85 protein-coding genes and 2 pseudogenes (1 of these 87 only partly in view) are annotated in these 115,343 nt (G+C 46.4%); 43 read left to right on the top strand and 44 right to left on the bottom strand.

The window, feature by feature from the left end; all coding sequences use genetic code 11:
• Nucleotides 1-65 precede the first annotated feature (65 nt).
• From C942_RS05345 to C942_RS05335, 3 genes are all read right to left on the bottom strand, one after another.
• Nucleotides 66-1,388, bottom strand: coding sequence for an ATP-binding protein (locus C942_RS05345; protein WP_007463337.1), 1,323 nt, complete (start codon nucleotides 1,386-1,388; stop codon nucleotides 66-68).
• A gap of 9 nt (nucleotides 1,389-1,397) precedes the next feature.
• Nucleotides 1,398-2,129, bottom strand: coding sequence for a response regulator (locus tag C942_RS05340; protein ID WP_007463335.1), 732 nt, complete (start codon nucleotides 2,127-2,129; stop codon nucleotides 1,398-1,400).
• Nucleotides 2,130-2,298: 169 nt separating this feature from the next.
• On the bottom strand, nucleotides 2,299-2,784 hold the full coding sequence (locus tag C942_RS05335; RefSeq protein ID WP_036798850.1) for a WbuC family cupin fold metalloprotein: 486 nt from the start codon (nucleotides 2,782-2,784) through the stop codon (nucleotides 2,299-2,301).
• 129 nt (nucleotides 2,785-2,913) lie between these two features.
• Here C942_RS05335 and C942_RS05330 point away from each other — a divergent pair, with 129 nt between their 5' ends.
• The gene (locus C942_RS05330) at nucleotides 2,914-3,543 is read left to right on the top strand and encodes a hypothetical protein (RefSeq protein WP_007463332.1); all 630 of its coding nucleotides are present in this window, start codon (nucleotides 2,914-2,916) and stop codon (nucleotides 3,541-3,543) included.
• Nucleotides 3,544-3,607: 64 nt separating this feature from the next.
• Here C942_RS05330 and C942_RS05325 read toward each other — a convergent pair whose 3' ends face one another.
• From C942_RS05325 to C942_RS05305, 5 genes are all read right to left on the bottom strand, one after another.
• Complete coding sequence (locus C942_RS05325) at nucleotides 3,608-4,300, bottom strand: DUF4336 domain-containing protein (protein ID WP_007463330.1); 693 nt, start codon at nucleotides 4,298-4,300, stop codon at nucleotides 3,608-3,610.
• Between the two features lie 139 nt (nucleotides 4,301-4,439).
• Nucleotides 4,440-4,856: a VOC family protein gene (locus C942_RS05320; RefSeq protein WP_007463328.1), complete on the bottom strand. Its 417-nt coding sequence runs from the start codon at nucleotides 4,854-4,856 to the stop codon at nucleotides 4,440-4,442.
• A 76-nt stretch (nucleotides 4,857-4,932) separates the two neighbouring features.
• Nucleotides 4,933-5,271: a hypothetical protein gene (locus C942_RS05315; protein WP_007463326.1), complete on the bottom strand. Its 339-nt coding sequence runs from the start codon at nucleotides 5,269-5,271 to the stop codon at nucleotides 4,933-4,935.
• An 81-nt stretch (nucleotides 5,272-5,352) separates the two neighbouring features.
• Complete coding sequence (lhgO, locus tag C942_RS05310) at nucleotides 5,353-6,612, bottom strand: L-2-hydroxyglutarate oxidase (RefSeq protein ID WP_007463322.1); 1,260 nt, start codon at nucleotides 6,610-6,612, stop codon at nucleotides 5,353-5,355.
• A 42-nt stretch (nucleotides 6,613-6,654) separates the two neighbouring features.
• Entirely contained in the window at nucleotides 6,655-7,296 is a 642-nt protein-coding gene (locus tag C942_RS05305; RefSeq protein ID WP_007463320.1) for an HAD family hydrolase, read from the bottom strand.
• A gap of 332 nt (nucleotides 7,297-7,628) precedes the next feature.
• Here C942_RS05305 and rihA point away from each other — a divergent pair, with 332 nt between their 5' ends.
• Both rihA and C942_RS05295 read left to right on the top strand, forming a co-directional pair.
• A complete protein-coding gene (gene rihA, locus C942_RS05300; protein WP_007463319.1) occupies nucleotides 7,629-8,564 on the top strand; it encodes a pyrimidine-specific ribonucleoside hydrolase RihA in 936 nt (311 codons plus the stop codon).
• 503 nt (nucleotides 8,565-9,067) lie between these two features.
• Nucleotides 9,068-9,709: a CatB-related O-acetyltransferase gene (locus C942_RS05295; protein WP_007463313.1), complete on the top strand. Its 642-nt coding sequence runs from the start codon at nucleotides 9,068-9,070 to the stop codon at nucleotides 9,707-9,709.
• A 76-nt stretch (nucleotides 9,710-9,785) separates the two neighbouring features.
• Here C942_RS05295 and C942_RS05290 read toward each other — a convergent pair whose 3' ends face one another.
• Entirely contained in the window at nucleotides 9,786-10,799 is a 1,014-nt protein-coding gene (locus tag C942_RS05290; protein WP_007463311.1) for a manganese-dependent inorganic pyrophosphatase, read from the bottom strand.
• Between the two features lie 245 nt (nucleotides 10,800-11,044).
• On the opposite strand from C942_RS05290, the gene C942_RS05285 reads away from it, so the two are divergent.
• The gene (locus C942_RS05285) at nucleotides 11,045-11,581 is read left to right on the top strand and encodes a dihydrofolate reductase family protein (protein ID WP_007463310.1); all 537 of its coding nucleotides are present in this window, start codon (nucleotides 11,045-11,047) and stop codon (nucleotides 11,579-11,581) included.
• 63 nt (nucleotides 11,582-11,644) lie between these two features.
• On the opposite strand, the gene C942_RS05280 is transcribed toward C942_RS05285, so the two are convergent.
• On the bottom strand, nucleotides 11,645-12,556 hold the full coding sequence (locus tag C942_RS05280) for a permease (protein ID WP_007463307.1): 912 nt from the start codon (nucleotides 12,554-12,556) through the stop codon (nucleotides 11,645-11,647).
• Nucleotides 12,557-12,665: 109 nt separating this feature from the next.
• On the opposite strand from C942_RS05280, the gene C942_RS05275 reads away from it, so the two are divergent.
• The 3 genes from C942_RS05275 to C942_RS05265 all read left to right on the top strand — a co-directional run bounded on the left by C942_RS05275 (nucleotide 12,666) and on the right by C942_RS05265 (nucleotide 14,141).
• Nucleotides 12,666-12,971 (top strand): ArsR/SmtB family transcription factor, encoded by a 306-nt coding sequence (locus C942_RS05275; protein ID WP_007463305.1) that lies wholly within the window; start codon nucleotides 12,666-12,668, stop codon nucleotides 12,969-12,971.
• 133 nt (nucleotides 12,972-13,104) lie between these two features.
• Nucleotides 13,105-13,440, top strand: coding sequence for a hypothetical protein (locus C942_RS05270; RefSeq protein ID WP_007463303.1), 336 nt, complete (start codon nucleotides 13,105-13,107; stop codon nucleotides 13,438-13,440).
• A gap of 302 nt (nucleotides 13,441-13,742) precedes the next feature.
• Nucleotides 13,743-14,141, top strand: a complete 399-nt coding sequence (locus C942_RS05265) for a hypothetical protein (RefSeq protein WP_007463301.1) — start codon at nucleotides 13,743-13,745, stop codon at nucleotides 14,139-14,141.
• A 79-nt stretch (nucleotides 14,142-14,220) separates the two neighbouring features.
• Here C942_RS05265 and C942_RS05260 read toward each other — a convergent pair whose 3' ends face one another.
• Together C942_RS05260 and C942_RS05255 are read right to left on the bottom strand one after the other, a co-directional pair.
• The gene (locus C942_RS05260) at nucleotides 14,221-15,357 is read right to left on the bottom strand and encodes an ABC transporter substrate-binding protein (RefSeq protein ID WP_007463299.1); all 1,137 of its coding nucleotides are present in this window, start codon (nucleotides 15,355-15,357) and stop codon (nucleotides 14,221-14,223) included.
• A gap of 13 nt (nucleotides 15,358-15,370) precedes the next feature.
• Nucleotides 15,371-17,155, bottom strand: a complete 1,785-nt coding sequence (locus C942_RS05255; protein WP_007463297.1) for an adenylate/guanylate cyclase domain-containing protein — start codon at nucleotides 17,153-17,155, stop codon at nucleotides 15,371-15,373.
• A 234-nt stretch (nucleotides 17,156-17,389) separates the two neighbouring features.
• Between C942_RS05255 and C942_RS05250 the strand changes: the two genes are divergently transcribed.
• From C942_RS05250 to C942_RS05235, 4 genes are all read left to right on the top strand, one after another.
• A complete protein-coding gene (locus tag C942_RS05250; protein WP_007463296.1) occupies nucleotides 17,390-18,757 on the top strand; it encodes an ABC transporter substrate-binding protein in 1,368 nt (455 codons plus the stop codon).
• A 38-nt stretch (nucleotides 18,758-18,795) separates the two neighbouring features.
• Complete coding sequence (locus C942_RS05245; RefSeq protein WP_007463293.1) at nucleotides 18,796-21,657, top strand: cation:proton antiporter; 2,862 nt, start codon at nucleotides 18,796-18,798, stop codon at nucleotides 21,655-21,657.
• A gap of 100 nt (nucleotides 21,658-21,757) precedes the next feature.
• A complete protein-coding gene (locus C942_RS05240) occupies nucleotides 21,758-22,291 on the top strand; it encodes an NADPH-dependent FMN reductase (protein WP_007463291.1) in 534 nt (177 codons plus the stop codon).
• Nucleotides 22,292-22,630: 339 nt separating this feature from the next.
• Entirely contained in the window at nucleotides 22,631-22,840 is a 210-nt protein-coding gene (locus C942_RS05235; protein ID WP_007463289.1) for a hypothetical protein, read from the top strand.
• 457 nt (nucleotides 22,841-23,297) lie between these two features.
• Here the strand turns inward: C942_RS05235 and C942_RS05230 are convergent, their stop codons facing one another.
• From C942_RS05230 to C942_RS05215, 4 genes are all read right to left on the bottom strand, one after another.
• A complete protein-coding gene (locus tag C942_RS05230; RefSeq protein WP_007463287.1) occupies nucleotides 23,298-26,396 on the bottom strand; it encodes an efflux RND transporter permease subunit in 3,099 nt (1,032 codons plus the stop codon).
• The gene (locus C942_RS05225; RefSeq protein WP_036798847.1) at nucleotides 26,396-27,469 is read right to left on the bottom strand and encodes an efflux RND transporter periplasmic adaptor subunit; all 1,074 of its coding nucleotides are present in this window, start codon (nucleotides 27,467-27,469) and stop codon (nucleotides 26,396-26,398) included. The genes C942_RS05230 and C942_RS05225 overlap by 1 nt, the downstream gene beginning before the upstream one ends.
• A 460-nt stretch (nucleotides 27,470-27,929) precedes the next feature.
• Nucleotides 27,930-30,221 (bottom strand): patatin-like phospholipase family protein, encoded by a 2,292-nt coding sequence (locus tag C942_RS05220; RefSeq protein WP_007463283.1) that lies wholly within the window; start codon nucleotides 30,219-30,221, stop codon nucleotides 27,930-27,932.
• A 255-nt stretch (nucleotides 30,222-30,476) separates the two neighbouring features.
• Nucleotides 30,477-32,477 (bottom strand): replication initiator protein RctB domain-containing protein, encoded by a 2,001-nt coding sequence (locus C942_RS05215; RefSeq protein ID WP_007463280.1) that lies wholly within the window; start codon nucleotides 32,475-32,477, stop codon nucleotides 30,477-30,479.
• 1,275 nt (nucleotides 32,478-33,752) lie between these two features.
• On the opposite strand from C942_RS05215, the gene C942_RS05205 reads away from it, so the two are divergent.
• The 6 genes from C942_RS05205 (at nucleotide 33,753) to C942_RS05180 (ending at nucleotide 41,862) form a co-directional block, all read left to right on the top strand.
• Nucleotides 33,753-34,967, top strand: a complete 1,215-nt coding sequence (locus C942_RS05205) for an AAA family ATPase (RefSeq protein WP_007463274.1) — start codon at nucleotides 33,753-33,755, stop codon at nucleotides 34,965-34,967.
• Between the two features lie 8 nt (nucleotides 34,968-34,975).
• Nucleotides 34,976-35,950, top strand: a complete 975-nt coding sequence (locus tag C942_RS05200; RefSeq protein ID WP_007463272.1) for a ParB/RepB/Spo0J family partition protein — start codon at nucleotides 34,976-34,978, stop codon at nucleotides 35,948-35,950.
• A gap of 139 nt (nucleotides 35,951-36,089) precedes the next feature.
• Nucleotides 36,090-38,186 (top strand): tRNA(Met) cytidine acetyltransferase TmcA, encoded by a 2,097-nt coding sequence (locus C942_RS05195; RefSeq protein WP_007463270.1) that lies wholly within the window; start codon nucleotides 36,090-36,092, stop codon nucleotides 38,184-38,186.
• A 58-nt stretch (nucleotides 38,187-38,244) separates the two neighbouring features.
• The gene (locus C942_RS05190) at nucleotides 38,245-38,985 is read left to right on the top strand and encodes a phosphatase (RefSeq protein WP_007463268.1); all 741 of its coding nucleotides are present in this window, start codon (nucleotides 38,245-38,247) and stop codon (nucleotides 38,983-38,985) included.
• 278 nt (nucleotides 38,986-39,263) lie between these two features.
• Complete coding sequence (locus C942_RS05185) at nucleotides 39,264-39,701, top strand: hypothetical protein (protein WP_036798843.1); 438 nt, start codon at nucleotides 39,264-39,266, stop codon at nucleotides 39,699-39,701.
• Between the two features lie 505 nt (nucleotides 39,702-40,206).
• On the top strand, nucleotides 40,207-41,862 hold the full coding sequence (locus tag C942_RS05180; RefSeq protein WP_007463264.1) for a DUF342 domain-containing protein: 1,656 nt from the start codon (nucleotides 40,207-40,209) through the stop codon (nucleotides 41,860-41,862).
• Between the two features lie 210 nt (nucleotides 41,863-42,072).
• On the opposite strand, the gene C942_RS05175 is transcribed toward C942_RS05180, so the two are convergent.
• The 3 genes from C942_RS05175 to C942_RS05165 all read right to left on the bottom strand — a co-directional run bounded on the left by C942_RS05175 (nucleotide 42,073) and on the right by C942_RS05165 (nucleotide 47,542).
• Nucleotides 42,073-43,974: a bifunctional diguanylate cyclase/phosphodiesterase gene (locus tag C942_RS05175; protein ID WP_007463262.1), complete on the bottom strand. Its 1,902-nt coding sequence runs from the start codon at nucleotides 43,972-43,974 to the stop codon at nucleotides 42,073-42,075.
• A 422-nt stretch (nucleotides 43,975-44,396) separates the two neighbouring features.
• Nucleotides 44,397-45,749, bottom strand: coding sequence for a sigma-54-dependent transcriptional regulator (locus C942_RS05170; RefSeq protein WP_007463258.1), 1,353 nt, complete (start codon nucleotides 45,747-45,749; stop codon nucleotides 44,397-44,399).
• Entirely contained in the window at nucleotides 45,746-47,542 is a 1,797-nt protein-coding gene (locus C942_RS05165) for a sensor histidine kinase (RefSeq protein WP_007463256.1), read from the bottom strand. Before C942_RS05165 ends, C942_RS05170 begins: the two co-directional genes overlap by 4 nt.
• Nucleotides 47,543-47,924: 382 nt before the next feature.
• Here C942_RS05165 and pdxH point away from each other — a divergent pair, with 382 nt between their 5' ends.
• Nucleotides 47,925-48,560, top strand: coding sequence for a pyridoxamine 5'-phosphate oxidase (pdxH, locus tag C942_RS05160; protein ID WP_007463254.1), 636 nt, complete (start codon nucleotides 47,925-47,927; stop codon nucleotides 48,558-48,560).
• Nucleotides 48,561-48,648: 88 nt separating this feature from the next.
• Here pdxH and C942_RS05155 read toward each other — a convergent pair whose 3' ends face one another.
• The 4 genes from C942_RS05155 to C942_RS05140 form a co-directional block, all read right to left on the bottom strand.
• Complete coding sequence (locus C942_RS05155) at nucleotides 48,649-48,813, bottom strand: hypothetical protein (protein ID WP_007463251.1); 165 nt, start codon at nucleotides 48,811-48,813, stop codon at nucleotides 48,649-48,651.
• A 164-nt stretch (nucleotides 48,814-48,977) separates the two neighbouring features.
• On the bottom strand, nucleotides 48,978-49,688 hold the full coding sequence (locus tag C942_RS05150; protein ID WP_007463249.1) for a helix-turn-helix transcriptional regulator: 711 nt from the start codon (nucleotides 49,686-49,688) through the stop codon (nucleotides 48,978-48,980).
• A 508-nt stretch (nucleotides 49,689-50,196) separates the two neighbouring features.
• Entirely contained in the window at nucleotides 50,197-51,381 is a 1,185-nt protein-coding gene (locus C942_RS05145; protein WP_007463247.1) for a putative manganese transporter, read from the bottom strand.
• A 102-nt stretch (nucleotides 51,382-51,483) separates the two neighbouring features.
• Nucleotides 51,484-52,443 (bottom strand): AEC family transporter, encoded by a 960-nt coding sequence (locus C942_RS05140; RefSeq protein ID WP_007463245.1) that lies wholly within the window; start codon nucleotides 52,441-52,443, stop codon nucleotides 51,484-51,486.
• A 715-nt stretch (nucleotides 52,444-53,158) separates the two neighbouring features.
• Here C942_RS05140 and C942_RS05135 point away from each other — a divergent pair.
• From C942_RS05135 to putP, 4 genes are all read left to right on the top strand, one after another.
• A complete protein-coding gene (locus tag C942_RS05135; RefSeq protein ID WP_051035728.1) occupies nucleotides 53,159-53,929 on the top strand; it encodes an AraC family transcriptional regulator in 771 nt (256 codons plus the stop codon).
• A gap of 404 nt (nucleotides 53,930-54,333) precedes the next feature.
• The gene (gene putA, locus C942_RS05130) at nucleotides 54,334-57,462 is read left to right on the top strand and encodes a bifunctional proline dehydrogenase/L-glutamate gamma-semialdehyde dehydrogenase PutA (protein ID WP_007463239.1); all 3,129 of its coding nucleotides are present in this window, start codon (nucleotides 54,334-54,336) and stop codon (nucleotides 57,460-57,462) included.
• Nucleotides 57,463-57,489: 27 nt separating this feature from the next.
• Nucleotides 57,490-58,212 (top strand): aldehyde dehydrogenase family protein, encoded by a 723-nt coding sequence (locus C942_RS05125; protein ID WP_007463237.1) that lies wholly within the window; start codon nucleotides 57,490-57,492, stop codon nucleotides 58,210-58,212.
• A gap of 146 nt (nucleotides 58,213-58,358) precedes the next feature.
• Nucleotides 58,359-59,855 (top strand): sodium/proline symporter PutP, encoded by a 1,497-nt coding sequence (gene putP / locus C942_RS05120; RefSeq protein WP_007463235.1) that lies wholly within the window; start codon nucleotides 58,359-58,361, stop codon nucleotides 59,853-59,855.
• A 143-nt stretch (nucleotides 59,856-59,998) separates the two neighbouring features.
• Here putP and C942_RS24570 read toward each other — a convergent pair.
• Both C942_RS24570 and C942_RS05105 read right to left on the bottom strand, forming a co-directional pair.
• Nucleotides 59,999-61,032, bottom strand: a pseudogene (locus C942_RS24570) (HlyD family secretion protein).
• Nucleotides 61,032-61,418 (bottom strand): DUF3302 domain-containing protein, encoded by a 387-nt coding sequence (locus C942_RS05105; protein ID WP_007463229.1) that lies wholly within the window; start codon nucleotides 61,416-61,418, stop codon nucleotides 61,032-61,034. The pseudogene C942_RS24570 and the gene C942_RS05105 overlap by 1 nt, the downstream one beginning before the upstream one ends.
• 281 nt (nucleotides 61,419-61,699) lie before the next feature.
• Here C942_RS05105 and C942_RS05100 point away from each other — a divergent pair, with 281 nt between their 5' ends.
• A complete protein-coding gene (locus C942_RS05100) occupies nucleotides 61,700-62,989 on the top strand; it encodes a tetratricopeptide repeat protein (RefSeq protein WP_007463227.1) in 1,290 nt (429 codons plus the stop codon).
• An 83-nt stretch (nucleotides 62,990-63,072) separates the two neighbouring features.
• Here C942_RS05100 and yieH read toward each other — a convergent pair whose 3' ends face one another.
• Nucleotides 63,073-63,756 carry a 6-phosphogluconate phosphatase gene (yieH, locus tag C942_RS05095; protein WP_007463225.1) on the bottom strand — a complete coding sequence of 228 codons (684 nt, stop codon included), beginning with the start codon at nucleotides 63,754-63,756 and terminating at the stop codon, nucleotides 63,073-63,075.
• Between the two features lie 176 nt (nucleotides 63,757-63,932).
• Nucleotides 63,933-64,397 (bottom strand): hypothetical protein, encoded by a 465-nt coding sequence (locus C942_RS05090; protein WP_007463223.1) that lies wholly within the window; start codon nucleotides 64,395-64,397, stop codon nucleotides 63,933-63,935.
• 97 nt (nucleotides 64,398-64,494) lie between these two features.
• Between C942_RS05090 and C942_RS05085 the strand changes: the two genes are divergently transcribed.
• Nucleotides 64,495-65,157, top strand: coding sequence for a CatB-related O-acetyltransferase (locus C942_RS05085; protein ID WP_036798838.1), 663 nt, complete (start codon nucleotides 64,495-64,497; stop codon nucleotides 65,155-65,157).
• A gap of 33 nt (nucleotides 65,158-65,190) precedes the next feature.
• On the opposite strand, the gene C942_RS05080 is transcribed toward C942_RS05085, so the two are convergent.
• The gene (locus tag C942_RS05080; RefSeq protein WP_007463217.1) at nucleotides 65,191-66,123 is read right to left on the bottom strand and encodes an NmrA family NAD(P)-binding protein; all 933 of its coding nucleotides are present in this window, start codon (nucleotides 66,121-66,123) and stop codon (nucleotides 65,191-65,193) included.
• Nucleotides 66,124-66,225: 102 nt separating this feature from the next.
• Here C942_RS05080 and C942_RS05075 point away from each other — a divergent pair, with 102 nt between their 5' ends.
• Complete coding sequence (locus C942_RS05075) at nucleotides 66,226-67,152, top strand: LysR family transcriptional regulator (protein WP_007463215.1); 927 nt, start codon at nucleotides 66,226-66,228, stop codon at nucleotides 67,150-67,152.
• An 85-nt stretch (nucleotides 67,153-67,237) separates the two neighbouring features.
• On the opposite strand, the gene fabV is transcribed toward C942_RS05075, so the two are convergent.
• Complete coding sequence (gene fabV, locus C942_RS05070; RefSeq protein ID WP_007463212.1) at nucleotides 67,238-68,440, bottom strand: enoyl-ACP reductase FabV; 1,203 nt, start codon at nucleotides 68,438-68,440, stop codon at nucleotides 67,238-67,240.
• Between the two features lie 355 nt (nucleotides 68,441-68,795).
• Between fabV and C942_RS05065 the strand changes: the two genes are divergently transcribed.
• Nucleotides 68,796-69,989, top strand: coding sequence for an acetate/propionate family kinase (locus C942_RS05065; protein ID WP_036798836.1), 1,194 nt, complete (start codon nucleotides 68,796-68,798; stop codon nucleotides 69,987-69,989).
• Nucleotides 69,990-70,966: 977 nt separating this feature from the next.
• Here C942_RS05065 and C942_RS05060 read toward each other — a convergent pair.
• From C942_RS05060 to C942_RS05045, 4 genes are all read right to left on the bottom strand, one after another.
• Entirely contained in the window at nucleotides 70,967-72,067 is a 1,101-nt protein-coding gene (locus tag C942_RS05060; RefSeq protein WP_007463207.1) for an extracellular catalytic domain type 2 short-chain-length polyhydroxyalkanoate depolymerase, read from the bottom strand.
• A 309-nt stretch (nucleotides 72,068-72,376) separates the two neighbouring features.
• Nucleotides 72,377-73,720, bottom strand: a complete 1,344-nt coding sequence (locus C942_RS05055; protein WP_007463204.1) for a nicotinate phosphoribosyltransferase — start codon at nucleotides 73,718-73,720, stop codon at nucleotides 72,377-72,379.
• A 163-nt stretch (nucleotides 73,721-73,883) separates the two neighbouring features.
• Nucleotides 73,884-74,846 (bottom strand): TDT family transporter, encoded by a 963-nt coding sequence (locus tag C942_RS05050; protein WP_007463202.1) that lies wholly within the window; start codon nucleotides 74,844-74,846, stop codon nucleotides 73,884-73,886.
• Between the two features lie 535 nt (nucleotides 74,847-75,381).
• The gene (locus tag C942_RS05045; RefSeq protein WP_007463200.1) at nucleotides 75,382-76,503 is read right to left on the bottom strand and encodes a bactofilin family protein; all 1,122 of its coding nucleotides are present in this window, start codon (nucleotides 76,501-76,503) and stop codon (nucleotides 75,382-75,384) included.
• A 258-nt stretch (nucleotides 76,504-76,761) separates the two neighbouring features.
• On the opposite strand from C942_RS05045, the gene C942_RS05040 reads away from it, so the two are divergent.
• From C942_RS05040 to ptsP, 5 genes and pseudogenes are all read left to right on the top strand, one after another.
• Complete coding sequence (locus tag C942_RS05040) at nucleotides 76,762-77,523, top strand: TIGR01458 family HAD-type hydrolase (RefSeq protein ID WP_007463198.1); 762 nt, start codon at nucleotides 76,762-76,764, stop codon at nucleotides 77,521-77,523.
• Between the two features lie 1,007 nt (nucleotides 77,524-78,530).
• A pseudogene (locus tag C942_RS05035) lies at nucleotides 78,531-80,474 on the top strand (methyl-accepting chemotaxis protein).
• A 492-nt stretch (nucleotides 80,475-80,966) separates the two neighbouring features.
• Nucleotides 80,967-82,034, top strand: a complete 1,068-nt coding sequence (gene dhaK / locus C942_RS05030; protein WP_007463192.1) for a dihydroxyacetone kinase subunit DhaK — start codon at nucleotides 80,967-80,969, stop codon at nucleotides 82,032-82,034.
• 17 nt (nucleotides 82,035-82,051) lie between these two features.
• Nucleotides 82,052-82,678 carry a dihydroxyacetone kinase subunit DhaL gene (gene dhaL, locus C942_RS05025; RefSeq protein ID WP_007463190.1) on the top strand — a complete coding sequence of 209 codons (627 nt, stop codon included), beginning with the start codon at nucleotides 82,052-82,054 and terminating at the stop codon, nucleotides 82,676-82,678.
• 55 nt (nucleotides 82,679-82,733) lie between these two features.
• Complete coding sequence (gene ptsP, locus C942_RS05020) at nucleotides 82,734-85,217, top strand: phosphoenolpyruvate--protein phosphotransferase (protein ID WP_007463188.1); 2,484 nt, start codon at nucleotides 82,734-82,736, stop codon at nucleotides 85,215-85,217.
• A gap of 92 nt (nucleotides 85,218-85,309) precedes the next feature.
• On the opposite strand, the gene dhaR is transcribed toward ptsP, so the two are convergent.
• Nucleotides 85,310-87,280, bottom strand: coding sequence for a dihydroxyacetone kinase operon transcriptional regulator DhaR (gene dhaR, locus C942_RS05015; protein WP_007463185.1), 1,971 nt, complete (start codon nucleotides 87,278-87,280; stop codon nucleotides 85,310-85,312).
• A 169-nt stretch (nucleotides 87,281-87,449) separates the two neighbouring features.
• On the opposite strand from dhaR, the gene C942_RS05010 reads away from it, so the two are divergent.
• Both C942_RS05010 and C942_RS05005 read left to right on the top strand, forming a co-directional pair.
• Nucleotides 87,450-87,863, top strand: coding sequence for a hypothetical protein (locus C942_RS05010; RefSeq protein ID WP_007463182.1), 414 nt, complete (start codon nucleotides 87,450-87,452; stop codon nucleotides 87,861-87,863).
• Between the two features lie 153 nt (nucleotides 87,864-88,016).
• Entirely contained in the window at nucleotides 88,017-88,199 is a 183-nt protein-coding gene (locus C942_RS05005) for a hypothetical protein (protein WP_036798833.1), read from the top strand.
• 61 nt (nucleotides 88,200-88,260) lie between these two features.
• Here C942_RS05005 and C942_RS05000 read toward each other — a convergent pair whose 3' ends face one another.
• From C942_RS05000 to C942_RS04990, 3 genes are all read right to left on the bottom strand, one after another.
• A complete protein-coding gene (locus C942_RS05000) occupies nucleotides 88,261-88,917 on the bottom strand; it encodes a helix-turn-helix domain-containing protein (RefSeq protein WP_007463178.1) in 657 nt (218 codons plus the stop codon).
• Nucleotides 88,918-89,061: 144 nt separating this feature from the next.
• Nucleotides 89,062-90,618 (bottom strand): MOSC domain-containing protein, encoded by a 1,557-nt coding sequence (locus C942_RS04995; protein WP_157372563.1) that lies wholly within the window; start codon nucleotides 90,616-90,618, stop codon nucleotides 89,062-89,064.
• A 148-nt stretch (nucleotides 90,619-90,766) separates the two neighbouring features.
• Complete coding sequence (locus C942_RS04990) at nucleotides 90,767-91,423, bottom strand: Qnr family pentapeptide repeat protein (RefSeq protein WP_007463174.1); 657 nt, start codon at nucleotides 91,421-91,423, stop codon at nucleotides 90,767-90,769.
• 423 nt (nucleotides 91,424-91,846) lie between these two features.
• Here C942_RS04990 and C942_RS04985 point away from each other — a divergent pair, with 423 nt between their 5' ends.
• The 4 genes from C942_RS04985 (at nucleotide 91,847) to C942_RS04970 (ending at nucleotide 97,260) form a co-directional block, all read left to right on the top strand.
• Complete coding sequence (locus C942_RS04985; protein ID WP_007463172.1) at nucleotides 91,847-93,457, top strand: methyl-accepting chemotaxis protein; 1,611 nt, start codon at nucleotides 91,847-91,849, stop codon at nucleotides 93,455-93,457.
• A gap of 437 nt (nucleotides 93,458-93,894) precedes the next feature.
• Complete coding sequence (locus C942_RS04980; RefSeq protein WP_007463170.1) at nucleotides 93,895-94,110, top strand: putative periplasmic lipoprotein; 216 nt, start codon at nucleotides 93,895-93,897, stop codon at nucleotides 94,108-94,110.
• An 8-nt stretch (nucleotides 94,111-94,118) separates the two neighbouring features.
• Nucleotides 94,119-95,546, top strand: coding sequence for a hypothetical protein (locus C942_RS04975; RefSeq protein WP_007463168.1), 1,428 nt, complete (start codon nucleotides 94,119-94,121; stop codon nucleotides 95,544-95,546).
• Nucleotides 95,547-95,961: 415 nt separating this feature from the next.
• A complete protein-coding gene (locus tag C942_RS04970; RefSeq protein ID WP_007463166.1) occupies nucleotides 95,962-97,260 on the top strand; it encodes a methyl-accepting chemotaxis protein in 1,299 nt (432 codons plus the stop codon).
• An 81-nt stretch (nucleotides 97,261-97,341) separates the two neighbouring features.
• Here the strand turns inward: C942_RS04970 and C942_RS04965 are convergent, their stop codons facing one another.
• The 3 genes from C942_RS04965 to C942_RS24990 all read right to left on the bottom strand — a co-directional run bounded on the left by C942_RS04965 (nucleotide 97,342) and on the right by C942_RS24990 (nucleotide 101,105).
• On the bottom strand, nucleotides 97,342-98,040 hold the full coding sequence (locus C942_RS04965; protein WP_157372562.1) for a hypothetical protein: 699 nt from the start codon (nucleotides 98,038-98,040) through the stop codon (nucleotides 97,342-97,344).
• A gap of 213 nt (nucleotides 98,041-98,253) precedes the next feature.
• Nucleotides 98,254-100,674, bottom strand: coding sequence for a hybrid sensor histidine kinase/response regulator (locus C942_RS04960; protein ID WP_007463162.1), 2,421 nt, complete (start codon nucleotides 100,672-100,674; stop codon nucleotides 98,254-98,256).
• Between the two features lie 269 nt (nucleotides 100,675-100,943).
• Nucleotides 100,944-101,105: a hypothetical protein gene (locus tag C942_RS24990; RefSeq protein ID WP_007463159.1), complete on the bottom strand. Its 162-nt coding sequence runs from the start codon at nucleotides 101,103-101,105 to the stop codon at nucleotides 100,944-100,946.
• A gap of 68 nt (nucleotides 101,106-101,173) precedes the next feature.
• Between C942_RS24990 and C942_RS04955 the strand changes: the two genes are divergently transcribed.
• Nucleotides 101,174-102,874 (top strand): SgrR family transcriptional regulator, encoded by a 1,701-nt coding sequence (locus tag C942_RS04955; protein WP_007463156.1) that lies wholly within the window; start codon nucleotides 101,174-101,176, stop codon nucleotides 102,872-102,874.
• A gap of 70 nt (nucleotides 102,875-102,944) precedes the next feature.
• Here C942_RS04955 and C942_RS04950 read toward each other — a convergent pair whose 3' ends face one another.
• Together C942_RS04950 and C942_RS04945 are read right to left on the bottom strand one after the other, a co-directional pair.
• Complete coding sequence (locus C942_RS04950; RefSeq protein ID WP_007463154.1) at nucleotides 102,945-104,135, bottom strand: carbohydrate porin; 1,191 nt, start codon at nucleotides 104,133-104,135, stop codon at nucleotides 102,945-102,947.
• Nucleotides 104,136-104,195: 60 nt separating this feature from the next.
• Nucleotides 104,196-105,536, bottom strand: a complete 1,341-nt coding sequence (locus C942_RS04945; protein ID WP_007463153.1) for a metal-dependent hydrolase family protein — start codon at nucleotides 105,534-105,536, stop codon at nucleotides 104,196-104,198.
• Nucleotides 105,537-106,348: 812 nt separating this feature from the next.
• Between C942_RS04945 and pflB the strand changes: the two genes are divergently transcribed.
• Together pflB and C942_RS04935 are read left to right on the top strand one after the other, a co-directional pair.
• Nucleotides 106,349-108,646, top strand: a complete 2,298-nt coding sequence (gene pflB / locus C942_RS04940) for a formate C-acetyltransferase (RefSeq protein ID WP_007463151.1) — start codon at nucleotides 106,349-106,351, stop codon at nucleotides 108,644-108,646.
• Nucleotides 108,647-108,836: 190 nt separating this feature from the next.
• The gene (locus C942_RS04935) at nucleotides 108,837-110,756 is read left to right on the top strand and encodes a BCCT family transporter (protein ID WP_007463150.1); all 1,920 of its coding nucleotides are present in this window, start codon (nucleotides 108,837-108,839) and stop codon (nucleotides 110,754-110,756) included.
• Nucleotides 110,757-110,864: 108 nt separating this feature from the next.
• On the opposite strand, the gene C942_RS04930 is transcribed toward C942_RS04935, so the two are convergent.
• Nucleotides 110,865-111,524 (bottom strand): GntR family transcriptional regulator, encoded by a 660-nt coding sequence (locus C942_RS04930; RefSeq protein WP_232428136.1) that lies wholly within the window; start codon nucleotides 111,522-111,524, stop codon nucleotides 110,865-110,867.
• Between the two features lie 326 nt (nucleotides 111,525-111,850).
• Between C942_RS04930 and C942_RS04925 the strand changes: the two genes are divergently transcribed.
• The 3 genes from C942_RS04925 to C942_RS04915 are packed head-to-tail and all read left to right on the top strand — an operon-like array spanning nucleotide 111,851 to nucleotide 114,329.
• Nucleotides 111,851-112,183, top strand: coding sequence for a UxaA family hydrolase (locus C942_RS04925; protein ID WP_007463146.1), 333 nt, complete (start codon nucleotides 111,851-111,853; stop codon nucleotides 112,181-112,183).
• A 2-nt stretch (nucleotides 112,184-112,185) separates the two neighbouring features.
• Entirely contained in the window at nucleotides 112,186-113,376 is a 1,191-nt protein-coding gene (locus tag C942_RS04920; RefSeq protein WP_007463144.1) for a UxaA family hydrolase, read from the top strand.
• A 29-nt stretch (nucleotides 113,377-113,405) separates the two neighbouring features.
• On the top strand, nucleotides 113,406-114,329 hold the full coding sequence (locus C942_RS04915) for a DMT family transporter (RefSeq protein WP_007463142.1): 924 nt from the start codon (nucleotides 113,406-113,408) through the stop codon (nucleotides 114,327-114,329).
• 124 nt (nucleotides 114,330-114,453) lie between these two features.
• On the opposite strand, the gene C942_RS04910 is transcribed toward C942_RS04915, so the two are convergent.
• Nucleotides 114,454-115,343: the 3' portion of an endonuclease gene (locus C942_RS04910; protein ID WP_007463140.1), read on the bottom strand. 745 nt of this gene lie beyond the right edge of the window; 890 of the gene's 1,635 nt are visible here — the last part of the coding sequence; its start codon lies beyond the right edge, outside the window; it ends in the stop codon at nucleotides 114,454-114,456.

The following is a 115,343-nucleotide window of genomic DNA, read 5'->3' as shown; positions in this document are numbered from 1 at the left end:
AAAACAAAAGGTGCTCCGGAGCAATCCGAAACACCTTATTTACCTCACTAGCGACTTTAAACGCTTTACAGTGCTGTAGTTTCTGCTGTCAGTAATTCATCTGATGGTTCAGTTGGAAGAGTCAGAGTAAAGCGTGCGCCGCCAGTATCACTTTCACCGATCTCAAGCCGTCCCTGATGGCGGGCTACAATCTGAGAGACAATCGCCAACCCCAGCCCATGGCCGCCGGAAGCCCGATCCCGCGCGGTGCCGACCCGATAAAACGGCTCAAGAATTCTGGCACGTTCTTGTTCCGGGATACCGATACCATCATCATCAATCTGGATAGTAAGCCGTTGCTCATCACAAGAAACCTGAACATCAATCCGTTGTTCAGCATAGCGAAATGCGTTACGGATAATATTCGAAACCGCTCGTTTGAGCTGATATTCATCCAGGCAGGCCACAACCCGAGTATCACACTCCAACTCAATATGCTTATCCGTATCCCGCTGGCAGTCTGACACCAGTTTACGCAGCCAATCCGATACAAGTCGGGTCGACAGATTTAACGGAATCGCAGAGCGCTCCAGTTTGGCGAAATACAGTAACTCTTCAATGAGCTGCTCCAGCTCAGCCATATCATCAGTGATCCCGGCGACATAGCGATGCTGCTCCTCAGTCAACCCTGAATCTTCCATCATTTCCAACTGGCATTGAACACGGAAAACCGGCGTTCTGAGTTCATGGGCAACCGCATTGGTCAGTTGCTTATGACTGGTGATCAAACCTGAGATTTTATCTGCCATCTGATTAAAGCTGCTATTCAGGCGGCCAAGGCGCATTCCAGCCTTTTCTGACGCCCGCACCGAAAAGTCACCATCTGCGAAGGCCAGTGTAACGCGCTCCAGAGCCCGAAAACGCCGAGCTAAGCACGCCATCATAAGAATGCAGTAGATGGCAAAGCCAGTACAGACAAAAGCCCACAGCAGATCCGACTCAAAATCTAATTTTTCCCAAATCGAAAAGCTGAGGTCAGGTGCCAACAAATAAATCTGCTTAAGGTTGCCGTACACAACGTAATAGCTGTATTCATCATCAAATGAAACCGCGCCATGATTTTTGATCTCATTAACGATTTCCGGGCTCAGCGTTGGACTATCCCAACTTATAGGAGTTACACTCAAAAGGTTATTGCTGGCATAGTCAGCGAACATTTCATCCGCTCGCTTCTGTCCCTGAACTTCGGCTATTTCATCCAACAGCCTCATCGCGCCATGAACATGACGGACTTCAACCTCCAGCTCATAATCGGGCGTATAAACCTCGGTGTAATAGACATAACTGACAATACAGAGGAAGAAAAAGGTCACGACACCGATAAAAAACTCCAAAAACAGTCTTTTCATCAGCAAGCTCTACCATCGGTCCGGAACGAACAGATACCCCTTACCACGAACCGTAATGATCTTGCGTGGTAAGGACGGGTTATCATTGAGCTTCTTTCGCAGCGATACCACCTTGTTGTCAATGGTACGATCCAGGCCATCGTACTCAATACCGCGGGTACTCTTAACCAGAAACTCCCGTGACAACACTTCATCCGGTCGTGAGGCCAGCAACCACAGCAGATCAAATTCACTATCAGTCAGACTCACAGCATTTTCATCCAGGGTACAAACCTTCCGCCGGCTATTAAGGAATAGTCCGCCATGGCGGCATTCAAATTCTGAATCTGGCTGTTCGCTATTATCAACCGACATATCATCCTGACCTTGCACTGGTGCAGCACCGCCACGACGCAAAAGCATCCGGATTCTGGCCAGCAATACTCTCGGTTTAATCGGCTTATTTACAAAGTCGTCGGCACCGATTTCCAGCCCGGCGACATGGTCGATATCATCATCACTGGCTGTGAGCATCAGGATCTTACCTGATACCTTTGGCCTAACATTACGACAAATCGTCAGCCCGTCCACCCCAGGCAACATTAAATCAAGCACCACCAAATCAGGTTGATGTTCAATGATGATATCTGTCGCCAGACTTCCGTCAGAAACCGTTATCACTTCAAACTGCTGTTGTCGCAAATAATGTGCGAGCAACTCGCATAGCTTTAAGTCATCCTCGACCAGAACGATCTTTGTCATACCTCTCCCTCCCCCAAAAATAAAACACCGTTCACAACCAGGCGCGCCTATTACACAGAGAAACCACAAGGATATCAAGCTCTAGACAGAAATAGCTATGAGGTATAGCAAACCACACTGTGTTTGCACCAAATTTAAACAAATGAGCGAAAACAATCTTTTCGTTCATTTAGTTATATTTATCATTCACTTGAGCCACTTCAGCCCACTTAATAAAGTTCACTATACCTTTATCATTTTCTTCAGGAGCCCATTGAGCAAACTCAACAACATCTGAAGGGTTGTAAGGACCTGGCTTGATCTCCAAAATGACAGAATTTTCGTCCAATGGCAGAACCATATGCCATGTTTTGGGTTTCATTTCCGCCCCAAAAGAAAAGTCCTTTTCAGATAAAATAATTCGCTCTTTAATTACACCATCTTGATCGAAAATGAGTAATAGTGATTTACCTCTGACACCAACTAACATTTCCCACTTGTTAGGCTGAGGATGCATATGGGGCCTAACATAAGTACCAGAAGCCAAACCAATCAACATTCTTTGAACAGGGTCTGTAAAATCAGAATGGATAGATAAATGACTTCTTTTTCGAGGGCTTTCTTGCGCTTTAAGAACTAACTCATTCAATAGCTCTTTATCTATAACTCTATACATCGTTATCGCTCATCAAACTAAGGCTATATAAACAATAAGCTAGCATTAAACAGCAAAAGCACCTTTAGGCCAAATACCCTTCAGCTCTAAAACAAACAGTGTCCTCTTTATGAATTAGTTCAAGAGACCTTGGAAAAACACTGGTCACTTGACCAGACTGGTGTCTGCACCTGTAATAAAACCTACATCCATGCAGCTAAAGCCAAACATCTGATGACAGATCTGATATCAAAACGCACCAAACCATTACTCATGATATTTCTGGCAACCCTGGTTCTCTTTACGCTATCGGACAGCGAAAAATCACAAAGCCAGGTCGAACAACTGTTGCTGCCTTTGATCGGCTGCTGGGAAGGAGAAGCGTTAAAAACACCCAGGGGAGCTCTGCCCTATCCGGTCTGTTTCAAACGCCTTGACGACGGGACGCTTTATGGTCTGGCAAAACTGAACGTCTCTGACCATCATTGGTACTTTTACCTGAACGATAAAAAAAGCAGGCTGCGTTTCATGTCGACTTTTGCCGATAACCTCCAGCCGGTAAACCTGCCAGCCACCAAGCTACAGGCTAGGCATATTGAGTTTTCTACCGCGCCTTTTTCCAATGGGCACGCCCCCCAACTTCACATTGCCATAGATAAAGTGCACAAAGGGTATTTGTTTACCATGACGCTACACGGTGTGGAGCATGTCATTATTCGGCTGGCAGAGAAGATACCGATGAAGGGGACCGCGACAAAAACACGTGAGGCACAAAATTGAAGAGCCGGTGAAACACCAGCTCTTGGCAAATTGACAACTTATTTGTACGTGGTTAACAGGTAGCTTACTTGAGGAAGCGTGCACAAATATCACTGAAGACTGATTTTGCATTATCTTCAATAATATCGCCGTGAGTCACAATGATCCTCTCAAAATCCCACTCCTGCACATGGCGAATAAAATTACAGAACTTGGGTTTGTCCTTGATCATGTATCCGATCTTAAGCGGCGGAGCAATGCAGGAACCCTTGAAGCCTATCGGCTGGAAAACATATTTAGTCATCAGCCCGGCAAAACCTGTTGGCACCTTATCAGGATAATTCTGAATCAGATCAGTAACGATCAAAGAACGTGTCTTTTTATGCAGGAAAACCGTTTCATTAAACATAGGAACCGAGGGCATCGTCTCCCACGCCATATCCGCTTCCCAAGGATTCTCCATCCCTCTTTGCAGGATGTGATAATTCGATAGCGGCACTTTCCTCGGAATTCCGGCACTGACATAAGCATCAGCTTCCGGATAAGCTTCACACCAGTCCTGCAACCATAGGTTATGCGCATTACTGGCAGCCACAATGCATTCAACTTTGCCTATTTCATCAATCTCGCGTTTCAGCTCGGGCGTTATCGCCGTCGGAGAGTGAACCCACACGCCACCGGATGATAGCTTAACTATCGTCATCCGAAGCCCGAGGCGGGTTCCCATCATATTCATTGAATCATCATGAACCCAAAGATCGTCACCGATTTTTCGCATGCTCATCCTCGTTAGCTACCTGAATCTATTCAGTTATATTGCCAGAGGCTTCCACTTTCGCATGTACCCGGGATCACAGAACACAGTGGAAGAACAATGAAAACAATGATCGTGCTCTCATCACCACAAAGAAGCTTAATTAACGCTCAGCCATAGGATGACTTGGACTTAGCTCCAGCAAATCCCACAAGTTACCGTAAAGGTCTTCAAATACAGCAACAGTTCCGTAGTCTTGCTCTTTTGGTTCACGGACAAACCGGATCCCTTCCGCTTTCATTCTGTTATAGTCACGCCAGAAATCATCTGTACGCAGGAACAAAAATACCCGTCCTCCGGCCTGGTTACCGATAAATGCTTCTTGCTCAGGCTTTGATGCCCTGGCCAACAAAATCCCGGCGCTATCTGAACCCGGCGGAGCCACCACTACCCAACGCTTATCCTGCTCCGGCTGATACGTATCTTCGATCAAGTCGAACTTCAGTTTATTGGTGTAAAAATCGATAGCCTCATCGTAGTCTTTCACCACAAGTGCGATTTGGAACAGAGATTGTTTCACGTTTTCTCCTGATAATTTTTATTGAGAACTGGCTTTCGATAAACAATTAACACTGTAAATCGAAATCATGCCTGGCTTAAAGCGCAACTTCTTTTTCGTCAATCCACAGAGTGACTGAATCGCCGGATTTACGCAGCTGCACTTCAACACTGTCATAATTTTCCGGCAAAGCTTTATCATTCCATTTCAGAACACCGTCACTCAATTCAACCTTGTCATCGCCGAGGCTGATTGAACCTTCCGAACCGGTAAACCTACAGATAGCCGAACTCTGACCATTTTCAGTCTTAGAAGATGAGGTTGTTGAACCATTAGAAGAGACAGCACAACTGTTACCGGAAGAGGACCAGCTCCAGCTAGCAGAGTGAGCGGCAAAACTGGCGGCTAAAAGTACCGCACAAACAAGCTTATTCATGTTGTTTCCTCTAAAACACATCCTACTGATAAGCTTGCCATTATTACTCAAGCTTGCTCAGCGCTCCAGTACGACAGCAACTCAGCTTAACAGCATCGCTATATCTGCTTTAGTTTGATCAATCCGCTGCTTTTCCTCAACCTTAGTGCAGATGTAATCACCAATAGGAATTGCCGATGTCGCCGCTGGTGACGGCGCATTACAGACATGAAGGCTGCGCGGACTTTCTGCAAACAAGAAGTCATGAACCAGGGTGCCATCTCTCAGCACAGCTTGCGCCCGAACGCCAGCCGGATAAGGAAGCAAGTCCCTGTGCGTAATTTGCGGGCAATATTTTTTGACCAACTTGAGATAGCCCGGCTTCCACAAGGAGTTCTTCCACTCCATAATGCCGGTTTTCAGGTGATTAAGATTCACTTTCCAGAAGCCACTGAAAGAAAACATCTCCCGAATATCGACCAGACTGATATTAACCCTGCCATACCCTTCCCTTTTCCAACCTTGTACCGCATTCGGCCCGACTGTCACTGAGCCATTTATCATTCGGGTAAGATGAACGCCAAGAAATGGTAAATCTGGATCCGGAATCGGATAAATAAGGTGATTCACTATGTGGTTGTATTTTTCCGGCAGGCGATAATATTCGCCGCGATATGGAATGATCTGAAAGTCGGTTTTTATGCCCTGCATCCTGGCTACCCTGTCGGCCATCAACCCAGAGCAAGAAACTAGAAAGCGGCATGAAAATATGAGCTTCCCGCCTCCCTCATCGTTACGGGCAGTAACAACAATTTGTTCCTCTGTTTCTTCCAAAGCTGTCACTTCAGCCCCCAGCATCACAGTTCCGCCCGCCGAGATAAACTCTTCGGCCATTTTTTCCGTCACCAGACGGAAATCGACGATACTGGTTGCCTTAACAAAAACGGCCCCCAAACCTTCAATATTGGGCTCTCTTTTGTTCAGTTCAGCCTGACTGAGCAACTCAGTATCAATACCATTCTCACCGCAACGCTGATAGAGTGCCTGCATCCGTTCCAGCTCAACCGTATTCGTCGCAACCAACAATTTGCCACAATTTTCTACCGCAATTCCATGCTGATGACAGAACCGATTCGTCGCTTCAGCGCCTGCCTTACAAAATTCGGCTTTCAGGCTTCCCGGTTTGTAATATACCCCGGCGTGAATCACACCACTGTTGTGGCCGGTTTGATGACGAGATAAACCCGCTTCCTTCTCCAGTAGCAGTACCTTTTTGTCCGGATGGCGTTGCTGCAACTGCCATGCCGTCGACACACCAACTATCCCGCCGCCGATAATGATGTAATCGTAGATGTCTTCCATAGTTACCACTCCTTTGATAACACACCTGATCCAGTTCAGGCATTAAAGGAACTGCTTCACCTCACTCAGACAGGCAATGACAGCCGTCGCCTTTTCAGCCACATCGGCATCAGGCCCCAGCAGATCCGGGATCATCACCGCATGGCAGCCAGCATCCAACCCTGCACGCATACCATTGTTAGAATCTTCCAACACAAGACAATGAACTGGGTCGATATCCAGCTGCTCACAAGCCATACGATAACAATCCGGGGCAGGTTTACCATTTTCTACTTTTTCAGCAGTAATAATGGTATTGAAATATTGCAGATAATCCGAACCGGCAAAGTGGTGTTCAACCTGAGGCAAAGCTGACGAAGTAACCAATGCACATTGCAGCGATCGTCCTTTAAGCTCGGAAAATATATCTTCAAATCCGGCTTTAAATTTCACACCTTTTTTCCGTTCGGCCTCCAGCATGGCATCCCGCACCAGCCTGAAGCGGGCCATATCCAACCGCTCACCAAACGCATCAACCAAGAGCTGCTCACATTGAACATCCTGAGTACCGATAAAACGCTGATAGTAATCATCGGTCAGCACTAACCCCTGTTCGCTAACCGCATTCTGCCAACTCGTTTTACATATGCCTTCAGTATCAAAAATCAGTCCGTCCATATCAAACAACACAGCTTTAATCTTCATAGGTCACTCACTTGTCTGTAATCCAATCAACGTTAACAACTTCAATGACCATCACCGAGTTACTCCCTGACTTCAATACCCATTCGCACCAATACCACCGCAAATGAATAAAACTGTCGGCGGTATCTCAATGCTTATTGCAAACTAAGCTGAAAAGGCTACCGCCAGCAACAAAAGCGAATGGCGTTATATCTTCATCTATTTACTATTTTTATATCTATTTGATATTTTTGTGAATTGGAAAGGGTAGGACTTTTCCCTTTTCGATTTCATTCACATTATTGCCTCATCGAAGCAGGTACATTTCCTTTCAAAAACAAAGGAGTACCCTCATGACCCGCCCTATTATCATCGATTGTGATCCTGGCCATGATGACGCCATTGCCCTGATCCTTGCTTGTGCCTCCCCGTCTCTTGATATCAAGGCGGTCACCACCAGTGCCGGTAACCAGACTCCGGAGAAAACCCTGAACAATGCTCTTCGGATCCTGACCCTGCTTGGCCGTAATGACATCCCGGTTGCCGGCGGAGCCTTAAAGCCTCTGGCACGGGAACTGATCATAGCTGACAACGTCCACGGCGAAAGCGGTTTGGACGGCCCGTCACTGCCGGATCCGGGATTTGATCCTGTCGGAGAAAATGCCGTAGAACTGATGGCTCGAGTCCTTCGTGAAAGCGACAGACCTGTTACTCTCGTTCCGACCGGGCCACTGACTAATATTGCCCTGTTACTTGCAACTCACCGCGAGCTGGCAGACAAAATAGAACGAATTGTGCTGATGGGTGGCGGTGCCGAAACCGGAAACTGGTCTCCGGCCGCTGAGTTTAATATTTATGTCGATCCGGAAGCTGCTGATATCGTCTTCCGCTCCGGCATTCCTGTTACCATGTGCGGGCTGGATGTTACCCACCGTGCCCAAATCATGGATGAAGATATTGAACGAATCCGCGCTATTGGTAATCCGGTTTCCGATGTGGTGGCCGGACTGCTTGATTTCTTCATGATCTATCACAGAGATCCGAAATGGGAACTGGCTGGCGCGCCGCTTCACGATCCTTGCACCATCGCCTGGCTGCTGAAACCTGAAATTTTCACAGAACAAGACTGCTGGGTCGGTATAGAAACCAAGGGCGAGTACACCCAAGGCATGACAGTTGTCGACCGTTACCAGCTCTCTGGTAAACCGGCCAATACAACAGTTCTGTTTGATGTCGATCGTCAGGGCTTCGTCGATTTGCTGGCTGAAAGCATGCACTTTTACGGCTGATTTCTAAACCTTTACAGCCCGTGATTATCACGGGCTGTTTCATTCTCTTCCTGTTTTACCCTCTGCCTACTTTTTCCAGCCCGTTTAATTCAGTTTATTGTCTAAGCAGGAATAAAGCTCTCCACGGAAAAGATAAAGTCATCATTGACATCTCATTGCGCCCAGATATTATGAGCCCACTTTCATTCAATTCTTCAACAGGAGTGTATATGCCGGTTCAAAATAACAGCGCGACAGAATGCACTGCTGTTGTCCAAATCGCCTATCTCAAGCAACCACAGATTGCTTAGCTAAGGCAGTGAATTTATACCAATCGGTAAAAACAAATTCACTGCCGCAAATCTGACAACCTGACTTTGCGGTATTTCATCTGTCTCTTGAAAGAGAACAATTCCGGCTGCGTAATTTTAATATCCGGCTCAGCATTCACATTTCAACCGCCGGCCTTACGCGGCTATCCATGCTCCGGAACTTTCTCCTTCAGGTTTAAAGGTAAGAGCAAAATGAAACACTGGTCCAAAATGGAAATGCTCCATGAAACCGTAAAAAACAAAAACATCTTCCTGAAAGGAACACACAGCTATTACAGCGATGCTTACGATGACGGGTTTGAAAAATCAGTTGTTCGCTATCTGCACGGCGATGAAGTCAGCAGCCAATGGGAGCCTCGCTGGGAGGTCGATAAACTTCATATCGGTGACTATGTCTGCATCGGCGCCGAAGCTGTAATTCTGATGGGAGGCAACCATACCCATCGCAGTGACTGGTTCTCACTGTACCCTTTCATGGACATGATTGAAGAAAGCTACCAGTCCAAAGGAGATACCTACCTTGAGGACGGTTGCTGGATTGGAATGCGTGCGATGGTCATGCCCGGAGTGCGTGTCGGAGAAGGTGCTATTATTGCGGCCAACAGCGTCGTCACCCGAGATGTGCCGCCATATACAGTTGTCGGCGGTACACCGGCCAAACCGATCAAGCAGCGCTTTTCACCGCAAACAACTAAGCGACTGCTGGCGCTGAGAATCTACGACTGGTCTGAAGCTAAATTCAATGCTTTGAAAAAACTCATTTGTGCTTCAGATATTGACGCTCTTGAACAGGCCCATCAGGCCTATGATCACAATCAGCAGGCCAACCTCTAATACGATAAATAAAAGGAGATGCGGTATTTCACCGCATCCCCTTATCACCCGTAACCTTTCAGGTATTCGCTTTCAATTAATTCAGGCTTTCTACCGCCTTTTGAATCGCCGGGCCAATCTGACGTTTACGGGACGTAACCCCTTCAAGTACCAGCCAGCCATTTGTCGGCTTAGCCTTAAAGGCAACCTCGGCCACCTTGCTGTCAGCACTGTCAATCCACAGCAAATTTGCACGCTTGTTCTTGGTATCAGTTACAGAGAAGAACAAATGGTCAAGGCCCTGACGCTGTTTATACGCCTTCATCGCAGCCACAAATTCATCACGGCGATCCAGGAGTTGGTGAGCAGTCAGGGTTTCAGCAACCCCGATTCCAACTTTCTTACCGGCAAACTTAAAGTTCTTATAATCCATGGTCAAAATATCTGCCGCGCTGACATGGCTGAGATCCGACTTGGCTTCCAGCATTTTCTGACCAAACGCTTCGATATCGTCAATACCAGCCTCACTGGCCAGCTCTTCGGCGTAGTGTCTGTCATATTCGGTGGTGATCGGCGACTGAAGAACCAAAGTATCAGACAAAATCCCACCCAGTGTTGTACAGGCAATATACTCTGGCAGCTCAATATCCATCTGTTCCGCACGATCAGCGAGAATAGTCGCCGCCGATCCCCACGGACGAATATCAATCGTCGCTACTTGCTTCATGTTCACTGGATTACCACCAATAGCATGGTGGTCAACAATCGCTACAATACTGCTTTCCTTAATGCTTTTTTGCAGCTGAGTCTTCTGGTTAAAGTCCACCAGCCCGACCATCTTCTGACTGAAATCAGCCATTTGTGCCGGTGTTGTTGCCTTACAGTATTCAAGAACAAACTGGCTTTCTGGATTAATAGCTTCCGGAACCACTGGCGTACCACCATAGATATAGGCAGCAATAATAGCCGATGTCACTGTGTCCGTATCCGGGCTCAAATGGCCGGTCCAGACCAAGTTACTGGTGTCATTATTCTCAGGCTCATTCAAATCAAATGCCGCGGCACCTGTACTTGCCAGTGCTAAGCAAAGAAAAAGTGGGTGTAATTTCATGATGCATTCCATTGTTTTCATTAAGGTAAAAAATCGGCCATAGATGTAACACCCAAGAAAAGGCAATAACAGGTGGTAAATCATATCCATCTGAATTTAATCAGTATTTCCTTCATAATTTCGAGTCATATCTGCTTGTGAAGCTGCAGGCATCATCACCATTGTTCCTTTCTTATCCGAATATTAAAATCAGTGGATACCAATAAACTGCAGGATTTTCTGCGCCGAAATTCGGGAGACCAAACATGTCAAACATCGTCTATATCGCGACCAGCCTTGATGGCTATATTGCCGACAAACAAGGAGGGCTGGACTGGCTCAACAGTGTGCCGAATCCTGACGGCCTGGATTTTGGTTTTGCCGATTTCATGCAACGTGTCGATGCCCTCGTCATGGGCCGGAACACCTTTGAAATCGTCTGCGGTTTTGATTGCGACTGGCCCTATAACAAACCTGTTTTTGTACTGAGCAATACTTTAAAAAGCATTCCAGCTCCTTATCAGGACAAAGCTTTTCTGATCAAAGGCCCGGTAAAGCAAGCCGTCACTCAATTAAATCAGCAGGGCTATCACAACCTCTATATCGACGGCGGCAAAACGATCCAAAGCTTTCTGACTGAAGACTTAATTGATGAGATGATCATAACCACATTCCCAATCCTGCTAGGCGGAGGCTCTCCACTTTTTGGAGAACTCACCGAACCGCAGTCATTTAAATTCATCGAATCAGAAGTGTTGCTGAACTCGCTGACTAAGAGCAGATACGTAAGAGAGCGAAGCTAGTTTTTTTATTTCAGATAGAACGAAAAAATGGAGGCGAAGCCTCCATTTCATGCTGACAATGAATTAAAACAAGTTCTGATACAGAAAACCTGCACCGATAGCCATCGACAAAATCACCACCAGAAAAGACACGATCATTTTGTTTTTGAAGATAGACTTCAGCAAAATCACCTCAGTCAGGCTGGCACCAGCGCTGCCGATAATCAAAGCCATTACCGCGCCAAGCCCCATACCTTTGGCAGCCAGTGCAGCACTCAGCGGGATCACCGCTTCAGCTCGGATATAAAGCGGAATACCGATAACAGCGGCAACAGGGATAGCAAAAGGGTTGCTGTCGTTGGCTACACTGGCAACAAATTCAGTCGGCATAAAACCATAAATCATTGAACCCAGAGCGATACCACCAAACAAGTAAGGTAAGACTTTCTTGAAATCTGCCCAGGTAGAAAGCCAGATTTTCTTCCATTTGTTAACCGGAGCTTTGTTGCCACCGCACGATGAACCACAACATTTTGCCTGAGGCGCAATATATGCCTCCTCTTTGACGTACTTTTCAAAGCCCAGTTTTTCCAGCACAAATCCGGCAACAATCGAAACCCCCATCGCAACCACAAAGTAGAACACGGTGACCTTAATTCCGAACGTCACGGCAAAGAGCCCGATGATCACCGGATTTAGCAACGGACTGGCAAAGAGGAATACCATCATAGTGCCAAATCCAGCCTGTGCTCTTAGCAATCCTTTCAGGAAAGGAATTGTTGAGCAGGAACAAAACGGAGTGATCGCACCAAGGAACCCGGCCACTATGTATCCCTTCCCTTTTTTACCGCTCAATATCTTCTGGATCCGCTCTGGCGGTATGTATTCCTGTAACACTCCAACCAGATAGCTAATCAGCAAAAACAAAATGGTGAGCTCAGTTGCCAGGAAGGCAAACATGTTCAAAGTATCCAATAGCATCGTTTTATCGAACATAATCAAAACCTCTATATTTCTAGAATGTTCGAAATATAGATCTATTTAGTTGCCGTGATCAACATATTTCTAGTAATATCGAAATATAATTTCCTCACAAGGTATGGTCATGGATATCGAAATCGTCGCTAAGGCATTGAAAGAATTGGGACATCCAACTCGTTTAGCCATCTTTAAAAGTGTGGTACGCGCTGGCTACCAAGGAATTGCAGTTGGCGGGTTGCAGGAAAAACTGGGCATCCCCGGCTCCACTTTGTCGCACCATATCTCCAGCCTGGCCTCTGCTGGGCTACTCTCTCAACGCCGTGAAGGTCGTACACTTTTCTGTGTTGCGGAATATGACAAGCTGCAAGCAGTCATCGGTTTCTTGCAAGATGAATGCTGTCTGGATGAGCAAGCATCGGACGACATGTAGCACATTTTCGCCACTACGATAGCTCAGACGGTGCGTTTCCGTTGATCCTGCTTCATAATGAGTTGTATATTATTTCACCATTAAATTATGCAACAGTGACTGGCGAGATAAGAGCCGAAATAAGAGCGAAGATATGCAGAATATTCAGACCCAAAGCGAACAGGAATATCAGAAGTGGCTGCGAGCTTTTTACAAAGGCAGCTTTTTTGTAAAAGGCTGGGACAGCATCAAACGTGAGCTTCACAGCAAAGTCGGCAGCCAGTGCGATGAAATCGGCCAACTATTGGATGAACTGGGTGATCTGATCGGTCGTGAATGGGCAAAGGATAATCATATCCGAAAAATAGATACAGATGACCTGAAACAATGGGGTGATCACCTGCGCCATGCCGGAAAAAAATCCGCCGATGACGTTACCGCAGCCATTCATACCATCAAAGAACAGGCCTTCCAACGCCTGGCCGCCTGAACAGTTACTGATAGGCCGGCAGTCATCGCACCTGCCGGCCCCGGTTCAGTTTCACCATACCGAATTTTCACTATTACAGGCTGACTCTCTAATTAACCCCGGACCATCATAGTCTAAGATCCTGTTAGGAAATCTTGCGCAAACAGCCCGATTCTCGCCATACAAATGAAAGACCTGTCCTAAACCAACAAATAAAACAACACTGAATTAACCAGAGTTAGCATCCCACTAAATAACTTAAGTTATCTATAAATATGGCCGCATAATCATAACGATTGCTTAAAAAGAACATAAATACAATTATGCATAAAAATCTAGCTCTTAAATCCCTTTTTGTTTCATCTCTTTTAGTTCTATCTGGTTGTTCAACTGTTTTTAACAGCGGTTCACAAGCCATTCTTGCCCACCCATCAACCAAAGCAAAAGATGTAGAAGTTATTGTTGAAAGCCCTTCCGGAAGCTACGCAACAACGCTACCTACTACCATTACTGCAGAATCATCATATGATGATGTAAAAGTTAGGATTATTGATAAATGTTACGATAACGTTGAAGTTAAAGTCGGTAAAAATATTACTCCTTCGTTTTACGCCAACGCCTTGGTATGGCCAGCTTTCTTCGTCGATCTTGCTACCGGTAAATACTGGAAATACGACAGCCATGTCACTGTCCCGCTAACAAAACAAAAAAACTGTCAATAATTTCCCGTTTTCCCACTTTCTTTAAGCAATCATAAGCCCATCAATGATGGGCTTTTTCTTACCTGGCTGAATTAATATATTAAGGCTCAACCCATTTACTAAAAACAAACTCCCCGTTTTTCACTTCAATCAGCACCGCACTTTTTACCGGATCTCCTGAACCCTGAAACTTAATCACCCCGGTAATACCTTCAAAATTGTCGATAGTATTAAGTGCATCACGTATCCCCTGCGGTTCAACGCCACCATGCCGTTGAGCCGCTTCAAACAAGAGTCCAAAGGCATCATAGGTCAGTGCGGCAACATCATTTGGCTCTCGGTTATAGGTCTGCCGGTAACGCGCCCTGAAATTAAGTGCGCCTCCATCAGCACGATCCAAAGCATAGTGGGTACTGAAAAAAGCCCCATCTACCGCACTTCGGTCATCTTCAAGGATCTGAGTCCAGGTATCACTCCCGAGTAACTGGGCAGTAATCCCCATTTTTCTGGCCTGACGAGCCTGCACCGGCACTTCGTTATAGTAATTAGGCAAGAACAAAACATCAGGCTGAGCAGCCTGAATTCGGCGCAACTGTTCTGTGAAGTCAGGGGCATCGCGGGTATAAAGCTCATACGCGACAATTCCACCGCCAAAATCTTTAAAAGCCACACTGAAAACTTCAGCCAGATTACGGTTATATTCGCTGGAAATATCGTAAAGTACAGCCGCCTTCCTCAGCCCCAGTTGCTCATAGGCAAATTTCGCCATCAGCTTGCCCTGAAAGGTATCCACAAAAGCAGCACGATAAACCCAGTTTTTATGGCGAGTGGTATCAGGGTTGGTTGACCAGGGCGTGATCATCGGGATTTGGGCATATTCAACATACCTCGCCGCAGGAATGGCATTCCGGCTTGCCTGAGGGCCAATGATCGCACTGACATTTTGCTGGTTGATCAGCTCAAGCGCGGCACTGATAGTCTGTTCCTGATTGTCACGATTATCTTCAATCAGCAGCACCACCTTGTACTGCTCATCATCAATAATCAGACCGCCACGACCATTGATCTCTTCCACAGCCAGTTTGGCAGCCTCAACCGTGGAACGCCCTACTTCCGGGATCTGGCCGGTTACCGGGGCGATTAAGCCGACTCTGAGCTCGCGTCCTTGTTCTGACGGATCAGAACAGGCAGCCAGAAATAAGGCAGCAATAATGATCAGGGCGGTCATTAACTTCATATCCGTATCCTTCTTATTTGATTGTTTCTTCCTTACGTCCTTCCAGAATGTAGGTATGCATCTTCCCCTTACCTTTGATGGCAACCATTCCGCGATCGGTAAAGTTATAGCCTTCTTTAAGGTGCCGATAAGTGGCTTGAGTGATCTGAATACCGCCTTTCAGCCCTTGAGATTCCATCCGGGAAGCAGTATTTACCGCATCTCCCCAGATGTCATAAATAAACTTTTTACGCCCGATGACACCGGCAACCACAGGCCCGCTGTTAATACCGATCCGCAGGCTAAGGTTCCTGTTATGCTTATGATTGAAACAAGCAATCACATCCATCATGTCGAGTGCCATTTCCGCAATCACTTCAGCGTGATCTTCTCGCGGGATCGGGATCCCGGCTCCAACCATATAGGCATCCCCGATGGTTTTGATCTTTTCCAGCCCGCGGCGCTCACTCAACTTATCAAACTCACAAAAGATCTCATTGAGCAACCCCACCACTTCCGATGCGGAAAGCTGGGCAGACATCGGGGTAAAATTAACCAAATCTGCAAAAAGGATTGTGACTTCGGAAAAGCTGTCAGCAATGGTTTCCTCACCCTGCTTCAGCCGCTCGGCAATCGGAGCCGGCAGCACATTCAGCAACAGGTGTTCTGATCTCTCCTGCTCTTCAGCCAAATCATCAAGAGTATTTTTCAACCTCAGGATCATATGGTTGAAGTTTTCTGCCAGCAGACCAGTTTCATCTTCAGCAAGCACTGGTGCCTTCTGACTCAGATCACCGGCTGTGATTTTTCTGGTAGTATCCGTTACTGCCAGAATCGGGCGAATAATGGTTAAAGTAATCAGGTAAATACCGGTACTCAGGATACCAACCGCCATAAAGCCTACTACCAACAACATCGCCCCCAGCTGGTGTGCCGGCGCAAGAGCAACAGATGCTTTTGCCTCAGAAATCAAAGCCAGTCCCAGTTCCGGCATCCAGCGGTAGCTGCCAATCACAGCAACCCCGTCATAGTTATCGTATAAACCGGCCCCTTTTTCGCCCCGAAGCGCCGCATCTATCCCCAGGCTGTGAACCCCGCGCGGATAACCGTTGTCCCCCAGCCTGTCTGCTGAAATAAAACGGTTGTGAGCATCAATAAGGTACGCCTCACCACTTTCACCAAGGCCGGTTTTGCGATTGACGATCTCAGCCAGCACAGATAACCGGATATGAGCGGCCAGTACCCCGATCAACTTGCCTTGAGGACTGAGCAAAGGGGTCGACACAGTCATGGTCGGAGCCGCTGTATCCGGGTCCGGATACACTTTTTGCAGAAATGTCTGCTTTAATCCCTGAATAAAGTATTGATCATTAAGACGGTATTCGCCTTCATCATCTGGCATGGTTGAGAAAAACACCCGCCCGCCAACTTTGGTCAGCATAAAAATAGCAGTCAGTTCTGTTGCCCGATCCAGCCCGTAATCAAGGTAAGTAGAAAGAAATAAGGTTTCGGCCAGCTTAAAATAAGCAGATTCATATTCAGGAGTACCAATCTGTTCTGACAGCAGGTTGCCCGCCGCATTTCGCAAATCATCAAGCTCAGCCATCTTCTCTATAATTGATGTCTGTTCGGCGACAAAGCGTTGAATTTCAAACTCTTTATGATCTGCAGTTACCTCAAACTGAGCGATCGCCATCTCTTTTTGAGTATCAGCGGCCAGAAAATATGTAATTGCCGCCAGCGCCACGACTACCAATACCGACACTAACAAAAAATAGGCAGTCATTCGGGCTTTTAGACTTTTTTGCAAAAGCCCCATGGAATCCCCCTGAAAAACAAAAAAATATTGTGCCCAGTGACAGTATAGACCGCCTGTTTCCCTTCCTTTCTGAATTACCGCCGGAAACACCATCCGCAAAGCTGCTGCTTTGAACTAACCTGAATATAAATAACAAACTTGGCATTAGCTGCTGTAATAAGCCATGACAGCATGCTGCAGATAATAGTCTGAAAAACTGCGGCACTGTTTCAAAGGAAGCGTCAGAGGAAGCGGATGACAGATAACGCCGACAAGCAATCCCAACAACAAACAGATTTAAGCCGCAGGAAAATTCTCCGCACCTCGGGTGTACTGGGCTTTACCGGAGCCCTGTCGGCGGTAGCCCCCGGCATAATCCGAGCACAGAGAATAGGTGAGCCGTTGAGAATTGGTTTCTGCGGCCCCTACACCGGGCCGGCCAGCCACACAGGGCATGCCATCAAACAGGGGATAGTGATGGCCCTTGAAGATGCGAGAAAAACCGGTGAAATTCCGGTCTCCATCGACGGAAACCTGCACGAAGTTGAAGTTGTATGGGTTGACAGTCAGTCCTCTCCTACCGCTGCAATCAAAGCATCAAGTACCGCTATCAACCGGCAGGGAGTAAAGCTGATGGTCGGAGGCTGGCATTCCTCTGTTGCTCTGTCGCTAATGGACACTGAAGCCGATCTCAATACTATTCACATTGGCCACCTCGGTGCATCACAATACATTGCCAATAAAATCAACCTCAACCCCAAACGTTACCGAGGCTGGTTTAAAGGCTGGCCATCCCCCCCGAAGCTGGCAGGTTTATACGGCAAACCATTACGTTACTTCATGAAGCAAAGACTATGGCAACCGACCAACAATACCGCCGGCATCCTGGTTGAAAACAGTGCCTACGGGCATAGCTGGGGCGAAGCACTGAGTAACAGCCTAAAGGAAGAAGGCTTCGATCCTCTGCCATACGAAGTGATCGATATGGAAGAAACGGATTTCACGCAACTGCTAAAACAATTCAAGCGACGGAAAGTTTCATTGGTCGCCATCACATCAGCAGGGGATGTTGCAGTAAGCAATTTTGTCCGGCAGTTCCGGGAACTCAATATTCAGGCTCTGTTGCTGGGGCATGGTATCCGCTGGCTGGATAACTGGTATCAGATGACAGGGGAGGCTTCCGATTATGTTGTGTCTATGGATTCAGCAATGCCCATCGCCTTGTGGCAACAATGGTGGGTCCGTCGTTATCAGGCCAAATATAACCAGGAGCCGAGTATCCAGGCTGCCGGGCTGCATTATGACTACACCCGAATGGCAATCCGTGCCCTCAATATGGCTGGCACCTTAGATTCCGACAGCCTGATCGCCACCCTCCACCAGATGTCGCATAAAGGCGTCTGGAACCTTTACCGCTTTTCAACCGGGCCGGGCCCGCACGCCTTATCAGCCAATGAAGTCATGACCGGGCGGTTTATGAAAGGCTTTTATCATCCCATGGTTCAACTGATTAACGGTGAAGCCAAAATTATCTGGCCGCTCAAGTATGCAGAGCAGCGTTTTATACAACCGCCATGGCTGTCAGACAAAAACAAGACACTGGGAAGCGGCATTATCGGATAGCTTTAATTACAGGAACAGCCAGTCACCGGAGGCAACGCATGCATGAGACATTCCTATTGGTACTCGGGCTGGTGGGCCTGTTGACCATAGCCAGCCTGCTGCTGCCGATCGCCAACCGCATTAACTTTCCCTATACCGTATTACTGGCTGTGGCCGGGTGCCTTCTCGGCGGTATTGTTCTGGCGGCCAGCGGAAGCCATCCTCCCGGTATCATCGGTGACTTTCTGTCGGCACTCGAAGCGCTGGATATCACATCCGAAGTGGTGTTTTTTGTTTTCCTGCCAGCCCTGATCTTCGAATCGGCCCTGAATATCAATGCCCGCCACCTGTTCACGGATATCGGTCCGATTTTGCTGCTGGCAATCATCGGCCTGCTGCTCTCCACCGTCGTTGTCGGTATCGTGGTATGGGGCGTCTCAGATATCACCCTAATCGCCTGCCTGTTGCTCGGTGCCATTGTCTCGGCAACCGACCCGGTGGCGATCATCGCTATCTTCAAAACCCTCGGCGCACCGAAAAGGCTGACCATTCTGGTTGAAGGGGAAAGCCTGTTTAACGATGCCACCGCCATCGTGCTGTTTACGATTCTGGTCGCGATCCTGGTCGGCGGCACTGAAGCGGGGGTTTTATCAGCTACAGGGAAATTCCTGGAAGTCTTCTTCGGCGGAATCATCGTTGGCCTGGTTTCAACCTGGTTGGTTATTTCATTGATTGGTCGCCTGCGTAACCTGCCACTGGTGGAAATCACACTGACCATCTGCCTGGCCTACCTCAGCTTCCTGCTGGCCGAACACTACCTCCACGTTTCCGGTGTCATGGCCGTTGTTACCGCCGGGCTGGTGGTCAACTCATTCGGCCGGACCAAAATCTCACCCCACACCTGGCATACCCTGACCGAAACCTGGGAAGAAATTGTGTTCTGGGCCAACTCGCTGATCTTCTTCTTAGTCGGCCTGCTGGTGCCAAAGGTACTGGTCGATTTCACAACGTCTCAGTTTCTGTCACTACTAGCACTGATTGTCGCCGCCTTTGCCGCCCGAAGCGTCGTACTCTATCTGGTACTACCGCTACTCAACAAAGCCGGACTGGGACAGCAGATCAGTATCGATTTTCGTACCGTAATGTTATGGGGGGGGTTACGGGGCGCCGTCTCGCTGGCTCTGGCACTAGTGATCCTGGAAACACCGGGAATTGATCCGAATATCCAGGCTTTTGTCGCTTCCCTGGTCACCGGCTTTGTGCTCTTTACCCTGTTTGTTAACGCACCGACCATGGGAGCCATGATGCGCTTTTTCGGCCTTGATCGCCTGCCGCCGACGGAACGAATGATCCGCAACCGCGTCATGGCGCTGTCTATCAAGCATATCCGGGAGGGACTCAAACATGCGGCGCAGGAAGATAAAATTAACCCGGACATCGCTACCGGCGTTGCTGATATCTATGAGCAGCGGCTGAGCCGGGTTGAGCACTCTATGAACAAGGGCCTTGAGAAACAACCGGATACCGTCACACTCAGTGTCGGCCTCAGCACCCTGACCAACCATGAGCGTCATCTGTATCTGAAACGCTTTTCTGACGGGCTGGATTCAGCCAAAATCACCCGCTCGCTTCTATTCCAGGCTGACGACCTGCTGGACGGCCTGAAAATCAGTAAAATCGAAGGATATAAAGAAGCCTACAATGGCGCATTAAAATTCAGCGTGCTATGCAGGATCTCTCTGTTACTACAGCAACGCTTCAGGCTGGAGCGACCGCTTGCCATCCAGCTGGCGAACCGCTTTGAAGTGCTGACCGTCAGTGAAACAGTTGTCGCGTCACTGATCGACTACACCAGAGAAAAGATTCCCCCTTTGTTTGGTGACAAACTTGCCAAAGAGCTCGAAACGCTGCTTACTCACCGACTACAGGCAACCCAGCAAACACTGGATGCGCTGCGTCTGCAATACCCAGAATACGCAGAAACCCTGCAAAAACGTCACTTGGTCCGGGTGGCACTGCGCCTTGAAGAAAGCAGCTATCATCAGATGCTGGATGAAAATATTATCAGCATGGAAGTGTTCAACGACCTAGGGCGGGAGCTGGATAAGCGCAACCGTATTATGGATCGTCAACCGAAACTGGATCTCGGCCTGGAACCGGACAAACTTGTCGCTAAAGTGCCGTTTCTGTCTGAACTGGGAGCTCATCGAATTACCGAGATTGTCTCCCTACTCACCTCCCGACTTGTAGTACCGGGCGAGCGCATTATCAGCCAAGGCGAACAAGGAGATGCCATGTACTTTATCTCCTGTGGTGCCGTCGAGGTGAACACGGAACATCAGGCAATCCGACTCGGCAGTGGTGACTTTTTCGGTGAGCTGGCACTGCTCACTCAAGAGCCGCGCAGCGCCGATATCACCGCCATCAGCTACTGTCAGCTGCTGGTACTGAGCGTCGATGATTTTCAGCAAATCACCACCAGCCATCGTTACTTACAACAACGCATTACTGACATCGCCAGCCAGCGGTTAGATCCGCAAGCTCTGGTGGCTAAAGTGCCACTGTTTCAACAGCTCAGCAGTGAACAGATTGAACAAATCACCGAACAACTCAAACCTCTGATTGTCGCACCAAACCAACAAATTATAACCAAAGGCGATATCGGGGATGCGATGTATTTCATTGCCGCCGGAGCTGCCGAAGTCATTACCGATGCCCCTGAACCAATAAAGCTCGGTTGCGGCGATTTCTTCGGTGAAATGGCCTTGCTTAACCGAGCACCGCGCAATGCTGATGTTAACGCAACTAGCTACTGCGAGTTACTGGTACTGGAAAGAGAAGCCTTCTATGCGTTGCTGGAGTCGCACCCTGAACTGAGAAAACAGCTCAGTACACACATTTCAAAGAAAAGTGAATGCTGAAATATTCTCAGTTATTTAGCGGCTACACTCCATGTAACTGACAAAGCATCAATCGCACTTATGTAACGTTTTTATCAAACAATGACTGGGAGATATCACTGTGAAAATTATTGCTTTTGCTGCCAGTACTCACAAACAGTCCATAAACAAACAGCTTGTCCGTTATGCCAGCAAACTACTGGACAAAGTGGAAGTAGAGATTCTGGATCTCAACGATTATGAGCTGCCACTTTACAGTCAGGACAAAGAAGGGGAAATCGGCCACCCTCAGCTAGCCAAAGACTTTCTGAGCAAAATCGGAGACAGTGACGGCGTACTTATTTCTTTTGCTGAGCACAACGGGTCTTACTCTGTCGGGTACAAAAACCTCTTTGACTGGTGCTCCCGAATTGAGCCTAAGGTCTTTCAAAACAAACCTATGGTGCTGCTATCCACCTCCCCTGGTTCACTCGGTGGTGCCAGTGTATTAGCCGCCGCCATCCAGTCGATGCCCTTCTTTGACGGAATAGTAAAAGCCAGCCTGTCCGTACCCAGCTTTTACGACAACTTTGATGCCGAAAAACAAATTCTCACTCACGAAGAACTTAACGAACAATTCAAAGACGCTGTCAGTCACCTGAACCACTTAAAGTAAGTTTTTATCACAGGCTGGCAGTCAGTGAGGCCAGCCTTCTCCGTCGGTATTCCCCACAGCCAAATGATGACTTTTACAATGTAAATCCCTTTCCGGCCGTGTTATTCAGCCTGATTTAAGCTTCCGTCGTTAATCTGAAAGTGTACTCATTGTTCGAACAGACAAAGTGCAACGTACTGATAAATTGATGGATTCATTCCATGAATAAAAAAAGATGCATATCAACATCACAGCAACATACTAACAAAGCACATACCTGCTACGATTATTATCAAACAGATAAAAATCTGGCTGGTTGATAACTTAACCAATAACTCCAAACACTGTCGGAGGTTCCAAATGAAAAAGGTTCTAGTTCTACTTTGCTTGGTTTTTTCAGGTTTTGCCTTGGCTAACAGTATGAGTGGCGGCAGCCAAGTAACTGTCCCTCATGTTGTCTGTATGCAAGATGGAAAAATGTTGGGCGTAACCTCAATGCCGGTAACTGAGTGTAATAAACTCAAGGCAGAGCACGCTAAGAAAGCCAGTAAAGAAGAATCCAAGTACTGATCCATCAGCACAGAAATGAAGATAAGCAGAAAGGCCGGGTAGTTGTATCCGGCCTTTTCTTTTCAGGCCGCTTTCATCGCCATTACAGGCAGCGAAAATTAAAAGCCACCGAACAGAGAAACCAATTTAAGCCATGCATCAGTTTCTGCCGCCCGGTGGCGAAGCGCCTATAGCGATTATCAGATAAGGATCTGACAACAGCCATTTCCCAGTCCGTAGACTTAGTGGCATTTCAGAGCTTATCTCAAGGCACTAACAACACAAACAGATAATAGATCAGAATGTTACCCAACTCGCATTAAACCTGTCAGTACGCTTAAGGATCCTAAGATTAACAATAACGAGAGATCGTCTTATCCAAGTTTGTATTCGATATTGCTACTGCTAACAGAAACACAATCAGACTTATTTCTAACTAAAATTAAATCAATCAACAGATCAGATTACTTCACCGTTTTCACTCACTGATTTTCAGTTGTTTTTCCAACGTCTTAGCCACAAATTCCGGACTGTGAGTGTTGCGAGCCAGTAAGCGATACACCACAGGCACCACCAGCAAAGTAAACATGGTCGCCACCAAGATGCCAGACATCACAACAATACCTATCACCAAGCGCGTTTCAGCCCCGGCTCCGGATGCCATAATCAACGGCACCGCCCCTGCAGCCGTCGTAATCGCTGTCATCAGAATGGGGCGTAAACGGGCAGCGGCCGCATCTAGGATAGCCTGCTCAAACGCTTCTCCCTGATCCCGAAGCTGATTAGCAAACTCAACGATCAATATCCCGTTCTTGGCCGCCAAGCCTATCAGCATGATAATCCCTATCTGAGAATAAATGTTCAGCGTTTGATCGGCAAAATACAGCCCCAACAATGCCCCAAACATTGCCAACGGCACTGTCAACATAATCACCAGCGGATGGATATAACTTTCAAACTGAGCTGCCAGTACCAGAAAAACCACCACCAATGACATGGAAAATACGAACAGTATTGAAGAGCCGGAATCCTGATAATCCTGCGATGCTCCTTTGTAATTGACCACCGCATCCGCAGGAAGATGTTGATAAACCAATCCGTTCAGGTAATTGAGTGCCTCCCCGAGGGTATAGTTTCCGGCAAGATTAGCCTCAATTGTTATCGCCCTTACCCGGTTATAACGATTAAGCTGAGGCGCACTGGCAAACTCTTCAACCGAAATCAGGCTCGATAACGGTATCAGCTCATCACTGCGATCAGAGCGCACATAAAGATTATTCAAATCCGCGGCTGTATTTTGCCTCTCCCTTTGGCCTTCAATCACCACATCATATTCTTCTCCCCGCCAGGTATAGGTCGTTACTAAACGGGAACCGAGCATAGATTCGAGGGTCTGGCCGATATCCCGTATCGACACCCCGAGATCTCCGGCCCTGTCACGATCAATCTTAATCCGCAACTGTGGTTTGGTTTCTTTGTAATCGTGATCCACCCCGGTCAGGTTCGGGTTGGCTGCCGCTTCATCGAGCAGAATATCGCGCCATTGAGCCAGCTCTTCGTAGCTGCCGCCTCCCAGCACAAACTGCACCGGTTTACCGACCCCGCGCCCAAACGGCTGTCGCATCACAGGAAAAGCCCTTACTCCGGCCAGATCAGACAACCGTCGTCGAATATCAGCGATAATTGAGAAAGCATCACGTCGCTGTGCCCAGTCCTCCAGCACCACAATGGCAAAACCGTTAGAAAAATCTTCAATCCGTCCCCAGCCCCTGGGGGCCCTGACCAGCAACCGCTTCACTTCCCCGGCTTCAACCAGCGGCATCAGACGGTGTTCAATCTCATCCATATACGGCTGCATAAACTCAAAGCTGGCTCCCTGAGGGCCATTAACGATAATAAACATTGCCCCGCGATCTTCCCTCGGAGCAAATTCCGACGGGATCCGGCTCGCCAGCCAGCCACTGCCAGCCAGCGCGATAACCATAATCACCATCACCAGGGAAGGTCGGTGCAATCCCTTAGCCAGCAAGCGACGGTAAAATGCAGTCATACGAGCAAGGATCCCGCTGACTTTTCTGACCAGCCAGGACTCATTCTCTACGCGGCGCATAATTTTTGAGCCCATCATCGGACTCAGGGTCAGGGCCACCAATGAGGACAGCACCACCGCCGAACTGATCGCTATGGAAAACTCGCGGAAAAGCTTGCCCAAATCCCCTTCCAGAAAACCAATCGGCAGGAAAACCGCGACTAACACGACCGTTGTGGCCACAATCGCAAAACTCACCTGCCTCGCCCCCAGAAACGCAGCCTTGAGCGGGGGCTCTCCCGCCTCAATGCGTCGATGAATGTTTTCCAGCATCACAATGGCATCATCAACCACAATCCCGATAGCCAGTATTAATGCCAGCAAGGTAAGCAGATTAATGGTAAAGCCCAGGGCGTAAAGGATGATAAAGCTGCCAATCAGGGAAACCGGCAAAGTCAGCGCCGGGATCAGCATCGCCCGGACACTGCCGAGAAACAGGTAAATCACCAAAACCACCAGCCCGAGCGCAATAAACAGGGTTTTATAGACTTCATCAACAGAGGCCTGAATAAAAACCGATGAATCATAGGAGCGTTTGATTTCCATACCTTCAGGCAGGGTCGGGTTGAGCTCATCGACCAAAGCATTCACCGCCTTGGCAACTTCCAATGTATTGGCGGTAGACTGGCGATTGATCCCAAGACCAATCATGTCCTGGGTATTGCCTCGGAAAGTGATCCGCTCTTCTTCAGCAGCCAGAGCCACACTGGCTACATCACCCAGCCGAATCAAATAACCGTCAGTTCCGGTACCGACAACCAGCCGGGAAAAATCCTCCGGAGCGATGAAACTGCGCAAAGTGCGGAGCGAAAACTGCCGATTTTGAGATTCTAACGACCCGGCAGGCAGTTCAACATTGTCATCGCGAAGTGCATCTTCAATATCGGTGACGGTCAGCCCCCGTGAAGCAAGTTTCTGGCGATCAATCCAAATCCGAAGCGCATATTGTTTTCCGCCGCCAATCCGAATATTTGCGACCCCGTCCACAACTGAGAAGCGATCAACCAGATAGCGGCTGGCATAATCGGTCAGCTCCAGAGTATCCAACCGATCCGAAACCAGGTTCAGCCACATGATCACTTCAGAGCTGGCTGCCGCTTTCTGCACTTCAGGCGGCTCAGCTTCATCGGGAAGATCGTTAAGAATGCCGGAAATTCGATCACGGACGTCATTGGCAGCAGCATCAATATCCCGGCCAATACCGAACTCCAGCGTGACCGTCGAGCGACCGTCACGGCTCTGCGAGCTGATATTGCGAATCCCCTCCAGCCCAGCAATCCGATCTTCAACCAGCTGGGTAATACGAGTTTCAACTATCGCCGCTGACGCTCCCCGGTAAGTGGTAGAGACCGTGACGACTGGCGGGTCGATACTCGGGTACTCCCTCAGCGGCAGCTTGCTGTAACCAATCAGACCAAAGGTGATCAGCAATAAGCTGATCACAGAACCCAGTACCGGCCGCTTTACCGAAATATCTGTCAGCAACATCAGTCAGCCTCCCGATAGGTAAAGCGTTCACTGGTACGGGTCTCGACTGTCTGTCCCGGCCTGACTCGCTGGATCCCGCGAGTAATGATCAGCTCCCCCTCTTCCACTCCACGGGTAATTTCAGCTGTTCCACGGGTGCGAAAGCCCACCGCCACCTGGCGCTGCTCCACCACATTTTCCGGTGTGACAACAAACAGAAAGTTATTACGTTGACGGGGAACCAAGGCTTCTTCCGGAACCACCAGCCCTTCTCGCTGTTCAACAATCAGGTTCAGGATCATCAGCATACCCGGACGCAACAGAAAACCGGGGTTATCGATTTCAGCCCGGACCACAATCGCCCGTGTCAGGGGATTGACCCGGCTGTCGATCCCGGTGACCTCACCGATAAAACGCCGCTCAGCATAGGCTGCCACCTCTCCCTCAATCACCGAGCCCAGCTGTAGTTCGCCGATAAACGGCTCCGGAATGGTAAAGTCGAGTTTCACCTTGGCAAGATCATCTAACGTGGTGATCACGGTTCCGGGCGTCACCAAAGCTCCAGGGCTGATCTGCCGAAAGCCCAACAGGCCGGCAAACGGCGCCTGTATAAACCGGGCTTCCAGCTCGGCCTGGTTCTGGGCCAGCACAGCACGGGCTATTTCTATATCGGTGAAGAGCTTATCCAGCTCAGAACGCGGCACTGTCTTGCGCTTGACCAGACCTTCAATCCGTTTATATTCCCGCTGTTGTTCCTTCAAATTGGCATTAGCAGCCCGGACCTTGGCCTGTTGTTCCCCTGCCCTCAGAGTGACCAGCAGCTCACCGGCACTAACCTGCTGGCCATCAGCAAAATGAACCAACTCAACCTTTTCCGTCACCTTGGCTGACAGCACCACAGACTCTCTTGATTTCACCGTACCGAGGGCCTCAACTTCACGCCGGACATCCTGCCTGCTAACTTTGGTCACCACGACACTCGGTACGCTGTTGCGGGAAAAACCGCCGGGCTGGCTGCGCCCTTGCTCTTTGAACCAGACAGCTGCCATTAAGCCTGCCAGCAATAACACCGCAACAATCAAGCTGATTCTCATAATCCCTGCCAAATAGTAAGTGCCCGCGATGCCAACGACAGTGTTCAAACTCAGGCAAACGAGCAACTGTCCATCCATTGGTATAAGTTTGGTTGATAATAAGTATATTGCCGCAATAAATGGCTGATCTTTGGCAGTTAGTTTGAGTGTTGACGAACTAGGCAAGAAAGGAAGAAGAGAAAACGTAACCACGAAAATATGGCAAACAGGCAAAAAAAAGCGAGCCAGGTGATGGCTCGCAAAAACTCATATATTGCTTTTCGATGGGTGGCAAGAAAAAGAGCCCGATATCCATAACGGGACTTTATCTCTCACAACGAAAGGACAAAGGTTATATCCGTGTTCTATTGTGCCTGAACACACTGTTCAATTGTCAGCGAAATGTCAGAATTATCAAAACATTTCCATTTTAAACAAATCGGCTGTGAAACCTTGTCACCACCTCCGCTAAGGCTTCGTCTTAGTTAAAAGCGCTGCCGACCGATAAATAAACTGAATTTTCGCCAGCTTCTGCCTGACCGTAGGCAAAGTACAGAGGCCCCAACGGCGAATCGACTGCCACATAAATACTGGCTGCACCAATACTGCTTTGCCAACTGATATCACTGCTGTCATCCCAAACCCCGCCGCGCTCAATGGAGGCCCCGATATACACCGGAGCAGAAAAGGCACCGAAATTATTATCCAGCAGGCGATAACGATAAATCAGGGAACCAAAGACTCGATAATGACCGTTCAGTTCAAACCGATGGAAACCGGACAGATTAAACAGCCCGCCCAGATCCTGAACATAAATCGGGATCAGCTCCTCGCTGTCGGACCCTCCGCCTTTGGCATTAACCAGCAACGAATGGCGCTCATAAGTAAAAGGCTTTGCCAATTTAACTTCGTAGTAAATATTATCTTCGCTGAGGGTCTCACCATTATTGAGCTGGCTGCGATTCATCCCAATGCCCAGTTCAGCTTCGAACAGCCATCCCTCGGTCGGAAAATAGTAGCTATTCAAATCATCATAAACAAAAGCCAGATAAGGACCGTGAGAGCTGTAATCCTGACTGTCCTCGGCATTAATTTCAGTCACCTGCCCAGACAGACCGCGATAACCGGCAGCAATACCTATCCATGGTTTCAGATTCCAGCCGACTTCTGCAAATGTATGGTAATTTTCATATTCAGTGTCAATCACATTGACGCCACTGCGGCCAATCTCAGCACTCTGCTCTTCATTGAGCGTAAATTCCCGTACCTCACGGTTCCATCCCAGCCCCAGCGAAGTGTAAAACTGTTTGCGGTAATCAAGCGGGAAATAAAACTCGGTTTTGACTTCCTTCCAGCTCCCGAGCAACCATTCAAACTGCCATTCACCGCCCTTTTCAGTCAGATCGGTGTAAATGTATTGAGCACCGAATGAAAAATCGGATCGGTTGGCAAAATCGTCTTCAAAAGCAAACTTGAAATTAAGGTAACCAGGCCCCCAGGATTTCTCATTCACCTCTAACGCCAGAATGTTTTCATCATCCAACTGTTTGATCCGGTAAGTTATACGGGCAAAAATATCCTGTGCATTAAGCCGGTTAACTGCCGCCTCGAGTTCTTCATTCGATATCACCCGGCCAACCTTAAGATCCAGCATGGTGATAAGAGCAAAATCCGTACGGCGGGTATTATTTTCCAGCTCTATGCGATCAATAAAATAAGCATTATTTGCAACGACCTGACTGCGACGATCATATTTATTTTTCAGGTAATCCTGATATGCAGGTTCAGATATTTGGTAACGGCGTAACTGTGGGAGGGCATCAAGCGCCGCTTTTCTCCCGGCATTATAAGCCAGCCCCATCTTGTCAAAATCCGGAGCCAACATGAACGCCACATCCGGTTGCAGATAAACATCACCGGGCTTCATCAGGGCTTTCTGCAGATCAGCACTACTGTTGGTCATAAAAGTGGTTAGCTGAGCAATAATATTCAGGGCACTGTTGAGTTCATTTTCGCCGAATAGAGCATCACGCAAATCAACCGCGATGATCACATCCGCCCCGAGACGTTGTGCTGCGTCAACCGGCATATTGTTCACGACCCCACCGTCAACCAGCAGGTGCTGATGCCAGCGAACAGGCTTCAGCGCCCCTGGCACCGTCATCGATGCCTGCATCGCTGTCGCCAGGTGGCCCTTATCAATCGCCACCGGCTGAACTTGAGCAATGTCGGTCGCCATCGCCCGGTAAGGTATAGCCAACTGATCAAAACTAGCCATTTCAGGCAAGTTCTCCGTCAAGCCTCGAAGCAATACTGCCATCCCCTGCCCTTGGAAAGCGCCAGGTTTATCGCGAAACTGACCGTCAATATCCAAACCGATATCAGCATAAATCTGGTAATTATCACTCTGTTTCTTACGTCGGAGGTTCAGGTCATTCCGGCTGGCCCGATCTTCATAGCCACTCCGCCAGTCAGCCGCTAAAGTCCGCGTCATGACTTCATCAGCAGACAGCCCCATCGCATACATCCCGCCAACATAGGCTCCCATACTGGTGCCGGTGATCACATCAACCGGGATGCGATTTTCTTCCAGCACAGCCAGCACACCGATATGAGCGGCACCTTTGGCCCCTCCTCCGCTGAGCACCAGACCGATCTTCTTCCGCTGAAGCTCATCGCTTCCCGATGTTTCCTGAGCAGAGGATACAATTGGGCCCGCCAGTAACAACACCGCACAGATCAGCCTTAAAGCAAACCGCCCTGCTAAACGCATTTGAACATCCTTTTCATCACCGAACAGAGACTTAACGAATTAAACTACCCTGACGATTCTGACGGCGCAACAGACAAAATTCCGCTTGGCCAGCGATTATTTCCGGTTTAAACACAAAAAACCGGAAATACCTTGCGGCACTCCCGGTTTTATTTTGTTCCTGATGAACTAATTTCAAGCTCAATATACAAGCAAACTGGTGATTTAATTTACAGTGTAAATATACTTACACTAAGAACTGACGCGTTTTCCCTGTTACAAGCCTCTTGCCATATCTTCCAGAGCCGTCATCACCTGCTCATTAAAATGTCCCTGGTGAACCAGCTTACATACCTTACGCCGTACGGCGAGACCAGAAATCAATCGCTCAATGGACAGGTGACCTTCATCCTGCTGGCTGTTGAAAAGTTCAACGGTTTTACTCAATACATCGTAGCTGACAACCTCTTCACCGACACGCAGCCAATCCAGCTTCTCCAGAAGCCCCTGACACTCTTCAGTGATTGAAGACTGTGAATGACCCGTCATGGCAGATAAAGCCGTTATACTGCGTTGTAGAGCCTCTGGAGAGGTATATTTCGACAGAGTGATAGTCAGCTCATCTGCATTAATCTCCACAAGGTGCTTACGAAGCTTAACCCGACGCCCCAGACGGCCGCGGGTACGGCCCTCTTTGCGCTGGATCGGCTCAAACTCACCGTCAATGATCTCGGAAAGCTGATCAAGCTCCTTCTTCGGCAGAATTTCATTGCGCAGCGGGTTCGGCATAGTCGGTGCCATTGAACGCTTACCTTCGTTGGTCGTTTTCGCTCGGCAATAACGGATCACTTCATCGGCATCACACTTGATATCAATCTGGTAGTCGCAATAGCGCTTATCTTGATCCATCGGCGTGATCGTCAGGTGATACCCCCACAGGTTCACCGCAATCACCTGATCAGTGACTTTATCTTTGGCCAGCTTACGCAGTTCGCGGATCAGATCCGAGGAAAAACGTCGCCACTCAATATTGCGAGCCAGTTTCTGGTTAAGCTCACTGAGCAACATCGAGTCATGAACACGACGCGACATTCGGCTACGGAAGAAGGTGTACAGCTGGAATACCAGGGTATGCTGACGCAAGATCTCCGGCGGGAAGAGGAAAAAGTAATCCCGGGTCAGCAGTTCGTCAAAGAATGACGGCTCCCAGACCAGAATATACAGGTTTGGTTTAATACGAATTTCACCGTCTTCCCCTTCCTGAGGCGCCTCCTCAGAAGCGGTAATAGTACGGGCCAGAAAACGAAAACGATCACTTTTGAACCCTTCCGGCATATTTTCGCTCAGCCAGCGACCGGTCAGTTCATGAAGCTGAAAGTCAGTAAACTCGATCCGATCAATACTTTCGCGGATCGAATCACGGGCCGGTCCGCTGTCTTTCTTACCACGCAGAGCAAGAATATCAGTAATGTAAATCGGGGTTTTATTCCCCATTATCCGACTTTGGATCTCATACTCGGACAGGTGATGATCATGATACTGAACAGTCAGTGTAAACAAGGCAAACAGCGTCATCATATCGTCAACCGTCATGATCGACTTGGATGATCGTGTTTCAATGATCGCTTTAGTGCCGCTGATCGCAACCATGGATTTTTGGTAGTTCTTCTTGGTCCTCGGAGGTGCCAGTGCCTGATCAATGATCCCGGCCCAGCTGGTAGGAGAGACAACAAACTGATCAGCTTCATCAGGCATTGTTGGCGGTATGCCAAGACCATGCTCATTAAGCAGGCGGCGATTAACATGGTTCTGTGCCAACGCCTTAGAGCGTTTTTGTTTCTCTTTGGCTTTATTTTGCTCCGAATTCAAGCTCGTTGCACCCAACTGGGAAACCAGCAGTGCCGGATTGACGAAGTGATGCAGCATGGTCTTTCCAGCCAAACCTTCCTCAAAACGAACAGGCTGTTGATTAAACAGACCAATATTCACAGCAGCACGAAGTCGTTGCTGGATAGCAGCACGAGTTAACTGGCCTTCTGTTGCTTCTACAAGCTCTGTGGTTGAAACCATACCGTCTTTGCTTGATAAGCCTCGCAGCGAAATTAGGTTCAACAATTCAGCGATACTTTTGGTGACACCTTTAAAGTGCTGATATTGCGGTAACCAGTCAACAAGCGCAGGCGGGATCGAAAATAAATGGCCATCCTTGTGAGATCTGGGAGCCTGGATCAGAATCTTTTCGCTGTGTTTATTTTCGTTATCACTGGTGGATTTCATTTGTCATTAGCCGTAGAAGCGCCATTTTTCCGAAAAGAGTAATAGAAAAAGATCAAGAAAGAAAGCTCTTTTTATTGAATAAGTTAATTACTGATCTTTTTTGTTTATTTTGATCTTATTGATATTGTGATCTTATGATCCGGGCGCTAATTGGTTCGTAAGTTGGTGTTTTATATGGCTTTTGTTTTGAGCCTATTTGGAACAATGATCAACGTAAATCCGGAACGCTGATCATACAGATAATGAAAGCATGATCAAATGGGGCTCGGAAGGGTGATCATCAATAATCCGTAACTATGATCATCAACGCTGAGAAACGATGATCATGGCGTAAAAACAGGTTATCCACAGGCTTATTCAGTGCTGGCCAGTCGTTTACTGTTTTAATGGACTATTTTTGCGGTCTTTTCTACCGGAAAGATGATCATAGTCGCGGTATTTCAATTGCTGATCCGGCCTGTTCTCTTCCTTCTGCTCGTTATTTAAACAAAGTTGAAATGACACCCGCCGTAAATTTCAGCTAGAAGTACATGTGTCCGGGAGCGGACGCATGATCAAGATGGTGTTGCTGTATTTCAATTTGATTTCAATTACAGTTGAAATCAGGCCTGAAGCTGCGGATTCTGGCTTTGTGTGGCTGACAAAGCCAATTGGAATCTGCAATCTCCGTAAGTTAGTCTGTTTTTTACATGCTTCCGGAAACGATCTGGTTTGCATGTTTTGTCGGATCTGTATCTTGATCATTTTTCCGTATAACTCAGACGGATCATTTTCTCTCTCTCTTGCTATTTTACGGTGTGAATCCCCTTGATCATCGTTTCTGTTTTGCCGTTTTTCATCGGAACAATGATCAAGTGTTATTGGTTAAATGTTCTTCACTGCCTGAGCATGGCGTTTTTTTTTATGATTTCAGGCTGATCGTTGAGTTCGGTTTATTATTTCAGATTGAAATTGAATAAAGGCCAGAAATGATAATGAAATTGCTTGAAGTTGAAATGACACCTACCGTAATTCAGTCCATATTTATACGCTTCCGGGGATTAGGCCAATTTACATTGTAAAGCGGTGACGCTGTAACACTTTTATTGGGTGTTTATATTAGGGTAATTACAGCGCTAATTTTGAATCATTGATGGTCCATCTTGGTTTGTTTTTTGGTCTTTTTTCTTATTTTCACCTGAGATGAATATCACACGGGTTTGTTCAGCTTTTTATTGTATGAGACTTTGTTTGCTGTACAATGTGGCAAAACACTAATGATGGCGAACAATTACAATGAATAGGGAACAGACGATTGAAAATTTGCTCAACATTGCTGAGCAAACGAAACAGGTTCAGGCTGACCGAATCGAAATCGTATTGGAAGAGCGTCGTGAAGAGCTTTTCCCGCCGATGTCGAAAGCCCTGATGGAAACACGATCGGGATTAACCCGTCGTAAACTGGATGATGCAATTTCTCGTATGGAAGCCGATGGTCATCAGTTTACGAAAAACAATGCCAACCACTACTCTATTACGCTAGAAGAAGCGCATGAGTTAATGGAAGCAGCAAAAAAGCCGGCTTTTTATGAGCGTGAAGGTGCCGGTCGTAAGCCGTGGGTAGTGAATGTCCAGAACCAGAAAGGTGGTACCGGTAAGTCGATGACGGCCGTTCATCTGGCGGCATGCCTTGCACTTGATTTGGACAAACGCTATCGCATTTGTCTGATTGACCTTGATCCACAGGGTTCGCTTCGTCTATTCCTTAACCCTCAGATTAGTGTCGGTGATCAGGACACTATCTATTCTGCTGTGGATGTAATGTTGGGTAACGTGCCTGAAGGCCAGGAAATGGATAAAAAGTTCATGATGAACAATGTTGTTCTTCCTACTCAGTATCCGAACCTTAAGACGATTGCAGCCTTCCCGGAAGATGCCATGTTCAATGCCGATGCATGGCAAGATTTGGCGGTTAATCAGGATCTTGATATTGTCCGTCTGCTTAAGGACAGGGTGATTGATCCGATTGCCGATGAGTTCGACATCATTATGATAGATACCGGTCCGCACATTGATCCATTGGTATGGAATGCGATGTACGCTTCAAATGCGCTGATCATTCCGTGTGCTGCAAAGCGTCTTGACTGGGCATCCACGGTTAACTTTTTCCAGCACCTGCCAACTGTCTATGAGATGTTTCCGGAACAGTGGCATGGCCTTGAGTTTATTCGTTTGATGCCAACCATGTTTGAAGATGACAATAAGAAGCAGGTCTCTGTTCTGACTGAGATGAACTATCTGCTTCGTGATCAGGTAATGATGGCGACGGTACCGCGAAGCCGTGCGTTTGAGACTTGTGCCGATACCTACAGCACCGTTTTTGATCTTACTGCGGCTGAATTCGAAGGTGGTAAGAAAACCTTGTCGACTGCTCAGGACGCTATTCAGCGCGTAAGCCTTGAGCTTGAGCGCGTGATGCACAGCCACTGGGCAAATTTGAATCAGGAGTAACATAACAGATGGCAATCAAAACCAAAGATCTCAATGCTCGTCTGTTCGGCAAAGCGGATAAACGCCGGGCAACTAATGCAACTGAGGCGCAAACTGCGGCTCGTGATAAAGCATCTGTGATTGAGCTGGCTGTTGCCGGTGAAGAAACTGTTGCTTTTGAACTGGTTAAGATCGCCGCTGGCGAAGTAGCAACGAAAACGCAGGTTTTTGCCGAAAATGCCCGTGAGCAGGCGTTTCTGAATGAGCATGCGCTGGCCGATATTCTTAGTACGCTGAAAGACCGGGGCCAGCAATATCCGGCAGTGGGTCGCTGGCTTGATGACGGTGGGATTGAAGTGCTTGACGGTAGCCGCCGTCGAATGTCCTGTATCCTGGCAAACAAAGATTTCCTTGTTTATGTTGCCAAGGGGATCAATGGTGAGCACGCTAAATTCCTGTCTGATGTCGCTAATGCACATAAGCCGTTATCTTTGTTCGAGCGCGGTAAAGAAATGCAGATGTTGTTGCAAACTGGCAAAGTGGCTGATCAGAAAGAGTTGGCTAAATACTGTCAATGTAGTGAAGCGCTGGTTAGCGGTGCATTGAAAGCGGCTAGCCTGCCGATGGAGCTGTTGATGGCTTATCCGAGTGTTGGTGAGCTGGGGCGCCCGACCATTGTTAAGTTGCACCGCCTATTTTTCGGTCTTGATAATGACCAGCAAAAGCAGCTGATCAATGATATTAGTGATGGCGAAACGGCAATGTGGAAGAAGATTGATGCCCAGGGCATTACCCGCATTACCCGTGAAGTGACCATGCTTCTTGAACAAATGGGTGAAGCGCTGAAACCAAAGGTTGAAGTTGAAAAACCTAAAGCTCAGGAGCTGATCAAAGGTAAAGTGACCTTTACCCGCGATGGTGACAAACTTCAGTTAAAGCTGAAGAAACTCACCGAGCGCCAGGCCGATGACATCCTTGCCTACCTATCGGACTACTTGAAATAAAGCAAATTTAGCCGCACAGAACCACGCCAACAGGCGTGGTTTTTTTATGTCTAGATATATAGTTATCAATCAGGTTGTTTTGTAGTTTGGATATCTCATCGTGCTATGATCCCGGTGTAAGTAATAATTGAGTATTGAAATGTCTGAACTTATCGGTTTTTGCACTGCGCTTGCCGAGCGTGTTTCCAAGGCGAATGTTCGTTTTCTGGTAGTCGCCGAAGGGGCGCTTAACTGGGGAATAAATATTGCCAGTCAGTTTGCATCGGTACATGGTCACACACTCTGGGCCGGAGAAAGTGCGCCGTCAGAATTGACTTCCATTCCGCTGAAAAAGGCGAAAAAGTGGCTGGGTCAGGAGTGCAACTTCCTTGTTTACAATGCCCATCAAGGCGTCGATGTTGAAGCATTGGGCGCATTATCGGGAACAGTGACCGGAGGTGGCGGTATGCTATTACTACTTCCTCCTTCGTGTCGGGAAGGTGACGAAAGTGCATTGCCTTCTGTCCGACGTTTGATGTCGTTGTTATCAAGTTCGGAAGTGCTATGGCTTGAGCCTGACAAAGCGTTACCGTCATTGCCGGAGTTTGCGTCAACTTGCTCACTATACACGGATACTGAATTTGGTTGCCTTAACGACGAACAGTATCAGGCTGTGTGTGCGATTCGCCGTGTAGTAACTGGCCACCGCAAGCGCCCGTTAGTGCTTACAGCTGATCGGGGAAGGGGTAAATCATCGGCTCTTGGAATTGCTGCTGCAAGTCTGATGTCTGAACGTCGATTACGTATCGGGGTAACCGCGCCTTCTTTTGCAAATGCTGATACTCTGTTTTTTCATACCTCACGGTGTCTGGGATTGGACTATCACCAGCAGAGAAAACTTGAACACGACAAGAGCCAAATTGAGTTTTTTGCCCCAGATTATTTATTGGCAGAAGATGTTTGTCTGGATTTCCTTATTGTTGATGAGGCGGCAGCCATTCCAGCTCCGATTCTCACTCGCTTGCTGAATCAATATAACCGGATCGCGTTTGCCAGTACTATTCATGGTTATGAAGGTACCGGGCGGGGATTTGCGATTAAGTTCCGCCAGCAACTGGATGTGATCGCGCCGCAATGGCGACAATTGCAAATGAGCCAGCCTATACGCTGGGCCGAACAGGATCCGCTGGAGCTGTGGACTTTCAAAGCTTTGTTGCTGGATGCCGATTATCCTTCAGTTGATGCTGACAAGATAGCTAAGGAATCGATACGATATCTTTGCATTTCTACTGAAACTCTGTTGAGTGATGAGGTTTTACTTTCACAAGTTTTTGGGCTTTTGGTTAATGCTCATTACCAGACATCGCCGTCAGATCTTTCTCAGTTGCTTGATGATGAATCTGTCCAACTTGTTGTAGCAATGGCCGATGATGTGGTTGTTGGATGTTGTCTGTTAAGCATAGAAGGTGGCTTTTCATCGGAGTTAGCGCAGGAAATTACCCTCGGTAAGCGACGTATGCGTGGACATTTGCTACCGCAGTCTGTTGCTGCACATGTCGCTATTGCTGAAGCGGTGACGCAGCGTTGTGCCCGGATCATGCGAATAGCTGTTCATCCTGAGTTGCAACAACGAGGCATTGGCCTGGTGATGCTGGATTACTGCCGGTGCTGGGCTGAAGAAAAACAATTGGATTACCTTGGAACCAGTTTTGGTTTAGTTCCTGAGTTGTTCGATTTTTGGAACCGAGCCGGCTACTGCCCGATTCGACTTGGAGTTACCAAAGATGCTGCCAGTGGGGCGCATTCCTTACTTACTGTGTTACCACTGTCAGCCGCGGCGACAAATTGGTTGGATACCGCAGAACATATTTTTAGTTTCAATTTTCAAGCTCAACGTGTTGAACAGTTTCGTGAGTTAGCTCCCGAGCTATTCATCAAGTTGTTTCAGCGAACGGTTAAATCCGAGTCTTCATCTAACGGCGCAGAGATGGAAATCATTTCCCGTCAATTAGAGGTCTACGCAGACGGCGGCCTGGGGTATGATCTGGTTATCGCTAGTATCCAATCCCGTTTAGAGGCCCTTTTAGCGCAGCACAGTGTTGAGGCTTCACCGTTGTTAAGTCTGGCGGTAGCAAAGGTATTGCAGCGTCAGAGCTGGGAAAAAGTTATTTCGGATTACGGTTTTGTCAGTCGAAAGATGGCAGAGAGAGCATTGCGTGACTGGGTCAGCTCTCAGCTTCTTGTCAGGTTAACTTGAAGATAGCCCGGCAGATACGATTGGATTGTTGATTTATTTTTTGTAAGGAGTTTAGTTTATGCAGTTTGTCATTGATACCCATACCCACACTATTTCAAGTGGCCATGCCTACAGTACCTTACTTGAAAATGCCCAGGCTGCTGCGCGAAAAGGATTGGCTCTATTCTGCACAACTGATCATGCTCCGACAATGCCGGGCTCACCTCATTTTTGGCATTTTGCTAACCAGCGCATCCTGCCTCGCTTTCTTCATGGTGTTGGGATTCTTCGTGGTGTTGAAGCTAACATACTAAATCTGGTTGGTGATATAGATCTAGACCAAAGAATTACTGAGCAGCTTGACTGGGTGATTGCGAGTTTTCATGAACCTGTGTATCGACCTGCTGATTCCCGGGCCCATACTCAGACGTTGGTAAACGTGATTCGCAGTCAAAGGGTTCATGCTTTGGGACATCTCGGTAATCCTAATTTTGACTTTGATTTTGAAACGGTTATTTCCGAAGCGGCAAAACACAATGTGGTGATTGAGATAAATAACTCTTCATTGTCTGGTTCTCGCAAGGGGAGTGAGTCGCGCTGTGAAGAAATTGCGGCCTTTGCTAAAGAATGTGGTGCCAGGATCACTACTGGTTCAGATGCGCATTTTGCTTACGATGTTGGCAACTTTAATCAGGTTGGTCAACTATTAGAGAAAGTCGCTTTTCCACTTGATCAGGTTATTACCCATCACCCTCGTGTTTTCCTTAATTTCCTTGAAGATCGTGGTCAGCAGAAAATTACCGAGTTTTCGTCGTTGTAAACTCTGACGTTTTTGCTGTTATTTACACTGTAAATTTTAAATTTATGTTCATTATGATGAATGGTTTACAGTGTAAATTACCTTTTCTTTCTTCACCTGAATCTACCTTGCCCTTCTTAATTTTTAGCTTTAGATAAAAAGTACCGAGCTCTTCCTGACGTCACCTACAGCCATAATCTTGTGTTTTCTAACTTAGGCCTGTCTCTATGCCGAGATTATAGGGCGGCAAAAATTTGGTCTTCCTCCCATAAAATAGTCTAGAGTTAATAGGATAACGGGTGAAATTATTTGTCATAAGTTTCGCCGATAATAGTGATTTTATTTTTAGGGGAGAGGCCATGAGTTTAATTAAAGTTCAAAGCGAAGCCCTTAAGAAGATAATGATGCCATTTACGTCTGTTACCAATCCTGACTTAGAATATTCTCCGGGTAAGGATGGGATGGCTGCTCGTCTTCACAAATGTTCGCTTGAATGTGAGGGGTTTGATGTCGGTGAGAAGGTGTGTATCTCGCGCCTTAATAAGCGTTGTCTCTTCCTGAAAGCGGCTTCACCGCTAGAGTTAAAAGCGTCATATGAGCTGGTATTACAAGGCTTTTATGTACTGGATGGTTACCTAACTCCCTCAGAGCGGGATAGCACTGAATATTGCTATCAATTTCATTCTGATACTTGGCTGACAGATGAACAGATAATGAAATTGGCGATTGACTTTTAACGGATAAAAAAATGCCCCGAAAGTTCGGGGCAAGCTTGGACTAAGACATTGCTGTTATATCGGGGGAACTAACAGCAACGTGTAATATGCAGTCCGAGGTTGGTAATTACATATAGCGATTTTTGTGCCAACTTTTAAAAATGACCGAAAGTCTTCAAGTTATTGAAAAATAAAGGTTAATTTAATCTGCTGTTTTTTGTAAATTCAGAGATGGGTGGGGTTGCACCCATTTGGTGAATTCGAAGTGTCATTTATCACCCCTTTCTTTATCTTTCCCTTCTTTATTGTTACTTTTTTTACTCATATTTTGGATTGATGTGTAGCAAGGAATTTGCTCTGCAGAAGCTGCTAATGGCGGCATGACGCTTCTGCTGAAAGTCAGATTCCGAATTACTGATGATTCTGTGACTTGGAAAATACTTGGTTTCTTCAAGGTTGCGGTAAGATGGAATCAGTAGAATCGCTTTAAATGACATTGGTTCTGATTTCTGAGTAGGAGTCCTCAATGACACAACGGCTTCTTAAGCTGTCTCAAGATGGTCAAACTATTTCATTACAGGTGGCCAATCTGCCTGCTGAGGCTGAATTGACTCGTGATGATATAGTGACTCAGCTTGCTGAGCTTGATGCTCTGGACTTCTATTTGTATGAAAATGCAATCGATACCGTCCTGCAGTCCCCTTTAAGCAAAAAAAATGAAACGGAACCAGATGATGATTCGGCTGATATCGTTATTGCAGAACGCCGTGATGCAGCCCTGGTCGTTAAGACTGATCCGGATTTAATGGCTGCGTCGATCACTGCGATTGGAGCGTATGGTGGTTCGGTACCTAACGGAAATTTGTTGATTAATGCTTTAAAAGAAAATGGCATTGTTAAAGGGATCAGAAAAAGTCAGTTGCAGGAGTTGCTGCATCAAGCGGTTAATTTGGCTCCCGGTCAAAAATTCACATTACCGGTTGCGTTTGGCCGTCAGCCTGAACATGGTAGAGATGCCGTATTCGAACCATTAGTAGAAGATGCCAGTCGTCGTATTCTTCGCCCGCAGGAAGGGAATGACGGCAAGGTAGATATGCGTGATCTCGGCGAGCTAATTACAGTCAGAGCCGGGCAGGCAATCATGCGTAAGCATTCTGCGACAGAAGGCGTCCCCGGTTTTAATGTCCTTGGCAAGGCCATGGCAGCCATTCCGGGTAATGATGCGAGTTACAATGTGGGTGAAGGAACTGAGCTCTGTGAGAACGATTATTCGCTGTTGATGGCAACGAAATCCGGTTTACCCGTTGTTGTACAAAATGGAATGACGGTTGACGATGCGCTGACGCTAAATGGGGTAAATGTTTCCACTGGCCACATCAACTTCGATGGCAGTATTTTGATTAATGGTGACGTATCTCCGGGAATGAAAGTGTTTGCGACCGGCAATATTACGGTTAATGGTTTTGTTGAATTGGCGGAGCTTCGTGCCGGTGGTGATATTGCAGTCGTGAAGGGAATCATTGGTCGTCAGCAAGAAGGCAATAAGCTGGGTTGTTACGTTCAGGCCTCTGGTAAAGTAACCAGTAAGTTCGCTCAGTTTGTTGAGATAGAGGCTGGAAAAGATGTTTGCTTCTCTCTTCATGCTCTCCACTGTGTGATCAAGACCCAGGGGGGTGTGCAAGTTATTGATGAGTTCAGCCGACACGGAACACTAAGCGGTGGATATATTGAAGCCGACTACGGTGTTAGAGCCTTAAACATTGGTGCATTGGCCGGTATACAGACAGAGATCGTTGCTTTTAGTCATTACACAAGCTTGAGGGAGCAACTTAATGATGCTTATCGAGCCGTTGAACAGCAGCATGCTCAATTGCAAAAGATCAAAGAGGCGCAGCTGAAATTACTGAAAATTCCGACAGCAAAGCGCCCCCCTGAATTAATAGAAAAAATTAAAACTACGACGGTAGCCAGTCAACAAAAAATGTTGACGCTAAAAACGTCATATCTCACCTTGAAGCAAGAATATCAGACGATGTTAGATCAGATTTCGATAACTGCGGTTAACCGCCTGTATTCAGGAGTTAGTTGTCAGATAGAAAGAGAGCGTCTGAACATTCAACAAGAGCATGGCCCGTCTACTTTGCTTTATAAGGAACGTGCATTACAGAGGTTGTCGCTGTAGCCATCATTTACACTGTAAATTTGTACCACGCTTTTGTATTTTCAACATAAGCCTGGTGAGTTATGTCTTGTATGACATATCTCAAAAATACGAGGTGGTCTGTTGTTCATCTCTTGGTGACATCTCATATTCTCATCCATTGTCCCCAGAGGGTAAACTCAGGAATATTTACACTGTAAATTGTTTTGCTGATTTCAGTGCAAACAAAAGCTAGATATAAGAAGCCGCTGCTTCTCGTTCCATACATTGCTGTTCGATAATAAAACCCTGGAACCCACTCACAAAAAGCTCAGACAGGCGGTCCAGTTGAGTTTGGGTTTCCACTCGTGTGGCGATTGTCATGATATTCAGGCTGTATGCGGTGCGGGAAATTGAGGAAAGCACACTGGCCCGTATCTGGTCATTGAGTTGGTTTGTATAAGCAAAATCAATTTTGACGTAGTCGGGACGAAACTCTTTGAGGTAATCTAGCGATTTAAAATGACGACCATAGTTGTCGACGCCAAATTTGAATTTATAAAAACGGATTGCTGAGCAAAGCAGCCCGGTTGAATCTGGTGAACGAACAAAGCTCTCCTCGGGTAATTCAAAGAATAATCGATCGGACAGTATCTGGTTTTTCTCCAGAATCTTACTTAGCCACCGAATGAAAGCAGGATCCTTTACACTGCTGTTGGTGATATTGATGGCCAGCGGTCCGAGTTGAGGATTGGCATTTAATCGATTGATAAGCTGGGCTATCACATGGCGGTCAAATAAACTGCCCACTTCCAAATCTTCAATGGCGCCGAGAAACTCGCTGGCGGTATAAACCTGTTGTGCTTTTTTGATAGCGGTAAAGACTTCATATTGGTATATCCCGGTGGTCATTAAGGAAACCGGTTGGAACTGATAGACAAAGTAGTCATTATCAATCGCTTCAAGCAGCAGTTGTTTCCACTGTTGTTTTCCTAGAATTGAGTGAGGGGCATGCTCATCAATTAGGGCGATAGGGTTTTGCGGAGTCAGTGCTGCTTTTGTTAGCGCGTTATCCAGTTGTGTCAGCAAGGTACTGGCGTCAGATGGTGTTGTGTTGATCAGCAGACCCACCTGTACTGAGAGAATTGCTTCAGGAAGGATAATTTCGTGAGCGGTGTCAACAACGGCCTTCATGCTCTCAGCGACTGATTGTAATTTATCTTCGGTGACAGTAGGAGCCAATAAAGCAAACTCATCAAAAGAAAGACGGGCGAGGGTGAGATCACTCAGGATTATCGCTTCATTCAATCGCTCCGCAATCTCTTTCACAAGCTTGTCTCCTTCACCGAAACCCTGAAGTCGATAACAGTCATCAATTAATGATGTTTTCAGTATCGCCAGTCCTCCCTTAGCAGAGTTTGCCAGCCATGAATTGAGCTGACTGACATAGAAATTTCTGTTACCTAACCCAGAGACCGGATCCCGGTAAGCCTCTTCTTTTAGTTTTACTGCTTCTTTAGCTTGCACTTTGAAGTTTATTTCAAGCTGTGCTGTTAGGTGATTAATGACTTTAACAATAGCTTTTAAATCTGACGAGTTGGGTAATGGGATTGGAGCTTCAAATTGGTTGTTCATAAGTTTTTGTGCGCGGCTGATGAGCGTTTTCAATGGCCTGAAAGGACTTTGTAGCAGGTAGCTATAACAGGCTCCTGCAATAATAAAAACGGCCAAAATCCAACGGAAAAAGTGAGTCCCAGTTTGCCACAACTGCTCATAAGGGATGGTCGGTCGGAAGGTTATGGTGATTTTTGTTGTCGGGCGTTGTTTATTGATTAGTGTTCGACTCGAGGTATAGTGTTCAAATAGTTCCAGACTGACGAACCATGCTGGAACACTATCGTCCTTAACATGATTATGTCTTTCTATCGTTTGACCTGATGTAAGTTCGGCAATTATCAAACTGCTCCACTGATGACTGCTAATGAGTTCGTCTGCGACAGTTAGGAGTGCTTCATGATTATAATGTTGTTGTTGGATAACCGCTTCTGCGGTATTTAGCTCCTGCCTTATTTGTCTGTGATATTGCTCGGCAGCAAGCGAGTGGACGGAAGTAAAGTGAACCGTAGCTACAGTCAACATCAGTAGCGTGAACATCACTAAGGACCATGAGATTAATTGTCGATATAAGGTCATAGCTGTAACTCTGGCTAAAATCTGAATTATGCCGGGGAATGGTGACTATCGTCGGTTGGATATCTGAGAGAGACGCAGCGGCTATATTCCTTAGCCTGCTATCTGTTGACGCTCCGCACTAATGATTGATAGTCAGGTTTACTTAAAGTCAGTTCAAACGATAAAAGCGTTTTCAGTTAACCAAGCTAATTTATCAAAAGATTCATTACTTGCTGTTTCTGAATTGAATCCGGATGGTATTTTCTGAAGATGGTTCGAAGTTCAAATGTAAACTTTGGCTTTGTAGCATCAAAGGCTGAGCTATTTATGATAGAAGAGGGGCGGTGCGAATTGAAGCGACAGCTGTTCATTGTTGGACGTGACAGTCTGCCGCATATTGATGTCTACACCGAAATTTTGAAGTCGTCTTTGTCTATATTGTGCTTCTTAAGTTTGTCGTAAAGGGTTTTGCGGGCCAATCCTAACTCTGTCTGCACTTCTTTCAGTCTCCCGTTATGACGCTTAAGGGCGTCACAGATTAGCGTAAACTCGAACTGATTCATGCGCTCTGTTAGTGTTGTTGTCAGAGGCTCTTCACTGAATTGGTTGGTGGTTTCCATTGTTGGTGTATCGCCCATCAGAACTAGCCTTTCTGCCAGATTACGAAGTTCTCGAACATTACCCGGCCAGTCATGCTCTAGCAGGTTCTGTAGCAGCTCAGGGTTGATAGTTGGCGGTTCAATTCCATACCGGGTAGATGCCGAGCGGGCGAAATTTTGAAACAGCATCGGGATGTCGTCTTTGCGTTCCCTTAGTGGCGGAATATCAACACTGACAACATTGAGGCGGTAATAGAGGTCCTGACGAAATTCACCCCGCTCGCTCATTTGTTTCAAGTCCACTTTCGTTGCCGCTACAATGCGGATGTCTAACGGCGTTGCTTTGTTTGTACCCAGTGGCTCGACCATGCGTTCTTCCAGCACCCTTAGCAGCTTTATTTGCAGTGACATTGGCATTGATTCGATTTCATCGAGAAACAGCGTACCGCCGTCGGCATAAGCAATCTTACCGACACGTTTTTTTTGTGCGCCGGTGAAGGCTCCGGGCTCATAACCGAATAGCTCACTTTCAATCATGGTTTCTGGTATGGCGCCACAGTTAATGGCGACGAAAGGGTGGTCTTGGCGGATACTGTGATCATGGAGAAAGCGAGCTACCAATTCTTTACCCGTACCGGTTTCGCCGTGGATCATCACATCTGCCGGGGTATCTTTAATATGGGATAGGATCCGGCGCAGCTGTTTTATCTGTGGTGTATTACCAAGAATACGTGGCCCTGGTCCGCTTTGGGCTTCCAGCTCTCGACGCAATTCACGGTTTTCCAGGATAAGCTCTCGCTTATCTGCTGCGCGCTTGACGACATCCAGCAGGTTATCGGTAGAGAAGGGCTTCTCCAGGAAGTCATAAGCGCCAAGACGCATCGCATCAACCGCGGTAGAGATATCTCCATGGCCAGTCAGCATTATAATTGCCAGCTCCGGATCGATAGTCAGAGCTTGTTTTAAAAACGAAATGCCATCAATTCCCGGCATGTTGATATCGGAAATAATGACACCGGGAAAATGATTATCGAGCTTTTCCAACGCCGGTTTGGCAGAAGCGTAAAGCGTGACATCGTAATCCTCTAGCTCAAGTGTCTGCCCCAGTGCGTCGCGGATCGGTTTTTCATCATCGATAAAGATTACTTGTTTGTTCATTCTAATTCCTCTGTGCAGCGGGGAAGCGTGATAATAAATTCAGCACCACCACCAGTGTGGTCGGTGACAGTCAGAGAGCCGGAAAAGGAGTCGATGATCCGGCGGGAAATGGTCAGGCCAAGGCCCAATCCGTCACTTTTGGTGGTAAAGAATGGCGTGAAAATCCTTTTTTTCTGACCATCATCAAGCCCTGGGCCGTTATCCCAGATATGAATTTTGACCAGGCTATCGCCACTATCCAGCTTGATACCTATCTGTGGTTGATGGGCGTTAGCCAATGCCTGGATTGCGTTGCTGAGCAGATTAATGATGACCTGTTCAAATTGCACCGCGTCGGCATTTATCATGATGTCATTAGGCAGTTCATCCATTCGAAGGATCACGCCCTGCTTAATCAGCCGGTTTCTTAGCAGCCCAATTGCCGCCCGGATTGAATCTGCAGCGACAGTACGTTCGCGGTTATCATTGGCTTTACGGGCAAATACCTTAAATCTTGCGATGATGTCTGCCACCATCTGGTTTAGTTTGATGATTTCTTCGATGTTACCTGCCACCGAATCATAGCGCTCTTTTTGTAACAGCTTGCGAGAGTTCTCTGCGTAGGTTCGCATTGCTGCAAGCGGCTGGTTTATTTCGTGGTTGATACTGGCCGAGAGTTCGCCGAGCATGGCCAGTTTGGCGGCTTGGACCAGTTCGCTCTGGGTCTGTTTCAGCTCGGCCTGGCTGCGTTCATATTGCTCTATGGTTTCACGCAGTTGCTGGTTGGTTTCGAGCAGGTTTTTGGTTCGCTTGATGACCAGCTGTTCCAGTTGGTCATTCAGTTGTGCCAGAGCCTTCTGGGTATTGAGAGTTTGCCACCATGAGGTAAGTGCCAGACAAAGCAGGGCATAGAAAACAGAGAACATCATTATTGCCTGCCCAACGTATTGATAGGCAGCCTGAATCGGGCTGAAGCCATATATTGACCATCCCGCTTGTACCATGTCATGACTGGCAACGACATAGGATGTTGCTTGCTCCTGCGACGGGCTTGTGAGATCGCTTATTTCCTGGTTGCTGAATTCGGTCAGATTGCGGTACTGAGTAAGCGGCAACAGTGCTGCTTGGCCATACTGGCGTGAGTTGATGATTTGTGTTTTGAGTTCTTCATTGAGTGGGATAAGTGAGCGATACAGCCAGTTATCCTCGGAACTATAGAAAATAACGCCGTTATGATCAGCGATTGCGTATTCAATTTCTTCATACTGCCAGATGTCTTCAACCAGCGATAAATCGACCTTGATCGTGATGACTCCGTCAATCTCTCCCTGGTTGTATACTGGCGCTGAAAAGTAATATCCCCGCTTGTCTGAACTGGCACCCAATGCAAAATATTGCCCGAGCTGACCGTTTATCGCCTGCCTGAAATAAGGACGAAACGCATAGTTCTGCCCGACGAAGCTGTTGGCCTGCTGCCAGTTACTGGCTGCTAGTGTGGTACCGCTATGGTCGATAAGATAAATGGTGTCGGCCCCCAACGTCTTTGCCCATTGTTGAAGGAGTTGATTGGTGTCAGCTCGATTATGGTTTTCATTGGTGAGAGGTGCCAGCAAGCGAGGATCATTGGCAAGCACTTCTGGTAGCTTGCTGTAGCGGTTTAACTGAGCATCGAGTTTTTGTCCCAGCTGGTTTACGTCCAGGATCAGCTTTTCAGCCAGATGTTGTTTGACCTGCTGATAAGTGAGTTGGCCGATCAGAATATTTAGCAGAATGCCGACAATGACGATGAGACCGAGACATTTAGTTTTTCGCACGAGGTTGTTCCGAAACTGATTGGGTTTAAGTATTGCCTGAATTATTAAAATTTATCACTGACAGAAAAATATTAGTGAGAAACTGTGTCAACAGGTAACAAGTGACGTTGTAATGTTTTTATTTCATTTATTTTATAGGTGGTTATTCTCTGTTTATCCATCTCTATTGTTTTGACTGTAATTCAGCCAATATGTTGAATATCTAGCGTCTGTATAACAAACTTCGGTGAGGGAAAAAACGAGCTGAGTAGCACAGATGAAATGTTATTGTTTCTGATGTATCAATTGGTTGCGAAATGAGCCCGTTGTTTTCTGTGGCGCTTGTTTTTCCTCAAAGCAAGGCGCACAATTTCCCCAGATAAACATTTATGCGGAGTTAACAATGGAATTGTCTGATATTCGTCGTGAGTACACGAGAGGTGGTTTACGTCGGAATGATTTGCCGGATGAGCCGCTCAGTCTGTTTGATAAATGGTTAAAACAGGCTATTGAGGCAAACCTTACCGATCCGACTGCTATGACGGTTGCAACCGTTGATGAAGACGGGCAGCCATACCAACGCATCGTTTTGCTTAAGCATTTTGATAAAGACGGGTTTGTTTTTTATACCAACCTTGGCAGTCGTAAGGCACTGCACTTAAGCAACAATGCTAAGATCAGCCTCCATTTTCCGTGGCACCCGATTGAACGCCAGGTTCATATTACAGGTCAGGCTGAAAAGCTGTCCAAACTTGAAGTGATGAAGTACTTTGCTTCACGTCCTAAGGAAAGTCAGATTGCTGCCTGGGCAAGTAAGCAAAGTAGTCGTCTTTCTGCTCGCGGGGTGCTAGAAGGCAAGTTTTTTGAGTTGAAACAAAAGTTTGCTAATGGTGAAGTACCGTTGCCGACATTTTGGGGCGGTTACCGGGTTCGGGTTAATTCGATCGAGTTCTGGCAGGGGGGCGAGAACCGTCTGCATGATCGATTCCTTTACAGCCTTGAGGATGATAATTGGTCTGTAGAGCGACTGGCGCCTTAATGCCATAAGCTTTCGAATTGATAAAATAAAAAAGTGTAGCTTTGGCTACACTTTTTTTGGATTTCATTTTTGGTGCAGTCAGAGCTGATTAGCGCTGATTTGCTGTCACAATGCTGACACCTTCAGGATGGCGCAGGTTCAGTGCTTTTTCTGCCGACTGAATTGAATCTCGTTCATTTTCAGCCGTGATTTCGTATTTGAACGGAATGTTATAATGCGGGTGTACAACGTAAGTGATAGTAAATTGTTTCATACCAGTTTCCAGCTTTTAAATATAAAAATAATAATTAGGCTAAATTCAAAACTGGCGACATTGTAGGCGGCCTTTACTGATCAATAATTGATCTGGAAACGGTTTTTTTTTCCAAAAATTCAATCTTAGACTGCATAAACCACCCTCAAAATAGGGTGATTTCTTTATTCTTTAAGAATTACGGATAGTTGGCGCTTCAGCATACTTTCGGGAATATGCGAGCCGAAACCAAGATCCAGAGCAAGGTCCAGCAACTCACTCTTGGAGTTTGCGTTGAATTTTTCCCGTAATCGCAGGACATAGTTTTCTACCGTCTTGACCGAAACATTAAGTACCTTTGCTATGTATTGCGGCTTTTTACCATAGAGCAGTAGGAACAGCACTTCAGATTCACGGGTGTTAAGTTTGACTGCCTGGTTGTGCAGGTCAAGGTTAAATGAAGCCTGCTCTTTTCGATCCAAACCTGCCGCACGGCATATCCAGTGGCCTACTTCCAGAATGGCTGTATCTTTCAGCTCAACCCCTGAAAAAATAGTTCCGACGATGTCACCCTGCTCACTTTTCCATGGCGTCTTAGTGAATAAATGTGCACGCCAGCTACCATCGGAATATGGATGAATATCGAGAATTCGCATCCGGTTACCGGATGTGATTACCTGATTATCCTGTTCACGGAAAGAATCAGCACACTCCACTGTAGGGCTTGGCATGTCAAAATCAGTACGACCAATACAGTCTAAATGGTGGTTGACGCCAATAATATTGCCATATTCAGCGTTAGCGTAAACAAAAACGGAATCCTTGTCTTTGCATCCCCAACACCCTGGAAGCTGATTAAAAATATGGAGTAGCGATGGATCGACTTTTTCTTTCACTATTCGTGCCTGATTAACTGGGCTAGGTTAACTTAACTGTACAGAGTGTAATTGAAAGCAGAAATCTTACAACCGCTTGGTGACGGATTCTTGGACATATTTGCGAATAAGCAAAAAAAAGCCGGTCTAAAGAGACCGGCAAAGACAAGAGTTTGACTCCGAAGAGCACAATCCTGTACGACGTGTAGAAGAGGTATCCAATTAAGTTCATCTCTTTAATATGAGGGTGTATATTAAAGAAAACTTCATTGGCATGTATCCAATGCTGGATACTGCAAACAGCGAACCGTGTAGTTGGCTCCCTGTCTACGAGAGAAACTATAACCGACAGGAACATGACAGATAAGGGGGGAAATCACCTATTGACTTTTGTTTTGGTTTGTGGGTGCGGTTGTTTGCTTTCTTTTTAGGAATCAATGATATGCAAATCAAAGGTGTGCATGTTGTTGATATAAAAAAGAAAAGGGGCTAAAAGCCCCTTTTGATTATATGCTTAGTCCTTGATTGTTTATTCAAACAGCCAGAAGTAACTGTACGCTGCGATAAGTGCTGGCATAGTGGAATAGACAGTTGCCATCATTGCGGCTTTCGGCGCCAGAGCGATAGCTGGGAAAAGGGCATCACCATCATTACTAATGGCATTGCCTAGTTGTGCAGACAGTGGCACTGCGCCGCTGATATAGAGGCTGGTTACCAGAATTTGCGGACCACAGCCCGGAAGAAGACCAATCAATACACCCATGAGTGGCAGTAGTATCGCCCAATTAGAGAAAACAGCCTTTGGATCCAGTCCGGTCCAGAATATGGTCAGTTCAAATATAAGGAATGCACCAACAACCCAGCTTGTTACAAAGTTAGTATCTTGCGCGACACGTTGGAATAGGTTGGCAGTATTGGCTTTCGGATCTTCCGCTACTGCTGACTGGTAATCAGTAACATCTCGGCTTGTTGCCCATAGCAGCATGGCAATCATTGCTGCTGCAGCGCCCACGTAGCTAATGGTACCGGCACCTAAATGGAACACTTGATCGATATCCATTTGTAGCGATCCCATTATCGCAATGACAGAAGCTGGTAGTAGTGCCCACTTCCAGAACACCCCCTGCATTCGAAGAACCGGTTCTTTACACTGTTCGTTTGTTTGCTTTGGCTGTTGCGTTTTGATCGCTGTTGGCCGCATAAAGTCCTGCCCATGAATTGCATCGACGATCCAGCCGGAGATGAGACCGATAACAAAACCGATAGCAACCATAGCTAATCCCGTTTCAGGCTCAGCAGCAAGAAGCAGGAAGGCGGCATCCCCCATAGTCGCGGTCAGCACTGCGACAACAGCACCAAAACTTAAGCGACCACTGACGTACTGGGTGATCACGACAATAGCACCGCCACAGCCGGGCAAAGCGCCCATAAAGGAAGCAAATACCACCTGATAGCGAGAACTGTTGGCCAGTAATTGGCTGAGGCGGTTGTTTTGGCTGAGCTTTGAAGCAATGTAGTGGTAAATAGCAAGGGTTGCGGCAACATAGCTGGCAACTTGCCAGAAGGCATCTGACAATACGGCAACAGTTAGTTCCATGGTTGCGGGTGTTGCCAGAAGAGCAATAAGGATGATAGGAAGAATCAGGCGCTTATTCGCAAGGCGCCATTGTTGGGCTTGTAGTTGCTGGTTAACGGCTTTTTGCAGTGATGCCATGATGGCCTCCGACAAATCTTTAAATCTAAGTGAGAATCATTATCAGTTAATAAGAATGATAATGATTCTCACATGATTTGTCGACGATTATTTTTTAATCGATTAGTGGATCAGGCCGGTTGCAGTCAAAAGTGTGAGACCGAAGCTACAAGTAAAGAGGGATCCCAATGTTGTCATCGCGATGACATTAGCTGCCAATCTCGCGTTACCTCCCATTGAGCGTGCCATTACATAGCTGGCTGCTGCAGTTGGCGCGGCGCTCATAAGGAAAATGATCCCGAGTTCAAGATCACGGAAACCAAGCCAGTAACCGGCGGAGGTGATCAATGCCGGAGCGATGATCAAGCGACCGCAGGTTGAATAATTGGCACTGGATGAATCTTGCTTTAATTGTTTCAGATCAAGGCTGGCACCAGTACATAGCAGCGCCAGTGGTAAGGTCATATCTGCAAAGTAGCTTCCCGATTGCAGTAATACCTCCGGGATCTTAACTTCCAGCAAAGAGAACGGGATTGCGATGCAGGTACTGATGATCAGTGGGTTTTTGGCGATAGAGCGTAACAAATATCCCGTCCCTATGGCTTTTCTACCATTTGAAGAACGGGTCAGGGTTATTACGGCAAGGATATTATAAAGAATCGTCAGCACGGCAACGTAAATCGAACCTGCGGCCAACCCATTGTTACCAAAAGCATTTGAAACATAAGCCAGGCCGATGATTCCGGTATTGGCACGAAACGCCCCTTGGACGACGACGCCGATTTCACTTTTATTTTTAATTAGTTTCTGAGCCATTCCCTCAAAAAGAAGATAAGTCATAAAGTTGGCGATAACAGCAAACAGCAGGAGGTTCGGGTTCCCCACCTCCTGAAGATCCGACTTAACAATACTGAGAAATAGCAGTGCAGGGAGAGTTACGGTAAAGACCAGCTTTGAGCCGGTTTCTATAAATTTATCTTCCAGAATACCTTTGCGTCTGAGTACAACACCCAGCCCAAGCATGATGAAGATTGGGCCGGTGATTGAAAATGAATAATGAAGTTGATTAATAAATTCGTGCATGATCCTTATCCTAATTGTGCATTTCATTTGTAACACAAAAAGAACGTGATGGGAGGCTCGGCGGGTCTGAATGACGTAAATTTAATTAATTTTATGAATATAAAGAGAATTTGTTGCTCATCAGTGGCTTTTTATCGTGCTGAAGCTGTTCGGAACGATGATCAAGAATGGTGATCTGACGGGGAGTGTCATTTCAATTGGAACGATGATCAAGAAAGATCCTTTTGTTGATCGTTTAAGTTACGGAAAAATGATCAAGGGTCAGTAGAACCATGATCATGCTTCTGTGCCAAGTTTTCATTGTTCCACGTTTTGCTCAGTGGCCGTAACTGCTGGTTGTTATATTCTATATTGTTGAATATAAAGGATTTATATCATATTTATCGAATTATGCCTTTATGGTTTAGCTCCGGGGTAAAGTTAAACAGATTGGGTGAAAATCCTTATCTTTCCATATGATTATATGCCGCATGGAAATTGGAATGACAATCACCGTAAAATTATGGTTCTTGATCATTTTTCCGCTATGCGTAGGTTTGCACTGTTTGGCTTTTAATCCCTTTGTTTATAGTTACTCCAGTAGGATTTGACTCTGGTATTTCAATCAAGATACAAGCATCCCCTCCGAGCAAACATATGTGGTATCCTCCACCTATGATTGAGAACTATTTATATCTAACTTCGATACGGCATGAACGACAAGCTATATCATTCCATGTTTAAGCCTTCTGAAATCGTGAAGCTGCCCGAACAGATGGATCACCATAACCATGGTTATAACCAGGTGGTGATTGGATTGTCCGGCCAGACAGAATTTGATATTGAAGGCTACGGTAACCTGGTGGGACCCGGTCAGGGCTGCCTGGTTACTGCGGATTCAGAGCATGCTTTTTCCGGGCTCGGTAAAAACGAGATCCTGGTATTAAATGTGCCAGCCGATCAGGTTCAGTCATCATTTTCGCTTGAACGCTGCGATCAGTTGTTTGAGCAGTCGAGCTACTTTTATTTGGATAATCAGGCGCAGAATCTGATTCGTGCACTGACGACCGAGATGGCGGCTCACCCGAATGATCTGCTGCTCAGTAAAGCATGTACTGATACTTTGATGTGTGTACTTCAGCGCCATTTCAAGCCGCTGAGTGGTGAGCGACAGGCTTATCGCCTTGATATGGATATTATCGATCAGTACATAATTCAGCATCTTAATCGTAAAATTTCCGTAACACAGTTGGCCGGGTTGGTTTTTCTGGGTGAAAGTCAGTTCCATCATTTGTTTAAAGAACAGACAGGTATCACACCGCATCAGTATGTGTTGAAAAAGCGTCTTGAGATGGCAAAACAGCTGATAGCGGACAGCCAGTTGAGCCTTGCTCAGGTTGCACAAAGTGCTGGCTTTGCCAGTCAGAGCAGCTTCACTCAAGCATTCTCCCGCCTCTATGGTATGCCGCCGGCACAGTATCGGAAAAAATACGGTTACTCTATTTAAATATTAAATATCAATGGCTTGAATCTTTTATTAGTATTTGGGCCATTATTCTTTTGCCTCCCTTTAACTGCTTTTCCTGCTTCATCTCTATTTATCTGATTTGTTTGATCTCCATGATCATCGTTCCGTCTTTCCAGTTGTTTTGAGCTGCGTTGCAAGCTGCAAATCAGTCAAAGTTCTGGTGTGTTTCGCTATGCAGAATCTTATTTATTGCTGTGTTTTTGTGTCGAATTTTGTTAAAAAACGGACTTTTTCTAAAAAATATCGGAGAATAGAACAAGACCGCCGTCGGTTAAGGCAATAAAATCCCCTTAATGGTAACACTGGTGTAACATTTAATCTGGGTGTTGGGGCTATCTTCAGATGGTCGTTATGCATTCGGATCCACTATTGAGGGAATAATGATGTTCAATGCGGCAGATGTACTTCAGCCATCGTTTATTGAGCAATCGCTGAATGAGCTCTGGAAATTAATTTCACCGCTTTACGCGGTTGATGAATCACAGTTGCTTACGCAGCTGTTGCCTTTGGCCGAGCCTTCAGAACAAGAACGGAAACGCACCACTGAACAGGCAGCATTGCTTATCGAGCGTGTTAGGGCAGATCAGAATGCTATCCAGATGATCGATGCGTTGTTGCTGGAGTATAGCCTGGATACTAAAGAAGGCATTTTGCTGATGTGTCTGGCTGAAGCGCTGATGCGTATTCCGGATGCGGCAACTGCTGATGCGTTGATCCGCGACAAACTGAGTGTGGCGGACTGGAAATCGCATTTGAAAAGCTCCGACTCTCTGTTTGTGAATGCGTCGACCTGGGGGCTGATGCTTACCGGTAAGGTTGTCACGCTGGATGCCAAAGAAGATGGTACGCCGAGCCATGTGATTAACCGTTTGGTGAACAAGATGTCTGAGCCGGTGATCCGCCAGGCAATGAACCAGGCAATGAAGATCATGGGGCATCAGTTTGTGCTTGGTCGAAGTATTGGCGAGGCGATGAAAAACGGCAGGGAAAAGCGGGATCAGGGGTTTACCTACTCGTTTGACATGCTGGGTGAAGCCGCGCTGACATCGCAGGATGCAGAGAAGTACTTCAAAGATTACCTGATGGCGGTAGAGGCGGTCGGTCGTGACTCTTACACCAGTGAGAAAGGCAGTAACGTTAAATCGCCGGATCCGACAGTATCAATCAAGCTGTCGGCACTGCATCCGCGTTATGACGTTGCCAATGAGGCCCGTGTACTGGATGAAATGTACCGTTCAGTACTGGAATTGCTCAAGCGTGCCCGTGAGCTGAATGTCGGGATCACGATAGATGCCGAGGAAGCGGATCGCCTTGAGTTGTCACTTAAGCTCTTTGAAAAGCTGTATCGCTCTGACGAAGTAAAAGGCTGGGGCCGTTTCGGTCTGGTTGTTCAGGCTTACTCTAAGCGAGCCCTGCCTGTGTTGGCTTGGTTAGCTGCTTTGAGTAAAGAGCAGGGGGATGTGATTCCTCTGCGTCTGGTGAAAGGTGCTTATTGGGACAGTGAGCTGAAACTAGCCCAGCAGAGCGGGTACTCCGGTTATCCGGTATTTACCCGTAAAGAGGCGACTGATTGCTCGTACCTGGCTTGCGCCCGGTTCCTGCTTTCAGATCATCTGCACGGTCTGATTTATCCGCAGTTTGCCAGTCACAACGCCCATACAGTTTCGGCGATTGTAGCTATGGCAGGCTCGACCAGGGACTTTGAGTTCCAGCGCCTGCATGGCATGGGGGATGCCCTGTATAACCATGTGATGGAAATGCACGATACCAATGTTCGTATTTACGCGCCAGTTGGTAGCCATAAAGACTTGTTGCCGTATTTGGTTCGTCGCTTGCTGGAAAACGGGGCAAATAGCTCGTTTGTTCACCGTTTGGTTGATGCAAGCTGTCCGGTTGATTCATTGACTCGGCATCCGGTTGATGAGCTGTGTTCACGTCCGACGTTGCACAACAGCCTGATCCCGCTGCCTGCGCAGATTTTCGGGGAACTGCGCCGCAATTCAGCGGGTATAAATATTGAGATTGAATCCCAGTGGCGACCGTTTGTTGAGTCGGTTCAGGCCCTTGGTGAACACCAGTGGCAAGCAGGTCCGATTATAAACGGTGTGGTGCAGGGCGGCAAAACAGAAGCCATCACAGCACCGTATGATCGTCGTGAAGCGGTTGGCAGTGTGGATTTTGCCAGTGCCGACCAGGTTGAGCAGGCCATTACCGTTGCGGCAAAAGCGTATCCGGAGTGGTCAGAGCGTTCAGCTTCAGAACGTGCTGATTGTTTGCTGCGACTGGCAGGTTTACTCGAAGCTAATACCGGTGAGCTGGTTGCCCTTTGCCACCGCGAAGCGGGTAAGACAATTCAGGACAGCATTGATGAAATCCGTGAAGCTGTCGATTTTTGTCGCTTTTATGCCAACCAGGCGGCTACTGAGCTGGCTGAGACAAAACAGGTGACTTCGTTTGACGGTACATCTCGACTGCTGAGTTATCGCGGACGCGGTGTATTTGCCTGTATCAGCCCGTGGAACTTCCCGCTGGCAATTTTCCTAGGTCAGATCAGTGCTGCACTGGCTGCCGGGAATACGGTTGTTGCCAAGCCGGCTGAGCAGACATCGCTGATTGCCTTTCGGGCGATTGAGCTGATGCTTGAAGCGGGTATGCCGGCTGGTGTGATTCAGCTATTACCGGGAACCGGTGCTGAGGTAGGCTCACCGCTGACGTCGGATCCGCGTATTGCCGGAGTGGCGTTTACCGGTTCAACGGAAACGGCGCAGTTGATCAACCGCTCCCTGGTGGCACGCGATTGCGAGTCGGTTCCGTTTATCGCCGAAACCGGTGGGCAGAACGCGATGATCGTCGACAGTACCGCGCTGCCGGAACAGGTTGTTCGGGATGTTGTCCGCTCTGCGTTTGCCTCAGCGGGACAGCGATGTTCGGCACTGCGGGTGTTGTTCATCCAGGAAGATATCGCTGAGCGGGTCATTGGCCTGATCAAAGGTGCGATGGCTGAGCTGTCGGTAGGGCGACCTGAGATGCACAGTACGGATGTCGGGCCGGTGATTGATGCCGAAGCTAAGCAGAAACTGCTGACCCATATTCAGTCTCTGAAAAATCAGGCCAAACTAGTGGCGCAGGCCAAGCTTGGTTCTGACTGCCAACATGGTGATTTTGTCGCACCGACCGCGTTTGAAATTGCTGGGATCGATATGCTGAAGAATGAAAACTTCGGCCCGATCCTTCATATCGTCCGCTTCAAAGCGAGTGAGCTTGAGCAGGTGATCGATCAGATTAACCAGACAGGTTTTGGTCTGACGATGGGGGTTCATAGCCGAAATGAGCGGACTTACCGCCATATCGAGCGCCGGGCCCGGGTAGGAAATTGCTATATCAACCGTGATCAGGTTGGTGCCGTTGTCGGGGTGCAGCCGTTCGGCGGGCAGGGACTGTCAGGAACAGGTCCGAAGGCCGGAGGTCCGCACTACCTGTACCGTTTCACCCAAGATGTGTTTAACGCTTAATGCGGCTGAGTTGAGAGGGATATAGCAATGACGACAACTATTCAGGCGACAATGCAGACCAAAATTCAGGACATGGTCGACACCAGCGCCGCATCCTGGGAAGGCTGGAACGGGCTGGGCTATGAATCACGCAGCCAGATCCTGGAGCGCTGGAGCGAAGAATTGGAGCCGGAGCTGAGTGCTATGGTCAGCTTTCAGTGCCGTAATGCTGCCGAGCATGTTGCTGAAACCATGTTGATGCCGGGGCCAACCGGTGAGACCAATGAGCTGTACTGTGCCGGTCGTGGCAGTTTTATCGTGACTGCTGATGCAGAAACACCTTTGGTCGCGGTGATCGGACAGGTTGCGGCCGCGCTGGTTACCGGCAATACACTTTTTGTTTCACTGCCTTCAGGTTTTTCTCTGTCGGCGGCTGAACTGGTGGCACAGCTTGAGAAAAGTGGCTGTGCCCGCGGTGTTATCACTGCAATAGATTGTGATCAGCTTGCTGATTTGGTTAGTCACCCGGCTGTCGCGGGTGTGGCTTACGCAGGAAAGCAAACGACATCACAGGCGCTGGCGCGCCAACTGGCTGCTCGTGACGGCATGCTGGCTCAGTTGATCAGTGAAACTGATTGTGAGTCGCTGCCAGTGATTGGTAGCCCTACATACTCTCTGCGGTTTGTGACCGAAAGGACACGGACAATAAATATCACGGCGGTCGGCGGAAACGCGACGCTGTTGGAGTTGGGAAGCGGAGAGTCACATTAAAGACAGGTTATGCCGGGTTTTGCGTGGTGGGGGAATCACTCGAACTGCGATGGGCATAACCCGGAAAAAGATACAGCTGAAGTTTTTGGCACCATACACAAAAAGCCCCTGCAATGAACAGGGGCTCTTAATGAGGGAACTCAATAATGATAGAAAATAGCTTTGCTATTACGGCTACGTTTGTCGCCTACCTGATTGGTATGCTGGCAATTGGTTATATTGCCTATAAACGTACATCTAATTCATCCGACTACTTCCTTGGCGGGCGTTCGCTGGGACCGTGGCCGGCCGCTTTATCCGCTGGTGCTTCAGATATGAGTGGCTGGTTGTTGCTGGGTCTGCCGGGTTACGCTTTTGCGGCTGGTATCGAGTCTTTCTGGCTGGCTGGTGGTCTGATGCTGGGTACTTGGCTGAACTGGTTGATCTGTGCCAAGCGTCTGCGTACCTACAGTATTACGGCAGATAATGCCCTGACGCTGCCCGAGTTCCTGTCCCGTCGCTTTGATGACAAATCAAAACTGATCCAAACCATTTCAGCATTCTTTATTTTGCTGTTTTTCCTTTTCTATACCAGTTCTGGTTTGGTTGCTGGCGGTAAACTATTCGAAACCGTTTTTGGCTTAGATTATGTGATTGCGGTAGTTGTCGGTACTGTGTGTGTGGTTTCTTACACCCTGTTTGGTGGCTTTCTGGCGGTATCCTGGACTGACCTGGTTCAGGGGCTTCTGATGGCTGCTGCACTAATGATTGTGCCGATTGCTGCAATGAACGGTAACGTTGTTGAGCTGGCTACCGCACTTGAAGCCAAGAACCCGGAACTGATGACTCTGTTCAATGATGTGAAGGGGGAGCCGCTGTCTGCGATTGCAATTATTTCTTTGATGGCGTGGGGTCTGGGTTACTTTGGTCAGCCACACATTCTGGCTCGCTTTAAGGCAACTCGCTCAAATGCTGATATTACTACGGCACGTCGTATTGCAGTTGGCTGGACGGCGCTGTCGATGGCCGGTGCGATTCTGGTTGGTCTGGTGGGTATCTTGTATGTAGATAACCAGTTGGCCGGTGAACTGGCTGACAGTGAGAAGATCTTCATGCTGTTGGTTAACTCTATGTTCCATCCGGTTGTTGCCGGTATCCTTCTGGCTGCGATTCTTGCCGCTATCATGAGTACTGCTGACTCTCAGCTGCTGGTATCGTCTTCTGCTTTGGCTGAGGATTTCTACAAGCAGGTATTTCGTCCGCAAGCCTCTACTCAGGAAATCGTACTGGTTGGTCGTGTGGCTGTGATCGTATTGTCAGTTATTGCTCTGCTGCTGGCGATGAACCCTGACAGTACTGTACTGGGTCTGGTTTCTTACGCTTGGGCTGGCTTTGGTGCGGCATTTGGTCCTGCATTGCTGCTGAGTCTGTTCTGGAAAGGTATGAACCGTCACGGTGCGTTGGCCGGTATTATTGTTGGTGCGATGACTGTTGTTATCTGGAAGCAGCTGACCGGTGGTATCTTTGACTTGTACGAAATCGTACCTGGCTTTGTGTTCGCGACAATCGCGGTTATTGGTGTGAGTGTAATGACTGGCGGTGCGTCAAAAGAGGTTGAAGCGCAGTTTGATACTTATGCTAAAAACCTGGTTGAGTTTGATTAAAAGATCCGCTTATTTCGGATAACTAAAACGAACCAGCCGCGATTTTTCGCGGCTGGTTTTTTTGTGTCTTCTTTTCGTGTTTGCTCTTTGATGGCTTTGTTTTTCTATTTAAGGGAAAAGCCTATGGAGCGAGATCGTACGGATCAATGATCAAGGAATAGGTAGTTCTGCCAGCTCTTCATTCTGATCAGTACTTTGCGCATAACAGACACATGTTCGAAGCTGTCTGAGTAAACCGCAATTTCGACATTGGTGCCCTGAGGGAGTTTATAAGAGCTGAGATCGTCGGTGATTTTGAATTTCACCAGTGGTCTTCCCTGCCTGGTTAATAATTCAGTGCCGTAGAGTACACCGCTGGCCTGAATCTGGCTCTCACCTATCGCAGGCATTACTTCAATCACTTCTCCTTTGAAAGTTTTTCCGGGCTGGGCGCGGAAGATGAAATCGGCCTTGAAACCGGGCTCCAGGCGCAGCAGGGAATTTTGCCTGAAAGCGCCGATGTAGATTTGTTCTTCCTGGTGAACAAAAGTCATCACCGGTTTGAGTGGCAGCGGTACAGCCATCATTTCGGGGCGAAGTATTACCTGAGTAACATAACCGTCAGTCGGGGCATGAGCGACGGTCTCTTTGAGATTAAATTCTGCCGGCACCAGCTGAGCTCTGACTTTGGCGACAGTGGTGTTCTCGCCCATTACCTCAGATTCATAAGCCAGTTTTGCCCGGTTTTCTTCTGCTCTGGCGGCCGACAGTGCTGCTTCCGCGCTGAGATAGAACTGACGACGGTTGTCGACTTCGGCTTTGGTGAAGGCTCCGCGCTTATAGCCTTTTTCGTAGCGGTTGTATTGCTGCCGGGTGCGATCCCGCTCAGCAACGGCTTTGGCCGTTACTGACTGAGTGGATTTATAGGTTGCTTCCAGTCCGAGGACATACTGTTTGGCTCTACCGGAACTTCAAGGACTTTCCCCCTGACGCCGGGGACTATAGGGGTTGTGACATAGAACTGGCTACCGAGGTTGGTATGCGGGTGGTTGTAATTCATCAGCAGGATCAAGGTGCCGATCAGGATGATGCCACCCAGAACCGCTGTCGGGACTGTCCATTTGTTCAGCGGGATATTGAAGATTTTAAATATGGCAATACAAAGTGCGGCATAGGTCAAAACAAGCAGCAAATCCATCAGCTATCCTCCTTCTGTTCACTAGTAGGAGGTGTTGGTGTATGCATGGCCATACCTGCTTCCAGCGATGCGACTTTTTCGGTTAGTTTTTCGACTTGTTTGGTCAGTTCGAAAACTTCATGATGAAGCTCATGCTGTTCGTTCTGGATTTTTGTAAATCCCCAACCTCGGTCTTCACGCCATAAGGTGGCCCATATCCAGAGGAACGGCCATAGGGCATGGAGAGTGAACAGGCTGACCCAGCCGGCATAATGAATGGCATCTTGGTGGGGATGGTTGCGTTTTTTAGATATTTCGTAAGGGATGTCATGAATTGCAATAATCCCGTAAAACAGGAATATGGCGACAAAAAATAAGACACCTAGGGCGAAATAGTCGAGAAACATCCAAGCTCCTTAAGAATTCTGTTCATTAAGATTAGTTGCTGGTGTTTGCTGGCTTATGGCACCTTTTAGTGTGAGGCTGAAAGCCGAGTGAGCTTTCTTTCGGGCGGTGCCTTTATAAAAAATAGCATTGAATTTATGTTGTACATTTTTTAGATGGGTGGCTTTGTTTAGTATTTATTATCATAGATGGCTAAAATACCGGCCTTTCTTTTGTTGAGTGGCTATAGAAATACAGCTGAGTGCCGCTATATAAAGTGTTATTGATTGTTTCATGAGGGGTTATGTCAAACCTGGTAATAGGCTTAAGCCTGACTGGAATATTGCTGGGCTGGGTGCTAATCCGCTATTTCTCTGCATCAAAGCAACAGGACCAGATGGTGGCTGAGCAACGCATTAAAGATGCTAAATATCAGCGGGTTTTGGAAAGCGCCAAAGCCGCAGAGCGGGAAGAGAAAATTTTTAAAGCTCAGACAGGGCATGTTGCCAGTCAGCTTTCGTTGGCTAAAGAATATGAGCTGACTAATGTCCAGAAGGCGATCGAATGGTACGCTCAAGCTGCTGAGCAGGATAACGATATTGCCCAGAACGCGCTGGCGCGACTGTGTCGGCTGAATCAGGATGATCCTGACGGGGCGGCTAAATCAAAATACTGGGAACAGGTGGTAAGAGCCAAGGGTAAACAACCTGAAGCATTGTTCGAATTAGGCCGCTATCAGGTTCGTGGTTTTGGCTGTGGTGTGGATATTGAAGCCGGAATTGAAAACATCACAACGGCAGCCGAGAAAAATTATATCGCAGCTCAGCAGTTTCTTGGTGATTGGTTTGTTGCCGAACTGAACTCGAAGAAAGAGCCGTTTATGGCATTTTGCTGGCGGTTACGTTCGGCTATTAATGAGGATGCAACCGGATGCATTAGAACGGCATTCTGCTATCAGAGCGGGCTGGGTGTTGAGAAAGACAGAACCTGCGCTATTTACTGGCTGGAACGGGCGGCAGAGTTAGGGAACAGCGAAGCTCAGTATCTGGCCGGAAAGATGCACTTGGGCCATGGTGCAACGGATTCAGCGATTGCCTACACATGGTTTTCCATTGCCAATGCATCTGGTCACAAACAGGCTAAAACAGAGCGTGATGATGTGGTTCAGTTTATCAGTATTGAATCTATCTTGAACGTCCAGAATGTTGCAAATTCGATTTTTAAGTTGTTGAAGAAGCAGCCGCTCCCAACCCATAAAGTCATTGATCTACTCGACCGGGTTTATGGTCGTGACGGTTATCGTCCGCGAGAGGAAATGCTTGAAGTTGCGGCTGTGGGACAGCTGGATGAAGGCCTTTACTTGCAGTTGCTTGAGGAGAGCAATGTGGCGGAGGCGTTTGATAACAGCCTGACTTATGAAGTATTGGCTGATGCTGATAAGCCTTCTGATGAAATAACAAATGTAGCTGCGCCAGATGATGTTCAAACTGACGAGCAGCAAAATATTAAGAATGAAACTGCAGCAAAGGAATATCAGCAGCAGAACTGGGCCACATCCTGGGATAATATCTCGGTGGAAATGGATAAGTCATAGAGACTAAAGTCAGTTAAGTTGAAACAGGCTCGGAAATTCCGGGCCTGTTTTTTTATGGACGTTTGTTATGAAGCGGAGAAGCCTTATTCAATATATTCAAGTAGCTCCGGCATTGAAGCTATAGTTTTGACACAGGGGTGCCTGATTTTTTCTGAACCGGGACGGGCCGCGAAGTGAAAGGTTCGTATGTCGGCATTGATCCCTGCTTCGACACCTTTGACAGTGTCATCGACAAATACACACTCTTCTAGCTTTATCCCCATATTCATGGCAGCAAAGTGCAGGATATCCGGTTCAGGTTTCCAACTGTTCGCTTCAAAGCCACTGAACATTTTTCCTTCGAAATAAGGTAGCAGGCCAGTCAGGTTGAGAGTATGTTTAATTTTGCTGATTGGTGCATTCGAGGCAATACACATCTCACAGCCCATTTCACACAGATTTCTGAGTAGCTCCGGGACGCCGGGGATAGGGTATAGCCCTTGCTCGAACAGTTTCCGGCACTCTTCACGATACAGAGGCTCCAACACATCAATTGGCACTTTAATACCAGCTCTTTCTCGGGTTTGCACCAGAATATCGGCAAGTTTGCCGCCCTGGAAAAACTTAAGGCAGTCATCGAGTTGCAATGAAGCTCCGAAGCGGTTGAAAACATTGACGAGCGCTTGATTACAAAGGGTTTCGTTATCAACCAGAGTGCCGTCACAGTCAAAAATGACACAGCGGGTATGTGTATTTGTCTCTGGAGCTTTGGTGCTGAATTTCTTCATAAATGCACTCCCCTTGTCAGTATGATCCCCAAGACCATTGTTAATACAGGTTACCTGTATCGACAATTAACACCCTGGGGATTTGTTAGCTTTATCGCGCTTGTCTAGCTGGTTTCATTGAAATCTGAGACTTGAGACAGGCAAATCGTTATATGCTGAATATAGAGTGTGCAGCTTTATGGGGTGCCGTATCGGTTAATGAAATGGTCGAGAATAGCCGTGCTATTGTTGTCACCCTTTTGTTCCGCTTTGAGGAAAGCCCAGATGGCATCTTCGTGCTCTTGGACGAGGGTGAATAGTGCTTCGTGTTCACTGGCTTGCTGAGCTTGCTCTCGGTATTTCAGGGCATAGGGTTCGACCCACGGGGCCATGGTATCGACAAGTTCTGACCATTCCAGGTGGAGCCATTTTTCGGCATCGCAGAGGCCTTTTAGTTCCATCTCCGGATGTAGATCAGGGCAGGTCTTACCAAGCGGCTCCAGGCCGGATTTAAGGCGCTGAGCGGTAATTTGTTCTATTTGGATGAGTTTTTGCCATTTATTGGCATGACTGTTATTACTATACTTTTCTGCGAAAGCAGTGAAAAAGGCAATCCCATAGAGCTCGCCAAGATATGCAGAGTAAAGTTGTTCTATTTGCATTTATCAACACTCGAAAACGTGAAAATGTTGGAAGAGGCATTCTACTCTGATTTTTTGTTGTGGGTAGGCAGTAATTAATAATTAGAAAGGGGTGACTATGTCATCATCCATATTTCCATCGTGGCTTGGGGGCTACGAAGTTCGGGAGCATATAAAGAATCCGAACATTTCAGTAGGGGATCATACTTATTACTCGGGCTATTATCACGATAAGCATTTTGAGGATCAGTGCGTTCGATATCTGTTGGGCGATCATTCGACCCGTGCGGTTTGGGAATCGGGGATCTTCGGTGAAGTTGACAAGTTGATCATCGGCAAATTTTGTTCTATTGCATCTGGTGCTACCTTCATGCTGGCTGGAAACCAGGGGCACCGCCATGACTGGGTATCGTCATTTCCGTTTGATGTCAGCCGTTTTGGCGATAAGGTCAAATCGGGCTTCGAGCGAGCCGGTGATACGGTGATTGGCAATGACGTCTGGATTGGTTCGGAATGTGTGATTATGCCTGGGGTAAAAATTGGCGACGGGGCTGTGATTGGTGCGCGTACCGTGGTTACCAAAGACGTCGATCCTTACTCCGTGGTAGTCGGCAACCCGGGACAGGCTATCAAGAAGCGTTTTACAGAGATGCAGATTGAGATGTTACTTGAAATGAAATGGTGGGATTGGTCAATTGAGATCTTGCAGGAAAACATGGATTTAATGTGCAGCGCTGACATTGAAGCCTTGTTTGAACGTTTTCGCTATTTTGAAAAATAACAGCATAATCTGTATTGATGTAAATTAACGGGATTAATTCTGTCTGGATAATTTACGCCAGTTTTGCTTAAGAGCCAGCTCCAGCGGTGTATGCACCATTTCAGTTTTGGTGCGTAACCGACTGGAACTGGCGGGCGGTTTACTACCATGTTGCCACAGGGTTCGCGTTCGTAGGAAGCGACGGAACAGTGGTGAGAACAGGGCGATGAATTCCAGTATTGTCCAGCGCATAGGCATTACTGATACGGGCTTGCCGCTGCTGAGTTCAAGGCAGCGGGCGATATCATTGATACTGGCCTGATGTCCAGGGTAGTAGGTAATATTGAGTCCTGGTTTTTCAACACTCTCATTTTCATCCAGAAAGTGTACTAGATTGTTAGCCAGATCAGGTAGATATGTCCAGTAATGCGGTAGGCTATCCGGCCCTGGTGATTGAATTATTACTTTGCTCTGTGTTTCTTTGATTAGCATGCCGAGGTAGCCATTATCCAGCGTGCAACTTAGGCTATGTCCACAGCATAACACTAAGATTTTTGTTCCGTTTTTTTCTGCTTGTTGTAACCGCTTTTTGAGCTTTTGGGGTAAGTAAATAGTAACCGGTTGCTTTTGATTCCAGAAAGTTAACGATGACATCAGGTTCTGTTTAATTTCGTATTTATTGGTGGTGAGTACCAGCTGAAGTTGGAGTTTTTCTGCAAGAGCAATGATTTGGCTCATCGAGAAGATGAAATTGCGGTTGGCAGCTTCCGGTAGGTGGACAAAGATACTATCAACTTCTTCTGCGATTTCATGTAGAAAATCCATATCTTCAGGACCCATTTCTACCAGCGTCAGGTTACTAAGTACCGGCGCCTCGGTATAACTGTCTCGAACGATGCCGAGCACTTCCCAGTTCTGTTGAATCAGTGCGCGACATAAATGGCTGCCCATTTCCTGACTGATCCCGAAAACCAAGGCTTTTCTCATTGTTACCCTTTATCCTGTGATTCATATCATTCCCCACACATGCAGTTTGTTTGTTAATGTCGGTATAGTAAACAGATAAAAGCACATAGCAGGTATACGCAAATGAATAAAATGGAATGGGATAGCATTCGTGTATTTTTATCTGTAGCGGAAGAGGGAAGTATGTCAGCAGCGGCTCAAGTTCTGGGTGTTTCTCAGCCGACGGTTAGTCGCTATATTTGTGCCTTGGAAGAAAAATGTGGCCAAAATTTATTTGATCGCTCCTACAATGGACTGACGGTTACAGCTGCCGGTGCCAACCTGCTGGCTTCGGCCAGGGAAACCGCAAGGGGAGCAGAGAGTTTCGTTCGTCAGATAAAGGCTGGCTCTGAGCTGGTAGAAGGACATGTTCGGTTGGCAGTTCGAGAACTTGCTGCATATTATTTTATTCCTGAAGCCATAGCGGCCTTTAAGCGCGAGTTTCCCTTAATCGATGTTGAGATTTTAGTTTCAGATCAGGATGTAAATCTCAATAAGCGGGATGCTGACTTACACCTCGCGAAGGAAAAACCGTATCAGCCTGATCTTGTAGTCAGTCATTTGTTTGAGGGGGCGGTTGGCTTTTATGCTCATCGGATGTATCTCGCAGAAAGGGGAGAACCGCAGACGTTAGAAGAACTTCATTCCGGTGCTTACCAGCTTATCGGCTATGACTTTGACAGTAAGTACATTGATGAAGCAGATCGTAAAGGCAAGACGTTAGATAAATCGAATTTCAGCTTCCGAACAGACAGCCAGAAAATGCAGGTGGAGTTAATTTGTGCTGGAGCTGGGGTTGGCGTGACCCTCCAGCCTATTGCTGAACAATATTCGGAGTTGATTCAGTTGGTACCAAAGGCTGATTTGCCACCGATTAACTGGTGGTTGGTTTGTCATCGGGATGTCCATGTCAATCCGCGTATCCGTAGCCTGATGACATTTCTGTGCCGCTGGTTCCAAGAGAAACGCTGGTCTGAGCCCTCGCACTCATCAACAAAAGCCTTCGCGTAAGACAATACCCGAACTTGGTACTCGGGTATTACATAGGTAAATGTTCTTAAGCTTACGCTGCTGGTGGCTTTTGCTTTTAGGCGGGTTATGGCTTCAGGCTTTCCATAAAAGCCATACTGATATCTTGCCCGTAATCAATGCTATCAAAGCCAAATCCGTTGAGTTTCAGAAAGTCTTCCTGATAGCCGTCAAAATCACCGAGTTGTTTGAAGTTATCCGGGGTGATGTTAGCCATCAATTCTGTCACTGCCCGTTGGACATCGTCACGTAGTTCCCAGTCATCAAGGCGGATCAGACGGTTTTCATCGATAACCGCTTCGCCGGAAGTGGTATAGAGTTTACTGTTAAACAGTCGCTGAGCTTGTTCAATACAGCCTTCGTGTAGCCCCATTGTTTTCATCACTTTGAACAGAGCCAGAAGGTACGGTGAAAAGCCCGGAATAAAGACGCTGGCTTTGGTGACCAGGGCTTTACACACTGCAACATGGGCCTCGCCTTTGATGTCCTGCAACTTCTGGTGGATAAGATCAGCCTTGTTGTGAAGATCCAATTTTGCCTGACCCAGTGTGCCTAGATGATAAATCGGGTAGGTTGATTTGGGGCCTATATAGGAATAAGCGATGGTTTTGCAGCCTTCGGCCAGTACACCTGCGTTGTTTAGCAGGGTTATCCACTCTTCCCAGTCTTCACCGCCCATTACCTTAATCGTATCGTGCACTTCCTGATCTGAGGCCGGTGAAAGGCTGGTTTCTGTTAATTCCTCGTGTTCCAGGTTTAAAGTCAACCCGTTGATGGCATTGCCAATGGGTTTGATCGCTGAATGCCAGAACTCACCGGTTTGTAGATTAGGGCGAACACCGGACGCAAGGCTGTAAATAATTAGATCAACTTGGCCGTCAAATTCTTCTTTGATAGTACGGATCACCTGTTCACGCATTTTTGGTGAGAATGCATCGCCAATAAGGTTCACTGCCTTCAGCCCGTTCTTTTCTGCTTCTTGCTTAAAGTAAATGTTGTTATACCAGCCGGCACTACCAACACCTTTGTCCGATGGACCTCGCTCGAAAGACACTCCTAAGGTTTTGGTGCGACTGCCACCAAAAGTCAGGCTTATTCGCGAAGCAAGGCCAAAACCTGAAGACGCTCCAAGAATTAATGCTCGTTTAGGTCCATCATGAATCTGTGGTGCTGACTGACAATAAGTGATTTGTTGCTTTACCGCCTCACGACAACCGATCGGGTGGGCTGAGCGAGCGACGACACCTTTGATGACAGGGTTGATGATCATAGTTATATATCCTTTTTGAATCTCAACTTGAATTGGTTACGATTTACTCATTTAGATTGGCACTAACAAATATGAATAAATTTGCAGCACTCAAAAAAATTTTAAAAAAATGCACGTTTTTTATACCGAGGGAAACGTTTTCGTTGCCATAAACTTGATCTGGACCAGCGAATTCTCAATTTTTTTGCAAATCCCAAAAACAAAAGTTGAGTTATTCAAAAAAAATTGAATAATATAATCAAAACATACAATGCTGAATAAATGATGCTCCACACATGTTTATCGGCAGTCTAGATAAAGACGTGTAACGGGACAACATGTTGTCCTTAAGCCCTAAATAATCTGAGAGATAACCATGAGCAATTCTCTAGTTCTTGTAATCAACTCTGGTAGTTCTTCACTTAAGTTCGCGTTGATCGACACTGTTACCGGCGAAGCAACTCTGAGTGGCCTGGGTGAGTGTTTCAACCTTCCTGAAGCTAACGTTAGCTGGAAAATCAACGGCGAAAAACACGAATACAAACTGGATGATTCTGGTAATCACCACCAGCAGGCAGTAGACCGCATTGTTGCTCTGCTTGAAGAGCTTGGTATCAAACAAGACATCGTGGCTGTAGGTCATCGTGTTGTACACGGCGGTGAGAAGTTCACTAAGACCGTGAAGATCGATGAACAGATTATGCAGGAAATCGAAGACCTGAAAGATCTGGCTCCTCTTCACAACCCGGCACACGTTATCGGTATGCGTGCAGCAGTTAAGGCATTCCCTACACTGGCACAATACGCAGTATTCGACACAGCTTTCCACCAGTCTATGCCAGAAAAAGCGTACACTTACGCAATTTCTAAGGAACTGTACAAAGAATACGGCATCCGTCGTTACGGTTTCCACGGCACAAGCCACTACTATGTTAGCCGCGAAGCAGCGAAAATGGTTAACAAGGAAGCTGAAGAAAGCAGCTTCATCACTGTTCACCTGGGTAACGGCGCATCAGTATGTGCGGTTAAGAACGGTAAGAGTGTTGATACCAGCATGGGCTTCACCCCGCTTGCAGGTTTGATGATGGGTACTCGCTGTGGTGACCTAGACCCAAGTATCCTTGAGTTCCTGCTGAAGAAAGGCTGGACTGAAGAGCGTCTGCACAAAGAACTTGTTGGTAACTCAGGCTTCCTGGGTGTTTCAGGCCTGACCAGTGACTGCCGCGGCATTATCGAAGCGATGGAAAACGGCAACGAAGCTGCGAAGCTGGCATTCGATATGTTTAATTACCGTGTAGCGAAATACATCGCTTCTTACATGGTTTCTCTGGACGAGCTGGACGGCATCGTATTTACCGGTGGTATCGGCGAGAACTCAATGCAGGTTCGCAGCGAAGTACTGAAATCTCTGAAGATTTTCGGCTACCGTGAAGATGAAGCTGCAAACGCAGATGCACGCTTTGGCAACAAGGGTGTTATCACTCAGCCTAACACACCAGTAGCTATGGTTATCCCAACTAACGAAGAGTGGGTAATTGCTAAAGAATCTATGGCGCTTCTACATGCTTAATAGACTGTAACCCTCCGGGGTTACCACTGAATTAGAAACGGCCCTGAGCAGATGCTCGGGGCCGTTTTTTATTGCCATTAAAAAACGGCCCCTGTGCCGAGTTTAGTTAAATAAGTTGTATCAAAAATTGCTTCGTGCATATTCCCTTCCAAGGCTGTCAAATAGACTATTAGCTGTCGCAGCTACCGATAGTGTCAGAGCTAAGAATGTTCTATGGACTCTTTGACAAGCACGAGAGAGACCACGTTAAGACGAATGTCCTAAAGCTTCTGACTTAAGTTTTTTGGAAAAACTTTTAGGTAGTGGATGTTTTCAGTTATTACAAAATAATTGAATAAGAGCCTATCGTTCATTCAAAAAAAGTTGAATGGATTTGTTTGGTCAAACAGAAAATTTTGTTGGCCTTTTCAGAAATGAAAACCAAATTTTGTATAAATAACAGGCTGCTTTAGTTTGTTTTTCAAAGAGAAGAACAACAGCACACACTCAAAATATCTCACAGTTTAAGGTGTCAAGGTATTCATAATCAGTGGTTTATCGTCTTGATTTGATTGTTTTTAGTTATTATCTGATCACATTCTTTACTAATTGGTCTTAATTTAGCTACCTATGCGATCGGTTGAATCTGGTTTTGTAAAGTGTTGTCTGAACAGTTATTCAACAAAGTGCAATTCTAATGAGTAAAATCAAAAATAATGGCAATGATTCAAATAATTTTTGCATTACTAAAAATTTGTGATAAATTGTCCTCAGATTTGAGCGAATCAAATTTTGATCAAATTTGCTGCTTCCCTTGTTACGGGGGGGAGCTGGCATAAAGGTCTCAAGACGTTAAACGTTGTACAGATCTTGCTGGTTATATCCAGCTTATCCTGCTTGGAACACAGGATAATTACGGAACGGTAAGAACGGCCCCGGGCTTATGCTCGGGGCCGTTTTTTATTGTCTGCTGAAAGTTCTTTACCGCCGTTGCGGGTTTAATTCTTTGTGAGTCTTACCGGCTTACTGATCAGGCGATCCAACATTTTCTTAATCGCTACCATTTGCGGTGCTTCTTTACTGTAGTAATTGTACGGGGGAAGGTTGTTCGTGCTGTAGCCCCAGAAGTCCCAGCATCCTTTCGGATTCATCGGGCTGACTGATGATTTTTTTACCTGAGGGAAAAGTACGATGGTGCTGTTACTGTCGGCAGCTTCCAAATAGCCGGTTTCTTTTACATAGGTGGTTCCAATGACTGATATGCCTTGCTTACAGCCATGCAGGGCGATATGGACCTTGCATTGTTCAGTGCGGCAGTTTTGGGGTACATAAACGTAAGCGGTATCATCCATGCTGGTAAGTGGATCGTCAAAGAAAGCACTTTGATCAAATGCGATGAGTTCGCCACTGAGTGATTTTGCTGCTGGCTGTTGCTGACCATAAATATGTTTGAGAATTTGTTGTGCTTGCGGGATGTCGCAGTCATTGATGTAAGGCGCTTTGGTGATACTGCATTTTGTATCGTTAGGATCGGTTGTGATGAAAGCATGGCCAGCGTTGATTTGGTTGAGATAACGAATGTGATCATCACTCAGTCCGAGTTTGTGGTAAAAGTCGACTGTGGTATCGACAACGCCGGTGACAACGGTTTCATCGCTGCTGCCGGAAAAGATATAGACGTTGTCGTCTTTGAGATTTTCAACAGCATCAATCTGCCCGGCGTTGGCTGTTTGTTTGGCCAGTTCGGCTAAGTAACCACTATTGGGATACATAATACTTGAACAGCCGAAGAGGCTGTTCTTACATGGATTCATACAAGTTGTGGTCGCACTCAGTATCGGTGCCACATAAGGATTATTTCCTGCACAATTCCACGGGCCTCCAGCGACAATACCAGCTCCCACTAGATCTTTGGAGTAAGCGACATGGAACTGAGCTGCCATAAATGCACCGGATGAAAGGCCGGATATTGAGCTTTCATCAGGCAGTGCATTCAAAGCCGGTAGCTCTGTCGTTGCGGAGAGTGCTGTAGAACTGAAAGAGATTACGAATGCTGAGAATATGGTTCGCAGTTTATTTATCCGATATTTATTAAACATGGTGCCTCCTGGCAATGAGCCGTATTAACAGTAACTTATTGACAAACAACGTCAGAACCTGAACGTTCAGGCAATAATCCGTGTTACTACTTGTATGGATTACTGGGGGGGCTGTTGAGGAAAGTCGTAGCCTATGCAAAACATAGGTTATATAGACATGGTTGCATAATGATTCGTCTGGATGAATATTATCAATAAGAGATAACAGTTTGTTTTTCTGTGAAAAGAAATTTTTTAATAATAAAACGGTCACGTCAGAAACACCGTGACCGCTCTGGTTCTTTAATTATTAGTCGCTTAATACAAACGTCAGAAATTAAACTGTTTGTTGGTTTCGTCAGTCAGTTTTTGAAGTGCTGGCGAAATCCTTAGTTCAAACTCTTCTTTGCGTGTCAGGTGGGCCAGATCCGCAGGTAATGTCTGAATCTGTTCTTTCACCCGGTGACGGATAATATCTAGTGACTCCGGTACTTTTAGTCGCTGGCCGTTCTGCATAACTGTTTCAAGTAGTGGTTGGCCGCTTTCCGGTTCTTCACTGGCGATACAAAGTTCGTCATAAGCAATCTTGCCGTCCTTATCATAATGGCGGAACACTTGCTTGCTGCCGGGCCTGGTGGCTTTACCGTGAGAGCGTTTGCGGCGTGCAATCCCGGCATACTCTTCAAGTTTATAGGCACAGTTCAGGTATGGTGCATCTTCTGAGGTAGTCAGGTGTGTTCCGATGCCATAGCCAGTAATGGGAGACTGCTCATAGTGCATTTGCATCAGCAGGTATTCATCTACGCTGCTGCTGGCAAAAATGCCGATTTCCTGGTGACCGTGTTGATCGAGTAGTTCTCTGACTCTGACGGCTTCATCTCCCAGATCTCCGCTGTCGAGTCGGAGGGCTTTGATGGTAACACCTTCTGCTTTGAGCGCTTCGGCCAGTTCAATGACCCGCTCTGTGCCCCGAAAGGTGTCGTAGGTATCAACCAGTAATACCAGGTTGTCTGGTTGGCTGGCTGCAAAGTGGCGGAAGGCTTGGGTCTCTGATTCATGGGCCTGAACATAAGAGTGGGCCATGGTGCCATAAACAGGAATGCCGTAGTGCTGTCCGGCTAATACGTTAGATGTACCATCAAAGGTGGCAAGATAGCTGGCTCTGGCTGCCAGCATCCCGGCCTCCGAACCGTGAGCGCGGCGCAGACCGAAATCGACCAGTAATTTATCTTTGGCGGCAAGACGGCAGCGTGCGGCTTTGGTTGCTACCAAAGTCGGCAGCTGGAGTAGGTTGATTAGCCGGGTCTCGATTAACTGTGCCTCAGGCAGCGGAGCGGTGATACGTACGATAGGTTCGTTAGCAAAAAACAATGTGCCTTCCGGCATGGCATCGACTTGTCCGGTAAAACGGAATTTGCTCAGATAATCGATCAGGTTGTCACGAAAAAATCCGCTGTTGGCAAGATAATCCAGCTCTTTCTGACTGAATTTAGTTTGAGTGAGAAAATCCAGAAGTTGTTCCAGCCCGGCAGCCATCAGGAAATTGCGCTTATCCGGCAGAGAGCGCACAAAAAACTCGAAGACGGCCTGATCTTGCATGTCGTGATCAAGATAACTCTGCACCATTGTCAGCTGATAGAGATCGGTTAACTGCGGGCTCTCAGAGAATGCCATTGTTGCTACCTCCGCTCTGGCTATTGAAAAGCGATAAAACGGTGTAATGCATGGCGTTGTAGTACACCAGTTTCAAGCTATTAACCTAAAGGCTAGCTTATTTTAGCTGTATCAATGCAACAAACTTGAGTCAGATGTCAGCAGGCTGTACTGAGAATTTACCTCAGTGCTGTGTTTGTTTATTGAGTGTCTCTTTTGGCAGGTACAGGCTGATGTAATGAGCTCCAACCCAAATCACCAGTCCGGTTGCTACGATTAATTCAAATTTACCCAGAGATTCCAGCCAGGCCCAGTGTGGGTAGTCGGTAACTACCCAGCGGGTAAGTCTTTCAATGGCTACAGCACTGATTACTGATGGAAAGGTTACCGCTGCCAGTGACGGCTGGAACGGCTGTTGAAGCAGTTTTATGTAAATCAGGTTAACGAGGATTGCCATCGTAATTCCGACTCCGGCCAGAGCGCCAGTCAGAATTGGGTCCGGCTGGTCAACGTTGAGCAGGTAGGCGGTAAGCGACAGATTCACCGGGGCTGCCATAATTGTTAGTGTCGGGCGGGCGGTGCGCGGTAGTCTTCCGGCAAAGCAGACGCGATAAAGCACAATCGGCAGCATGACAAAATAGACGGCGATACAGATATTGGTCATCGCAATCGCAAACTCGGTATGCCCGAGTCCAGAGCCGGCAAGGGTGCCGCTGATTGCGCCGACAGGGTAAAGGAACCAGCTGGGATAGAGGTTAACCAGTCGGAATTTTCTGAATTGGGCGATAAGAAAATAACTCATCATAGCGAAGTGAAGCACCATGGAGGGATACCATAACAGCCTTGCACTTTCGATATGGATAGATGTCAGGTAGTCAGCAAGAACCAGCAGAGTCATGGTCATCGGCGCCATCAGGCTGCCGTAGAGCGGATGACGAAGATCGCGTAGGAAGTGCCTTGGGTTAAGAGTGAATTTGAGAAGGACCGGGATTAGCAAACATGCTCCCATAGCGGCACAGACACTGCGAATGATGTTTCCGTTTCCGGGCAGGAATAGTGACCAGGCTAACCCTAAACCAGTGGTTGCCAGTGCGAGTGCTGCCTGGGCCGTGGGTACATGAAGCAGTTTTTTCCCAATTGCCGACATGTGATAGATATTCCCTTCTTAACCATTTGATTTATCTTCCAAAGATTAATTTTATAGTAGAACGTGCTTTAAAAATGTTAGCTGTGTTGAAGAGAAATAGTGCAATGAATCACGTTTTCGCAGTCTTTTATTTAATTCGGGTTTGCTAAAAGTAGGATTCGATACCATATTTATAAGGAAACCTGTGGTGAGCGTGTTTTGCTTAGCTTCTGGAGGATTAAGCTGCATTCATATGACTCAAGGGTGCAGGTTTCAGTTGGCGAAAGCCAGCGGTAACACAGTCTAGAGTGTCATGCTTGATGGCTGAGTTATTTTACAATTTGGAAAGCAACAAACTGAAATTTATACTTCTTCGCCAAATAACAGTGATGTCCGATTTAAAGAAGTGACTGCATCGGGCTCGGCATACTCAACGTAATGAGTGGCGAAGCCTCAAGTAAGCATCTTATGTGTGCTGAGTAGGTAGACTAAGGTGTAAAGATTAATAATACCAAGCCGCACTGCAATGGTGCGGCTTTTTATTTGTCTTAATTCCTTAAACCGCTTGCCTGTTTCGATAGATGGCTAATGTCAGTCCGCCAAGTCCGAACAGGATCACTGCGAGGTAAATCAGGCTGCCAATAAACGGAATCAACTGAAGTAGTCCGATTGCAATTAAAGCAAGAACAAATGCGAGGATACGTAGCCCTTTTCCTGCCTTTTCATGTTTCCCTGTCAGCTGCAGCCCCATATGACCTAGGGAGAAAAGAGCACAGGTTACTCCCAATAGGATCATGACCAGATAGCTTGCCAGCAGAGCGAATGCCAGTAATGAACCTATAGCTGTGACAAACAAGACAGCAATCACTACTGGCGTTATAAGAAGTACGCCTAATCCTGCAGACAGCGATAACAAGGGGCGTTGCTGCACGCTTCTTGATGCCTGCAGAGGAAGGGCTGGGAACAGTAGGTAAATCACGATACCGCTGAACATCAGACTGAGCGTTATGAAGGCAAGCCCGGCAAAAGGAGAACCTCCGTTATGCTCAGGGTGCTCCCATGGTTTTTCGATTAGCTGACCATTAATTTGCCCGCCACTTTCAATTGTTGGTTGATGTTTGCTGTGCCAGATCAGATTGCCATGAATTCGGGCGCTATCCAGAATATCGATTTGTTCGGCAAACAGCTCTACATCCCCTTTGATTTCACCACTGATAATAACTCGGCGTGCTGCTACTTTTAGTTCCTGGTCGATATAGCCGGAGATGCGAACTGTATCTCCGGCAAGCCATGCCCAGCTTCCTATCCGGCTGTCCTGCTCCAAAGTTACCGTTTCACCGGCGGCGACAATATGATCGGCAATGTGATTGCTGATGATAATTTGTCGTCCGGCGACCCGTACATCATCCGACACCGCTGCCTGTAGGTTGATGGTTTCCCCAGCGGCAATAATATCTCCATCAACAATACTGTTGATGCTGATCATCTGGCCCGCCACGATAAGGTCTCCAGCTATTTCACTTTGCACTTCTATATGGTGACCAGCGGTATAGAGGTCATGAGAAACAGGGGAGACGATCAGGACGTTCTCATCAAAGGTTTGTGCCCGGAGCAATGAAGTCCAAAGCAGCACTACCATGGTGGTAAAAATCATGAAGGATGTTTTTAGTTGGTTCATCGCATTCTCATCCTCTGAATTATGCAATTACCACGTAAATTACCGGGCTTCCACCATGAGGCTAGAGCAAAAAGCACGGTTTACTGCACTTTGATAACCAAAGTATGAGCAAGAACAAGTTAAGACTGCTTTTAAGATAAAGAGGACTGAAAGCTGTACTGTGTCATGCACTCTATAATCAATTTATACCTCGTCTTTAAGGTTTAATTTGAGTATCAGAAGAGCTGATTTTTAAGTTCTGGCTGTGAGGGAAGGCAAATGTACAAAGCCATTTTCTTTGATATTAGCGGCGTGCTTTATGACGGTAAGCAGAGTATTCCCGGTGCTGTCGAAGCGATAGCGGCTGTTAGAGACAGTGGATTGGATTTTCGTTTTGTTACCAACACTTCACGAAGGACCTGCGCTCAGATTTATCAGGATTTGACCTTGATGGGTTTCGATATTGAAGTGTCGCAGATCTACACTGCCCCTGCTGCGGTAAAAGCCTTACTTCATCAGCGACAGTGGCGGCCGTATTGTCTGATACATAGGAACATTGAGTCAGAGTTTGCAGATGTTGAACAGTCGGATCCCAATGCGGTGTTTGTTGCTGATGCGGAAGAGAGGTTTTGCTATGAATATTTGGATCGTGCGTTCCGGTTATGTCAGGCCGGGGCGCCCCTTATCGCAGTTGGGATGAACCGGTATTTTAAACAGGATGGGAGGTTGCACCTGGATGCGGGGCCCTTTATCCGGGCGATAGAGTATGCTGCTGATACTGAGGCTATTATCGTCGGTAAGCCCTCTGTAGATTTTTTCTCTCAGGTCGTTGCTTCTACTCAATTCGGAGTGGAATCTGTTCTGATGATCGGGGATGACGTTTTCGGTGATGTGGAAGGGGCACTCAATGCCGGACTGGATGCATGTTTGGTGAGAACCGGTAAGTACCAACCCGGAGATGAAAACAGAATCGACCGCGATTTCCACTGCGTTGATTCTGTGGCTGAAGCCGTGGAAAAGGTTTTGAAAGCGCAGCATTAAGTGGATGTTTTTCAATGTCGTTAGTGAGTTTACCCTAGTCTGACATTTAGCTTGGTTGATATATCTAAACTTGTGCCACCTCTTTGTTATTAAAAATAAAATAACAATATCGCCCAAGGCGATAACAGTTAGTAATTTCTGCTTGTTTATCTTTTTGGGGAGAGTGAACTGTCAACTCATAAGGTTCTACAGCGAGTTTTCTTGGCTTTCACTTAAACAGTCATCTTCGTCTGGAAAAACGGCTGGATCTTATATGAAAAAGTATATTGTTACTTGATTTTTTCGAGAGGAAATTTAAGTGATTCGTAATTTTTTCTGCAGTAGTTCAAGTTAAATTATATTCGATAGGTCGTTAAGAAGATCTTGTTGATTAGCATTCTCAATGTTTTATTGGTTTGTATTTAGCTAGTGGCTGTTCGTTACTTTTTAATATCTTGGCAATACTTATTAAGCAAGTGTGCTCATATTAATTAAGATATGTTCTGTTTTGAATTCATTTATGAGTGCTGGTTATTTAACTGACAACACTTATGAATCTATGGTGGTAGATGACTTTTTGTATTAGTCATGACTTGTCGATTGCCCGTGTTTTTTATGCTGATTTGGCTTGTTATTTTAGTTTATTATTTTTGTGAGTTAGTAAATTAAGGGTTTTATTTTACAGGAGGATTCTTATTAATAGTGTGTCTTTTTATAAGGTGTATTATATTTAGAATAAAGTCTTAAGAAAAAACATTAAATAACAATGCATTACCTATGTATAAATTAAGCTGCCTATTCCATACGCTACTGTTTATACAGTGCTTGTGTATTCTATAACCATGTTTTATTAATGGATTATTAATATTAACCAGAAGAAGATTTTTATTATGAAATCGTTTTCTTTTGGTGGATGGATAATTGTGACTTAAATCAATCTTCATGTAATTACCATAAATTATCTGGTTATCTTTTTTATCTTTATCGATATTATATAAGAATATTAATAATTATTAATGGAAGGTTACATGAAATTAAAACAACAATTAATGTGTGGCTTTGGTATATTGCTTGCCTTGCTGCTTGTTATGTCCGTCACTTCATTTTTCCGCTTCAACAGTACATCGGAAGGGTTTGTTGAATACCGTGGTTTTGCCAGGAGTAGCGTAGCCTCTGGTAGGATACAGGCCAACGTCATTGAAGCGCGCCTTGCTGTTAATAAATATATTAAAAATCAATCTGATGAATTGAAGCTTACTATAGAAAGCCGAATTAATTCAGCAATGTCTCTAATCGATGAGGTATTGGAGAAAGAGTCTAACCCTGAATTAATTCAGAAGTTTCAAAAAATAGAAAAAGGAATGATTATTTATCGCAATGGATTTAATGAGGTTGATAAGCTTATTCATCTACGTCATAAAACCGTTGGCGAAAAATTAGATCCGAATGGCTTGTTGATGAGAAAGTCTCTGACGGATATTGCCTATTCTGCATATGAAGATGGTGATTCTGATGCTGCTTTTTATTCGGGGCAGTTACAGGAAAGCCTCTTACTTGCTCGACTTTATGTCTCTAAGTTTTTGATCAGCAACGAGGTTCGCGATAAGCAAAGGGCGCTTCAAGAGTTTGCCAATGTCGAAAAGAGGTCTTCTGAACTGCATAACCAAATTCAGAACCCTGAACGGATTCAGTTATTTAATAATTTCGAAAAAGCATTTGAAACTTACCAGCAGGCATTTGATGAAGTTACGGTAGCGATTGAAAAGCGAAACAAGTTGATTACTGAAACTCTGGATGTGGTTGGGCATGAATCAGCTGCGACGATTGAAGCCATTGAGCTTGAAGCGAAGAAAAATCAGGATCGAATTGGCCCAATGTTGCAGGCAGATATTGCTAATGCTAAAACGTTGCTGGCTGTCTTGTCGTTGATCTCAATTTTGATCGGTTTGTTTGCCGCCTATTATATTTATCGCGGCGTGATGCATGTAGTTGGTGGTGAGCCGACTGATATTGCTGAAATGGTAAAGAAGGTTGCGGAAGGAGATTTAACCGAACAGTTTCAGCCAACAGGAAAGGAATCGGGCATATACGCCAACACCATTGCAATGCATCGTGAACTGAAACGTATTATTGAGGGCTTCCACGGTATATCCGATAACGTGTCATCAGCGTCTGTTGAACTGGCTGCTGTGATGACACAATCGGAAGCGAATGCTCAGCAGGAATTGGCACAGGTTGAGCAGGTGGCAACAGCGATTAATGAACTGTCAAGTACGGCAGCGGAAGTCAGCAGTAATGCTGCCAGTGCCGAGGATGCAGCCGGTGTGGCTATTCAAAATGTCGCAGACGGCCAGTAGGCATTGCAGCGTTCTGATGACATATCGGCCCAGATTGACAGCTCGGTAAAAGAATCAACCGAGATTGTGAATCAGCTGAGGGAATACTCGAATGAAATCGGCACTGTGGTGGATGTGATTACGGGAATTTCAGAGCAGACCAACCTGCTGGCTTTGAATGCGGCTATTGAAGCAGCACGTGCAGGTGAGCAGGGACGTGGTTTTGCCGTGGTTGCTGACGAAGTTCGTTCGTTGGCGGCGAAAACCCAGCAGTCGACGGTTGATATTCAGGAGTTGATTTCACGTTTGCAGGAGCAGGCGCAGCAAGCTGACAACTTTATGAAGTCGAACTCTGAGCTGATCAATGAGTCGCTGGATATTACTCGTCAGGTTGGTGAAGCATTCACAACGATTTCTGATTCGGTGGCACAAATTTCTGAGCTGAACACCTTAGTGGCGACAGCATCCGAAGAGCAGTCCGGTGTAACAAAAGATATTTCTCAGAACGTAACCATTACGTCGGATATCGTTAACCAGAATGTGGCCGGTATAGCGCAAAGTTCGCAGGCCAGTGAAGAGTTGTCACGTCTGGCGGATGAACAAAAATCCTTGCTGTCTTACTTCAGGGTTTCGTAGCTAATTCTGGGTTTCATCGCTTAATAAGTGATAGATGATTAAAACGGCATATCTGAGGATATGCCGTTTTATTATTTTTGATGTTGTACGTCTTTTTCACCTTTCTTCGTCCCCGATTCCAGCGAAACTCTCATTTTGTTTCCTTTGTTACGAAAATCTTTGTGAGCTCATTAGCAATTTTGTTAATTGGTCTCTTGGGTCCGTTCACATTTTGCGTTGATTCTCAGCCTATTCTTCTCTTTTTGACCCACCCAAAATTCGACTCAGTTCAAATATCCGGGGCTTCCCTCAACGTATTGTTTCAAAATGGAACGGTTTTCTTGAATGTAGCGTTTCAATATGAAACAAAAGTGGCTAATTAGCACCATCTTCACCTGATGGCATAACATTTGGCCCGGTTTGACGGACAGGCATATCGCATCCCGACACATAAGCAGCGATCAGCACCAGGCCCAAACACAATTACCCTGCGCAGAAAATAAGGACAGAACGATGAAAAAAATGATTAACCAGGTCGACAATGTAGTTAGGGAACAGCTTGAAGGTATTGCTAAGGCACACCCTGAGCTGGAAGTTAACCTGGATCCTATGTATATCGTGCGCCGTGATCGTAAAGGCGGCAAAGTTGCATTGGTATCTGGTGGCGGTAGCGGCCACGAGCCGATGCACGGTGGTTATGTTGGTATGGGGATGCTGGATGGCGCCTGTCCCGGCGAAATGTTTACTTCGCCAACGCCGGATCAGATGTATGAATGTGGTCAGAAAGTTGATGCTGGTGAAGGTGTCCTGTTTTTGATTAAGAACTACACCGGTGACGTGCTGAATTTTGAAACAGCGGTCGAACTGCTGCATGGTGACGGCATTAAAGTACAGGCGACACTGGTTGACGATGACGTCGCAGTTAAAGATAGCCTTTACACTGCCGGCCGTCGCGGGGTGGCGACTACTGTACTGGCAGAAAAAATTCTCGGTGCAGCGGCAGAAGAAGGCTACGACCTTGAGAAAATGAGCGAGCTGGCAAAACGCATTGCCAACCGTGGCCGCTCTATCGGCGTCGCGCTTTCTGCCTGTACGGTTCCAGCAGCGGGCAAACCAAGTTTTGAGCTGGCTGATAATGAAATTGAGTTTGGTATCGGTATTCATGGTGAGCCGGGCATTGAACGCCGTGCTTTCACTGACGGCGATACGATTACAACTGACATGATGAATGCGATTCTGGAAGATCAGCCATATGAGCGTGTGGTTCGCCGCTGGAATAACGGTGCCGGTGACTGGCAAGATGAAACCTGGATCACTGAAACACTAAAAGGCGGTGATCGTGTGATCGTACTGGTAAATAACCTGGGTGCGACACCACTATCTGAGCTTTATACGGTTTACCGCAAGGTAGCGGAAATGCTTGAGCAGCACGACATCAAAATTGAGCGCAACATGATTGGCAGTTACTGCACATCGCTGGATATGCAGGGGGTTTCAATTACTTTGCTGAAAGTGGATGACGAGATGTTGTCTCTGTTCGACATGCCTGTGAACACACCGGCATTACGCTGGGGCTGCTAAGCGTTAAGGAGAACAAGATGACAATTACCAAACAGCAGATCCTTCAATGGCTTGAACTGTCAGCCGAGGTTTTTCAGGCAGAGCAGGATTTCCTTACTGACCTGGATAGGGAAATCGGCGATGCTGATCACGGCCTGAACATGAATCGCGGTTTCCAGAAAGTGAAAGACAAACTGCCAAGTCTTGCAGATAAGGATATTGGTACGATTCTGAAAACCACAGGCATGACTTTGCTTTCCAGCATTGGTGGCGCCAGTGGTCCGCTTTACGGCACTTTCTTTATCCGCAGTGCATCCAGTGTGATGGCAAAAGAAGAGCTGAGCCTGGCTGAGCTGACTCAGATGCTGCAAGACGGTGTTGATGGCATCGTTCAGCGCGGTAAGGCTGAAGTTGGCGATAAGACGATGGTCGATACTTGGGACGGTATTCTTGCTTGCCTGAAAGAAAAGCAGGGAACGGTTATGGCTGATGCGCTCGACTGTGCGGTAGCCGAAGCCGAAAAAGCCATGAAAGGTACTATTCCTATGCAGGCGAAAAAAGGGCGTGCCAGCTACCTGGGTGAACGTTCTATCGGTCACCAGGATCCGGGAGCTACGTCTACTTACCTGATGTTCTCGGCTTTACGTAACGCTTCTGTGCAATAAGCATTACTTTCTGTTGTTTGAGGTGGCTTCGCGCCACCTCAGCTAAGGTTTAATTATGGTCAGTATTGTAATTGTTTCCCACAGCCCGAATCTTGCTAAAGGCGTTCATGAACTGGCTAGTCAGATGAGCCAGGGAAAAGTCCAGATCGCGGTGGCTGCCGGTGTCGATGATCCGGAGAACCCGATTGGCACGGACGCGGTTGCCGTGATGATGGCGATTGAAGAAGTGTACTCCCCGGAAGGTGTGCTGGTGCTGGTGGATATGGGGAGTGCAATTTTAAGCACGGATACCGCTCTGGATTTACTCGGCAGTGAGATTGCGGCCAATGTTCACGTCTGTGCCGCACCATTAATTGAAGGCACTATGTCGGCCTGTGTTGCCGCCGCTGCCGGAATGTCACTGATTCAGGTGGCAGATGAAGCGCACAACGCCCTTTGCGCTAAGTATGAACTGCTGGAGCAGGCAGCCAAGCTGCCGGGAGCCGGTTCCATCGGAATCGATCTTGAGCACGAAGTTAGCGGCGATGAACTTGAGTTTGAGTGGCAGGTGAAAAACCCGCACGGACTCCATGCCCGCCCTGCATCCGCGATTGTCGCCGCGGTCAGCTCTTTTGATGCTGAAGTCTGGCTGAGCTGCAATGACAAGCGAGTCAGTGCCCGAAGCCTTAACGGGATTGCCCTGCTTGGGGTAAGAAAAGGTGACAAACTGAATTTTATTGCCAGTGGTAATGAAGCATTGTCTGCACTGGAAGCGTTTATTGCACTGGCTAAAAAGCATTTTAACGAATCGGTAGAAGAGGGAACGGCAGAACCCCCTCGGCCAACTCGCCGGGTAACGACCCACCAAGACGGTCGGCTCAGTGCAGTTGGAGCATCCGAGGGGATCGCTATTGCGCCGTTGTGGCACTACCGGCCATCCATGCCGAAAGCACCAGAACGTGACTTCCTTGGTTATGAAGAAGAGTGGTCCCGTTTTTCCCGTGCCTGTGATACGGCGCAGCGCGATTTGGCGGATTTGGTGGTCAGAACAGCCAATGCCGGTTCGAAATCAGAAAGTGAAATTTTCATCGCCCATGGTCAGATGCTGTCTGATCCTGAACTGGGCGAGCAGGTAAGACAACGCCTGAAAGAAGCGGTTACGATTGAAAAAGCCTGGGAGCAGGTTATCGAGCAAACTGCGCAGGCTTATGAGGCGTCGGCCAGCGAGTATATGCAGGCCCGTGCCAACGATGTGTACGATATCGGTCGCCGAGTGATGGCGCTGATGACAGGTGAAACCGGGCAGCAGATTGTGCTGGATGAGCCAGTCATACTGGTTGCGGTTGATCTGACGCCCTCCGATACCGCTCAGCTGGATCCTGAAATGGTGCGCGGCATCATTCTGGAGCACGGTGGTACGACATCTCACTCCGCCATTTTGGCCCGATCACTGGGGATCCCTGCTGTAGTTGGCTTAAGCGGAATTATGTCGCAGAGTCCGGAAGGGGAAATGGCCATTATGGATGGCTCTAACGGTGATGTGTGGTTGGCGCCACATGCTGAGCAATTGGACAACGCTCGCCGTCAGGCCGAGGAACTGACTCGCAAGCGTGAACAGGCTCAGGCCATGGCAATGGAAAAGGCCGTAACCAAAGATGGTTTGGCGTTAGATGTGTTTGCCAATCTGGCTAATCTGGAAGATGCTGAAAAAGCTATTCACTGCGGGGCTGAAGGTGTCGGTCTGGTTCGCACAGAATTTTTGTTTACTGACAGCGAACAGGTGCCGTCTGAGCAAAGCCAGTACGAGTTTTATTGTAAGATTGCCGCTGCATTCGGTGATAAATCAGTAATTATCCGCACTCTTGACATAGGTGGTGATAAGCCGCTAGCTTACATGCCTCAGGAGCAAGAAGAGAACCCATTCCTGGGTTGCCGAGGTCTTCGATTGTGTTTGCAGCATGTTGATGTGTTCAAGTTGCAGCTCAATGCCCTGTTGCGTGCAAGAGTAGAGCATCCGAACCTGAAAGTGATGTTCCCTATGGTAGCAACACTGGAAGAGCTGAATCAGGCTAAGTACTTGCTAAACAGCTGCTATGAAACTCTGCAGCACAATGGTATCGCGGCTGCGATGCCTGAAGTCGGCATTATGGTTGAAGTGCCTGCGGCAGTTGCCAATGCCGGGTTGCTGGCAAAAGAAGTGAGCTTCTTCAGTGTCGGTACCAATGATCTGACGCAGTATGTAATGGCGGCGGATCGGGGCAATGATACGGTTTCGTACCTGGTGTCTGCGGCTCAGCCTGCAGTTTTACGTATGATTAAACAGGCTGCCGATGCGGCTCATGAAGCCGGGATCTCTATTGGGATTTGTGGCGAGATGGCTGGTGATCCTAAGCTGACTTCAACCCTGATTGGTATGGGGATTGATGAACTCAGCATGAGTCCGATTCGAATTGCTGAGGTGAAGCAGGCTGTGCGTGAGACCGACAGTATAAAGGCTGTCGATACTGCTGAGGCGGTACTTAATGCTTCGACGCTAAAGCAGGTGATGTCGTTGCTTTAGTGGTCATTTGTTTATGACTGACAGAAAATACAAACCGCCCAATCGGGCGGTTTTTTATGTTTATGGGAACCTCGGTTTCAGGTTCATTTCGACTATTTATAATCGCTGATATTGATTTGGTAGCTTTTTAGTTTACGCCATAAGGTCGTGCGGCTTACTTGGAGATCACTGCACATCTTGCTGGTTACCCCTCGGCAGTAACGAGCTGAGCGGATAATAGTATTCTTCTCAGCTTCAGCAAGGCAATTTGACGATGGTGTCTGATAACCAGGGTTTACCTGTTCGGATGTACACAGAATATTTTCCGGTAAATCTTTGACCTCAATAAGTTTGCCTTGAGCGAAATTTGCAGCGCGCTCAATGACATTGCGCAGCTCCCTGTGGTTACCGGGCCAGCGGTAGCGCATCAGATATGTCATGGCATCCCGGCTTACCGCAAGCGGTGTCTTCTTTTCCGTTTCGAGATGGGTGAGTTTACGATCAACCAGAGCTGGTACATCTTCAAGTCGCTCTCGCAGTGGCGGAATGTGAATATCGAAGGTTTGCAGTTCCAGCAGCAGCTGGCTTCGGAAGTGTTTCTCGGCCACAAACTGATCCAGATCGACATTCGAAGTGGCAATGATCCTGACATCAACCGACACAATATTCCCGTTCATCCGGTTCAGCAAGCCGGTTTTCAACAGATGAAGCAGGGCTGCCTGAACTTCTGACGACAGGCATTCCACCTGATCCAGAAACAGGGTTCCACCATGAGCCAGTTCGAATTTGGAAGCCGGACTGTTATCACCGTCCAGTACCGAACCCAGAAATTCTGCAGCCATCAGCTCTTTTGGAATCGCCTGGCAGTTTATAGCAATAAACGGTTGTCCCCGGCGATCACCCGCATTATGAATGGCCTGAGCCAAGTGGCTTTTGCCCAGTCCGTCTTCGCCGTGAAGTAAAACAGGGCCACGACCTTTAGCGGCATGACGGGCCTGACGAATCACCCGTTGCATTACATCGGAATGGCCGACAATATCATCGAAAGTCAGTCTTGCCCGGTTACCGGCATGCTGGTGGACCAGATCCCGGATTTGTTTTAGAGGATAAAGCAGCGCGATATAGCAGTGGGTATCGTTACTGGCGGTTTTGACGATTTTCAGTGACATCACCGTTGAGATTAGTTTGCTCCTGCCTGGTTCACACTTACTCTCAATTGTGGTTTCGACCATATCCAGTCCATTCCCTTGTTTGATCGCTTCACGGACAAGTTGGGGAAGGGTAAGCACTGTCTGGATATTGCTGCCGAGTACGCTGCGACTCAGGCCTAGTAAATCACTGCCTTTCTGATTCAGGTAATGGATTTTTCCGCACGGGTACCAGGCCAGAACCCCTTCTTCGACGCCTTCAAGCAAGACATGAACTTCGGATAAATGCTGGTTGGACTCGGTCAGGATGTTTTCCGTCTGGATCTGGCTGGCGATATCCCGTGCGGCTGAATGGATCAGACCGAGTGCAGAGAGACAGGATTTTTCCGCCGGGAGGACCAGGGCAATGCAGCCTTGTGCTGAACCGTTGCCGTCAATAATGGGTGCGGCATAAACGGCAAAAGGGTGTAGTGCCTGCTTGAAGTGTTCGTAAGCGGTTGTTCTGGTTGGTTTGGCCAGATGCATTGCGCTGGAAATTGCATTATTGCCAATAATGCCTTCACGCCAGTAAACGCCTTCGCGAATACTGAGCGCTTCCAGCTTGGCCAGCATGTCTGTATCACCACACAGATGAAGCGTACAGCCTGTTTCATCACAGACTACAAAGGCACAACCTGTGTTTTCCAGGTACTCGTAAATATCTTCGATAGCTGGAATCGCCAGGTTTAAAAACGGTGCCTTGGTTTTTTTGATCGATTTGAATGTCACCCCTTTGGCGCGATGGGGAACAGGCCAGTGATCATGACGTTGCTGACGGCGGCATCGCTGCCAGACCTGCTGCAGGTGCGGATCGATATCCGGTATTTCGGCTTCCACCGACGGCTGGGAAACAAAGCTCAGCCAAAGCTCTTTATTAACAGGAAGACGGGATTGCATAAGAAACGTAACGCGTATTTTGGTGATCTGCCATTGTAGCGTCATCACAAGCTAAAGAATGTTGTCTGGATTAAATTTTGGTTGATTCGCTGTATAGATAGTGAACTGACAAATCATTACAGTATGAATAACTAAATTGCTGTAGCATCGCGGATTTGCTGTTCTTTTTATGGGTAAATTAATGATTTCAAAGCGAGTATTATTAATCCTGATGCTTTTCTCGGGTTCTGCTTTTGCTGGTAAGTGCACTCTTCATAATGTGCAGTTGGTTAACATCGCTCCTGCGGAGCAGGAGGTGGTAACTAATAATGGTGACAATATAATCGCAATGAAGAAAAAGTCGGATCAACGCTGCGCCAGCGTTGTTTTTTCAATTTCCGGAAGTGGTACTCGTTTGGAATCGACTATTCAGGATGCTTTTAAAGCTGAGCTTTTCGATGGTGAAGAAGTTTATGCTCAAAGCCTGAGAATGAAGAATAGCGAAATCGGTGGTGTATCGCTTGGGAAGCGTCATAAACACGAAGCTTTAGTTTGTTTCGGGGAGCATAAGCTGCCAATTGCGGAAGTACAGTGTGAGCTTTGAACTTGATTTTTGACTACTGTTATCGATAAAACAGATAGTATCTAATTACTTCTATCGTTTTTTAATTGATATAAACCTGAATAAGCAACAGTAAAGTTGTGTTTGCTGCTGAGTAACAGAAAGGCAAGAGTTAAAACATTATTCGGGTGATTTATGTTGAAAGAAAAGGCGATATCAAAAGTAGAGAAAGAACGGCTGGAACTAATGGAAAGGCTGGCAAAAGCCAGAGGGACACTAGCATCATCTGCCAATGAAGAGACAGATTCAGCGAAGATTCTTTCAATAGCAATCAATAGCACTGCAACGTTTGAGAGCTGTGATTCAAAAAGGAAATAATTACAGATTTAGCATTAATTTCGTCCTCATCGCTGTTAAAGCGGCGAGGGCGAGATAAGTTCTATTTATTGATATTTTCTATTAAGTACTGACGAGGCGGTTTGCCCAGTTCCTTTTTGAACATAGTGATGAAGGCACTGACTGAATCGTAGCCAAGTTCGTCAGAAATTGCCTGAATACTCCAATGCTCAGACAGTCGCTGCAAGGCTACGATGATATGAAGTTGTCGACGCCAGTCGCGGAAACTCATCCCAGTCTGACTTTTTACCAGTCGGGTAAATGTCCTGACACTCATGGCGTTATCACAGGCCCACTCTTCTGCTGTTCGTCGATCAGATGGGGTTGTTATTAGCGCATCCGCTATTTTTTTCAGGCGCTTTTCTGATGGAAGTGGAAAGCTGAGCTTTTCTGCCGGCATTTGCATGAGCTGGAAAAATGCCACATCAATTAATTTCTCCAGGTTTTCATCTGGTTGGATTTCAGGCGGCAGATCGGAAAGATAAATCAGCATCTCCCTGAGCATCGGACTAATGGATAGAGTCCGGCAGCTGTGCGGCATTTCCTGACGTGAATCATCAATATAGACGAAACAAAACTCAGCACCTTTTGACGGGGTGTTAGTATGAGGAATATGTGCCGGGATCCAGACTGCATGATGCTTGGGAACCAGCCAGATGGCATCACTGACGCGGCATGTCATCATCCCGTTTATAGGCATGACTAGTTGCCCCTGTTTATGGGTATGCATCGGCGCTTTATTATCATCAGGCTGGGAACCGGCACAAAGACGAAAGGCAGAAATTTTCCGCCCGTAACTGTCTAGATTATCTATCTTCCTAAGAAAGCTGCTCATCAATTAAAGCTATTTATCGATTGAAACAGTGATTCGTTCTTGTTTGGCTCTGGAAACACAGGGTGTCATAAATATCTCTCTTTCCTTTGTTGTTAAGATTGTGTCCCGGTGATCAGCTTCGCCTTCATATTTTACCTTGCACTTTCCGCAGCAGCCGGTTTCACAGGATGAATCGATAGGAATGCCGTTCTTTCTGAGAGCATTCAACATACTCTCGTTTTGTTCAACTTCAATACTCTGCTCAGTATCTTTAATGATGACCTTAAAAGCAGTATTTTCCGTCAGCTTTTTCTCCGGTGGAGTAAAGAGTTCAAAATGCACATGCTCATCATTCCAATGTTTGGCTGATTTTCGTACCAGATCGACAAAAGCAGGGCTACCGCAGCTATATACATGAGTTCCCCGATGATGAAAATTTAACAGTGTTTCAATATCAAGCGGTTTGACCTGACTGTAGATTAAAACCTTTCCTGAGTATCGGCTAAGTAACTTTTTGAACGGATAATCATTGATGTCTTTTACGCAGTAATGAAGTTCAAACGATTCGCTGTTAGCAAGTGCTTCTTCAATCATGGTTAAAAATGGAGTGATGCCAATACCGGCAGCAATGAAAATCTGATGTTTAGCTCTGGTCATCTCAAAATAGTTTTGAGGCCCGGATACTGTAAAGATATCGCCGACATTTACTTGATCATGAAAAAAAGCAGAACCGCCCCGACTTTGGTTAGATTTGTGTACCGCTATTTGCCAGGTGTCATCGGCCTGTAGGGCACAGAGCGAATAGGAGCGCTGGAGCCCGTTTGGTAGTGCTAAGGTGATGTTGGCACCGGCTGTAGATTCAGGTAAGGGCTGTAGATCTGTACGGCTAAGATAGAAGCGTTTGATATCTTCAGATTCATTAACTATTTTCACAACCCGCATTTCGAGTTTACCTGAATTACCGGTCAAACGGCCGTTCCAGTCTTCGGTTTTGTTTGATTCCAGGCGATGGCGAAAAGTGTCACGGATCTCTTTGCCCAAAGCATTCATCTCAGACAACGTGGTTGTGGCGGCTTTGTTGTCTGTTTCATGATAGAGGTAATGTTGTACTCGCGCGACGGGCCACTCTGGGTGAGGTCGCTCTATCACCCTGATTGGATCTCCTGCCAGAATTATTCCTTCGTTCAGTACTCGGTAGAACCAACCTGTTTTGGCGTTGTTTTGCGTATATAGTGCCATTGTCGGTTCATTGAATCGGTGGTTGAGTTTGAAGCAGGGAGGACGAGGCTGGCTGAGTTCGAGCAGCACATTGCCAATGGCAACTTTGTCACCAATACACATATTGTGTTCGTTCATTCCGGCGACAACGAGGTTTTCACCAAAACCGCCGTTTACAAGATAATATCTGGAATTGGGGAACGTTTTTCCAAGTTCAGCATAATGGTGGGAGTCGAACTGTAAAAGGGCTCGATCTTCGCCACCGTGTGAGCTGTGAACCTGATGATCGCCGATAATCCCAAATAGATTGACGTTAACGCTCGAAACGGGCTGTTTATCGAACCCTGTCTCGACGTTAATCGTAAACATTTTTTTCGGAACTCCGAGCCGAAGCTCAGAGATGGTGGACTTGGGATACATAGCTACCTCTTCAACAGTGTGTCTTCTAAGCTGGATAAGGTAGCACTATGTTGTTTTCAGGAATTTTGCTGACTGGTCACTAAATTGCTAAAACTGGTCAGCCCGGCAATACAATGATCCCCAGCGAATCGAGAAGTTGCTCTTGTTGCCAGTCGCAGATTTTTACGCCCGTCATTCGGACGCGGCGAATGTCCAGGCCATTCAGCTCTGTATGGGTAAGATCACATCCTTCCATCGCAAATTGTCCCCAATGCTCTTCTGAGAATTGTCCTCTGCTAAGATCTGCTCCCCGGAAGTTAGCTCCTTGCAGGTTGGCACCTAGCCAGCGGTTTTCAAACAGGTCGCATTTTTCAATACATTGGCTCTCGAAGTTAGCGTAAGAAAGGTTGCAACCGGTAATGTATGCCGAGCAAAAGAACACATTGTGACTTATTCGGTTTACGAAGTTTGCCTTGAAGAAGTTGGCTCCTTTCAGATCTGAATCTCTGATTTCGATACCAAAGCAGTCTGCGCCGAGAAAGTGGCTCATCGCTAGTTGGCATCGCTTGAAGCTGGCATTTTTCAAATCGGCGTAGTCAAAGTTACAGCCTTCTATCGCACCGCGCTCAATGAAACGGCAATCGATGAACTCTGCTTCTTTTAAGTTTGCCCGGCTGAAATTGCAGTTATAGAAAGCGCATTGGTGAAATTGCTCAGCTTCCAGGTCCTGTCTGGAAAAGTCATGATTTTCAAAGGTTTGTTTTACTGTCGGCATATGAGGCTCCTTGATGTCGGCGCTTAAATTAACATTGGCAGCAGCCGAAAAACAAGAAAATAAAAGCTTTAAAATTCAGTATTTTAAGGATTGCTCAAATCGCCAATTTAAAGGGGTAAAACGGCTTTCTCGCAGACGATCGCCTTGATGTGCGAACAAGGTAGAGGTGAAAAAAGTTTATCTTTGTAGTGGGTGATTGAGAGAGTTTTCGTTTGGAGGTATTAACGTTTCTCTATGTCGACTAAAGCATATGTAAGTGTGGATAGTCTTATTACAAATGCGTGGTAATCATAAAGGGGTAATACTGCTAATATCGCCGTTCAATAGTGTGTATGAATTTTATACAGTCAGCTTTTGCTGCTGTACCCACCGTAACATCACAACCAGCCTTTGCTCAGCCAACAAAAATACAATAGGGTTAAAATGAATATAGCGAGAAAATTAACAATTATTCCCGTTGTCGCCATCATCAGTTTTATTCTGCTGTCTTATCTATCTTTTAATAGTTTAAGTCGACTGACAGGTTCTATACAGTCGATTTACTTAGATCGTGTTGTTCCGCTGAAAGACTTAAAATTGATTTCAGACGAATATGCCGTTGAAGTGATTGATGCATTAAATAAGCATAATGTTGGTCTTAAAAGCCGTGATGCTGTAATTGGTGAGATCCGAAAGGCCATTGATATCTCATCACAGACTTTTTCTAAGTATCTGGCGACTGAACTGACATTGGAAGAAGCCAGGCTGGCTGCTGCGGCGAAAGAGCAAATGGTTTCAACGAATCAGACGCTTAATCAGATCGTAACCCGACTTGAGACTGAAGCTGAGCCGGATCTCAGCGAGATGATCGCTTTGGCTTATAAAGTTGTTGATCCACTGGCTACGGATATTGCCAAGCTGGTGAATATCCAACTGGCTATCACGGAGCAAACTTACGATGTATCTACAGTTTTAAGTGAGAAAAGCAATGTAGTGAACATTGCGATTTCTGTGTTCTGCTCGGTTATTCAGCTATTGCTGTCAGTGTTAATTATCAGAACCATTTCTTCTTCCCTGAATGACATTCGCGGTACCATGAGTGAAATTAGCAATAAATATGATCTTTCACTTCGCATTAAATCTCGGGGTAATGATGAGCTGACGGAGTTAGCAGGTGATATCAATAATATGATTGCCCAGTTCCACAAAGTGATCACTCAGATTAACAGCTCATCTGGCTCAATCACACAGGGAATAAGCGACATTCAGTACCGTTCTGAGAATATCAGTCAGGCATTGGATACGCATACTACGGAAACAGAACAGGTTGTTACGGCTGTTACAGAAATGAGCTCTACTTCCGAAGCGGTGGCACAGAATGCATCGGATGCAGCTTCAAGTACGAAACAGGCCAGTGATAATGCAGAGCAGGCGCGTGAAATCGTCAATGATGCATCGGCCTGTGTGAACACGCTGGCTGCGGAAGTAAAAGAGGCTGCTGAAAGTATCTCGACCATGAGCCAGAATACTCAACAGATTGATACTGTGCTTGGTGTTATTGGTGAAATTGCTGAGCAGACTAACCTGCTGGCGTTGAATGCGGCAATTGAAGCGGCCCGTGCCGGAGAGCAGGGACGTGGTTTTGCTGTGGTAGCTGACGAAGTTCGTGCACTGGCTGCCCGTACTAAATCAAGTACTGAGGAAATCAATGCGATGCTGGGGTCTTTGCAGCAGGATGCTCAGGCAGCCGTCAGCATTATTGAGAAGACCAAAGAGAGCAGTAATCTGACATTGGAGAACACTTCCAAAGTCTATTCTGCGTTGCAGGGAATGAGCGAGAATGTTCATGAGATTAATGACATCAACACTCAGATATCTACCGCAGCAGAAGAGCAAAGTTCGGTGACAGAAGAGATTAACCGCAACATGACAGCAATTCGTGACATGGTGCTGGAGTTGCAGTCGAACAGCCAGTCTACGCTTAGCAGCGCACATCAGCTGACAGAATCAAACAGTCAGCTGGTGGAAGAAGTCAGTAAATTTAAGCTGAATTAATCATCGCCATACAATTTGGTTATTTGTTAAATGCCTGGTTGATTCGATTTGCCGGGCATTTTTTATATCTGTTGTTTTTTATTTTATCGGCGCCTCTTGTATCAGCGTGTTGTCATTTTTCCTAACATATAAATGTCCATTTACGGATGGGTTTCTAAGGTTAAGCTGAACCTTCAATATGCTGTTGGTTATAGGTTGAGTGGGCTTTTTTATCTTACTTGCTGATGGAGCTATGGTCTTTTCGTGTGAGCATATTTATGCGCGTTGCTGCGTTTGCATAATTGCCATTTGTGGTACAAATATTATGGCTCTGCCCCGTATTATCAAGGGTTGTGGGTATGAGGTGAGTTCAATTTGCTTAATAATCAAGTTTCAAATAATGCAGTTTTTTGTAATAATACGGCGTTTTTTGAGCTTGCCGTATTAATTGAGAACTTATGAAAAAAATAATCACAATGGCCGTATTATCGGTGTTGCTGCTTGGTTGTAATGGAGGTGGTGATTCTTCGCCTGCGCCAGTACAGAGTAGTACGCAACAAGGCTATAAAACGCAACTGAAAGTTGATGATGCTGATCTGCAAGCGCTGCAGAATGTTAAGTATGCGTCAAATGATGGTGCTGGTTTTAGTACTCCGGAAAACTTTCAGAAGTAGGAATGACCATGAAAAAATTACTGTTTTGCGCAGTTTCCCTTGCTGTTGCGAATCAGGCGTTAGCTACGCCTCACCTTCAGGGGTACTACCAGGCTAAAGAGTTAGTGGGCTACACTGTAAATAAAATCCAGCAAAATAAAGCTGAATTTTTTATGCTCGATTACGCGTTAACACGTCCTGCCCAGTCTCAGGCTCAGCTTGTGGCTTATAACGATGCTCTTGGCTATTTTCAGGCGAAAAACAGTGGTGCGATAAGTGACGCACAGTTTATGCGTATTGCACAAAAAGTGAATTCGAATAGCCAGAGAGACGAGTACGTATGTCGTGTTGATGTTTCTGGGACAAAACTGGTTTATGTTGCTGATCCCGGTGAAGCGTGTAGTAGCAATTATGACAGCAAATCGATGGCAATGAGTCAGAAAGGCTCGAAACTTACTTTCTTCCGTCGCTGGGATTTTGATCCAACCCAATCACACTTTGACATTCAAAGTTACGATAAAGGTGCAGATAGCGAAACTTTGACGCTTGATTATGTGCTGAAGTATCAAGGGCGCTGGATTGGTAGTTCTGTACGCGTTATCAAGGGGCAAACGGCGTTATCTGCCGGTGGCATTGTTCCTACTTTTGATGTCGCTCAGTTCCAGTATTCCGGTCCGAAGTCAGGTATTGTGACAGGTGGTGAAAGCTTACTGTATTCAGATAAGCCTTATTTCATTACTGACAATACGAGTGATACTGCCGCAGATGGTTCTGCCTCACACCTCGCAAGTACTGTCTTCAATACCTTTGGCCTGATGGACGGTGAATACCGAGGTCGTAATGTTAACACCACAAAACCTGTTTATTGGGTTAGTCGTGACTATGTTAAACAGTACACATTGGAAAACAGTGATAAAGCATATTTCGTTTCTGATCCTCAGAGTTTTGTTATTGATACGTCAATGACTGGCCCGTCTGACAGTTGGGTGTGGCAGGATGAAACTAAATGGGATCCTGCTAAAGGTACCGATCAGGCAAGTGGTGGTGATTGGGTAAGCCATGCTTTCAATAATACTTATAACTTGACTGGGTTAAGCCCAAGCTTCTGTATGATTGAAGATATTGCCAAAGGCCGTCCGGTAACAGCTTATTATACAGCTGATGGCAAAGGAAGCTGGTTACCTTCAATTCATGATTGTAAAGCTGTTGATCCTGGCTACTACCCGAAAGTGTATACTCACGTCACAAATGGTAACGGTGAGAAGATTGATGTAACAACCCTGAAGAAGAGTGCGCAGGATATTATTTATGTTCGTAACCAGCACACGCAGGGTGGAGAAGATCTGATGACGTTAGATGATGTTAAGGCGATGCAGTCATCATTGCGTTATAAACATCTGAAAGCCGAGCTGGGTAAACGCCTGAGCTGGTCAAAACCTTACGATATTTTGCAATAAGCAGTTATTTAGTTTGAAAAGGGCGAGGAAGTTAACTCCTCGCCCTTTTTTATTCTCATCATGTCACAACAATTAATTGCTTATTTATTTTGGCGAGAAAATAAAAAGTAATTTTAAATTCATAGTATTACTCTGAATTTCGATGTTTTATTTCCCCTATCCATAATTGGTATTAGAGCCATTACTCGTTCATATAATTATTATTTAACGAATTGATTAATGGTTCATGCTTATATTTTGTTTTTCAATATATGTAAATTTATGATGAAATATTAATCGGGCTGGGTTATTGTTCGCAATATTGTGCTGTCACCTGAAGCTATATTATACAGTCTTCATTGGTTTCTCTTTCAGGCTAAAGCACTGTTATTAATAATTATATTACAATTGCGATTGGTAGAGGGTCGGAAGTTTAATGTTTAATCGTAAGTTAAAAGAAGAACTTAGGTGTAAGCAGGATGCTTTAACAAATTTGGAAGCGGTTATGGCATCAATAAATGACAGCATCGCAACCATTGAGTTTGATGTTCAGGGGAATATCTTAAATGCCAATTCTCTCTTTTTAAAAACAGCAGGATACACCTTTGACGAAGTGGTTGGAAAACACCACTCAGTGATGTGTTTCCCTTCGTATGCCAACTCCTCCGAGTATGAACAGTTTTGGAGTGATCTTCGTCAGGGACGCTCTGTCAAAGGAACTTTCGAACGCAAAAATAAAGCCGGAGAGACTCTGTGGCTTGAGGCGACATACTTTCCTGTCAAGGTGAATGGTCAGGTGAGCAAGGTGATGAAAATCGCCTCTGATGTGACTGGAAGCCACATCGACAGTATGGCCCAAGAGAGCGTGTTAAGTGCATTGGATCGCTCACAGGCAATCATTGAGTTTGATCCAAAAGGTAATATTATCACGGCGAATAAGAACTTCCTTTCTACTGTCGGTTATTCACTGGAACAAATTACTGGTCAGCATCACAGAATGTTTTGTGATGACACTTTTTATGCTGAAAATCCTTCATTTTGGCGAGATTTAGAAAGCGGCAACTTTAAATCAGGCCAGTTTTTAAGAAGAAATAACTACGGTGAAGCGGTTTGGTTGGAAGCAACTTATAACCCTATTATGGATGCTTCTGGTAACGTGGTTAAAGTTATTAAATTTGCTTCAGATATTACGAAACAAATTGAAAAAAGTGAGGCTGTTGCTCAGGCTTCGGATATTGCGTACAGCACATCAGTGGAAACGGCACAAATTGCGAAACAGGGTTCGGAATTACTTAATGATTCGGTTCAGGTTTCCATTGGGATCTCAGATAAAGTAAAAGAAACCTCAAATAAAATTCAATTGTTGAATACTAAATCTCAAAGTATTGAAGCAATTGTTTCTACTATCAAAGAAATTGCCGATCAAACGAACTTGTTGGCATTGAACGCCGCGATTGAAGCCGCTCGTGCCGGTGAACAAGGTCGAGGATTTGCGGTCGTAGCTGATGAGGTTCGTCAGCTGGCTTCCCGTACCAGCCAGTCAACCAGCGAGATTGCGAACGTTGTTCTGGACAATAAAAACCTGACCGACAGTGTAACCGTGGCGATGGATGAAGTTGCCAGGATCGCCAATGAGGGGATGAACAAGATCACTGAGGTATCTACCGTGATGGATGAGATCTACACGGGAGCTGAAAACGTATCGCAAACCGTGATGAACCTGTCAGAAACTTAATTTTGACCCGTTAATTGGGTTCTTCCATCTTCTTTACACCTCCCCCGGCTATAGGCCGGGGGAAGTGTTTATGAAATGGTGCTATACGTTGTTCTTCATTTTATCTTTTAGGCGGCGTGCATACTCTCTTAATTGTCTGGCGTTGTCTGCATGTTCATGATCACCACAGGTTTCATCCCCGAAGAATATATCGGGGCTGGAATAAATCGGCAGCTGAAGGTAATACACTGAACTCTGGCTCATTATCGTTCTGCGCCCTGCACAGTTGTAGCCTCTGGCATAAGCGTGAAGTTCGTTTTTGTGGGCGTCAGGTGTGTACTCTTCCAGGTACTTGCTCAGGCTGGAGTTCCATGATGTATCATCATGCCAAGCATTGGCGAGATGCCCCAGTTCATGTTCCAGCGTATATTTTTCTGCCTGATCACTCAGGATAAGAAATTGCGGATCCAGATAGACATCGGTTTTCCCCAGAATGTCATCCGGTAGATCGTCTACCACTAATGCATAATAGTGATTAGGTTTTTGTGTGATTTCTTTGATGATTGTCGGCTCAGTCACACGCAGTAACTGGTTTCGATATGAGGCTAAATCAGGATCGAAAGCCTGTATGGTCATATCCACCTGATACAGCTTTCCAGACTGTCTGCGCATCGGGACACAGGAGTTTTTCAGAGTCAGATTGGCAGTATGAATGCTGCTATTTATCATCTCCTTGATTTTGGACTCACCGTAAGCAGACCATACAGATTCAGATATAAAAAAGTCGACTACCGTATTCACGATTTCTTCATCCTGGCACTGTGGGAGCTTGAGGTCCTGTGCTTCTATTTTATAGAAAACAGGAAAGAGAGTGAGAGCAAACATTGCGGGAATAATCAGCTTTATCGGTGTGATTTTTATTGGTGGTATTCGGCTCATAGTTTTGTATATCAGTTAATCCCCGCTTCTATTCAAGCGGGGAATTGTTGTGGCTTTTCCGGTTTAGGACGTTTATCAGGCTTCACTCAGCAGGCTCACCTGCTTATCCAGTTTTTCTAGTAATACATCGCGTTTGAATGGTTTCGGAAGGTAATCATCCATTCCGCTGTCAAAGCACTTTTGAATATCATCGTCGAGGATAGACGCCGTCAGCGCGATGATGTGTTTGTGCGGGGTATGGTGAACGGCTTCGAATTGGCGTATGGCTTTTGTGGCTTCAAAGCCGTCGAGAACCGGCATCATGCAGTCCATCAGGATAAGGCTGATTGAGTCATGGTGTTTCTCATACAGTTCCACCGCTTCAAGGCCATTGTTGGCGATCAGATAATTAATACCGAGCCGTTTTAAGTTGATACAGACAACCTGCTGGTTCACTTTGTTATCTTCGACGATCAGAATTTGTTTGTCGCTTATCTGGTTTGGAGACGGAGAGACAGGGCGGCTTTGATAGTCATTACTGTATGCCGCTTTCAGCGTGTTATTAAGGCGCATGCCATATAACGGTGCTGTGATAAAAGCGGTGATATTGTCTGAGTGAATGTCGACTTTAGCGCTGTTATGGCGGATATAGATTAGCTTGTTGTTTGGAAAATCTGTCTCAGCCGTATGAAGCGTTATCGGATCATCAATAAGCAGCAGGTTGTTACCTGCTCGTTGACGAGTTAATTCATTTCGGTCGCGGATCAGATCTAATTGATAACCGAACCGCTGAAGCTCTGCTATCAGTAATGTATCGGGGTGTTCAGCACAGTAAGTGACAGCAATATTATTTTCTTGAATGAGCTGCTGTTCATCATGGTTAAATTCGATTTCAAAATAGAACTGGCTACCTTGGTTTTTAGCTGATTTCAGCTCAATATGGCTGCCCATTAACGCCACCATTTTTGATGAGATGGCAAGGCCTAGACCTGTTCCTCCGTACTGTACCGATGTGTCAGCATTTTCCTGTTTGAACTCATCAAAAATATGAGCCTGCTTGTCTTCATCAATGCCGATGCCAGTGTCAGTAACGGCAAAATACAGGATGGCGGATGAAGCCGATTGTGCGGTGAGCCTGCCTGTAAAGGTGATGGTACCTTGTTCTGTAAATTTAATGGCGTTAGATGCCAGATTCATTAATACCTGGCGAACTTTTTGTTCATCAGCCTTGATGTAGTCGGGGATTGAATGATCAAGCTCAACAACGATCTCAATGCCTTTTTGCTGGGCTTTGGGGGCAATTAATGCTGCGGTATCAAACAGCACTTCTTTGATCGCACAGGTATGAGGACAAATTTCCAGGTGGCCGGACTCGATTTTGGATAAATCCAGGATATCGTTAATCAGCATCAGCAGGGTTTGCGATGAGGCATTGATTGTAGACAGATAATCTTTCTGAATGGCGGTCAGCTTAGAATCCGACAATATTTCAGTCATACCTAAGATGCCGTTAAGTGGTGTCCGGATTTCATGGGACATATTGGCAAGGAAGGCACTTTTAGCTTTATTCGCTTGCCGTTCTTGTTCTCGAGCTCTGATGAGTTGTCGTTCAAGTTTTCCTGTTCTGCGAACAACATACAGAAGTACCGCAATTACGGCTAAACAAAGCATTACACCGGCTAAAAGTCGGTAAAATTCATAAATCGTCAACTCTTCATCGATAATTTCCGGGATCTCTGAGAAAAGCGTATTTAGTTTATTTTCTAATACATGGATTGTGTCTCTTAAATCCCCCAATTTCCCTTCATCGTAGTGGTAGCCAAAGCTCTTCCAGGCACGCTGAAGTTCATAGAAAGCCAATTCAAACTTATTAAAAGCTTGTAGCAGGGAAGGTGAGTTCGAATTATTAGTGATTTCCGTTCTTACCTGGCTCAGATTGGTATTGATGTTTTGCTGTACCTTCTCGTCAAAATCAGAGAAGAAGTGATACATCAAATCCTTGGTTTTCAGCGTTAGTTCATCAAGGCGTGGGTTGTTCGCCTGAATAACTGCCTCTTCCAGAATGAGAGACTTATCTTTGAGTTTATCGATGAGCCCGTCGTGCCCGCCTTCACCATGAATGAGTAAAACAACTTTACTCAGTGCTATGAATTTCTGGTAATAGTCATCAACGGAAGCCAGGGTTACTTGTGGCTCGTAGTCGGCATCAATGCTGTGTGTTTGTATCGCAGAATTTATTGCGTTGAGGCTATCTATAACATGGACATAGTCATCTTCCATTTTGACTTTATATTGCGAATCAACCCGGGCTATGAAGTCTTTTTCATTGCGGCGCATCATCAGCATTTCATTGGATGCTGTAAGGATCTCGGCTTGTAAAGACATCAGCTTCGCCCGGTTAGCATCCAGAGTATGCTCGGTATAAAAAAAAGTGCTCAGAAAGATTAAAATTGCGGTAGCACCGTATGTGATGAGACGTTTGATGGAGCGGGTGTGAATAAACTGATGATTCTGCATTGAAATCCATTTCCTTTTTGAATCCGCTTGGCGACAGAAGCGCACTGTTGTACTTAAAGCCAATCCGAAAGCAAAGGCTTGTGAACATACCTGCGAATACACCAAACACATTACTGGCGTTGCTTTTATTAATTGTGATTGTACGGTCGTGCTTAATGTTTGTATGTTAAACAGGTTGCATTGTTTGGATGCAATTGTCTTTCGGTTCAACGCTTCTGAGACGGAAATAGAGGCTATCGTTAATAATGGATTAGCAGAATCAGATGTGTTTAATTTATTAGTAACCCTACAATGACGCCCAGTGCAAATATGGCGAATGTTCTTCCTGTTGTTACTTTATTTTCTTTAGGTTTTACCGGGACCAGATACTCAGGCTCAATAAGGAGCTGTTTTGCATTTAAGGTATAAAATACGTAGTCTGCTGGATTCATCGTCATCTCCTGTTTATTTCTCACTCGACATCGTTATTATTGAGTCATAAACAGGAAGTAAGAATGACATGTTAGAAAAAAAGAGTTCATCTTTTATCAGCCTTGTCCATCTGCAAAGGTTGAAGCAGCTGTGTGACCACTATCCCCTTGGTCAGGCAAGCAAAACGGATGTGGCGAGCCTTGCCTTTCAGCTTAATTGTTCGGATCGCAATATAGCTAAGCTGGTGAAAACCCTGATGGCGATTGGATGGTTGGAGTGGAAAGCCGGGCGCGGGCGGGGCAATAAATCCGAGTTAACACTGAAGCTCAGTTTTGAGCAGGCGTTGCTGCAATGCCTTGAGTCTTATTGTCGCAAAGGCGAGCTTAGCGAAGCGTTACGCTATGCTGAGCACTTTGATTTCACCGAGCAGTTTCACTCCCGTTTGCCAGAGTGGCTGAATGAAGCACAGGACTCACTGAAACAACAGAACGTACTGGTGACGCTTGTTCCTTATGAATTTCCGAAATGCCATCCACTCTGGACATACAGTTCATCTTCACGGCTTTATATCAATGCTGTCTATGACACCTTGTTTGTTTATGACAAGGTGAGTAAAAAGCTGCTATCAAGCTTGGTTCATCATTATGAGTTTCGTGATCATGAGCTGTGGCTGAGGCTCCGACCTGATGTGTTTTTCCATAACGGAGACTTACTGACACCGCAGCATGTTGCAGAAACTATTAGGTTGCGACAGACAACGGATAATCCGTACCGGTTACTCTACCGTCATATCACTGATATCAGGACTCAGGGCAATTGGGTGGTACTGAGCCTTTCTCACCCGCATCCGATTATCCTGCATGTGCTGGCTGAAAATCACAGTGCAATTTTTCATCCTTTTGACAAAGCTGAGCTGCCTTCTGGCACAGGCCCGTATAAGTTTGGCTCGGTTGATAACTGGCACTGGACGTTGACCAAAAACCATCAGTACTTCGGAATGCCGGGTTTGATAGAAAAGGCCGAGTTCTGGACCAGTGATTCGGTGGAGGAGGGCTTAATCCAAAGCCACATTATCCAGCATAAGGTTGATGTGGGAAACGACACCGGTAAACAGCTTAAAGCCGGTTGTGAAGTTCTGGAATTTATTGATAGTCCTAATGGATTGAGTCTGCCGGAGAGGACCTGGATAGCTCATCATGCCAGGCAGTTTGTGCGAGAGTTAAATTCGGATTCTCTGCCTATTGCCGATACGCTGCTTGAGTGCCATCAAGCCAATGGCTTCCATTTGTTTCAAACTGAAATGTGCCCACCGAAGCGTAAGATCAGGGTATGGGTTGAAGCTTGTAATCCGAAGGCCAGCGAGATGCTTTTTTCCTACCTGTCGTCATTAGGTGTGGAATTTGAGTTGTTGGAGAAAGCACATCGTAAGGAACGCTTTTCCCCGCCGTTTGAAAATATTGATGTGATTATTCGCGGTTATGTCTTCAATGATGATTTGGCCTTCTGTTATTACAGCTGGCTGATATCCAGCGCCACTTTTAAACTATGTCTGACCGAAAGTCAGCGGCAAAATCTGTTGGAGTTCATTGATTTCACAATCTTATCCAGCGAAAGCAGCGATGATTTTCTCCACAAGCTTTACCGTTGTGAGGACTGGATGGTTCAGCAGTGTGCTTTTGTCCCTCTGTGGCGAGAGTTTTCTAGTTATGATTTCTCTGACACTCTTCAGGGGGTTGAAGTCGACAACATGGGGGTTCTGACGTTGAAGAAGATCTGGTTTGATGATTGAGGCTAACACGGGATAACAAAAAGCTGAACTTCATTGAGTTCAGCTTTTTTGTGGTTCGGCTCTTTGCCGGTTACCAAAGTAGCCTAGCCCGTAATCCTGCAATCCAGATTTGATTTTCGTCCGGGTTTAGTGCGGGCTCCTGAATTAACTGGATGTCAGGTGTCAGTTCAAAGTAAGGCGTTAACTTCATCAGGTAAAACATTTCAAATGTATATTGATTGCTACCCGTATCAGCCCAGTTGACGGCAAAGCCGAAGTTATTATCGGCTGCTCCTAAGCCGTAATAAGAAAAACCTGTGCTGAGTGATTCCGTAATACCTAATAAACTACCTTCATGTGCATAGCCGTAACGTAAAAAAGGCATCCAACGGCCCATCATCTTTGAAACAGAAATATTGAAGCCCTTGTCTTCAGCCTGGTTGAGGAAGTCACTCTGATCTGAATCCCATAAAGTCAGGTGTATATTGTCTGAGTAGATTTGTTCCTGAGAGGATGTCCAGCCAAATTCGATACTCTTAAAATAGTGAGATTTGCTGAAAAAGTTGTCTGCACTTTTAAATGGTTCGGTCGGGTCTGCTTCTATGTCGCTGATGCCTGCGATCATGAAGAAGTTTTCAGTCAGCATATGTCCTAAAGCTAGGCCAAAGGTTGCGTCATTCGGAAGCGCTATGGTGTTAGTACCGGTACTGAACGCAAGGTTCATAAAACCTGTCCATGGGCTTGCTGCGGCATAGACGTCAACATAATCGGTAACATCCATAAATCCGGCAATTAAAGTTCCCTTACCTTCACTTAGCTTTTGTCGCCAGTAAAGATTCGTGAGTCTGCCTTTTTCGTCACTGAACGGTGGTGCTATCAGGCCCAGGCCTCCGGTTCCGAACTCAAAGTTTTTAACTGAAGAGTCTGTATAGCTGTGTCTGTGTTCAACCTTCCAGACTAAAGCCCCTATATTGTTTTCGTTTCGGTTGTAAGCCAACCAGGAACCGTAGAAACGTAACATACCGCTTGCCGCTTGTTTGTCTGAACCTTGAAGCGCGTTGCTTGCGGCTACACCTACCGAAGAGTAATCAAAAGCAATATCAACACCTTTAGCTGCCAAGCTTTCTTTTAGAGGTTCAGTTCTGTCAGCATTGTCAGAGCTGATGCGGTTTTCTACAGCACCGGGGCCGCCAAAGTTTGCTTCCTTTGCATAAGAAGCTGAAAAGAAGCAAAGAGAAATACAACAGTAGGAAGCAATTATCTGATGTTTGAAGAAACCCATAGTTCTTCCTTATCTTAACGTCGCGGAACCACTAAATTAGTGGGCCCGCGATGCTATTGGCTAGAGGGAATTCTTATGAATACTTCCGTCTTTGATGATCACTTTAAATTTATCTTTGTAATCGTTAAGAATGGTGATGTCTTGTAGCGGGTTTCCGTCAATAAGCACAACATCTGCATACGCACCGGGTTCAATTACCCCCAGTTTTCCGTATTTGTAAGGGTTCATTTCACCTGACCAGCTAAGTACTTCTGCTGCGTTGGACGTTCCCATCTTCATGATTTCATAAGGGGTAAAACCGACTTTTGACATCCAGACCATGTTATCCGCTTGCCGGGTGTTATAAGACGGGCCAAACATGTCACCACCGGTCACAATTAATAACTGCTGTTCTCTTGCCCATCCAAACATTTGCTTCGCCCCTTTATTAACTAATGCGGCTTTGGCTTTCTGCATCGGACTAAAGAAGGTGATTTTTTCCGGTTCGGCAAAAGCTTCCAGTGACATAACGGCCTGAGCTGAAAGGGCGACGCCTTCTTCTTTCATCCGTTTAATTGTGTCTTCGGAGACCAGGAAGTTATGCTCGATGACTTTAACTCCGGCATCAATTGCACGATTCACTGAGCGATCATGGTAGGCGTGAGCCATGACGTATGTACCGTAGTCTTCAGCCACTTCTACTATTGTTTTCATTTCATCCAGTGAAAGCTGTGTCATGTGGATTGGGTCAAATTCACTGGCAACACCACCACCAGCCATGATCTTTATTTGAGTTGCTCCGGCACGCAGGTTCTGACGTGCGGCTCTGCGTGATTCGGTTACACCATCGACAATATAGCCAAAACCGTGACGTTCAAGATCATCAACCCTTCCCGGTATATCATTAAAACTGCCTGTATCGGCATGTCCGCCGGTTTGACTGAGAAAACCGCCAGAGGGGAACAGCCTAGGGCCTTCTAACAAACCATTGTTGATGGCCTTCGCGATACCCAGAATGTTACAACCTGCATCTCTGGCTGTAGTAAATCCCTGGTCAAGGTATTGCATCATGGATTTGTGTGCCCGAGCCCCCATTGCCATTTGATCGTAATCGTCACGACCAACCAGCATCCCTTCCTGAATGCAGAAATGCGCGTGCATATCAATTAACCCGGGTATTAAAGTCATACCGTTGCCGTTTATTATTAATGCATCTTTGCTGACATCTGTTTCTTGGCCAACGGCTGTGATCATGTTGTCTTCTATAAGGACATTTATACCTTGAAGAAGCTTCTCATTTGTACCGTCAAATACGTTGACGTCTTTGAATAATATTTGCTTTGTTTCTTTTTCAACGGCGAAGCTTTGTTGACTGATTAGTATTGCCAGTGTAATCGCCAGCGTTTTCACGACCTTCATCATTGCTCAGTGCCTTATTAATTATTGATACTATTGAATGGTAGAAGAGTTGATATGTTATTCGACATTCATGTCTGTGAATCTATATCCTTAAAATTCATATGGATACGGATTTTATTTATTACTAATAATCAACTTAGTACACCTGTTGTAGCGACGCCAATAGGGCAATGCTGCTATTTCGAGACAAAGGTTTTAACCTTGAACCGAATCTTGAAAGCGAGAAGATGTGTGTTGACCTTCCCCTGACCGGAAGCTTTAGGCTCGATAAAAGAGAGTGATAACAGGAAGTGAAAATGGGGTGTTGTAATCAGGCGCCAGTCGGCGGTAGCAAAAACATGAGCGTGCTGGTAAAAGGCATTGTTGTGCTTGCAGTAGCCATTTTGATGCTGGTGGTGTTGTTTGGATGAGTCAATAAGGATGTTGATTGTTCTCTAATGGGCCGGGCCATAAGTTTAACTCAATGATAATAAATAATATTTGATGGCTTATGCATTTCATGCATAGAAAAAATGAAAACCATTCATTTTACTCATTAATCTATTTTTCATATTATTTTGCCAACCCAAAATGATAGCGAAATTAAACGCGATCTCTTTAATTAACCACTTGCCTGGTCTTTTTATAATGTTTGTTTTTTGATGATGATAAATTATATGCTCATATTTGTTGTTTATTGTATTAATTGAATCACAGGCAAATGTAAGTATTTAACTTATCAAGAAATACATTATTAAATATAAGGGATGACGCTATCTTAATTTTTTATTTTTAGTAGATGATTATAGATATAACTCTTATTAATGAGGTGTTAAATGACAATTCCAACAACTCAAATGCTTCAGGCCTGGGAAGGCTTTACAGCAGGAGATTGGCAAACAGAAGTTAAAACTCGGGACTTCATTCAAGCCAACTACACGCCTTATGAAGGTGACGAATCATTTCTTGCTGAAGCCACTGAAGCGACGACAACACTTTGGAATAATGTCTTAGAAGGGATCAAAGAAGAAAGCCGCACCCACGCACCTGTTGATTTTGATACAGCCATGCCTTCAACCATCATTTCTCATGATGCTGGCTATATCAATAAAGAGCTGGAAACAATAGTTGGCCTGCAAACGGATAAACCACTAAAGCGCGCTATTATTGCCAATGGTGGTATTCGGATGGTGAAAAAATCATGTGAAGTATACGGGCGTGAATTAGAACCAGAGGTAGAAAAAACCTTCACTGAATATCGTAAGACCCATAATCAAGTATGTTTTGATCTCTACACCAAAGATATTTTGGCTTGCCGCAGATCCGGCATCATCACCGGTTTGCCTGATGCTTATGGCCGTGGGCGAATTATCGGCGACTACCGCCGTCTGGCTCTTTACGGTATCGATTTTCTTAAAGCAGATAAACAAGAGAAGCTCAAATCAACACAGGCTTTCTTGGAACAAGGCCATGATCTGGAAAAAACACTTCGCTTGCGAGAAGAGCTGACGGATCAGATCCAGGCACTGGAAGATATCCGTACTATGGGTCTGAAGTATGGCATTGATATGTCTGGCCCGGCACGTACAGCTAAAGAAGCCATTCAGTTTACCTATTTCGGTTACCTTGCTGCTGTGAAATCACAGAATGGTGCGGCAATGTCGCTTGGCCGTACCTCAACTTTCCTTGATGTATATATTGAGCGAGATTTGGCTAATGGCGAGATAACCGAAACTCAAGCTCAAGAGCTGATCGACCATTTCATTATGAAGCTGCGCATGGTTCGGTTCCTGCGTACTCCTGAGTACGATTCACTATTCTCCGGCGATCCTATCTGGGCGACTGAAGCTATGGCTGGTATGGGAGTTGATGGTCGTACTCTGGTTACTAAAACAACATTCCGTTACCTGCACACACTGGATAACATGGGTCCGGCACCAGAGCCAAATATGACAATTCTCTGGTCGGAACAATTGCCAGAAGCATTTAAGAAATATGCGGCTAAAGTGTCTATCGATACATCATCGGTTCAGTATGAAAATGATGACTTGATGCGCCCTGATTTCAACAATGATGACTATGCGATTGCTTGTTGTGTCAGTCCTCAGGTAGTTGGTAAGCACATGCAGTTCTTTGGTGCGCGTGCCAACTTGGCCAAGGCTCTGCTTTACACAATCAATGGTGGTGTTGATGAAAAACTGAAAATTCAGGTCGGGCCGAAGCAAGCACCAGTTGCCGATGAAGTTTTGGATTTTGACCGCCTGATGCCGCGCTTTGATGAAGTTCTGGACTGGCTTGCGACTCAGTATGTGACTGCATTGAACATTATCCATTACTCTCATGATCGCTATAGCTATGAAGCTTCTCTGATGGCACTGATGGATCGTGACGTTTACCGCACTATGGCTTGCGGTATTGCGGGACTGTCTGTTGTTGCTGATTCACTGGCGGCGATTAAGTTTGCGCAAGTGAAGCCTATTCGTGATGAAGATGGTCTGGCGATTGATTTTGAAATTGAGGGCGATTATCCGAAATTCGGTAATAATGATGCCCGCGTCGACGATATTGCATGTGATCTTGTGGAGCGTTTTATGAAAAAGATCCAGAAGATGCATACCTACCGTGACGCGACACCCACTCAGTCTGTTTTGACCATCACCTCGAATGTTGTGTACGGCAAAAAAACAGGTAACACGCCAGATGGTCGTCGGGCAGGTATGCCGTTCGGGCCTGGTGCAAACCCAATGCACGGCCGTGATCAGAACGGTGCAGTTGCGTCACTGACATCGGTTTCGAAACTGCCGTTTGCTTATGCGAAAGATGGTATTTCTTATACTTTCTCAATCGTACCAAATGCGTTGGGTAAGGATAAAGATACTCAGAAGCAAAACCTTGCTGCGTTGATGGATGGTTATTTCCATCATGAAGCAGGTGAAAACGGTATTAATGTGGAAGGTGGTCAGCACCTGAACGTTAATGTTATGAACAGAGAAATGCTGCTTGATGCGGTTGAGCATCCTGAAAAATACCCGCAGTTAACGATCCGAGTATCAGGTTATGCAGTTCGCTTTAACTCTCTTACCAAAGAGCAGCAACAAGATGTGATTACCCGTACATTTACTGAGAAAATGTAGCTGTCAGCTTAATTCTGCCGATACGAAACTTAAACTTATTTATTATTCTACCTACCTTTGGGCCTGCTTCTGCGCAGGCCTTTTTTATCTATAAAATTTACTCCTCAATACCATCGAAAGCGTGAATTGAAGTGATGGGTTATTCGCATAAGAATCTCTGAACAATACTTATATTTCAGAGAACAAAGGGATGAAAAAACACTTCGAACTTATCGATAAGTCCACTTTTTTTGGGGCTCTCGGTTTGTTATTTTCCGTTATTTTTCCTCTGATCTTTTGGCCAGAAGAAGGGGCCAGATGGATAGACAGTGCGAAAACCTTTATGACCGACAAACTCGGTTTTCTGTATTTGGTGCTCGGTATTGCCGCGTTCTTTTTCATGGTTTATATCATTTTTAGTGACATCGGCCAGATCAAGCTAGGAGATACTGATGAGAAACCTGAGTTTGCGACGGCTTCATGGGCTGCCATGCTGTTTTGTGGCGGTATCGGAGCCAGTATTCTGTACTGGGGTACTATTGAGTGGGCGTACTATTATCAAAATCCGCCATTCCAGTTAGAGGCCGGAAGTGAAGAAGCAATCCGTTGGGCTGCCACTTACGGTATTTTTCACTGGGGACCGGTGGCTTGGTCAATTTACTTGATCCCTGCGCTGCCTATCGCGTATTTCTTTTATGTTCGTAAACAGCCGGTATTGAAAGTGTCGTCGGCACTGATGCCTGTGATTGGTGAGGCCCGTAGCCACGGCAGACTGGGCAAATTTATTGATGTTTTGTTTATTTTTGGTCTGCTTGGTGGGGCAGCAACAACATTGGGTCTGGCTGCTCCGCTTATCAACGAAGGCATCAGCTACTTGTTTGGCATTCCGTCAACGACAGTTACCCAAATTGGCGTGTTACTGCTTTGTACCATTTTGTTTGCCTATTCTTCCTACAAAGGCATGGATGAGGGCATCAAGGTACTGAGCAACATTAATTTCTGGGGGGCTCTGGCTCTGCTTGCCTTTATTTTATTGGCAGGCCCTACACTGTTTATGCTGGAAACCGGTTTGGATTCCATTGGACGAATGTTGTCGAATTTCTTTGTGATGGCGACATGGGCAGAGCCGTTCGGCGGCTATGGCACTTTTGAGGATACACACTTCCCTCAAGACTGGACGATCTTCTATTGGGCATGGTGGCTGGTGTTTGCTCCAAGCATGGGGTTGTTCGTTGCTCGTATCTCGCGTGGTCGTACTATCCGGCAGATGGTGTCTGGTTCCATTTTCTTTGGGTCATTGGGATGTGCGCTCTACTTTATGATTCTGGGGAACTTTGGTTTGTCACTTCAGTTGTCTGGTCAGCTTGATGTGATTTCGATTCTGAATAAGCAAGGGGCAACAGTTGCGATCTTTTCGATTCTTGAGCAGTTGCCAATGAGCACTATGGTTATTGCCGTCTTCACCATTTTGTGCATCATATTTACAGCAACTACGTTTGATTCGATCTCATTCATTTTGGCTTCAGTTGTGCAGAATAATGTGACGGAAGATCCGTTGCGCTGGAATCGTCTGTTCTGGGCAATTACCCTCTCGTTTATGCCATCGGTATTAATGTTCATGGGAGGGCTGGCAACATTGCAAACAGCAGCCATTGTCGGCGGTCTGCCGCTCTTGGTTATTGCTGTAATGCTGATGATATCAGGTGTGAAAGCCGCGACTCTCGATTTATCCCATCAGGAGGGATATGAAGATCCGGTTATTAATATCGAGGAATTTCCGGATGTTGATCCCTGGTCCCGTGAAGGAGTGGCAATGGCAAGATTTGAGCGTTTAAAAGATGAAGCGATTGCAGCCGCCGACAAAGAGCGAGAAAAGCTCAATGCCGTATGGCAGCTTAAGAAAGCGATCCGGGCCGAGGCATTAGCGCGCGGTGAAACCGGAATGGAGCTTGGTGATGCCCCTCAGGAACAGATCAATGAAATCAAGCAATTAACTGATGAAGCTATTGCCGCACGGGAGCATAAACTGCAGGTGTCTGAAGCTGCGCAGCAGGCCCGTATCGAATTTGATGAATTGATGCGTGAAAAGCAACGGCTTGAAGAGAATGCATCGGTTGAGATGGCAAAATAAATAACTGTCGATATTGAGAAAATTATAGCCATATACAAAAAGGACAAGCTCCGAAGCTTGTCCTTTTAACTTTGAGCGAACCAGTCATTAACTCAGAATTGGTTCAAATTAGTTCTCGTCCTGCTTTAGCGTGGAGCAAAGCTGGGTAAACGGCGTGATGTTGGCTTTTGCTTCCCGGCTTGCCAGTTCAGGATCGCCGCTGCAAATGGCATTGATCATCGCTTCGTGGCTCAGCCCGCTTTGCGATAAATCATAATTCTGATGCGTCATGCTAAGGTAGCTTTGCAGCTGGTTGGCAATTTGACCGTAGATCTTTTCCATCCGCATACTTTTGCTGGCTTCGACAATCTTTCGGTGCAGGTGGAAATCGGCATCGCTAATCGCTTTGATATCTGTCGGGTTCTGCTCGCATAGTTGGCAGTAGTCGTCATATAGTGCGCGAAGGTTTTGTTTGTCTTGATCCGACGCTTTTTCTGCTGCCATTGCTGCTGCCTGGCTTTCCAGGGCAACCCGCAGGTTATACAGTTCCCACAGGTCATCCTCGTTAAGCGAGATCACCTGCCAGCCCGCATAAGGTTTAAGTGTTACCAGGCCCTCATGTGATAGCGAGTTCAGGGCCATTCGAATTGTACTGCGCGACAGCTCAAGATCTTTTGCCAGTGTACTTTCAACAATTTTCTCTCCCTGAGCCATCTCACCACTGATGATTTTATGCCGTAGGTACTCTGTCGCTTGTTCTTCCAGGCTCTGCTTATTGATTTTCATCATTACTCATTGATCTTTATGACTTTTACTAGCCACAGCCGTTTGTTTGCCTGGCTGCGGCATTGTTGTCGCCAATAACTCGTGAATGCCCCTAATCATATCAGAAACCGGATTTGTGCAGCAGTTGTCGGAGGTGAAAACTCCGGCAAATGACACGAATTCCCTGCCAATAGCTCCTCAAATAGTTTGCTTGATCTCACAGTTTTGGACTGATCCAAGGATCAAGTATCGACGATCTTGATTCTGATCAATTCTCCATAGCTCAATGATTGTATAACTGCCGATTGTCATACAATCGACAATAACTAATAAAATAATTGAGGCAAGCAATGTTAAAAGCAATCCGTCTCTCAGCATCCGACAACGTCGCGACTCTGCTGGGAGATTTAAATAAAGGTGAAGAGGTAGAAATTATCTCGGCAGAAAACCAGTCTGTCGCGAAGGTAGTGGCACTTCAGAACATTCCGTTTGGTAACAAGATCGCGCTGGGTGAAATCGCAATCGGCGCAGATATTACTAAGGCGGGTTACCCGGTGGGCAAAGCGGTGAAAACCATTCCTCATGGTCAGTTGGTGCATGTGCAGAACGTACGTAGTGCACGGCTGGATATCCCTGAAAACATCATTCAGGAAATCATCAACCAAATGAACATTGAGGAATAAGCATGAAAACGTTTAAAGGTTTTGCCCGTCCGGATGGCAGTGTTGGTATTCGTAACCATGTTCTGATCATGGCTGTGGATGAGTGCGCTGAAGGTATTGCACGTGCCATTGCCGATAAGATCAGCAATGCCGTTGTTGTGACCAACTACAACACCTGTATGTACGGCGGTAATGAAGAAATGATTAACACCATGACCCAGTCTGGCATTAACCCGAACGTGGCGGGTGCGCTGGTACTGGCAATGGGTTGCGGCAGCATCGATCCTGAAATCGTTTCGGCACCGATTCGTGCCACTGGTCGTCCTGCTTACTCCCTGACTTGCGTGAAGCAAAAAGGGACACGTGCGACTATTCAGGAAGGTCTGGAACTGGCGAAACAGCTGGAAGCTTATGCTGCCGGCGTTGAGCGTGTTGATACGCCAGTGTCTGAGCTGATTGTCGGTGTGAAGTGTGGTGGCTCAGATACCAGCTCCGGTATTGCTTCAAACCCGAGTGTCGGTCGTGCGGTTGATATGATGGTCGAAGACGGCATGACGGCGGTTGCCGGTGAGCTGATCGAGCTGATTGGCTGTGAAGATATCCTGCGTGAGCGTGCGGTATCTGAAGAAGTGGCCGACAAAATTGTTCGCCTGATTGAAGAGGAAGAAAAGCGCTGGCATATCGAAGGTGCTGATGTTGAAACCATGAGTATCGGTAACAGCGTAGGTGGTTTGACGACACTGGAAGAAAAATCGCTGGGCGCACTGCACAAAACAGGCACTTGCGCTATTCAGGACGTGTTGCAAATTAACAACAGCGGTCACCTGAAACCAACTAAACCGGGTATGTACCTGTCGGAAGTCACTCATTTGTGTGGCGGTGCCGGTATGCATTTTGCGGCGCTGGGCACTCACATGGTGTTGTGGACTACAGGTGGCGCGGGCTTTAACAACGCCATTGTGCCGGTGATCCGCGTCAGTGGTAACCAGCATCTTATCAATGAAGATATCGATATTGATGCGACAGGCATTATGCGAGCTGAAGAAGGTATCGACAGCGTGGCGAACCGTATTGTCGATAAGGTCAATGCGGTAGCGAATGGTGAACAGACCAACATTGAAGAGATTGGTTATGCCTACTGCAGTCTGTATCAGAAAGATCAGCGTCTGGAACGTCTGCTGTCGATTGAGCCGATTCCGGTTTTCTGCGGTTAATAAACAATAGTGATAAGGGAGTATGTGAGATGACAAGGTCTGAGGCTTCTGGCCTGTTAATGGCGATCTTTTGCGCTATTGTTTGGGGGGCATCGTTCCCGTTCTCGGCGGTACTGGCAGGAAAAATGGATCCTGTCGTGTTTGCGATTGTCCGCTATGGTATGGCGACTGTCGGTTTGTCGGTGTTTTTCCTGTTACAGAAGAAAAAATACTGGCTGGCAGTGAAAGATATGCCGCTGATGGCGCTTGCCGGTGTTGCCGGTCAGGCAGTATTTTTTTACACCTCATTGCTGGCACTGGAATATATTTCTGCGGCAGAAGTGGGTGTTATCAACGGGATGATCCCGATCTTCACTTTGTTGGTCGGTATTCCTATTTACCGTAAGCTACCAACCGGTATCCAGACATTCGCGGTTATTGTGTCTTTTATTGGTGCATTTTGTATCGCGTTCGATCCTAGCAACAAATTCAGTGGAATTAATGTCGGTCACTTCTATATGGTGATTGGTGTGCTGGGCTTCATTGTGATGTGTTTTGCCAACAAGAGCTTTGCCGATCGTTATGACGGATTGTCGACAATGCTGTACCAGTTCTTCTTCGCGACTATTGCGTTGCTGGTGGTGCTGGCCGTTCAGGGACTGGATATGACTGAAGCGGTAGTCATTTTTGATAACGGTTATTACTTGTTCTGTGCGCTGATGCTGGGCTTGGTGTGTTCAGGTATTGCCTACGTGCTTTACTTCTATTCGCTGAAACTGACCGGGGTAGAGCGTGCCAACATGGTACAAAACCTGATCCCGTTGTCGGCCTTTGTACTATCGATTTTCATGCTGGATGAGCAGGTGACGGCGCAGAAAGTACTGGGTATCGTGCTGGTGATCGGCTCTTTGTTCCTGTTTGACATGAAATGGGAAACCATCAAACAGCGCTTTGGTAAAGAAGCTCGGATTTGAGTTATCTCGTCATAAAGGAAATATAGAAAAGCCGCAGGTGTAAGCCTGCGGCTTTTTGTTGTCCCTTAACCATCGCCGATGGCGGTGATGATTGCTTTATTACCACTTTTTTAGTGAAGAACTGTTAGTTCCCCCAGATAGCATTCACTAATTCAGGGTGATCGATAAACGGGTTACGGTTGCCCTGGAATTCAAATACAGCCTGGTTGCGGTCGATTTCTTTCTGGCTCACCGGATCATTCTGGTGCCAGCGTTTGAGCATGTTCAGCATCCATGGTTCGAATACAGTGGAGTTTGTACCATCCAGCACGGCATCTGAATTGGCGCTGTTACCTTCCCACGATGCAATTTCATTTTCATAACGTGTCGCCATGTAGAAGTAGGCACGGGCAAAGTCACCTTTAAACTCATTAATCGGTTCGAAAACCGTACCTGAATAGCCCAGTCCTGCACGGGCCGCGCCCAGTTTAGAACCGTTGCTTGAGGTGTAAGAGGCTGAACCGACTTCACCGAAAGGCCAGTTGCTGCGTTTGGAATTAACGTAACCGTCGGTGGCAAACAGGTGGTGACCGTCTGAGTTCATTGGCTCAACTTTGCCGCCGAACCAACTTTTCGGGAAGGAATGTTCACGGTTGTAGCAGTCGCCTTCGCGCTTGTACTGGCCACACTGATCAGACACTTTGGTGAAGTTTGGCATATCTGTTCCGGATGGTTTTTCGGAATACATATCCAGGATTGAGCCGTCTTTTTCGTAGTAAAGATCAAGGTCGGCCACTTTCGCCAGATCCCAGATTGCACCGTAACCACGGCTGTTGTGGTTGTTGATGATGTTATAAAGCGCCGTTTTCAATGCGAAACCGTTTTTGCCTTCAGCCGCTTTATAGTAGTCACCGACGACAGGTGGTTCTGTTGGCGTGGTTGTGCTTGTATCACCGATGGTGAAGTTGAATGACTGGCTGTCATGGAATTCGCCGCCCGAAGCCAGCGTTTTGCCTTCAGCTTCAAGCTTGAAGG

This window comes from Photobacterium marinum (assembly GCF_000331515.1).
GTDB lineage: Bacteria > Pseudomonadota > Gammaproteobacteria > Enterobacterales > Vibrionaceae > Photobacterium > Photobacterium marinum.
The sequence above is the reverse complement of the archived record's forward strand: the minus strand, read 5'-3'. Positions and strand labels throughout refer to the sequence as shown.

Bases quoted from the DNA above. Each gene is read 5' to 3' on its own strand.
- C942_RS05345 (WP_007463337.1), bottom strand. From the start codon at position 1,388: ATGAAAAGACTGTTTTTGGAGTTTTTTATCGGTGTCGTGACCTTTTTC.
- C942_RS05340 (WP_007463335.1), bottom strand. From the start codon at position 2,129: ATGACAAAGATCGTTCTGGTCGAGGATGACTTAAAGCTATGCGAGTTG.
- C942_RS05335 (WP_036798850.1), bottom strand. From the start codon at position 2,784: ATGTATAGAGTTATAGATAAAGAGCTATTGAATGAGTTAGTTCTTAAA.
- C942_RS05325 (WP_007463330.1), bottom strand. From the start codon at position 4,300: ATGCGAAAAATCGGTGACGATCTTTGGGTTCATGATGATTCAATGAAT.
- C942_RS05315 (WP_007463326.1), bottom strand. From the start codon at position 5,271: ATGAATAAGCTTGTTTGTGCGGTACTTTTAGCCGCCAGTTTTGCCGCT.
- lhgO (WP_007463322.1), bottom strand. From the start codon at position 6,612: ATGGAAGACATCTACGATTACATCATTATCGGCGGCGGGATAGTTGGT.
- C942_RS05305 (WP_007463320.1), bottom strand. From the start codon at position 7,296: ATGAAGATTAAAGCTGTGTTGTTTGATATGGACGGACTGATTTTTGAT.
- rihA (WP_007463319.1), top strand. From the start codon at position 7,629: ATGACCCGCCCTATTATCATCGATTGTGATCCTGGCCATGATGACGCC.
- C942_RS05295 (WP_007463313.1), top strand. From the start codon at position 9,068: ATGAAACACTGGTCCAAAATGGAAATGCTCCATGAAACCGTAAAAAAC.
- C942_RS05290 (WP_007463311.1), bottom strand. From the start codon at position 10,799: ATGAAATTACACCCACTTTTTCTTTGCTTAGCACTGGCAAGTACAGGT.
- C942_RS05285 (WP_007463310.1), top strand. From the start codon at position 11,045: ATGTCAAACATCGTCTATATCGCGACCAGCCTTGATGGCTATATTGCC.
- C942_RS05280 (WP_007463307.1), bottom strand. From the start codon at position 12,556: ATGTTCGATAAAACGATGCTATTGGATACTTTGAACATGTTTGCCTTC.
- C942_RS05275 (WP_007463305.1), top strand. From the start codon at position 12,666: ATGGATATCGAAATCGTCGCTAAGGCATTGAAAGAATTGGGACATCCA.
- C942_RS05270 (WP_007463303.1), top strand. From the start codon at position 13,105: ATGCAGAATATTCAGACCCAAAGCGAACAGGAATATCAGAAGTGGCTG.
- C942_RS05265 (WP_007463301.1), top strand. From the start codon at position 13,743: ATGCATAAAAATCTAGCTCTTAAATCCCTTTTTGTTTCATCTCTTTTA.
- C942_RS05260 (WP_007463299.1), bottom strand. From the start codon at position 15,357: ATGAAGTTAATGACCGCCCTGATCATTATTGCTGCCTTATTTCTGGCT.
- C942_RS05255 (WP_007463297.1), bottom strand. From the start codon at position 17,155: ATGGGGCTTTTGCAAAAAAGTCTAAAAGCCCGAATGACTGCCTATTTT.
- C942_RS05250 (WP_007463296.1), top strand. From the start codon at position 17,390: ATGACAGATAACGCCGACAAGCAATCCCAACAACAAACAGATTTAAGC.
- C942_RS05245 (WP_007463293.1), top strand. From the start codon at position 18,796: ATGCATGAGACATTCCTATTGGTACTCGGGCTGGTGGGCCTGTTGACC.
- C942_RS05235 (WP_007463289.1), top strand. From the start codon at position 22,631: ATGAAAAAGGTTCTAGTTCTACTTTGCTTGGTTTTTTCAGGTTTTGCC.
- C942_RS05230 (WP_007463287.1), bottom strand. From the start codon at position 26,396: ATGTTGCTGACAGATATTTCGGTAAAGCGGCCGGTACTGGGTTCTGTG.
- C942_RS05225 (WP_036798847.1), bottom strand. From the start codon at position 27,469: ATGAGAATCAGCTTGATTGTTGCGGTGTTATTGCTGGCAGGCTTAATG.
- C942_RS05220 (WP_007463283.1), bottom strand. From the start codon at position 30,221: ATGCGTTTAGCAGGGCGGTTTGCTTTAAGGCTGATCTGTGCGGTGTTG.
- C942_RS05215 (WP_007463280.1), bottom strand. From the start codon at position 32,477: ATGAAATCCACCAGTGATAACGAAAATAAACACAGCGAAAAGATTCTG.
- C942_RS05205 (WP_007463274.1), top strand. From the start codon at position 33,753: ATGAATAGGGAACAGACGATTGAAAATTTGCTCAACATTGCTGAGCAA.
- C942_RS05200 (WP_007463272.1), top strand. From the start codon at position 34,976: ATGGCAATCAAAACCAAAGATCTCAATGCTCGTCTGTTCGGCAAAGCG.
- C942_RS05195 (WP_007463270.1), top strand. From the start codon at position 36,090: ATGTCTGAACTTATCGGTTTTTGCACTGCGCTTGCCGAGCGTGTTTCC.
- C942_RS05190 (WP_007463268.1), top strand. From the start codon at position 38,245: ATGCAGTTTGTCATTGATACCCATACCCACACTATTTCAAGTGGCCAT.
- C942_RS05180 (WP_007463264.1), top strand. From the start codon at position 40,207: ATGACACAACGGCTTCTTAAGCTGTCTCAAGATGGTCAAACTATTTCA.
- C942_RS05175 (WP_007463262.1), bottom strand. From the start codon at position 43,974: ATGTTCACGCTACTGATGTTGACTGTAGCTACGGTTCACTTTACTTCC.
- C942_RS05170 (WP_007463258.1), bottom strand. From the start codon at position 45,749: ATGAACAAACAAGTAATCTTTATCGATGATGAAAAACCGATCCGCGAC.
- pdxH (WP_007463254.1), top strand. From the start codon at position 47,925: ATGGAATTGTCTGATATTCGTCGTGAGTACACGAGAGGTGGTTTACGT.
- C942_RS05155 (WP_007463251.1), bottom strand. From the start codon at position 48,813: ATGAAACAATTTACTATCACTTACGTTGTACACCCGCATTATAACATT.
- C942_RS05145 (WP_007463247.1), bottom strand. From the start codon at position 51,381: ATGGCATCACTGCAAAAAGCCGTTAACCAGCAACTACAAGCCCAACAA.
- C942_RS05140 (WP_007463245.1), bottom strand. From the start codon at position 52,443: ATGCACGAATTTATTAATCAACTTCATTATTCATTTTCAATCACCGGC.
- C942_RS05135 (WP_051035728.1), top strand. From the start codon at position 53,159: ATGTTTAAGCCTTCTGAAATCGTGAAGCTGCCCGAACAGATGGATCAC.
- putA (WP_007463239.1), top strand. From the start codon at position 54,334: ATGTTCAATGCGGCAGATGTACTTCAGCCATCGTTTATTGAGCAATCG.
- C942_RS05125 (WP_007463237.1), top strand. From the start codon at position 57,490: ATGACGACAACTATTCAGGCGACAATGCAGACCAAAATTCAGGACATG.
- putP (WP_007463235.1), top strand. From the start codon at position 58,359: ATGATAGAAAATAGCTTTGCTATTACGGCTACGTTTGTCGCCTACCTG.
- C942_RS05105 (WP_007463229.1), bottom strand. From the start codon at position 61,418: ATGTTTCTCGACTATTTCGCCCTAGGTGTCTTATTTTTTGTCGCCATA.
- C942_RS05100 (WP_007463227.1), top strand. From the start codon at position 61,700: ATGTCAAACCTGGTAATAGGCTTAAGCCTGACTGGAATATTGCTGGGC.
- yieH (WP_007463225.1), bottom strand. From the start codon at position 63,756: ATGAAGAAATTCAGCACCAAAGCTCCAGAGACAAATACACATACCCGC.
- C942_RS05090 (WP_007463223.1), bottom strand. From the start codon at position 64,397: ATGCAAATAGAACAACTTTACTCTGCATATCTTGGCGAGCTCTATGGG.
- C942_RS05085 (WP_036798838.1), top strand. From the start codon at position 64,495: ATGTCATCATCCATATTTCCATCGTGGCTTGGGGGCTACGAAGTTCGG.
- C942_RS05080 (WP_007463217.1), bottom strand. From the start codon at position 66,123: ATGAGAAAAGCCTTGGTTTTCGGGATCAGTCAGGAAATGGGCAGCCAT.
- C942_RS05075 (WP_007463215.1), top strand. From the start codon at position 66,226: ATGAATAAAATGGAATGGGATAGCATTCGTGTATTTTTATCTGTAGCG.
- fabV (WP_007463212.1), bottom strand. From the start codon at position 68,440: ATGATCATCAACCCTGTCATCAAAGGTGTCGTCGCTCGCTCAGCCCAC.
- C942_RS05065 (WP_036798836.1), top strand. From the start codon at position 68,796: ATGAGCAATTCTCTAGTTCTTGTAATCAACTCTGGTAGTTCTTCACTT.
- C942_RS05060 (WP_007463207.1), bottom strand. From the start codon at position 72,067: ATGTTTAATAAATATCGGATAAATAAACTGCGAACCATATTCTCAGCA.
- C942_RS05055 (WP_007463204.1), bottom strand. From the start codon at position 73,720: ATGGCATTCTCTGAGAGCCCGCAGTTAACCGATCTCTATCAGCTGACA.
- C942_RS05050 (WP_007463202.1), bottom strand. From the start codon at position 74,846: ATGTCGGCAATTGGGAAAAAACTGCTTCATGTACCCACGGCCCAGGCA.
- C942_RS05045 (WP_007463200.1), bottom strand. From the start codon at position 76,503: ATGAACCAACTAAAAACATCCTTCATGATTTTTACCACCATGGTAGTG.
- C942_RS05040 (WP_007463198.1), top strand. From the start codon at position 76,762: ATGTACAAAGCCATTTTCTTTGATATTAGCGGCGTGCTTTATGACGGT.
- dhaK (WP_007463192.1), top strand. From the start codon at position 80,967: ATGAAAAAAATGATTAACCAGGTCGACAATGTAGTTAGGGAACAGCTT.
- dhaL (WP_007463190.1), top strand. From the start codon at position 82,052: ATGACAATTACCAAACAGCAGATCCTTCAATGGCTTGAACTGTCAGCC.
- ptsP (WP_007463188.1), top strand. From the start codon at position 82,734: ATGGTCAGTATTGTAATTGTTTCCCACAGCCCGAATCTTGCTAAAGGC.
- dhaR (WP_007463185.1), bottom strand. From the start codon at position 87,280: ATGCAATCCCGTCTTCCTGTTAATAAAGAGCTTTGGCTGAGCTTTGTT.
- C942_RS05010 (WP_007463182.1), top strand. From the start codon at position 87,450: ATGGGTAAATTAATGATTTCAAAGCGAGTATTATTAATCCTGATGCTT.
- C942_RS05005 (WP_036798833.1), top strand. From the start codon at position 88,017: ATGTTGAAAGAAAAGGCGATATCAAAAGTAGAGAAAGAACGGCTGGAA.
- C942_RS05000 (WP_007463178.1), bottom strand. From the start codon at position 88,917: ATGCCTATAAACGGGATGATGACATGCCGCGTCAGTGATGCCATCTGG.
- C942_RS04995 (WP_157372563.1), bottom strand. From the start codon at position 90,618: ATGTTTACGATTAACGTCGAGACAGGGTTCGATAAACAGCCCGTTTCG.
- C942_RS04990 (WP_007463174.1), bottom strand. From the start codon at position 91,423: ATGCCGACAGTAAAACAAACCTTTGAAAATCATGACTTTTCCAGACAG.
- C942_RS04985 (WP_007463172.1), top strand. From the start codon at position 91,847: ATGAATATAGCGAGAAAATTAACAATTATTCCCGTTGTCGCCATCATC.
- C942_RS04980 (WP_007463170.1), top strand. From the start codon at position 93,895: ATGAAAAAAATAATCACAATGGCCGTATTATCGGTGTTGCTGCTTGGT.
- C942_RS04975 (WP_007463168.1), top strand. From the start codon at position 94,119: ATGAAAAAATTACTGTTTTGCGCAGTTTCCCTTGCTGTTGCGAATCAG.
- C942_RS04970 (WP_007463166.1), top strand. From the start codon at position 95,962: ATGTTTAATCGTAAGTTAAAAGAAGAACTTAGGTGTAAGCAGGATGCT.
- C942_RS04960 (WP_007463162.1), bottom strand. From the start codon at position 100,674: ATGCAGAATCATCAGTTTATTCACACCCGCTCCATCAAACGTCTCATC.
- C942_RS24990 (WP_007463159.1), bottom strand. From the start codon at position 101,105: ATGAATCCAGCAGACTACGTATTTTATACCTTAAATGCAAAACAGCTC.
- C942_RS04955 (WP_007463156.1), top strand. From the start codon at position 101,174: ATGTTAGAAAAAAAGAGTTCATCTTTTATCAGCCTTGTCCATCTGCAA.
- C942_RS04950 (WP_007463154.1), bottom strand. From the start codon at position 104,135: ATGGGTTTCTTCAAACATCAGATAATTGCTTCCTACTGTTGTATTTCT.
- C942_RS04945 (WP_007463153.1), bottom strand. From the start codon at position 105,536: ATGATGAAGGTCGTGAAAACGCTGGCGATTACACTGGCAATACTAATC.
- pflB (WP_007463151.1), top strand. From the start codon at position 106,349: ATGACAATTCCAACAACTCAAATGCTTCAGGCCTGGGAAGGCTTTACA.
- C942_RS04935 (WP_007463150.1), top strand. From the start codon at position 108,837: ATGAAAAAACACTTCGAACTTATCGATAAGTCCACTTTTTTTGGGGCT.
- C942_RS04930 (WP_232428136.1), bottom strand. From the start codon at position 111,524: ATGATGAAAATCAATAAGCAGAGCCTGGAAGAACAAGCGACAGAGTAC.
- C942_RS04925 (WP_007463146.1), top strand. From the start codon at position 111,851: ATGTTAAAAGCAATCCGTCTCTCAGCATCCGACAACGTCGCGACTCTG.
- C942_RS04920 (WP_007463144.1), top strand. From the start codon at position 112,186: ATGAAAACGTTTAAAGGTTTTGCCCGTCCGGATGGCAGTGTTGGTATT.
- C942_RS04915 (WP_007463142.1), top strand. From the start codon at position 113,406: ATGACAAGGTCTGAGGCTTCTGGCCTGTTAATGGCGATCTTTTGCGCT.